Here is a 115,343-nt window from a genome sequence, read left to right as displayed (position 1 = left end):
AAATGGCGGTCGAGCGCACACGCCTGCTGTATCAGGGCTCGTTGCTGCCGACGCTGCTGATGCTGGTCAATGGCCTGGTCTGCGCCTGGTTGTTGTGGAATCCCGAGCACTACCTGCTCGACAGTCTCTGGTTGCTCTGGTTACTCGCTCTGGTGGCGATGCGCGTGATCCAGGTGGCGGCTTTTGATTCGGCCATGCCCAGCCGCCAGGCCCAACCGGTGTGGCGGCGTATGTTCATGCTCGGCTCAGCGGTCAGCGGCCTGACCCTGTCCATTGCCGCCATCGCCCTGGTACCCGCCGACAGTTTCATGCATCAGGCCTGGGTGTTCGGCCTGATCGGCGCCGCTACCTTGTCGGCCAGCGTGGCCTATGCCGTGAGCCTTTGGGCCTTCCTGTCATTTGCCTTGCCCTGCCTGTTGCCGGCCATTATTTATCTTTTCTGCAATGGCACCCCACAGCAGCAGGGCTGGGGCGTGCTTGGCCTGATCCTGCTGGCGTCCCTGAGCCTGGTGGCGTGGCAGGTCAACCGCTTGATCCAGCGCGGGCTGTTGCGTCGCTTCCAGAACCAGGCCCTGATCGAGCACCTGCAGCAGGCCCGGCAGCGCAGTGAGCAGCTGAACCTGGAGCTGGTGCGTGAAGTCGAGCAGCGCCGCCAGGTCGAGCAGGACCTGCGCGAAGCCCAAATCGGCCTGCAAGACCGCGTGGCGCAACGCAGCCAGGAACTGGATGCCGCCAGCCTCGCCCTCAATACCAGCGAAGCGCGCCTGGCCATGGCCCTGCAAGCCAGTGAACTGGGCCTGTGGGACTGGAACCTGCAAACCGACGAAGTCCATCACACTCAGCTCAAGGAGCTGTTCGGCCTGGAGCCTGAATACGTCAAGGCGATGCTCAGCCACCTCAAGCCGCGCCTGCACCCCGACGACCTGCCATTGCTCAAGCACGCGCTGGTGGAGCACTTGAAAGGTCGCAGTGAGGATTATCAGGTGGAATACCGGATACGTCATGGCGATGGACATTGGATGTGGATCCAGGACCGTGGGCGTGCGGTAGAACGTGCGCCCAATGGCCGCGTCGTGCGGATGCTCGGCACGCGCCGCGACATCAGTGCCAGCAAGGCGCTGGAAGAACAGCAACGGCTCGCCTCGACGGTGTTCGAGGCGGCCAGCGAAGGCATCGTGATCCTTGATCCCGAGTACGCGCTGATCGCGGTGAACCAAGCGTTCAGCCGTGTCACCGGTTTTGACATCGACGACATGCTTGGACGCAATGTCGTGGAGCTGCCCAGCAGTCGCGATGCGCGGCGCCACTTCCCGATGATCCGCCAGGCCCTGCTCAGCCATGGCACCTGGCAGGGCGAGCTGGTAGAAACGCGCAAGAACGGCGAGCTCTACCCGCAGTGGCTGCAATTGAATGTGGTGCGCGATGTTCGGGGAAACGTCAGTCATATTGTAGGCTTTTTCGCCGATCTGTCGGCACGGCGCGAATCCGAAGAACGTATGCGCTACCTTACTCACTATGACGAGCTGACCGGCCTGGCCAACCGTTCGCTGTTTCGCGAACGGCTGCACGAAGCCCATCAACGCGTGCGCCAGGGCGGGCGCAGCCTGGCGCTGCTGCATATCAACCTGGACCGCTTCAAGTTGCTCAATGACAGCCTGGGCCATGAAGTGGCCGACCAGTTGTTACAGAAAATGGCCCGGCGTTTGATCAATGCGCTGCCCGAAGCCGACACCATTGCGCGCTTGTCCGGCGATGAGTTCGCGGTGCTGTTCGATGCCTACGGCAATTTGTCGAGCCTGGCGCGCGTGGCGACGCGGCTGTTGGCGAAACTGCGGGTACCGGTAACGGTGGAGGGGCACGAACTGGTGGTCAGTGCTTCTATGGGGGTCAGCTTGCTGCCGGATAATGCGCGGGAGATCTCTGCGTTGGTCAGCCAATCGAATATGGCAATGCAGCACGCCAAGCATCTGGGCGGCAATAATTTCCAGTTTTACACCGACAGTTTGCAAGCCAGCACCCTGGAGCGTCTGCAGTTGGAAAACCACCTGCGCAAAGCGATCGAGGAGCGCCATCTGAGCGTGTTCTACCAGCCGAAGTTGTGCCTGGCGACCGGCAAGCTGAATGCCGCCGAGGCGCTGATTCGCTGGGAGCATCCGCAGTGGGGCATGGTGCCGCCGGGGGACTTTATCGGCCTGGCTGAAGAAACCGGCTTGATCGTGCCGTTGGGAGAGTTCGTGCTGCGCCAGGCGTGCCGGCAAGCTTGCGAGTGGCAGCGCCAGGGGCTGGCGCCGATTCGCGTGTCGGTGAACCTGTCGGTGCATCAGCTGCGTCAGGGCAAGCTGGTCAGCCTGGTGCGTCAGGTTCTGGAAGAGACCGGGCTGGACCCGCAATACCTTGAGTTGGAACTCACCGAAAGCCAGTTGCTCGATAGCGTTGAGCACATCATCGCCACTTTCCAGCAGTTGCGTGACCTGGGGGTGAAGCTGGCCATCGACGATTTTGGCACCGGTTATTCGTCCCTCAGTTACCTCAAGCGTATTCCTGTGGATTACGTGAAGATCGACCAGGCCTTTATCCGTGGCCTCGGTCAGGCGCGTGAGGATGCCGCCATCACGCGGGCTATCATTGCCATGGCCCATGGGCTGGCGCTCAAGGTGGTGGCCGAGGGCGTGGAGGATCAGCAGCAGCTGGATTTCCTGCGCGGTGAACAGTGCGATGAGGTGCAGGGTTATCTGATCAGCCCGCCAATGCACGCCGAAGGGCTGGCGGATTTGTTACGCAAAAATGCAGATTTTTCTTAACGCCGCGTTGGCCGCCTTTATGGCTACATGGCGTCTGCCCGCTGAAACCAGAGGGGAGCAGGGCGATTTAGTGATGCATCGAACGGGCAAAACGACAATTCTTGTAGTATAACTACAAGCTTGCTACATCCCTGGCACCTGCCAATAACAAGAGTCCTGCCCTTTGAACCTGTTGCAACATATCGCCCAGTCGCGCCACCTGTTACGCAAATCGGAACTCAAGGTTGCCGATCATGTGCTGCTTGACCCTGCGGCCGTGATGCACAGTTCCATGGCCGATCTGGCTCACAGCGTGGGTATCAGCGAGCCGACCATCGTGCGCTTCTGCCGCGCCATTGGTTGCTCCGGGTTTCAGGATTTGAAACTCAAGCTGGCGCAAAGCCTGGCGGCCGGCGCAAGCTTCGGCCAGTTTGCCATCCATGAAGACGACTCCGTCGCCGACTACAGCCTGAAAATCTTCGACACCACCCTGCACACCCTGATGGAAGTGCGCGAGAAGCTCGACCCGGTGGAGCTGCAAAAGGCTGTGACCGCGATGTCCCAGGCCCAGCGCGTCGAGTTCTATGGCTTTGGCGCTTCCGGCGCGGTGGCTGCCGATGCCCAGCACAAATTCTTCCGTCTGCTGCTGACGGCCGCGGCCTACAGCGACCCGCACATGCAGGCGATGTCGGCAGTGACGTTGAAGCCCACTGACGTGGCCATCTGTATTTCCCAGTCCGGTCGCTCCAAAGACCTGCTGATCACCGCCAACCTGGTGCGTGAAAGCGGCGCTTCGCTGATCACCCTGTGCCCGAGCCAGACGCCATTGGCGGAGCTGTCCACGGTTAACCTGGCGATCGACGTGCATGAAGACACCGAAATCTACACACCGCTGACCTCGCGTATTGCCCACCTGGTGGTGATCGACGTGTTGGCGATGGGCGTGGCCATGGCTCGCGGCCCGAGCTTGGTCAACCACCTCAAGAGCGTTAAACGCAGTTTGCGCAGCCTGCGTCTGTCACCCAAGTCCGTCAAAGCCCTCGACGACTAAATACCTGCACACAGAACTCAATGTGGGAGGGGGCTTGCTCCCGATAGCAGTAGGTCAGTCAATGACTCTGTGACTGAAACTCCGCTATCGGGAGCAAGCCCCCTCCCACATTAGATTCTCCATGCATCCAGAATCTTCATGAGGCTGTCATCCCCCCGTCATCCGTCGCGCCCATCCTGTACTCCCCCGTACTCGCATTGGGAGACTCCACATGACTCGGCATTACGAAGACAGCAACAGCACCGTCAAGACCCGTCGTCAGCAGGAAGACCAGCGCCGCATGGCGTTCCGTCGCGCCATCGAAGACCGTTGCGAAGAGCGCCAGTTGCTCCAGAGCATCAGTGACTACCCGGAACTCCATTGGCAGGCACCCGTGGCTGCCCAGCGAAACGCTCAGCCAGTGCGCTGATCTGCACCCGTTCGCTGCGGATAAAGCCCAGGAACGCATGGGCCACCGGTGACAGGCGTTTGGCCTTGGCCTGCACCAGGCACCAACTGCGGTACAGCGGCAGTTCTTCCACCGGCAGCTCTTTGAGCCCGCCGGTGGCCAGTTCCAGGTTCAAGGCGTGGCGCGTCAGCAGCGCCACACCCAAACCTGCGACCACGCACTCTCGTTGCGCCTCGGCCGAGGCCACTTCCACGGTTTGTGTGAAGTGCACGCGTTTTTCCTTGAAGTACTCTTCACACGCCAGCCGCGTGCCGGAACCTGGTTCGCGGATAAGCAGCGTGTAAGGCTCCAGGTCTTGCAGGCGCAGCGGCCCTTGCAGGCTCAACGGATGATCCGGCAGTGCCACCGCGACAATCGGATTATTGAGAAACGGCAGGAATTCCAGGCCCATGTCCTGGGGCACCATGGACATGATCACCAGATCATCGCGGTTATCCGAAAGCCTGCGGATTACCTGGGCACGATTGACCACGGTCAGGTGCAGTTGCACTTCCGGGTGCTGGCGCTTGAAAGCCGCAAACAGGTGCGGCACGAAGTACTTGGCGCTCGATTCCACCGCCAGCTTCAGTTGGCCCTGCAGTGAGCCCTGCATGTCCGATAGCTGCATATCGAGGTTTTCCAGGCGCCCGAAAATATCGCGACTGGCCCGTTGCAGGGCTTCGGCGGCCTCGGTCATGTAGAGCTTCTTGCCGACGTAGTCGAACAGCGGTTGGCCGATCAGTTCTTCCAGCTGGCGGATTTGCAGGCTGACGGCCGGTTGCGTGAGGGACATTTCCTCGGCGGCACGGCTGTAAGAGCGCAAATCGCACACCTCATGAAAGATCTGAAGTTGCCTTAATGTCAGCCTCATCAACGACTTACGCATTATTTATTCCCTCTCGGCCCTGGCCATACCGGCAACTATAAGTCTTTGCTTATGCATGACCCAATAATTATTGATTTTTGTTAATCCTTTGGCGGGCTTAGTGTGTGTCTCGCGACTGTCATGAAACATTTGGTCACGCGCCGACCCACCTCAAGCGGGTCGAAGAACGCAGCAATCGGCTCAAGGGAATTTCCAAGTGATAAAAAAGATCCTGATCGCCAACCGTGGTGAAATTGCCGTACGAATCGTGCGCGCCTGCGCCGAGATGGGCATTCGCTCGGTCGCGGTTTACTCGGACGCCGACCGCCACGCGTTGCACGTCAAACGTGCCGACGAAGCCCACAGCATTGGTGCCGAGCCCCTGGCCGGCTACCTCAACCCGCGCAAGCTGGTGAACCTGGCGGTGGAAACCGGTTGCGACGCGCTGCATCCCGGCTACGGCTTCTTGTCGGAAAATGCCGAGCTGGCGGATATCTGCGCCGAGCGCGGCATCAAGTTCATTGGCCCTTCGGCCGAAGTGATTCGCCGCATGGGCGACAAGACCGAAGCGCGCCGCAGCATGATCAAGGCCGGTGTGCCGGTCACTCCCGGCACCGAAGGCAACGTCGCGGATATCCACGAAGCGCTGACCGAAGGCGACCGCATTGGTTACCCGGTGATGCTCAAGGCCACTTCCGGTGGTGGCGGGCGCGGTATCCGTCGTTGCAACAGTCGCGAAGAACTTGAACAAGCCTTCCCCCGCGTGATCTCCGAGGCCACCAAGGCGTTCGGCTCGGCGGAAGTGTTCCTGGAAAAATGCATCGTCAATCCCAAGCACATCGAAGCGCAGATCCTGGGTGACAGCTTTGGCAACGTGGTGCACCTGTTCGAACGCGATTGCTCGATCCAGCGTCGCAACCAGAAGCTGATCGAAATTGCCCCCAGCCCGCAATTGACGCCTGAACAGCGCGCCTACATCGGCGACCTGTCGGTGCGTGCGGCCAAGGCCGTGGGCTATGAGAACGCCGGTACCGTGGAGTTCCTGCTCGCCGAGGGCGAGGTGTACTTCATGGAGATGAACACCCGGGTGCAGGTGGAACACACCATCACCGAAGAAATCACCGGCATCGATATTGTCCGCGAGCAGATTCGCATCGCCTCGGGCCTGCCGCTTTCGGTCAAGCAGGAAGATATCCAGCACCGTGGCTTTGCGTTGCAGTTCCGTATCAACGCCGAAGACCCGAAGAACAACTTCCTGCCCAGCTTCGGCAAGATCACCCGTTACTACGCACCCGGCGGCCCCGGCGTGCGCACCGACACGGCGATCTATACCGGCTACACCATCCCGCCGTTCTACGATTCCATGTGCCTGAAACTGGTGGTGTGGGCGTTGACCTGGGAAGAAGCCATGGACCGCGGCCTGCGTGCCCTGGACGACATGCGCCTGCAAGGCGTGAAGACCACTGCCGCCTACTACCAGGAAATCCTGCGCAACCCGGAATTCCGCAGCGGCCAGTTCAACACCAGTTTCGTGGAAAGCCACCCTGAGCTGACCAACTACTCGATCAAGCGCAAACCCGAAGAGCTGGCCCTGGCCATCGCCGCCGCCATCGCCGCCCACGCAGGCCTGTGAGGAATATAAGAATGAGCAAGAAGATTTTCGTAACCGACACTATCCTGCGCGACGCCCATCAATCGTTGCTGGCCACTCGTATGCGCACCGACGACATGCTGCCGATCTGCGACAAGCTCGACAAAGTCGGCTACTGGTCCCTGGAAGTCTGGGGTGGCGCAACGTTCGACGCCTGCGTGCGCTTTTTGAAAGAAGACCCGTGGGAGCGCCTGCGCAAACTGCGCGCCGCGCTGCCTAACACGCGCCTGCAAATGCTGCTGCGTGGCCAGAACCTGCTGGGCTACCGCCATTACAGCGACGATGTGGTCAAGGCCTTCGTGGCCAAGGCTGCCGTCAACGGTATCGATGTGTTCCGCATCTTCGACGCCATGAACGACGTGCGTAACCTGCGCGTGGCCATCGAAGCCGTCAAAGCGGCCGGTAAACATGCCCAGGGCACCATTGCCTACACCACCAGCCCCGTGCACACCGTCGATGCGTTCGTGGCCCAGGCCAAGCAGTTGGAATCCATGGGTTGCGACTCCATCGCGATCAAGGACATGGCCGGCCTGCTGACCCCGTATGCCACTGGCGAACTGGTCAAGGCGCTCAAAGCCGAGCAGAACCTGCCAATCTTTATCCACTCCCACGACACCGCCGGTTTGGCTGCGATGTGCCAACTCAAGGCTATCGAAAATGGTGCCGACCATATCGACACCGCCATCTCCAGCTTCGCCTGGGGCACCAGCCACCCGGGCACCGAGTCGATGGTCGCCGCCCTTAAAGGCAGCGAGTTCGACACCGGCCTGGACCTGGAGCTGCTGCAGGAAATTGGCCTGTACTTCTACGCGGTACGCAAGAAGTACCACCAGTTTGAAAGCGAGTTCACGGCGGTCGACACCCGTGTGCAGGTCAACCAGGTACCGGGCGGGATGATTTCCAACCTGGCCAACCAGTTGAAAGAGCAGGGCGCTCTCAATCGCATGAGCGAAGTACTCGCCGAAATCCCGCGTGTACGTGAAGATCTCGGCTTCCCGCCGCTGGTGACCCCGACGTCGCAAATCGTCGGCACCCAGGCGTTCTTCAACGTGCTGGCCGGTGAGCGCTACAAGACCATCACCAACGAAGTGAAGCTCTACCTGCAAGGCGGCTACGGCAAGGCCCCGGGCACTGTGAACGAAAAGCTGCGCCGTCAGGCCATCGGCAGCGAAGAGGTCATCGACGTTCGCCCGGCTGATTTGCTCAAGCCGGAAATGACCAAGCTGCGCGGTGAAATCGGCGCGTTGGCCAAGTCCGAAGAAGACGTGCTGACCTACGCCATGTTCCCGGATATCGGGCGCAAATTCCTTGAAGAACGCGACGCAGGCACCCTGGCCCCTGAAGTCCTGCTGCCGATTCCGGAGGCAGGCGGTGTGGCCCGTGCCGGTGGTGAGGGCGTGCCGACCGAATTCGTCATCGACGTGCACGGCGAAAGCTACCGTGTAGACATCACCGGTGTCGGCGTGAAGGCTGAAGGCAAACGCCACTTCTACCTGTCCATCGACGGTATGCCGGAAGAAGTGGTGTTCGAGCCGCTCAACGAGTTCGTCAGCAGCGGCGGCAGCAAGCGCAAGCACGCCACCGAACCCGGCCATGTCAGCACGGCGATGCCGGGCAATATCGTCGACGTGCTGGTCAAGGAAGGCGATGTGGTCAAGGCCGGCCAGGCTGTATTGATTACCGAAGCCATGAAGATGGAAACCGAAGTGCAGGCCGCGATTGCCGGCAAGGTGACCGCTGTTCATGTGGCCAAGGGCGACCGGGTCAACCCGGGTGAGATCCTGATTGAGATCGAAGGCTGATAACAGCCTTCGACACTACCGCTTAATCCTCGGGGGGGCAGGTGCCCTCCTTTTTTTTGCCTGAAACTCAGGCCTCTGTAGAGGTTTTGCGCCTGAAACTGACAAAGACCCCGCTGGGTGTGTAGATCAGCCTCGGCGTCAAGGTTTTAAGGTTGCTGGTGATCCTGTTGAAGCGTCCCTCAATCTGAGCAGCGTCGATAACACGTAACTGGCGGGTAAGCAGTTCGTCGTTTTCGTGTTCGACCTGGATATTCAGTGTTGTGCCCTTGAGGCGGGCGCTGTTGCCGACTTTCAAGGTGCTGTGCGCTTCACCCATGCCGAGGGTGAAGGCCAGGGTCGACCCGTTTGCCAGGTCAAGGTCGTGCTTGATTCGCGTCTGGCTTTTCAGCGCAGGGTCCAGCAGCAGCGTGCCGGCAACGTCAAGATTGGTTACCGTGCCTGCGGTGTAGGTTGCGCCTGCATCAATCGTCATTGTGCCCCCGATGTAACTCTGGTTGATCAGCGTTGCCCCGCGAGAGACTCGGCCTTGCTGATTGGCGTCCAGCGCACCGTCGAGGGTCCAGGCACCGCTGCCTATCCACAGGTGCTGGATACGAAGGGCGCCGTTGAAAGTGCCACCTTGGACATCGTCCAGCACGACGTGATTGGTGCCACTGCCACCGTCTACTTTGCCGTTGAATTGAGCGTTACCGCGCACAGTCAACACATCATCGCCACCCCCCATATCCAGGGCGATGCCTTTGGTGCCGCTTATCAGCCCATCGTTGGTGACTTGGTCATTGTGTTCTCCGATCAGCCTCACGCCGTAGCCGTTGCGACCGGTGATGATGCCCTCGTTGATCAGCGAGGTGCTCCCGTAGGCCGGGCCCAAGTCCCCATCGTCTACCAGCACCCCATGATGTGCGCCGCGAATAACTCCACGGTTATAGATTTCGCCGCCGCCCATGGCGATGCCTTCGCTGGTGTTGGGGGCTCCGTTCTTGTCCGCGCCATTGGCCCCGGTGCCTTCAATGAGCCCGTAGTTGTGCACGCGTGCACGTTTGTCGATGTCCAGGCCATCACCGTCGCCATCATTCTCTTTGGATCGCTGGGCATCCGCGCCCCTGATGATGCGGTAGTTGACGACGTCTGCATTGCCCTTGGATTTCAGACCGGCCCCTTTATGGCCGATGATTACGCCGTAATTGATCAGCGTCACATCGTCGGTGGCTTTGATGCCGTTGCTGCCACCCGCTACCGCTCCGTGGTTGACGATTATGCTTGCTGCGCTGTTCGCGCTTATGCCGCTATACGACTCCTTGAAGCGCGTGGAAGGCCCGGTGGATATGTGCCCGTAGTTGGTAAAATGACCGCCGGTGGCGAGTTCGATAGCGTTACTTTTTTCAGCATAAACAGGGGCTGCTGCCGAACAGCCAGGCAGGGGGATATAGGCCGCAAGCTGGTGGGGTACTCGTAACATTGGGTTTCGACCTCAAGTGTGCTTGAGGTCGAAAACTAACGCAGGTAACAGCCGACAGATGTCGGCTGGCAGAGCAGATGGTTGTAAGAAGGCTCGCTGTCGGGATGTCGTCTGACGATGCTCGGTTAAAAGCTCATCGTCCATTGCCCCTTCAAACCCTGGTTGCGGCTATGGGTGCCAGCTTGGCCGCTGTAGGCCAGGCCCAGGGTGTGTTGCTTGGATAACGCAAGATCAACGCCCAAGTTTACGTCGAGGCTATTGCGGTCCAGGGACGTGCCGGTAATGGTGAAGCCATCAAGCGCAACGGGCGCATTGCGATAGGTTTGGTGCACCTGGCTGTCAACCGCGCCGTAGAGGTGTTTCCAGCCGGCGCTGAGGTGAGGCGTGAGGCTGACCTGATCATCGAACCTGTAAACCGTCGCCAAGCGCAGGCCAACGGTGCTGTTAAGGTTCTGCTGGGTCTGCGCGCCGACGTTCAGCGCGGTCAGGCCGCCACTTTCCTTGAAACTGTCGCGGTGATGACGCTGGTAGCCGAGGCCAGCGAAAGGCTCGATGTGGAGGTCCTGGCTGCCCAATTGATAGCCCAGCTCAGAGAACAGCGTTTGGCTTTGAGCATCGTAACGAGACTTGAGCGAGTCCTTGTAAACGAGCAGGTTGACGTCGCGCCGATTGGTCCCGGCATGGCTGCTGTAAATCGCCCCCAGGCGCAGGGCCAGCGGGCCGTCCTGACGCACCGCGTATGCGCCCAGGTGCAAGCTGTCCAGTTCGGTAGAGAAGCGTTGCGCCTTTAGGTCACTGGCCGATTTTGCCCCCATAACACCCACACGCCAGGCGTTATCCACTGCCCAGTCGGCGCCCAGCATCAGACCCTTGCTATCGTGCTTCAGTCCGGCGCTGCCGCTTCGTTGGTCGAGGTGGCCGCCGTTACTCACCCCTTGTACCCAGAAACGACCGTTGTCATCGTCGGGCAGGTTGCGCAGGGACGAGAGCAATTGGCTGCTGATGTGGCTGGTGACGGCGTGCGTGGCGCTGAGCAGGTTCGCGTTTTGGCTACCGGCCAATTGCTCCAGGGCTGCGCCGATGCCGCCGGGCTGTGCGGCGAGTGCGTCATTTACCTTTTGCAGCTCCTTGAGCTTCTCCGAGGTCAATTCGCCGGACTTGAGCAGTTCAAGCAGTGCGGGCTCCAGCACCTTGGCCACTTGCACGCCATTGTAGGTGGAGGCTTGGCCAATGAAGTAGCCGGGGTAGGGCCCAGGGATTGGCGGCGTATCGACTTCAGGTTTGAAGGCCCCCTCAGCGTCGAGCGAATCATAGGGTTGGTGAGGCCTGTATTCAATATCGCCTCGTGCGTGCGCAGGTTGCACACTGAGGGCAATTACAAGACTGATAAATGCTGCGATTCTTTGCGGTGTAAAGGGCATGAATTACCGACCTCTGATGAATGAGGCCGGGAATGTAGCGGGGGCACAGGCGGATAACTGTCAGGCCATTGACCGCTGGTTTGCGGGAGTTGTCTTTAGTCAGGTGCGATAAAAAGCCCATCTGCGTTTGGCCGACCAAGGCGCTATACAACGGGTGCTGCGCTTTAACTGCGGTGCATATACCCCTTGCCGAAATGCCGCTCCATGCGCGCCTGGATCAGCTCCAGTCCCAGTGACAGTACCCAATAAATGATTGCCGCCGTGGTGAGCATCTCGATGTAGCGGTAGCTGGAGCGGCCATAGGACTGTGCCAGGAACATCACTTCCCATACCCCCATCACCGAGACCAGCGACGAGTCCTTGAGCATCGAGATGAATTGGTTGGTGGCCGGGGGGATGATGGTGCGCATGGCCTGGGGCAGGGTGACGTGCCAGAAAATTTCCCTGTCACGCATACCCAAGGCCAGCGCGGCCTCGCGTTGACCATGGGGCACGCCGAGGATGCCGGCGCGGAAAATCTCGCTCAGGTAGGCACCATAGTTCAGCGACAACGCGATGATCCCGGCGACGATGGCGCCCGGCACCAGGCCCAGTTGCGGCAGGCCCAGGTAAATCAGCAGGATCTGGATCAGCAGCGGCGTGCCACGAAAGAACGAGGCGTAGAAACTGGCAATGCCAAACGCCACCGCGCTTTTCGACAGGCGCCCCAGCGCGGTGATAAAGCCCAGCACCGATGACGCAAGCATGGCGCACAGGCACAGGAATAGCGTCAGCGCCGCACCTTGCAGAAAACCGTTGGGCGCCAGGTGCAGGCCGACCAGGTTGGGCAGCTTGTCGAGAATGATCGAGAACTTCAGGTCAAAGCTCAGGAAGAAACTGGCAAACAGGGCGAACAGCGCCGCCCAGGTCAGGTAAAGCCGTATGCGAAAACTCATTGGCTGATGTCGGCGCCGATCCATTTTTGCGACAGCTTGCTCAAGGTGCCGTCCTGTTTAAGCTGGGCGAAGACCTCACGCACTTTGCTGTCCCACTGCGCGTCGCCTTTCTCGATGGCTACCGAGTTGGGCTCCGAATACAGCGGTGCGCCGGCCAGCTTGAAGCGCTTGTCCTGGGTCAGGCGCGGCTGCGCGGTAACCAGGTTGGTGAGGATTGCGTCCAGACGCACGCCGGCGCCCAGGCCCAGGTCCTGGAACGCCACATTGTCGGTATCGTACGGGGCGATCTGCACCTCTTCGAACGGGTACTGCAGCTGCGTGTCTTCGGCGCCTTCGATGACCAGGTTCTTGTTCAGGTAACTCTCGTAGCTGGAGGCACTGGTGAGCCCGACTTTCTTGCCGCTCAGGTCCTTGGCTTCGTGGATGCGATCATCCTTGGCGTTGACCACGATCACCGCGGGCGAGGCGTAATACTCAACCGGGAAGTCGAACACCTCGGCGCGTGCCTTACTCGGGGTCATGGAGCAGATGCAAATGTCATAGCGCCCGCTCCAGCGGCCAGCGGCAATGACGTCCCATGAAGGCGTTTCCAGGCGCAGCTTCACGCCAAGCTTTTGCGCCACGGCCTTGGCCACATCCACATCGAAACCGTCGAGCTGGTTCTGCTCGTTGAGGAATGAAAACGGCGGGTAGCTTTCCATCAGCACGCCGACCAGTTCCTTCTTCTGCTCGATACGATCCAGCGTGGCACCGCCAAAGGCTTGGGTGGAAGCAGCCAACATCGTCAGGCCCAGGGCCAACAGCGGTCTGAATTTCAAAATCGAACACCTGAATAAAAAAGAGGTTGTTATTAACCGAACGGTACGCATTAAATAGTTATAAGAACGACTCTCATAGTGAGTTATTTTCATAAGCATATGAGTAAAAAGCATATGGGCGCAGCACGCACAGTAATTCTCGATGGTGGCATGGGCCGTGAACTGCAACGCCGTGGCGCGCCGTTCCGCCAGCCGGAGTGGTCGGCATTGGCCTTGAGCGAAGCGCCGCAGGCGGTGGAGGCGGTACACGCGGCCTATATCGACAGCGGTGCCGACGTGATTACCAGCAACAGCTACGCGGTGGTGCCCTTTCATATTGGTGAGGCGCGCTTCGCCGCCGAAGGCCAGGCGCTGGCCGCATTGGCCGGTGAGTTGGCGCGACGGGCGGTGCAGGCGTCCGGCAAGGCGGTGCGTGTCGCTGGCTCCTTGCCGCCGCTGTTTGGCTCGTACCGGCCCGACTTGTTCCTGCCGGAGCGGGTCAGCGAGTTGCTGACACCGCTGGTGCTGGGCCTGGCGCCTCACGTCGACCTGTGGCTGGCGGAAACCCAGAGCTCAATCGTTGAAGCGCGAGCGATTCATGCCGGCCTGCCGCAGGACGGTAAACCGTTCTGGCTGTCGTTCACCTTGAAAGACGAAGACACCGACGACGTACCGCGCCTGCGCTCCGGCGAACCGGTAGCGGAAGCGGCCGAGGCGGCGGCGCAGTTGGGTGTGCAGGTGTTGTTGTTCAACTGCAGCCAGCCGGAAGTGATCGGCGCGGCGATCGATGCCGCGCGGGAGACCTTCGAGCGATTGGGCGTAGCGATTCAGATCGGTGCCTACGCCAACGCCTTCCCGCCGCAACCCAAGGAAGCCACGGCCAACGATGGCCTGGACCCGTTGCGCGACGACCTCGACCCACCGGGTTACCTGCATTGGGCTGCTGATTGGCAGGCGCGTGGCGCCAGCCATTTGGGTGGGTGCTGTGGCATTGGGCCGGAGCATATTGCGGTGCTGGCGCAGCGCCTGACCAACTGATCCACCGCCCCTCCCACATGGGTTTTGTGTTGCGAGTGAGATCTAGATTCGGCAGTCGGCCAGCGTTTTCAGCTGGCCCGAACCACTCTGGTTCGCCTCAGACAACCAGGCCTCAAATCCCGCGCCCACTTTGGGCCATTCCGAATCGATGATTGAATACCACGCGGTATCCCGGTTCTTGCCCTTGACCACAGTATGCTGGCGGAACACGCCTTCAAAGCTGAAGCCCAGGCGCTCAGCCGCGTACTTGGAGCGGGCGTTGGCGTTGTTGCACTTCCATTCCAAGCGGCGATTGCCCTGCTCGAAGGCGTACTTGGCCAACAGGTACACCGCCTCGGTGCTTTTGGGCGAGCGTTGCATCGGAGCACCGAAGGTGACGTGGCCGATCTCGATGCGGCCTTGCTCGGGCACGATCGACATCAGGCTGAGGATGCCCTGGACCTGGCCGCTCGCGCGGTCGATCACGCTGAAGAAATACGGATCGTTATGGGCCGCGTGATTATTCAGCCAGGCATCGAATGCGCTGCGTTCAGGGAAGGGGCCGTAGGGCAAATAGTCCCATAGCTTGGGATCGGCGCCGGGGCCTTGCAGGGCGTTGAACAGATCATCGCCGTGGCGCGCCGGATCGAGTTTTTCCAGGCGGATAAAGCGCCCTTCAAGCAGTTGAACCGTGGGTGACGGGACGCCTTTCCAGTCGGCGAGGGAAGTGGACATGCTGGGCTCCTTAAAGACCTTGTCGAAATTGGATGAAACCAGGGCGTTCGGCGATGCGTTCGTAGAGTTGGATCGCGGTGGCGTTGGTCTCGTGGGTCAACCAGTGCACTTTGCAGCAGCCATCGGCCTTTGCGGTGGCGTAGACGAACTCGATCAGCTTACGGCCTACGCCGGTGCCGCGTTGGGATGGGTCCACTAAAAGATCCTGCAGGTAGCACGAGTTCTCGATGCTCCAATTGGAGCGGTGATAGATGAAGTTAACCATGCCCACCGCCTTGCCGTCCTGCCAAGCCAACGCCGAGTGGGTCGGCTCGCGGGCGTCTATCAGGCGTTGCCAGGTGCTTTGGCTGACGGCGTCCGGCAGTTCGGTGTTGTAGAACTTCAAGTAGGCCAGCCACAACGGTAGCCAGGCGGCGTGGTCCGCGGCGGTGACTTGGCGGATGTCGATCGGGGTCATTCTGCAACTCCTTGGGGAATGAAACGGGCGAGATTCTGGTCGCGCAGATCAGCGCTGCCGGCCAGGGCTTCACGTACGCCGGCCATATCGGCTGCGCTGCGGTTCTGGCTGAGCTTGCGTTTGCCGACCAGGCGGTCGATAGGCAGGGCAAAGCCAACGATGGCCTTGAGCATGGCGTCGATGTAGTCGGCCGGCGCATCGCCGACGGCCCAAGGTTGGGCGCGGCCGCGTTCGTGGTGATCAGTGAGGGCGCCGACGACCTTGAGTAATCGCTCGCTGTCGCTGAACACGTCGGCCTTGCCGTAGGCGTGCACGGCGAGGTAATTCCAGGTGGGCACCACTTTGCCGTGCTCGGCCTTGGAGGGGTAAAACGCCGGGCTGACATACGCCTCGGCGCCAGCAAAGATGACCAGTGCTTCACTGCCGTTTTGCAGGTCGCGCCACTGCGGATTGGCCTTGGCCAGATGCCCATAAAGCGTACCGTTGGATCCTTCGTCGGGATTGAGCAGTAACGGCAGGTGGCTGGCCTGCAGGCCGTTTTCACCCACGGTCACCAACTGCGCAAGGCGCGTGTGCTGGATCAGTTGCTGGATTTGGGGCAAATCATCGAGGGCGAAGGCGCGAGGTGTGTACATGGAAAATTTTCCTTGGAGAATACCTGCATCCTAGGCAGGCTAATGGCTCGTTGTAAGAGCCATCTAGCCCTCATTTCATAGGTCCAATATGCCGCCCGTCATCCCCTCGATGTCGTTCGACCCTGCTGGCATCGAGTTGGATCGCCGCCAGGGCCTGACACGCCAACTGTACGACGCCCTGCGCCAGCGCGTGCTGGATGGGCGGCTGGTCAGTGGCACGCGCTTGCCTGCCACCCGTGATATGGCGGCGGCGTTGTCGATCTCGCGCAACAGCGTGGTACGCGCATACGATCAGTTGTATGCCGAGGGGTTTATTGAAAGCCGGGTGGGAGACGGCACCTACGTCTCGCAGCTGCCCACAGCAAAAAAACTATCCACAAAACTATCCACAGGGTTTTCAACAGGCTTACCCACAGCCTTATCCACAAATCGTCTGGATAATGCGCACACTCAGGCCAGCGAAGTTATCCACAGTGGTGGCCTGGACAGGGTCAGACATAACCATTTGGTCCAGCCTCCTTGCGGTCCGCCACGGGCTTTTCGGGTGGGGGTACCGGCCTTTGATCTATTTCCTTTTGAGGTGTGGGCCAAGCTTAATGGGGCGTTCTGGCGCAAGCCGGACCTGGCGCAGTTATGCTACGGCGACCCGGCCGGTGACGAGCGTCTACGTGGCCTGATCGCCGCTTACCTGCGCACTGCGCGAGGTCTGCAGTGCACGACTGAGCAAATAGTGATCACCAGTGGCGCGCAACAGGCAATCAGCCTTTGTGCACAGTTGCTGGTGGAGCCTGGGGATTGCGTGGCGGTGGAAAACCCGGGTTATCGCGCGGCAGGCCATGCCTTTGCGTTGGCAGGTGGACGATTGAAGGGTGTGCCGGTGGATGGCGATGGTATTGACTGCGAGGTCTTGAACCGCCTGAAGGATTGCCGGGTGACCTATGTCACGCCGTCCCATCAGTACCCGTTGGGCGTGGTGATGAGCCTGGCGCGGCGCCTGCAATTGCTGGCCTGGGCCGAGCGTACTGGCGGTTGGATCGTCGAAGACGACTATGACGGTGAGTACCGTTACACCGGAGCGCCCTTGTCGCCCTTGGCGGCGCTGGACCGTAGTGGGCGCGTGCTCTATGTCGGCACATTCGGCAAGGTGGCATTCCCGGCTTTGCGCCTGGGTTACCTGGTATTGCCGCCGGGTCTGGTAGAGGCCTTTGCTCAGCGCCGCGCCGTGGACATGCGTCATTCCGAAGTCAGCACTCAGGCCGTAATGGCCGAATTCATGGCGGCGGGGCATTTCCAGCGCCATATTCGGCGTATGCGCCGTGCGGCCCTGAACCGCCGCAACGCTTTGTTGGTCGGCTGGCCCAGCGAATTGCCAGGTGTCGGGGCCTTGCCCAGCGTTGCAGCAGGCTTACACCTGACGGTGCGCGTGGACAGCCTGGCCCGTGAGCAAGCGCTGCTTGCCCAAGCCCGCGCGGTAGATGTCGAGATCAACGGCTTGAGCGGCTACTGGCTGGCAGATACCGGCCCACCACCGGACCAGCGTGCCGGACTGGTGCTGGGGTTCGCTGCCGTGCCTGAGGCGGCCATCGCACAGGCGCTGGCCCGCTTGCGTCGGGTGTGGCTGGCTTGAATACGATCCGGCACTGAGGTTACTTCACCTTGAAAAACAACCGCTGGGCCTGGTCCCGGTTTATTTCGCTGAGGTAGAACGCGGTTTTTTGCTGTTCGTTGAGGCCGTCAAGACTGTCGGCATCTACTCCCCGGGCGTGCTCTTGCGGGGTTTTCAAGCGGCCCCTGAGAAAAGCCCTGGCGGGCACCCATTCGGCCGAATAATGGAAGTGTGCATACCACAGCACAGTTTTATCACTGCGGTTACTCAGGGTGTACTCATCCAGGTAGACCTTGACAGGCCCTTTGAGCCGGCGGCGTTTGACGGTTCTCTTGATTACGATCTCGTTGTTTTGCTTAAGCCATTCCACGCTACTGATGGTGGGTGGGCGTTTCTTGATCATTTGCAGTTTCTGGCGAGCCGCCTCTTGATAGAGTGCCTGCGCCGCTTCGCTCAGTTGTTTGTTGACCAGAGCCGCAGAGCCCCCGTTGCTCTCGGTGGAGTTGCTTTGGGTCAGAGCCTGCTCAATGTTTGCAGAGGCCTGTTCCAGTTTTAACGCATGCTGGTGGTACAGCCATTCAATGCCAGTAGCGCTGCGCTCCGGTTTGATCGCCTGTTGGCCAGTGCGCTGCTTGAAGGCCCCCAACCCGTCCAGAAGCTCCTGGGCCTGGCTGATACTGGTGGCGACGTCCAGAGTAGTGGTGGTAGTGGTGGTCTCGACGGGATTGACGTGCTGCACCCACACACCTGGGGTTTTTTCGTGAAAGGTCGCCATGATCTGCTGGTTGAGAGGAGAGATGACATCCACCATGCCGGTTTCATCGCCAGCTTCTGTCAGTCGTGGTACTCCCACCAATACCCCGTTGTAGCGCGTGTGAATGATTTTTTCTTTGCTCTTGGCGGTGTTGAAGGCGGTGTCGGGCGACTTCTGAGCGTGTCCCGATCCGCGTGCAGCAGTTCCAGGCTACCCAGGGTTTCGCGATAGAAATCGCGGATTTTTTCGCGCAGGGTCGTGATACGTGCAGGCAGCGCTGCGTCAGGAAACTCGTCCGGAAAATCCTGCAGGCGTTCGTCGATGATCTTGAACTGTTCCACCAGGCTGCCAAGGGTTTCGATGCGTTCATCCAAGCGCGGCTGGCTACGCTCCATCGACGTTTCATGCAAGGCCTGAATCGACAGGTTGGCGGCGTCGACGATGGTGTCAATGGCACTCCAGGCTGACGAGGCTGTGGCGATGCTGCTGCCGTCCAGGCATAAGTTGCGCGCCATCGACACTTGCAAGGCCCTGAGGTCGCGGGCGGTGTAGCTTGGCAATTTACTCCGGTAATTGCGAATTTGCTCGAATCCCAGCTCACCCAGCGCTTTGAGTTGGGTAAGCCGCGATTGGCTGTAGTTCAGGCGCTGGATCATGTCCTGGCTCAATTCGGTCATGATGCGGGCATCGTCGATATGACGTTCCTCTGGATGGCTGATTTGATGTTCGATCTGGTCGAGCACGGTTTTGAGTTTAGGTGTGAAGGCGACTTGCGCCTCGGTGATACCGGTCCGAGTCAGCTCCAGTTGGGCGCTCACGTAGCGGATTGCGTGTTGCTGATAGTCCGCGCTGGGCGAGAACACATTCAATATCTTGAGCTGTTGCAGTGCCTTTTCGTAGTCGCTGCTCTGGCTCTTGAGTTTTTGCAGGTAGGTTTGGCGGCTGATCTCGGATGAAGTGGATGACGCGGTGTCCGACATTGCCAGACGGGCCTGCTGCAACTCCAATTGCGCAGTGGGTTTGTTTTGTTCAAATAGCGTCAGGCGTCTTTTGGCTTCTATCGCGTTGATCTCAGCTTTGGATTTTGACTGCTCCTGCAGCTGCTTGGAACCGGCGCCGCGCAGGCGCAGACGAGTGTCGATGAACCATTGGCCCTGAGCGTTGTGAATCAACGCAGGTCCTGTTCGACCGGGCTGCTTCGGGTCGATGATGACTACCGCTTCATCTTCACCGGCACTGACCTCAAACCAGCGCTCCCCTACGGGGACGTAATACTTCTGTGCCTGATGAAAGAGATGCTGGTATTGGTTTTTTGAGGTTTCAGCCGCGCCGAGGCCTTGCGGTTTGCTGACCTTGAAGCTGTCGAGCACGGTTGCGAGTTCGCTGGGTATGCGCTTGATTGCGCCGCTGGTGTGCAGGTGCGGTAAATGTGTGGCCGGCAGCTCCTTGGTCAGGGTCACCTCTTGTTTGATCGTGACCTGCTTTGTGCTGGTCGCTTTGGTCAGCTTTGGCGTGGTCTTGCGTGGGTAGCCGGTACGGTGGCTGCGGCTGGCGGCGTGCAACGTGATCGCCATGCCGAGGTTCAACAGGACATCGGTGAGTGCCGACCACTCGGCTTGTTTTTCGTCGTGGTCATGGGCTTGCACAAAAGTTTGCAGTTGATCGACCACCTGCCAGATCCAGGCGCCCGTGCCGATGGTGCGCCCCAGAAACGGCAGCACCCCATTGAAGATCACCCAGCCGGCGTGTTTAAAGGTCGCCCAACGGCTTTCGGCGTTGGACACCGATTGGCGGTCGGCCAGTTCTATCAGGACCTGGGCATTGGCCTTGAACATTGTGGTGAATCGATCACCGTTGAGTACTTCGGTGCCCAGGGTCATTGGCCCGCTCATGGTCCATAGCTTGTCGGGCTCCACCAGGTAATCGGCGACCGCCCAAGGTGAAGGCAGCGAGCCGGGAAATACATAGTTGGTATAGTCGCTGCGGACCGCATCCGGCAGCCAGGCCAAGACCGACTCGCACAAGCTGCTCGATTGCGCGATCGTATAGATGAGGTTGGCCGGCGACGGGAACTGCATCAGGGCTGGCGTGAACAGCGGCCGGTACAAGAGGCATGGCCCGGCCGCCGGGTCTTCGGGGCCTATCACGTACATGTTGGCGACCGTGTCCACAGAGGTGTCCGTGCGCCGGGTGGGCACGAAGGCCAAGGGCCTGAGTACGATGGCTTGCCCGTCCACTTTGCTGTCAGTGGCCTGTTCTTGCATCACCGCGGTCACATAACGGTAGCCCTGCTCGTCAATGCTGCCTTCCTGGCGGATCTTGGCTTGCAAGGCTTGCATCGGCAGTTGGATACGCAGGTGTTGGCTATATAGCGTATTACGGCGTGCAGATTCCTGAGTGTCATCCAGCAGCTTTTCCTTGATCAGCGCAGGGTAGGTACGGCCAATATCGGCATCGGTGGCCAGCGATTCAAAATAGGCAGGGGTCATCCACTCAGGCAGGTTGGAACCATTGCTGGTCTTGACCACTTTGTTACCGACGGGCACTGCAATCAGGTTTTGCAGGGCCAGTTCAACCAGGCTGAACGTGTTGCTCTCAACCTGGCCCGGAACGACGAAAGCGCCCCACACGACCGGGCTCTCTATTTGCAGGAAGATCTTCTCCAAGGGCAGGTTAGTGCTATCCGGGTGGTCCTTGATCACCTTTGCCTTGATGACCTTCAACGCGTACGCCTCGATAGTAGGGACGTCGTCCAGGAACGACCGACCGGCATTCTGGTTATGCAGCGCGGCGAGGTCTTTGAGGTGCCGAGCATAGAAATTCGAGTCGCTGGGTGAAGCGTTTGTCAGCCAGTCGGGCATCTGCTCGCGGTACCAGGCCAGATCCGGGCTGCTTTGCGCAGGCGGCGGGGCAGCAGCAGGTGGCGTGCCCAGTGCCATATCGACGTTGTTGGTTTTGCGCAGGTCGGAGAAGTCGATTTCAGCGATGGTATCGATCTGCAATGACACCAAGGCACAGGCTTGGTGATCAAAGAAGTTGCCGTCCGGTTCAAACAGACGCCATTGGATTTGCGGGTCCGTGACAGAGCCCGACAGGTGCGCGGGCAAGGATTGGCCCAGGTGCTCCAGCGAAGGAAACTTTTCATAACCCTTGAGCAGCGAATGCGTGAGGACTGTGGTTTTGCCTTCGTGTTCGCCGATCAATACCGCGATGATCACATCATTGACGTGCTTGACCTGCCCTTCATCGTCGACTCGGTCGATATCAACCAGGCAAGCCCTGAGCTTGTAGAGGTCGTTGCCCTTTCTGTCGGCTTTGTCGGGGTGAGTGAACAGGGCGCGAGCCATGGCACACTCGGTGGCGGTCCAGTCATCGGCGGCCTCGACATCCCACACCGTGCGCAGCAGGTTCGACAGCTCGTGCCAATGTGGGCCGCTGCCGTTGGTTTGATTCCAATAGTTGATCGTTTGTTGCTGGTAGGCCCGCAGCATCGAAGGCGCAAGTTGGTTGATGGTCTTGGCGATTTCAGTCACGCGCACGGGCAGGTGTACCGCCGGCTCGATGATCGGTTGCTGCGTGAGAAAGTGCTCGCCCTGAAGGTACAGGATCGGCACCGCCAGCACTGCCTGCCTGGCAAGGATGTCACTCAGGGCCTGGTACTCGGTGGGGCCGGCGCTGACCCGGTCGTCATCCAGGTTCCAGGTGGGCGTTGCGAGCATGACGGTGTCCGGGTCGATATCCAGCGTCGGGTACTGCTCCTGTAGCGCCTCGCGCAGCAGCAGGGTTGCAGTCTCCCTGAACGAAGGACCTGTAGAGAATTGGGTGAGCAGCGCTATGCGTGCATCCGGACGCGATGTGTTCGAGGGCGTGGTCGTTGAAGCGGGGGCGTTCATGGTGAGGCTTCCCTGTCTGGCCGTTTGGTGGAACCAGCCCTGAGGTCAAGGCTAGAAATTTCCATGCTAGGGCGCGGCCACACAGAGAGGCGGTGCTTAGATAGGCCACCTTCACAAGCGCATTCGAAGGTACACGTCAAACCAAGGTGCTTCAGGTGCCGGATTTGATCCTGGTCCAGGCCCTTGTCCTGGCGCGTTCGGCTTTGCTGTCCAGGGGGATGAGGGTGTAGAGCGTGGCCATGGCGGTGTCGGTCGGATACAGGTTGGGGTTGTGGCGAATGGTCGGGTCGACCCTCTCGGTAGCGTCCCTGTTTGGATTGGGGTACCCGACGAAGTCACTGATGGGTGCGATCACTGTGGGTTGCAGCAGGTAGTTGATGAAGGTGTAGGCGTCGTTCGGGTTTTTGGCGCCTTTGGGAATGGCGAGCATGTCGAACCAGATCGGCGCGCCTTCCTTGGGCAGGCGCATGTCCACGGTCACGCCATTCTTGGCGTCTTTGGCACGGTTGGCGGCTTGGGAAAAACTGCCGGAATAGCCCACCGCCACGCAAATATCCCCGTTGGCGATGTCGGCCATGTACTTGGAGGAGTGAAAGTAAGTGATAAACGGGCGGATCTTCATCATCAGTGCTTCGGCCTTGTCGTAGTCCTTGGGATTGCCGCTGTTGGGGTCCAGGCCAAGGTGTTGTAACGCCAGGGGCAGTATTTCCGAGGGCGAGTCCAGCAGTGCGACGCCGCATTGCTTGAGCTTGCTGAGGTTTTCCTCCTTGAAGATCAGGTCCCAGCTGTCCACGGGGGCGTTGTCGCCCAGGGCCGCCTTGACCTTGGCTGGGTTGAAGCCGATCAGGATGGTGCCGTACATGTAGGGCACGGCGTATTGATTGCCGGGGTCGTTGGCTTCGATCAGCTTCATCAGCTTGGGGTCCAGGTGCTTCCAGTTGGGCAACTGGCTTCGATCCAGGGGCTGGAACACACCGGCTTCGATCTGCTTGGCCAGGAACACATTGGACGGCACCACCACGTCATAGCCGGAGTTGCCGGTGAGCAACTTGGCTTCCAGGGCTTCGTTGGTGTCGAAGATGTCATACACCAACTTGATCGACGGGTTCTGTGCCTTGAAGTCTTCCAGCGCCTTGGGCGTGATGTAGTCGAACCAGTTGTAGACCTTCAGGGTTTTTTCTTCGGCCTGGGCTGCGCCACTGACAACCACGGCGCACAGGGCGAGCGACTTGAGTATGTTCATTGGGCTGCTTCCTCGAAACCTTCCAGCACGTTGACGGCGTTGATGCCGATTTCCTCCACCGCGTAGCCGCCTTCCATCACGAACAGCGTGGGCTTGCCCAGGCGGGCAATGCGCGCGCCCATGGCCAGGTAGTCCGGGCTGTCGAGCTTGAACTGCGAGATAGGGTCGTCCTTGAAGGTGTCCACGCCCAGGGACACCACGATGATGTCGGCGGCGTAGCGCTCGATCTCTGTGCAGGCTTGTTCAAGCGCTGCGCTCCAAGCCTCCCAGCCTGAACCTGCGGGTAGCGGGTAATTGAAGTTGAAACCTTCTCCGATGCCTTCTCCCTGCTCATCTGCATACCCGAGGAAGAACGGAAACTCTGCCTCCGGATGGCCGTGGATCGAGGTGAACAGCACGTCGCTGCGTGCATAAAAAATCGACTGTGTGCCGTTGCCGTGGTGGTAATCCACGTCGAGGATCGCGACCTTTTTGCAGCCCTGATCAAGGAACGCCTGGGCCGCGATGGCTGCGTTGTTGAGGTAGCAATAACCGCCCATCAAATCGCTGGCGGCGTGATGCCCAGGCGGGCGGCACAGCGCGAAGGTACTGTGGGCGCCTTGCGCGATGGCGGCCTGGGCTGTGAGGGCGACTTGCGCGGCGCTGTAGGCTGCTTGCCAGGTGCCGGCGGTAATCGGCGCGCCACCGTCGAAACTGTAATAGCCCAACTGGCCGTGCAGGCTGGTGGGAATCACGCGGCGCAACGTGCGGGCGGGCCAGGTGTAGGGCAGCAGGTCGCCGTCCTGGCCGTATTCGGTCCAGCGTTGCCAGGCGCCTTTGAAGAAATCCAGATAGTCGCGGCTATGGACGCGTTGCAGCGGCGCCAGGCCAAAATCCTGCGGGGCCTGCACGGGGCCCAGTTCCCGCGTCTTGACCCGTTGCAGCACGTGGTCGGCACGCGAGGGCATTTCAAAGCAGGGCATCAGTTGCCCGTCCATCAGTTCACAACGGCCGTGGTGCAGGTGGTGATCGTCCGAGTAGATCGTCAGCATTTGTTGTTCTCCGCAAGCTGTATCGGTGTATGCAGTCTTGCGGTGGGCGCGGTTTATGAGAACGTCAGGAGCGGCCAAAAGGGGATCAATATGGCCAAAGTGTGTGTCCGCAATTCGCCCCTCATTGGCGCGTCATGCACGAAATTGGCTCGGCGTCACGCCGCTCCAGCGCACGAAGGCATGTCTGAAACTCGCCGTTTCGCTGAACCCCAGCGTCTCGGCAATTCGGTGGATCGGCCACAGGTTGTCAGCCAACAACTGTTTGGCGCGTTCAAAGCGCAACTCATCGAGCAGTTCCTGATAGCTGCAGCCCAGGTCATGCAGGTGCCGGCGCAGGGTGCGCGCCGAACAGTTCATCTGCTGCGCCAGGCCATCGAGCCCAGGGGCGGCGTGCAGTTGTGCGGCCAGCAACTGGCGGATTCGCCCCAGCCAGGCCTCGCGCCCGGTGAATTCGGTGTTTTGTTTGCGGCAACGTTCGACCATGGCCTGGTGGGTGACCGTGTCGGCCAGGGGCAACGGTTGGGCAAGCCAGCGTTTATCAAAGGCGAACGCGTTGGCAATAGCCTGAAACTGTAGCGGGCAGTCGAAGCTCTCGGCGTAGCGCGCCTGATAATCCGGCGCGTCGTGCTCAAAACGAGCGCCCAGCAAGGGCAGGGGATGGCCGAGCAGGTCGTCACAGATGACCTTCAGTGATCCCAGACACAACTCGACATTGAAGGCGGTCAGGGCCGGGTTTTCGCGGTAGTCGCCGGCCGTGAACCAGATACGTTCGCCGTCTTCCTCCAGGCTCAGTTCGAAGAGTGTTCCCAACAGCGCCGGATACCGCAGGGCCAGGTGCAAAGCGTCACCGAAAGTGGCACTGGTGAGCAGGGCATAGCCCAGTATGCCGTAGGAAGAAACATGCATACGCCGGCCAACGATCAGGCCGATATCGCGCTGACGGGCCACGGCATTGGCGCACACTTGCATCTCCTGGTGCGTGGCGATGCGCGTGTCGGCGCGGCTCAAGTCCGCCGCGCAGATGCCGCTGCCGGCCAGCAACGCTTCGTGGGGCAAACCTTCGGCCTCGAAGGTGCTGAGTACCAAGGACACGGCATTGAGGGTGGTGAGGTGGGAGTGCAGCATGGGAACTTCCAGCCAGGAGAGGCTGGAAGTGGAGCAAGTTACATGCCGGTCAGCTCAGTTCGCCGCACAGGTCCAATTCCACCAGGCGACGGATTTCGCTGGTCTCCAGCCCGGCACCGAGCAGGGCGTTGAGCTTGCCGAACGCTGCCTCGCGGGTCATGCCGCCACCGGACAGTACGCCCACATCGCGCAGCCGGCTGCCGGCCTCGTACACGTCCAGTTCCACGCCGCCTTCATGGCATTGGGTGATAGCAACCACCACCACATCCTGGTCCTGCGCACGTTGAAGGCTGGCCAGGAAGGCTGGGTTGTCACTTGGCCCGGTGCCGCTTCCGAAGCACTCCAGTACCAACGCCTGAATGCCGCTGCCAATTACAGCGTCCAGTTGCGCGGCATCAATACCCGGCACCAACGGCAGTACGGCGACATTCGCCAAGGCTTTGGGCTGACGGTAATCCAGCGCGGCCGGCAGGGACTCGGTGCGGGCAATGCCACCCTGGCGTTGCAAGGTCGCAAACGGATTGCGCCCGAAACTGCGAATTTTCGCGCAACGGGTCGGCGCCATCAGCGCGCCGTGGAAGTACAGGTGTACACCCGCTGCCAGGCCTTCGCCCAATGCCGCCAAAGCACCGCTGACATTTTCCCAGGCATCGCTGTCCGACACGCCGGCCGGCAACATCGAGCCGGTGAACACCACCGGTGCGGGCAAGCCCAGCAATTGGAAACTCATGGCCGCCGCGCTGTACGCCAGGGTGTCAGTGCCGTGCAGGATCAGCACCGCGTCGCAGCCGTCGTCCACGGCTTCAACCACGGCGGTACGCAGGCGCTGCCAATAGGCGGGGGTCATGTTGGCGCTGTCGATCAGTGGCGACATTTCCCGGAAGCGCCATGTAGGTACTGGTGCATCGGCAAACTGCTCGCGCATACGCGCCTCAAAACCTGAAGCGGGCGCAAGGCCATTGGCGCTGGCCTGCATACCGATGGTGCCGCCGGTGTAGAGCACCATCACGTTGTTAGCTGGTTGCATGAGAAATCTCCTGAACGAAAAACGCCGCCGGGCCCAGAGCATGCCCAAGGCCGGGCGGCGTGTCATCTAGCGGTGATCAACGTTGCGCTTGAGCGCTCAGTTCAGCCGAGGGTGCTGCTTCAGGCTTCACCGGATTGGCCGGCCAGGCCTTGCGGTCCAGGTCCAGGTCAGGGAACTGGCTGGAGTCGAACACCGGGGTCTTGATGCCCGCCGCGCGCTGGTTGTCGTAGTCGTTGAGGATGCGCATGGCGATCTTGAACAGGAATGCCAGGGCGAACAGGTTGACGAACGCGAGCATGGTCATGGTGATGTCGGCGAAGGCGAACACGGTGCTCAGGTTCTCGATCGAACCCCAGAAAATCAGCACCAGCACCAGTGCGCGATAGCCCATCAGCACCTTGCGGTTATTGCCGACCAGAAAGCGCAGGTTGCTCTCGCCCAGGTAGTAGTTGTACATGATCGAGGTGAACACGAACAACGCCAGGGCCACCGAGATGAACATGCGGCCCCAGTCACCGACCACCGCCGCCAGGGAGTTCTGGGTCAGGGCAATGCCGTCGCCTTCAAAGCCTGGGGTGTAGAAACCCGACAGCAGGATCAGCAACGCAGTACAGGTGCAGATCACGAAGGTGTCGAGGAACACGCTGAACGCTTGCACCACGCCCTGGGCGATCGGATGCTCTACCGAAGCCACCGCGGCTACGTTAGGCGCACTGCCCAGACCTGCTTCGTTGGCGAACACGCCGCGCTTTACACCCATGATGATCGCGCTGCCCACCAGGCCACCGAAGGCTTGGTCGAGGCCGAACGCGCTCTTGACGATGGTCGCGAGCATGGCCGGTACGTGGTCGAATTGCAGCACGATCACGTACAGGGTCACGGCGATGTACACCAGGGTCTTGACCGGTACCAGCAGGTCGGCAATCGACGCAATACGCTTGATCCCGCCGATGAACACCAGGCCCAACAACACCGCCAGCGCGAGGCCGGTGTAAGTGGTGTCGAGGCCAAAGGCGTTATTGAGCGAGTGGGTCACGGCGTGGGCTTGCAGGCCGTTGAAGGCAAAACCGAAGGTCACCAGCAGCAGGAACGCCATGACCATCCCCAGCCAACGCTTCTGCAGGCCGTGCTGGATGTAATAGGCCGGGCCGCCACGGTAGGTGCCTTCAGCGTCGGTGCGCTTGTACAACTGGCCGAGGGAGCACTCGATAAAGCTCGAAGACATGCCCACCAGAGCAGTGACCCACATCCAGAACACCGCCCCCGGACCACCCAGGGTCACAGCAATACCGACACCCGCGATGTTACCGGCACCCACGCGGCCGGCCAGGCTGAGCATCAGCGCCTGGAACGAGCTGAGTTGACCGGCGCTGCTCTTGAGGCTGTCTTTAAACACCGAGAACATGTGGAAAAAGTGACGCAATTGAACGAAACGCGAGCGGATCGTGAAATAACCGCCGAGCCCGACTATGAGCACGATCAGTACTTTCCCTGAGAGGAAGTCGTTGATGACTTCGAGCATGGAGTGTTCCTCGCTGATTTTTCTGATGGCAAACGCAGGACGGTCCGACGCATCGCTCAGCACCAGGCAGTGCACGACGCTTCGATCCCCATCCTTTTGCGGGTGTTGTTATTCATGCGGTTTCGCGTGGTACCCGGGCCTCGTTACCGATGGCCGCAGACGCGAGAGGGGCGGCACTATACCTAGGCGAGACTGATCCGTCTGCACGGGCTGATTAAAGGTTTCAGCCACGCGGTGGCAAGCAAGGTGGGTTTGCAGGGCGATATTGGAGTTTTTATGGGCTTCATTTCACAACCTTGAGGCAAAAAAAAGGGCCTGAAGAACGAGCCTTCAGGCCCTCAAAAGGTGAGAGGTGTCTAGTCCCTCAGCCTGGTGAGCGGTGCAACAAACGCTTAGGCCTTCAGCGGGACCAAGCGTGGAGCGATCATGTTTTCCGGGCGCAGGATGTCGTTGAGCATGGCGTCGTCGAGCAAGCCTTCTTCACGCACCAGTTCCAGCACGCCGCGGCCGCTTTCAAGAGCGATACGCGCGATGCGGGTGGCGTTTTCATAGCCGATGTAGGGGTTCAGCGCGGTGACCAGGCCGATGGAGTGCTCCACCAGTTCGCGGCAGCGTGCTTCGTTGGCGGTGATGCCGACGATGCAATGCTCGCGCAGCATGTCCATGGCGCGTTGCAGCAGGCGGATCGAGTCGAAGATCTTGAAGGCGATCAGCGGCTCCATCACGTTCAGTTGCAATTGACCGCCTTCGGCCGCCATGGTCAGGGCCAGGTCGTTGCCGATGACCTGGAATGCCACCTGGTTAACGGCTTCCGGAATCACCGGGTTGACCTTGCCGGGCATGATCGAGCTGCCTGGCTGGCGCGCCGGCAGGTTGATCTCATTGATGCCGGTGCGTGGGCCGCTGGACAGCAGGCGCAAGTCGTTGCAGATCTTCGACAGCTTCACCGCGGTACGCTTGAGCATGCCGGAGAACAGCACGAAGGCGCCCATGTCGGAGGTGGCTTCGATCAGGTCGGCCGCCGGTACCAGCGGCTGACCGCTGATGGTGGCCAGGCGTTGTACGGCCAGGGCCTGGTAGCGTGGGTCGGCGTTGATGCCGGTGCCGATGGCGGTGCCGCCCAGGTTCACTTCGGTGAGCAGCTCCGGCGCCAGGGTCTTCAAGCGCGCCAGGTCTTCACCCAGGGTGGTGGCGAAGGCGCGGAATTCCTGACCGAGGGTCATCGGCACGGCGTCTTGCAATTGGGTACGGCCCATTTTCAGCACATGGCTGAACTCGGCGCCTTTGGCGGCGAACGCCTGGATCAGGCTGTCGAGGCTGGCCAGCAGCGCGTCATGGCCCAGCAGCAGACCCAAGCGGATCGCGGTCGGGTAGGCGTCGTTGGTCGACTGCGCCATGTTCACGTCGTTGTTGGGGTGCAGGTACTGGTATTCGCCTTTCTGATGGCCCATGGCCTCCAGCGCGATGTTGGCGATGACTTCGTTGGCATTCATGTTGGTTGAAGTGCCAGCGCCGCCTTGAATCATGTCCACCACGAACTCTTCGTGGAAATCGCCGCGGATCAGGCGGGCACAGGCTTCGCTGATGGCAGCGTGCTTGGCTTCGCTGAGCTGGCCCAACTCGCGGTTGGCGTCAGCCGCTGCTTGCTTGACCATTGCCAGGCCGACCACCAATTTCGGGTAATGCGAAATCGGAACGCCCGAGAGGCGGAAGTTGTTCACCGCTCGCAGGGTCTGGATGCCGTAATACGCTTGAGCAGGTACTTCGAGTACGCCAAGCAGGTCTTTTTCTGTACGGAAAGATGCAGCAGAGGACATGACGGAAATCATCTCGATATGGACCCGGAACTGGCCGGAACGCTGCGAATGCTAGGCTTGTAGAAGTTTTTGGGCCAATGCTGTTAAACACTGGGCTATGCACAAACGGCATAATGTGGATGTGACCCAGCCATGATGGCGGGCGTGTGTGCCAAAATGGTGCATTCGGCGTGGGAGGCAATGATGAACCTTGAAAGCAAATGGCTGGAAGACTTCAGCGCCCTGGCGGCGACGCGCAGCTTTTCCCAGGCTGCGGAGCGGCGTTTTGTGACGCAGCCGGCGTTCAGTCGCCGTATTCGCAGCCTTGAAGCCGCGTTGGGCCTGACGCTGGTCAACCGCTCGCGCACGCCCGTGGAGCTGACAGCGGCGGGGCAGTTGTTCCTGGTGACGGCGCGCACCGTGGTCGAACAGCTCGGCGAAGTACTGCGGCATTTGCATCATCTGGAAGGCGGGCAGGGTGAAGTCATGCAGGTGGCGGCCGCACACTCGCTGGCACTGGGGTTCTTTCCACGTTGGATCGCACAGCTGCGCAACGAGGGGCTGAACATCGCCACGCGATTGGTTGCCACTAACGTCGGCGACGCTGTGCACGCCCTGCGCGAAGGCGGTTGCGACCTGATGCTGGCGTTTTACGACCCGGATGCCGCCATGCAGATGGACGCCGAGATATTCCCATCGCTGCACCTGGGCAACACCGAAATGCTCCCGGTGTGCGCCGCCGATGCCGATGGCAAGCCGCTGTTCGACCTGGAAAGCGAGGGCAGTGTGCCGTTGCTGGCCTACAGTGCCGGGGCGTTCCTCGGCCGCTCGGTGAATTTACTGCTGCGCCAGCGGGCCCTGCGGTTCACCACCATTTACGAAACCGCCATGGCTGACAGCCTCAAGAGCATGGCTCTTGAAGGCTTGGGCATCGCCTGGGTGCCTCAACTGAGCGTGCGTGCCGAACTGGCTCGCGGCGAACTGGTGGTGTGCGGCGGGCCGCAATGGCACGTGCCCCTGGAGATTCGCTTGTATCGCTGTGCGTTGGTGCGCAAGGCGAATGTGCGGTTGCTGTGGCGCAAACTGGAAGGAGGCGCGGCGCAAAGTACCTGAGCCTGACACAGATCCAATGTGGGAGGGGGCTTGCTCCCACAGGGTTTTGCGGTGCAGGGGACTGACTCAAGAGTCAATAAAACCGCCGGTTTGAGCGGCTAGACAGATGGTCATTCCAGGGGCTGTTTATCTGGATTATTACGGTATACTGCGCGGCCTTCGGCCGGTTCAACCGGCCGCGTTTCGAGGTCAGAACTCGCCGAGCGAAGATCAGGCAAGGCAAAAACAAGCGAGGAAGCGGAGTTGGCTTTAGCCAATGAGCATTCCGAGTTTGTTTTTAACGCAGCCTGACTGAGCGCAGGCAGTTCTGGCCCGAAACTAATTCGTACAACAAGCCACGCCGGTCTCCTGCGTGGCTTGTTGTTTTTTGACGCGCCTGCGGGCGCCCAGAGAGAAGAGGCACGACGATGAGTGCATTGGTTGGCGTGATCATGGGCTCCAAGTCCGATTGGTCCACCCTTAGCCACACCGCCGATATGCTGGAAAAACTCGGCATTCCGTATGAAGTGAAGGTGGTCTCTGCCCACCGCACCCCGGATTTGCTGTTCCAGTATGCCGATGAAGCAGAATCCCGTGGCATCGAGGTGATCATCGCCGGTGCCGGCGGCGCGGCGCACTTGCCAGGTATGTGTGCGGCCAAGACGCACCTGCCGGTGCTTGGCGTGCCGGTGCAGTCGTCGATGCTCTCGGGCGTGGATTCGCTGTTGTCCATCGTGCAGATGCCGGCCGGTATCCCGGTAGCGACCCTGGCGATCGGCAAGGCCGGCGCGATCAACGCTGCATTGCTGTCGGCCAGTATCCTGGGCGCCAAGCACCCGCAGTTCCACGCGGTGCTGAAAAAATTCCGTGCTGAGCAGACAGACAGTGTGCTGGACAATCCAGACCCACGCATCGCCTGAGGTTGTTGACGATGAAAATCGGTGTAATCGGTGGTGGCCAACTCGGTCGCATGCTGGCCCTGGCGGGCACTCCGCTGGGGATGAACTTCGCTTTCCTGGACCCGGCGCCAGATGCCTGCGCCGCCGCCCTGGGTGAACACCTGCGCGCTGACTACAGCGACCCGGATCACCTGCGCCAACTGGCCGACGAAGTCGACCTGGTGACGTTCGAGTTTGAAAGCGTCCCGGCCGAAACCGTGGCCTTCCTGTCGCAGTTCGTACCGGTGTACCCGAGCGCTGAAGCCTTGCGCATCGCCCGGGACCGCTGGTTCGAGAAGAGTATGTTCAAGGACTTGGGCATCCCCACCCCGGCCTTCGCCGACATCCAGTCCCAGGCAGACCTGGACGCCGCTGTCGCCAGCATCGGCCTGCCTGCGGTGTTGAAAACCCGCACCCTGGGTTACGACGGCAAGGGCCAGAAAGTGCTGCGTACCGCCGCCGATGTGGTTGGCACCTTCGCTGAGCTGGGCAGCGTCGGCTGCCTGCTGGAAGGCTTTGTGCCATTCACCGGTGAAGTATCGCTGATCGCCGTGCGTGCCCGTGATGGTGAGACGCGCTTTTACCCGCTGGTGCACAACACCCACGACAGCGGCATCCTCAAGCTGTCCGTGGCCAGCACCGACCACCCACTGCAGGCCCTGGCCGAAGATTATTCCAGCCGCGTGCTCAAGCAACTGGATTACGTCGGCGTGATGGCGTTCGAGTTCTTTGAAGTCGACGGCGGCCTCAAGGCCAACGAAATCGCCCCGCGTGTTCACAACTCCGGGCACTGGACCACCGAAGGCGCCGAGTGCAGCCAGTTCGAAAACCACCTGCGGGCGGTGGCGGGCTTGCCGTTGGGCTCCACGGCCAAGGTCGGCGAGAGCGCCATGCTCAACTTCATCGGCGTAGTCCCGCCGGTTGAGCGGGTGATTGCCATCGATGACTGCCACCTGCATCACTACGGCAAGGCGTTCAAGGCCGGACGCAAAGTCGGGCACGCAAACCTGCGCTGCAAGGATCGCGCAACGCTGCAGGCGCAGATCCTCAAGGTCGAAGCGCTGATCGCCGAGTAATAAGCCGGGAGTCGGCGGGAACCATTGGTCACCGTCGTCTCTCTGATTGCAGGATGATAAAGCCTGACTAGGCTTTGTCATGACTCACATTCAATCAGAGGGAAATGCCATGGGTATCATTGGAACCATCTTTATCGGCTTGATCGTTGGCCTGCTGGCGCGTTTCCTCAAGCCGGGTGACGACAGCATGGGCTGGATCATGACCATTCTGCTGGGTATCGCCGGCTCCCTGGCCGCGACCTATGGCGGCCAGGCACTGGGGATCTACCAGGCAGGCCAGGGCGCGGGCTTCATCGGCGCGCTGGTAGGTGCCATCGTGTTGCTGGTGATCTACGGCCTGATCAAAAAGAAGTAATCAGCCGACAAAGTCCTCTGCGCTGCGCAGGCGCAGAGGGCTAGAATGCTCGGCACTTGTATTTGCCGAGCCTCTCCATGCGCCGTCTATTCTTGACTCTCCTCCTGCTGGGCTCTGGCCTGGCGCACGCTGGCGAACTGCCGGAAACCGACTGGCTCGACCTGATGCCGCTTTCGGACCAGAAAGCCCTCGAAGCCATGCCAGAGATCGACCATAACTCCCCCGAAGCCCAAGGCACGTTCACTGAAAAAGGTGGCTTGAAGCAGAGCAAAGGCTTGCCCGCAGTGATGTATTCCACCAAGACCGTGGCGGCCATGAACGGCAAGAATATCCGCATTGGTGGGTATCCGGTGCCGTTGGAAACCGATGCCAAAGGCCGCAGCACGCTGTTCTTCCTGGTGCCGTATCCGGGCGCCTGCATCCATGTGCCGCCACCGCCGCCTAACCAACTGGTGCTGGTGCGGTATCCCAAGGGGTTGAAGCTGGATGATATCTACACGCCGCTGTGGGTCACGGGCATGTTGAAGGTGGAGAAGGTCAACAATGACTTGGCCGATGCAGCGTATGCACTGGAGGCGGGGAAGGTGCGGGTGGTGAAGGAGTCCGATCTCTAACTGGCGCTACCAATCCCTGTGGGAGCTGGCTTGATCTGCGATGCAGGCGACTCGGTGTGTCAGTTGCACTGAGGCGATGCTATCGCAGGCAAGCCAGCTCCCACATTCTGACTGGGTTTACAAAGTGATATTGGTGATACGAACGCCCAAGGTGTGGCTTTTACCGGGGGCCAGGCTTACCACATCATCCAGCACATTCGCCGTCTCGATGCACAACATGCCCTGCCAGCCGTCGTCAGCCATGTCATCAAGTGCCTCGGCCCGTTCGGTCCAGGGGTTCCAGATCACGGTGGACTTCGAGCCTTCGCTGGTGAGTTGGATGCGGCGTTGCCAGTCTTTATCCACAATGCTCAACTGCGCTGGCGTATCCAGGTAGATACGATCAGTTTCGCCAGTGAAGTGCAGCAAGCCGGATTGCTGCTTCTCGGTCCACCCATCAGCAGTGTCGATATAGGCCAAGCCATCCACCCCCTCGACCTGCACGTTGCGCACGTCGCTCACAGCAAAGTAGGTGTGCAGTGCCTGGCTGAAGGTCACGGTGTCGGTGCCACGGTTGTGGCTGGTGAGGCGGATATGCAGTTGCTCGTCCAGCAGCAGGCTCAGCGTCAAGTCAACCTGATGGGGCCAGCCGGGAAAGCCGTTCGCAGGAGTCGGCAGCACCAGCTCGATACGCAGGGCTTCACCTTCGATTGCCGTCCCGGCCAACTCCCAGAGCGCGGTGCGCACAAAGCCGTGGGCGCCGGCAGGCTGATCGCTTTGGCGCATGGCTTTTACGCTCTGCGGGTTACGGTCGAAAACACCAAACCACGGCCAGCACACCGGCACGCCGGTACGGATGCCTTTGCCCCGCTTGAACACCGCCGCGGGGTTCGGCCATATCAGTGGCTGTTCGCCCTCGCGCTGGTAACTGAAGATATGCGCACCCTGTTGGGCCACCATCAGCTCGGCGCCGTTGTGGCGGATGCGCCAGCAGTCCAGCTCGTCGATTTTCATCGTCTCAACGTGGGGCGTAGGCATAACAAAGCTCTCTCAAGTGGCAGGCAATGGGGCAATTGACCGTTAAAACCCGGCGAGGTTTAACGCGCCCGTGACGGTACCGAACGGGTGCGACCGCTGCCGTCGATGGCGACGAACACAAATACCGCTTCGGTGACCTTGCGCCATTCGCTGGACAGCGGGTCATCGCTCCACACTTCGACCATCATCTGGATCGAGCTGCGGCCAATTTCCAGAGCCTGGGTATAGAAGGAAAGCTGTGCACCCACGGCTACCGGTACCAGGAAGGCCATGCGATCAATGGCGACGGTGGCTACGCGCCCGCCGGCGACCTTGCTGGCCATTGCCGTGCCTGCCAGGTCCATCTGCGCGACCAGCCAGCCGCCGAAGATATCGCCAAAACCATTGGTTTCACGCGGCAGTGCAGTGATTTGCAGGGCGAGATCGCCTTGCGGGATAGGATCTTCTTGTTCGAGTTCGATCATGCCGAGGGTGCCTCTGACCCGTGACGCTTCATGGGTATTTGAAGTGGATAGCCGTCTTCTGGAAAAACGTTTCAGCACCAACATACACCGCTCGATGCGTTTCTCGTAAGGCGAACTAAAGGGAAACTCTGCCAAATCGGCTGGATGGTACCCAACAACGTTTTGGCACAGCAGCCCCTCAAGACAGCGGGTCTGGCGCTTGCACTGGCGAGTATATCGAGACCCTGGCGCCACGACGACCTCCGGACGCTCATTTGGTCGGTAAATAGACGCTGTATCGGGGCTTTTGCGCGCAACTGTGTTCCTGGCGCTGTGCTTTTTCAGGCGATTTGCTATCTTGCCAAACCCGCCGCAAGTCACGGGCGTGCAGTCCTTTACGATGATTACTATAAGAGAAGCCTTGCCATGTCCTCCGTGCCCGCAAGCAGTGCGCAGCCCTCGCGCCCGCTGACCCGCAACGACTACAAAACCCTGTCGCTGTCTGCCTTGGGCGGGGCGCTGGAGTTCTACGACTTCATCATCTTTGTGTTTTTCGCCACCGTGGTCGGAAAACTGTTCTTCCCCGTCGACATGCCCGAATGGCTGCGCATGATGCAGACCTTCGGCATCTTCGCCGCCGGCTACCTGGCCCGCCCACTGGGCGGCATCATCATGGCGCACTTCGGCGACCTGCTGGGGCGCAAGAAGATGTTCACCCTGAGCATCTTCATGATGGCCGTACCCACCCTGATCATGGGCCTGCTGCCCACCTACGCGCAGATCGGCCTGTGGGCGCCGCTCTTGCTGCTGCTGATGCGCGTCATCCAGGGTGCGGCGATTGGCGGCGAGGTACCGGGCGCCTGGGTGTTCGTCTCCGAGCACGTTCCGCCGCGCCACATCGGCTACGCCTGCGGCACCCTGACCAGCGGCCTCACCGCCGGTATTCTGCTCGGCTCGCTGGTAGCTACTGCGATCAATACGGCCTATACCCCGGAGCAGGTCTCCGATTACGCCTGGCGGATCCCATTCCTGCTTGGCGGTGTATTCGGTCTGTTGTCGGTGTATCTGCGCCGCTGGCTGCATGAAACGCCGATCTTCGCTGAGATGCAGCAACGCAAGACCCTTGCTGCCGAGCTGCCGTTGCGTGCAGTGCTGCGTGACCACCGGGGCGCCATTGTGTTGTCGATGTTGCTCACCTGGCTGCTGTCCGCCGGCGTCGTGGTGGTTATCCTGATGACGCCGACCGTGCTGCAAACCGTCTACCACTTCAGCCCCACGGTGGCACTGCAAGCCAACAGCCTGGCCATCGTGACCCTGAGCCTGGGCTGCATCGCCTCGGGTGCCCTGGCCGACCGTTTTGGCGCCGGTCGCGTGCTGGTTACCGGTTGCGCACTGCTGCTGGCGACCTCCTGGACGCTGTATCACAGCCTGATGGCCCACCCGGACTGGCTGTTTCCGTTGTACGCATTGACCGGTTTGTTCGTGGGCACCATCGGTGTAGTGCCCTACGTGATGGTCAAGGCGTTCCCGCCAGTGGTGCGCTTCAGCGGCCTGTCGTTCTCCTACAACGTCGCCTATGCCGTATTCGGTGGACTGACGCCATTGGCGGTGTCGCTGCTGATGAAGGAGAGCCCGATGGGCCCGGCTTACTATGTGGCCGTCCTGTGTGTGATGGGGATGTTGGTGGGTGGGTATCTGTGGAAACGCGGTCGCTAACGCCAGCCTGATCTACTGTGGTGAGGGAGCAAGCTCCCTCGCCACAATGAGAGTGCCTGTTCCGTTTTTTACTTCGCATACCTTTGCTTCCCGATAGTGGCCTTTCATCTAATTGTCACATTGCAGACATAGAGTGTTCACACGGCCTCTCGATACTTGGCCCCGATCCAATTATCCCTATCTGCTAGGAGCAAGGCATGAAACTGAAACGTTTGATGGCGGCAATGACTTTTGTCGCTGCTGGCGTTGCGACCGCCAACGCGGTGGCCGCTGGTGTTGATCCGGCAATCCCGGCGTACGTCAAGACCACTGGTGTGTCGGGTAACTTGTCCAGCGTCGGCTCCGACACCCTGGCTAACCTGATGACTTTGTGGGCTGAGGGTTACAAAAAGGAATACCCGAACGTCAACATCCAGATTCAAGCTGCCGGTTCCGCCACCGCGCCACCTGCGCTGACTGAAGGCACCTCCAACCTGGGCCCGATGAGCCGCAAGATGAAGGACACCGAACTGGCGGCCTTCGAGCAGAAGTACGGCTACAAGCCAACCGCTATCCCGGTTGCCGTGGACGCCTTGGCGGTGTTCGTGCACAAGGACAACCCGATCCAGCACCTGACCATGGAGCAAGTCGACGCGATCTTCTCCTCGACTCGCCTGTGCGGCGCCAAAGCTGACGTTAAAACCTGGGGCGACCTGGGTGTGACCGGCGACCTGGCCAACAAGCCAGTGCAATTGTTCGGTCGCAACTCGGTATCCGGCACCTACGGCTACTTCAAGGAAGAAGCCCTGTGCAAAGGCGACTACAAGCCTAACGTGAACGAACAACCTGGCTCGGCTTCGGTCGTGCAGTCGATCAGCTCCTCGCTGAACGGCATCGGTTACTCGGGCATCGGCTACAAGACCGCCAGCGTGAAGACCGTGGCCCTGGCCAAGAAAGGCAGCACTGACTTCATCGAAGACAGCGAAGAAAACGCCCTGAACGGCAAATACCCGCTGTCGCGCTTCCTCTACGTTTATGTCAACAAAGCCCCGAACAAGCCGCTGGCCCCGCTGGAAGCCGAGTTCGTGAAACTGGTGCTGTCCAAGCAGGGCCAGGAAGTTGTCGTCAAGGACGGCTACATCCCACTGCCTGCCAAAGTGGCCGCCAAGGCCTTGGCTGAGCTGGGTCTGAAAGAAGGCAACTAAGCCTGCGATACCTGATGTAGACGCATGCTTTTCTGTGGGAGCGGGCTTGCCCGCGATGCTGGCGACGCGGTTTAGCGTTGAAATCGTGTTGATGCCATCGCGGGCAAGCCCGCTCCCACATAAGCAGTCTGCATCCCTAATTTTTAATCCGCTGCCAGCCCTGCTTCGCGGCGGATTTGTTGCGTCACTGCACTGTCATCTTTCTGTCATACAGGATCGCTAGGGTGTGCGCATGAATGATCTGGCCAATTCCACCATGACGACAACTTCTCCCCCCAAGCGCATTGATTTCAATACGCCTGAGTTGCAACGCAAGCGCCGCATTCGCGCGCTCAAGGATCGCCTGACCCGCTGGTATGTGCTGGTCGGTGGCCTCGCCGTCCTCGGCGCCATCACCCTGATCTTCTTCTTCCTCGCCTACGTCGTTGCACCTCTGTTCCAGGGCGCCTCGTTGACCAAGGAAGACGCGCTGACCCCCGCCTGGATGCAGGACGCCGGCAAGCCGTTGATGATCTCCCTTGAAGAACAGAACCAGGTCGCCATGCGGGTTTCCGACAAGGGCCAGGCGCTGTTCTTTGAAGTGGACTCCGGCGCCGAGCTCAAGCGTGTCGACTTGCCGCTTCCGGCCGGTGCCAGCGTTGCTTCTATTGGTGAAGACCAGCCGGGCAGCCCGCTGGTTATCCTTGGTTTGTCCAATGGCCAGTCCCTGGTGTTCCGCCACACCTATAAAGTGTCGTACCCGGACGGCAAGAAGACCATCACCCCAGCGATTGAATACCCTTACGGCGAAACGCCGATCGTGTTGGATGAGGCCGGTCGCCCACTGGAGCATGTCGCCCTCAACGCCACTGACTCCACCTTGGTGGTGGCCGGTTCGGCGGGTTCGTACCTGAACGTGCTGTCGTTGAGCCGCGAAGAAAACATGATGACCGGTGAAGTCACCAGCGAGCAGAAGCGCATCGAGCTGCCGCAGATGACCGAACCGGTGAAAGCCATCTTTGTCGACCCACGCCAGCAATGGCTTTACGTGATCAACGGTCGCGCCCTGGCCGATGTGTTCAGCCTGCGCGACAACAGCCTCAACGGTCGCTACAAACTCCTGGAAGACGGCGCAGCCGAAGTCACCGCCAGCACTCAGCTGGTGGGCGGTATCTCGCTGATCGTCGGCAACTCCAAGGGCGGCCTGGCCCAGTGGTTCATGGCCCGCGACCCGGATGGCGAGCAACGCCTGAAACAGATCCGCACCTTCCAGATGGGCACTGCGCCCATTGTCGAAATCAGTGCTGAAGAGCGCCGCAAAGGCTTCACCGCGCTCGATGCCGCTGGCCAGTTCGGCGTTTTCCACAGCACCGCTCACCGCACCCTGCTGGTCGACCCGGTGGTCGACGGCCAGGGCCTGTTCGGTATGTCGCCACGGGCCAACCGCGTAATCGTCGAGGCCGGCGGCAAGCTGCAACCGCTGTTGCTCGACAACCCGCACCCGGAAGTCTCGTGGAGCGCGTTGTGGAGCAAGGTCTGGTACGAGAACTACGACGAGCCTAAATACGTCTGGCAGTCCACCGCCGCCAACACCGACTTCGAACCCAAGATGAGCCTGGCCCCGCTGACCTTCGGCACGTTGAAGGCTGCGTTCTACGCCATGCTGCTGGCCGCGCCGCTGGCGGTTGCCGCCGCGATCTACACCGCTTACTTCATGGCCCCGAGCCTGCGCCGCAAGGTCAAGCCAGTGATCGAACTGATGGAAGCCATGCCGACCGTGATCCTCGGCTTCTTCGCCGGCCTGTTCCTGGCGCCGTACGTGGAAGGGCACTTGCCGGGCATTTTCAGCCTGCTGATGCTATTGCCGATCGGCATCCTGGTCGCCGGTTTTGTCTTCAGTCGCTTGCCCGAGTCGATTCGCCTGCGGGTGCCGGACGGCTGGGAAAGCGCGATCCTGATCCCGGTAATCCTGCTGGTGGGCTGGCTCTCGCTGTACATGAGTCCATACCTGGAAACCTGGTTCTTTGGCGGCGACATGCGCATGTGGATCTCCCATGACCTGGGGATCACCTACGACCAGCGCAACGCCCTGGTGGTCGGCCTGGCCATGGGTTTTGCGGTGATCCCGAACATCTACTCGATCGCCGAAGACGCCGTGTTCAGTGTGCCACGCGGCCTGACCCTGGGCTCCCTGGCCCTGGGCGCCACGCCCTGGCAGACCATGACCCGCGTGGTCATCCTCACCGCCAGCCCGGGCATCTTCTCGGCACTGATGATCGGCATGGGCCGTGCAGTGGGTGAAACCATGATCGTGCTGATGGCCACCGGTAACACCCCGGTCATGGAGATGAACCTGTTCGAGGGCTTGCGCACCCTGGCGGCCAACGTCGCGGTGGAAATGCCCGAGTCGGAAGTCGGTGGCAGTCACTACCGCGTGCTGTTCCTCTCGGCGCTGGTGCTGCTGCTGTTCACGTTCATCATGAACACCCTCGCCGAACTGATTCGTCAGCGTCTGCGCAAGAAATACTCGTCGCTTTAAGAAAGGTAGAAGTCTGTGAAACAGAACTCCCTGAATGGATGGTTCAAGAGCGGCGCCCCAGGCGTCTGGATCAGCGGTGGCGCGGTGTCCATCGCGGTCATCATGACCATTGGTTTGCTGGCTGTGATTGCCGTGCGTGGCCTGGGCCACTTCTGGCCGGCCGACCTGATCCAGGCCAACTACAACGTGCCGGGCCAGGCCAACCATATCGTCATCGGCGAAGTGGTACAGAAAGAAGAAGTGCCGCGTGAGCGCCTCAAGAGCGCCGGCCTGCCGGTGCCGGACCAGGGCCCGGAATTCATGACCCGCGAGCTGATCAAGGTCGGCAACCGCGACTTGAACGGCAACGACTTCACCTGGATCGTCGGCGAATGGTTGAAGGACCAGACCAAGCCGGCCAACCTGATGGCCATTGAGCGTCGTGAGTGGGGCAACTTCTACGGCACCCTGGTCAACGTCAAGCAGGACGGCAAGGTCATCGCTGAAGGCGAGGCCGCATGGCCAGAGCTGCAAGCTCGCGTGGACCGTGTCAACAAGCTCGCCGCCCAGCTCAAGACCCTGGAAAAAACCGATATCGGTGCGATCAACGCCGGCCTGGAACGCATCCGCCTGCACGGGCGCAAACTGGAACTGGAAGGCAAGCTCGACGCCGCCGCCCAGGCCGATATGGACGCCGACCGCGCCGAACTCAACGCCCGCTATCAAGATATCGAAGCGCGCCTGGCCGACTTGCACGCTCAGTTCAACCGCGACGCCCTGACTGCCCGCGACGGCAACGGCAAGGAAGTGGAGATCGGCATCGGCAAGGTGGTGCACGCCTACCAGCCTAACGCCATGGGCACCCTGACCAAGATCGGCTTCTACTTCAGCAAAGTCTGGGAATTCCTCAGTGATGACCCACGGGAAGCCAACACCGAAGGCGGGATTTTCCCGGCCATCTTCGGCACCGTGATGATGACCCTGATCATGGCGATGATCGTGACCCCGTTTGGCGTGCTGGCGGCCGTGTACCTGCGTGAGTACGCCAAGCAGAACACTCTGACGCGGATCATCCGTATCGCCGTGAACAACCTGGCGGGCGTACCGGCCATTGTCTACGGCGTATTCGGCCTGGGCTTCTTCGTCTATGTACTGGGTGGTTCGGTTGACCGCCTGTTCTTCGCCGAAGCCCTGCCGGCGCCGACCTTCGGTACTCCGGGCCTGCTCTGGGCCTCGCTGACCCTGGCGCTATTGGCGGTGCCGGTGGTGATCGTGGCCACCGAAGAAGGCCTGGCGCGCATTCCTCGCACGGTGCGTGAAGGCTCCCTGGCACTGGGCGCGACCAAGGCGGAAACGCTGTGGAAGATCGTGCTGCCGATGGCCAGCCCGGCCATGATGACCGGCATGATCCTCGCCGTGGCCCGCGCCGCCGGCGAAGTGGCGCCGCTGATGCTGGTGGGCGTAGTGAAGCTGGCTCCGTCGCTGCCGCTGGACGGCAACTATCCGTACCTGCACCTGGACCAGAAAATCATGCACCTGGGCTTCCATATTTATGACGTCGGCTTCCAGAGCCCTAACGTCGAAGCCGCAAGGCCGCTGGTGTACGCCACCGCGTTGCTGCTGGTGCTGGTGATCGCCACGCTCAACCTGTCGGCGGTGTGGATCCGTAACCACCTGCGCGAAAAATACAAGGCGCTGGACAGCTAACACGGCCCCCTGTGGGAGCTGGCTTGCCTGCGATGCAGACGACGCGGTGTATCAGTAAGACCGCAGTGATGCCATCGCAGGCAAGCCAGCTCCCACAGACACAGAATTTGAGTAAGCCGCCCCGGCGGTTCAACGAAACGAATTGGTAGCACAGGGAGCATCCCATGCAACACGAAAACCAACCTCACGGCATCAACATGTCTGCCCTGGGTCGCGACAAACAGAGCCTGAGCCTGGCCCAGGAAACCGTGGCCATCGAAGTCCCGGGCCTGAGCCTGTACTACGGCGAAAAACAAGCGCTGTTCGACGTCAGCATGAACATCCCCAAGCAGCGCGTGACCGCCTTTATCGGCCCGTCCGGCTGCGGCAAGTCGACATTGCTGCGCACGTTCAACCGTATGAATGACTTGGTGGACGGTTGCCGTGTGGAAGGTGCGATCAATCTCTACGGCACCAATATTTACCGCAAGGGTGAAGACGTGGCCGAGTTGCGACGCCGGGTGGGGATGGTGTTCCAGAAGCCCAACCCGTTCCCCAAGACCATTTATGAAAACGTGGTCTATGGCCTGCGCATCCAGGGCATCAACAAGAAGCGCGTCCTCGACGAAGCGGTTGAATGGGCTCTCAAGGGCGCCGCGTTGTGGGACGAGGTCAAGGACCGTCTGCACGAGTCGGCACTTGGCTTGTCCGGCGGCCAGCAGCAGCGTCTGGTGATCGCCCGTACCATCGCCGTAGAGCCGGAAGTGCTGCTGCTCGACGAACCGTGCTCGGCGCTCGACCCGATCTCGACCTTGAAAGTCGAAGAGCTGATCTACGAGCTCAAGTCCAAGTTCACCATCGTTATCGTGACCCACAACATGCAACAGGCGGCGCGGGTTTCGGACTACACCGCGTTCATGTACATGGGCAAGCTGGTGGAGTTCGGCGATACCGATACCCTGTTCACCAATCCGGCGAAGAAGCAGACCGAAGACTACATCACCGGTCGCTACGGCTAGGAAGCTGTGGTTCTGATTGCACTGACGCTGCGGTTCTCCGCACCTTACCGGACGCTCCAAGGACGCCAACATGATTAGCAAAGAAGGCCTTACCCATCACATCTCCGCGCAGTTCAACGCCGAGCTTGAGGAAGTGCGCAGCCACCTCCTGGCGATGGGCGGGCTGGTGGAGAAGCAAGTCAACGATGCTGTCACCGCGCTGATCGAGGCCGACTCGGGCCTGGCCCAGCAGGTGCGCGAGATCGATGACCAGATCAACCAGATGGAACGCAATATCGATGAAGAGTGCCTGCGCATTCTTGCCCGTCGCCAGCCGGCGGCCTCGGACCTGCGTTTGATCATCAGCATCTCCAAGTCGGTGATTGACCTGGAGCGCATTGGCGACGAAGCCACCAAGATCGCCCGGCGTGCCATCCAACTGTGCGAAGAAGGTGAAGCGCCACGCGGTTATGTGGAAGTGCGCCATATCGGCGACCAAGTGCGCAACATGGTGCGCGATGCCCTCGACGCGTTTGCGCGTTTCGATGCAGACCTGGCGTTGTCGGTGGCTCAGTACGACAAGGTCATCGACCGCGAGTACAAGACCGCCTTGCGTGAGCTGGCCACCTACATGATGGAAGATCCACGCTCTATCTCGCGGGTCTTGAGCATTATCTGGGTGCTGCGCTCGCTGGAGCGGATCGGCGATCACGCGCGTAATATCTCGGAACTGGTGATCTACCTGGTGCGCGGCACCGACGTTCGGCACATGGGCCTCAAGCGCATGAAGGCCGAAGTTGAAGGCTCCGCCGATCAAACGCCTAATGTTCCAGGCGAACCTGACGATAAGTAAGGTTGCCCGTGAAATTAACGCCCGGCCATTGGCCGGGCGTTTTCGTTTGTGGCAGCTGAATTTTTTGCGCGGGCGGCGAATAAAGTCCGAACGTGACTGCAAGGTTTTGGCAAAATGCCATCAGTCAGGCGTACTGCCAGCCGAGGTTTTTATAGGATGAAGGGTCGATGAGCAAAGTCAGTGTATTGGTGGTGGATGACGCCTCGTTTATTCGCGACCTGGTGAAGAAGTGCCTGCGCAATTACTTCCCCGGAATCAAGATCGAAGATGCGGTGAACGGCAAAAAGGCGCAATCCATCCTGATGCGCGAAACCTTCGACCTGGTGCTGTGTGACTGGGAAATGCCTGAGATGTCCGGTCTTGAGCTCTTGACCTGGTGCCGCGAGCAAGCGCATCTGAAGGCCATGCCGTTCGTGATGGTGACCAGCCGTGGCGATAAGGAAAACGTGGTTCAGGCGATCCAGGCCGGCGTTTCCGGCTATGTCAGCAAACCGTTCACCAACGAGCAACTGCTCAACAAGGTCAAGCAGGCCCTGCACAAGATCGGCCGCCTCGACGCACTGATCGCCAGCGCGCCGACCAAGATGAACTCGGCCTTCGGCAACGACTCCCTGAGCGCCCTGACCGGCGGCAGACCCGAAGCGGTCAAGCCGGCCCCGGTGGCGGCACCCAGTAAAGGTCTGCTCAACACCCCACCCGTGAAGGCCCCAGCAGCAGCGGCGCCGGCTGGCAGTCGCGGTCAGGGCCAGTTGCGCCTCGCAAGCGGCACTCAGCAATGCGTGATCAAGGCCCTGAGCATCAAGGAAGCGTTGCTGGTGGTAAAGCGCGGCGACGTCCTGCCTCAGGTACTGGAAAGCGCCGTGCTCGACCTTGAGCAGGGCGACAACGCCGAAGTCGCACGCCTCAACGGCTACCTGCATGCCATCGTCGCCTACGAGCCCAAGCCCGACAGCGACTGGTTGCAACTGACCTTTCGCTTTATCGACCAGGATGCGCAGAAGCTGGACTACATCTCGCGCCTGATTGCGCGCGGTACGGCGCAGAAGCATTTTGTGCCGGGTGCCTGATGGCCTGAATCAAGCAATCGACCGGTTGTCTGATTCCTGCTGGATGGCTTGATTTATATCTGTTCCGATATAGGCTCTCGATAACGCTTCAGTGTTGTCGAGCCTTTGCTATGCCTTGAAACACAGCTGCACCGCCTTTGGTTGAGTCGTCGATTACGCTTTTTCTTTCCAGGAAAGGAGAAGTCAATGCCAAGGCACAAGGATGTGGTGTTTCTAGGAAGCTCGCTCAAGGATCTCAAGGATTTTCCTCTCGACGCCCGAAGGGCAGCCGGTTTTCAGTTGGATCTGTTGCAACAGGGTGAGCAGCCCTTCGATTGCAAGCCGATGAAAACGATCGGGAGGGGCGTCAATGAGATTCGGATCACTGAAGAGTCGGGAGCGTTTCGAGTGTTCTACGTGGTCAATCGGCCTGAAGCTGTCTATGTGCTGCACGCGTTGCGCAAGACCACACGGAAAACCGAAGGGCGGGATATCGAATTGGCGCGTGCCAGATTGCAGGAATTAGGTTAAGCCCATGACAAATCAAAAGTTACATACCGAACGTTTCAACTCTGTGTGGGATGCTCTGGAGGACACGCCAGCGCAAGCCGCCAATATGCGCCTACGCTCAAAGCTGCTGTTGGAGTTGTGCAACACCATTCGTAGCTGGGAGCTGTCCCAGAAGGATGCGGCGCTAAGGCTGGGTATCAGCCAGCCTCGCCTGAACGACGTACTCAACGGCAAGATCGACAAGTGTTCTCTTGATGCGTTAGTCAATCTGTCGGCCGCGGCGCAGATGAATGTGGATATCTGTTTCAACGCGCTGCCTGCGTGACGATCGTTTAGGTCGTCACGACGCTTGGGATATTGCCCAATTTTGCATTGGGCAATCGAAGGTCAGTCCAGCAGCAAGACCTTGGCCAGTACTATCTTGGGCCCTTTCATCTTCTTGATGATGATCCGCAAGCCTTCCACTTCCAGCACTTCCTCTTCTTCCGGCACGCGCTTGAGGGTGTCGTAGATCAGGCCGGCCAGGGTTTCGGCTTCGATGTGGTCCAGGTCGACGCCCAGCAGGCGTTCGACTTTGAACAACGGCGTGTCGCCACGTACCAGCAATTTGCCGGGCTGGTAGGCGAGGATGCCGCGCTCGGCCTTGCGGTGTTCATCCTGGATATCGCCCACCAGTACTTCCAGCACGTCTTCCATGGTCAGGTAGCCGATGATCTTGCCGTCGGCTTCCTCCACCAGGGCGAAGTGCGCGCCGCCTTTGCGGAACTGCTCCAGCAGTTGCGACAACGGCATGTGCCGCGAGACGCGTTCCAGCGGGCGGGTCAGTTCGGCCAGGTTGAAGGATTCGGGAATATGGTCCAGGGCGGCCAGTTCCAGCAGCAGATCCTTGATGTGCAACAGGCCCACGAACTCATTGCGCACCGCGTCATACACCGGGTACCGGCTGAATTTGTGGCGACGGAACAGCGCAAGAATCTCTTTGAGCGGGGCGTTGAAGTCCAGGGTCACCAGGTCTTCCCGGGAGTTGGCCCAGTCCACCACTTCCAGTTCGCCCATTTCCACCGCAGAGGCCAGTACGCGCATACCTTGGTCGCTCGGGTCCTGGCCACGGCTGGAGTGCAGGATCAGTTTGAGCTCTTCGCGGCTGTAATGGTGCTCATGGTGGGGGCCAGGCTCGCCTTGGCCGGCGATGCGCAGGATGGCGTTGGCGCTGGCGTTGAGCAGGTAGATGGCCGGGTACATCGCCCAGTAGAACAGGTACAGCGGCACTGCCGTCCATAGCGACAGCAGCTCGGGCTTGCGAATCGCCCAGGACTTGGGCGCCAGCTCACCGACCACGATGTGCAGGTAGGAAATCACGAAGAAGGCGGCAAAGAACGACACGCCCTTGATCACTTCCGGCGACTGCACGCCGATTGCGCCCAGCATTGGCTCGAGGATGTGCGCAAAGGCCGGTTCACCGACCCAGCCCAGGCCCAGGGACGCCAGGGTGATACCCAGCTGACAGGCCGACAGGTAGGCGTCGAGCTGGCTGTGTACGGTGCGCAGGATCTGCCCGCGCCAACCGTTCTTGTGGGCGATGGCCTCGACCCGCGTGGCGCGCAGTTTGACCATGGCAAATTCCGCCGCAACGAAGAAACCGTTGAGCAGTACCAGGATCAGTGCAAAAAGAATCATGCCGAAATCGGCGAAGAGTGTAGCGAGGGTAATGCCAGGGGAAGGGTCCATGATGGGGTTTTGCAGGTTCCGTGTGTTCAATAAGGGATGACAGGTGAGCCTGAAAGGCAGGCGCAAGTCGGCCAATGTAGCGGCTGACGGGGCGCTTGCCTAGTGCCCGCTGCCGGGCGGGGCAAGGAACCTGTTCTCCAAAAGCATACAAATCCAATGTGGGAGGGGGCTGTATTTGAGTTATTCATCATTGTCGATCACTGGCGACGCGTCACCTGCGTTGTTGGAAAATGGCAGGTAAACGTACTGCCATGCCCCAGCACGCTGCTGATTTCCAGGCGTGCCCGATGGCGCAACAACACATGCTTGACGATGGCCAGGCCGAGCCCCGTGCCGCCGGTGTTGGAGTTGCGGCTGGAGTCAACGCGGTAGAAGCGTTCGGTGAGGCGCGGCAGATGCTTGGCGTCGATGCCGATACCCGAGTCCTGCACGCTCAGGTGCGCGCCCTGTTCGTCGGCCCACCAGCGAATACGGATATTGCCCTTGTCCTGGGTGTACTTCACCGCGTTGAACACCAAATTGGAGAACGCGCTGCGTAACTCGCCCTCACTGCCCTTGAGCAGCACCGTTGGGTCGGCTTCCAGGGTGATCTGCTGGCCGCGTTCACCGGAGAGCGCCTGGGCGTCATTCTTGATGGTGTGCAGCAGGCTTTGCACTGCCACCGGGTGGTTATCCGAGGGGTAATCGGTGGCTTCAAGCTTGGCCAAAAGCAGCAAGTCGTTGAGCAGGGTCTGCATCCGCGAGCCTTGCTGCTGCATCTGCTGCAGGGCGCGGCTCCAGCGCGGGTTGATCTCGTCGACGTTGTCCAGCAGCGTCTCCAGGTAGCCGCAGATCACCGTCAGCGGTGTGCGAAGCTCGTGGGAGACGTTGGCGACGAAGTCCTTGCGCATCTGTTCAAGCTGATGGATGCGGGTCACATCACGCACCAGCATCAAGTGCTCATTGTTGCCATAGCGCGTCAGGTACAGCTGGATGCGTACGCGGTCGTTGGTGGGCGACGGGATTTCCAGGGCTTCTTCGTAGTTGTCCTGCTCGAAGTATTCCTTGAAGCGCGGGTGGCGCACCAGGTTGGTCACCGGCTGGCCGCTGTCCTGTGGCGTCTTGAGACCCAGCAGGGTTTCGGCGGCGCGGTTCCACCATTCCAGATTGCCGTCGCTGTCGAGCATGATCACGGCGTCCTTGAGCGCCGCGGTGGATTCCTGCACCCGGTCGATCACCGCTTGCAGGCGCCCGCGTACCCGTTGGTCGCGGCGTTGCAGGTGGTAGATGCTGTCGAACACCTCACCCCACAGGCCATAGCCATCGGGCGGCGCCTCGTCGGGTTTGTGCTGGCGCAGCCATTCATGCAGGCGCAGCAATTGTTTGAGGGTCCAGCCCAGGTACAACGCGATGCCGGCGGCCAGGCTCCAGCCGTAATAGCCACTGATCAGCCCGACCAGCAGGCAAGCAGTGATCAACAGAAGCATGTGGCGGATCAGGGTGCCATGCCAGTTCTGGTTCACTTAAACATGCGTCCTTGTCAGCTGTTAAGGGAGGAAGGGGCTGGCTCAGCTTTTGGTGGAAAACCGATAGCCGGTGCCGCGCACGGTTTGTACCAGATTCTCGTACGCGTCGCCCAAGGCTTTGCGCAAGCGGCGGATATGCACGTCCACGGTGCGCTCCTCCACATACACATTGCCGCCCCACACCTGGTCCAGCAATTGGCCGCGGGTGTAGGCGCGCTCTTGGTGGGTCATGAAGAATTGCAGCAATCGGTATTCGGTCGGGCCCATCTCGGCGGGCTTGCCGTCGATGGTCACGCGGTGGCTGATCGGGTCCAGAATCAGGCCGTCGACTTCGATCGGCGCTTCGCCATCGGTCGGGCCGGCACGGCGCAATACGGCTTTGAGGCGCGCCACCAGCTCCCGAGGGGAAAAAGGTTTGGTGATGTAGTCATCGGCGCCCACTTCCAGGCCCTGGATCTTGTTGTCCTCTTCACCCTTGGCGGTGAGCATGATGATTGGGATATCCCCGGTCAGTTCGTCACGCTTGAGGCGCCGGGCCAACTCGATGCCGGACGTGCCGGGCAGCATCCAGTCGAGCAGGATCAGGTCCGGCTTGCGGTCGACGATAATGGCGTGGGCCTGCTGGGAGTTTTCCGCCTCCAGGCAGTCATAGCCGGCCATTTCCAACGCAACGGCGATCATCTCGCGAATGGGCGCTTCGTCGTCAACAATCAGAATGCTCCTGCCAACCATGCTCAAAATCCTCTTGTCATTTAACTGTCTTGCGCCGCATTAGATAACGGAATTATTGCAGTCGTGTGACAGTAATTTAGTCGCTTGGGCAATTCAGGGCACTCTGGACTACCCTTTGGGTCCGAATCCTGACAACCACAAAAGGAAGGTTCCGATGACTTACAGCACGATTTCCTGGAAAGCCCTGCTGCTATCCGCAGCCTTGGCGCTGCCAGGCCTGGCGTTTGCGGCAGAGCCTGCGATGACTAAAGAAGGGATGTTGGTGGATCACAAGGGCATGACGCTCTACACCTTCGACAAGGACGCCGATGGCAAGTCAGTGTGCAAGGACCAGTGCGCGACCAACTGGCCACCGCTGAAGGCAGAATCCACCGACACCACGACCGGTGACGGTGATTGGACGGTGATCACCCGCGACGACCAGACCAGCCAGTGGGCCTACAAAGGCAAGCCGGTCTACACCTACAAGGACGACAAGAAAGCCGGTGACAAGACCGGGGATGGCAAGGGTGGCGCCTGGCACATCATCAAGCCTTAAGTCTGCGGCGCTGCTGAATCCATCGGGGGCTTGCCCCCGATGGCGTCAGTCCTGCACTACCGAACCGCGTAATCCACCACAATCCCGACAAAAATCGCCAACCCCGCCCAATGGTTATGCAAGAACGCCCTGAAGCACTTCATACGGTCCCTGTCCCGGGTGTACCAGAACTCCCAGGCAAAACAGCCCGCCGCCGCCAGCAACCCCAGTTGGAACCAACCCCCCAGTTCAAACCGCGTGCCGGCCAGCAACAGGCACACCAGCGACAGCCCTTGCAGGGTCAGGATGATCACGCGATCAGCATCACCAAACAGAATGGCGGTGGATTTCACCCCGATCTTCAAGTCGTCATCACGGTCGGTCATGGCGTAATAGGTGTCGTAGCCCACGGTCCACAACAGGTTGGCGATATACAGCAACCACGCGGTAGCGGGCAGATGGCCGGTCTCGGCGGTAAACGCCATCGGCATGCCCCAGGAAAACGCCGCGCCCAGCACTACCTGCGGGTAATAGGTGTAGCGCTTCATGAACGGGTAGCTGGCTGCCAGCGCCAGGCCGCCCAGGGATAGCAGGATAGTGCTGGCGTTGGTCAGCAGCACCAGCAGGAAGCTGATACCCATCAACACGGCAAAAAACACCAATGCCTCTTTCGAGCTGATCTTGCCGCTCACCAGTGGGCGTTGCTCGGTGCGCTTCACATGGCCATCGACCTTGCGGTCAGCCCAATCATTGATCACGCAGCCACCGGCGCGGGTCAGCACCACGCCCAACACGAAAATCACGATATTAAGCAGCGACGGCGAGCCCTTGCCGGCGATCCACAGTGCCCACAATGTCGGCCACAGCAACAGGTAGATGCCAATGGGCTTGTCCATGCGCGTCAACTGAATGAAATCCCAGGCCCTGGGGTTCAGGCGGTTCAAGGACTTGAGCAGACGTTGATACATCAGCAGTTCTCCGGATGGTCATGCAGCGCGTGCCAGAAACTCGGCAGGAAGACTTCTGCCACCAGCACGCTCAGCGCGCCGCGATCGAAGCGAGAGCGGCGCGCCCACAAACCGTCGGTCTGGTGCGCTGCCGGCAGGCATGGGCGAGGGTAATGGCACACTTCGATGGCCTGGCGGGTAAAGGCGCGGTCGCAGAACAACAGCTCCCCCAGCGAGCGACTGCCCAGCTCGTCCATGTGCAGCCCGTCGCCCTGCAAGGCACTGCGCGCCGCCACGCTGCGTGCAAACACCCACGGCTGGTCATGCCCACGCAGGTACACCTCGCGCACCCAGCCGATGCTGGCCGGGGCCAGGCCCAGGGCGGCACATTCATCGTCGCGCAATGGCTGCCAGCCTTCGAACAGCGGCGTCACGCTGAAACCGTCGTTGGACAGCCCTGTCAGCCGTCGCGTCAGCGAGCCTTCGTCAAACAGCCAGTTGAGGGTCAAGGGCGTGGGCAAGGGACTCAGAAGGCTCTGGGTCAGCCATTGGCAAGCATCGGAAGGGGCGATTGAGTGCGGCACGGTGAGTCAGTATTGGCAGCAAAAGAGGCGGCGAGCTTACCATGGCACCCTGAACTTTTGCCGCGCCAAACCGGCCGTTTGCGTCGATCGTGCTTGCATCTGCCGGCCTCGATCAGTACAAAACGCCCTGAGCCGTGCGGCAACGCTGGATCCATCGACCGCCGGCCAAAATGCCTGGACTTGAGGAAGCACGTAATGAAGAAGTGGCAATGTATCGTCTGTGGCTTGATCTACAACGAAGCGGACGGCTGGCCGGATGACGGAATAGCTCCGGGCACGCTGTGGCAAGACGTCCCGGAAGACTGGCTGTGCCCGGACTGCGGCGTGGGCAAAATGGATTTCGAAATGATCGAAATCGGCTAATTCTTAGTTTAAGACACGTACTACAAGGAGAAAGGAATGAACGCACCCGTCGTGATCATCGGCACAGGATTGGCCGGTTACAACGTAGCCCGGGAGTTTCGCAAGCTCGACAGCGAGACCCCATTGCTGCTGATCACCGCGGATGACGGGCGCTCCTACTCCAAGCCCATGCTCTCCACCGGCTTTGGCAAGAACAAGGAAGCCGATGGCCTGAGCATGGCCGAACCCGGCGCCATGGCCGAGCAGCTCAAGGCCGAAGTGCGCACCCATACACGTGTCAGCGGCATCGACGCAGGCCACAAGCGCCTGTGGATCGGCGAGGAAGCGGTGGCCTACCGCGACCTGATCCTGGCCTGGGGCGCAGAAACCGTGCGCGTACCGGTTGAAGGCGATGGGGCTGAACTGATTTTTCCGATCAACGACCTGGAAGACTACGCGCGCTTCCGCGCCGCGGCTGCCGGCAAACGTCGCGTGTTGTTGCTTGGCGCTGGCCTGATCGGCTGCGAATTTGCCAACGACCTGATCCTCGGCGGCTATGAAATCGACCTGGTCGCACCCTGTGAGCAGGTCATGCCGACCCTGCTGCACCCGGCGGCTGCCGCAGCGGTGCAAGCCGGGCTGGAAGGCATCGGCGCGCGTTTCCACCTGGGCCCGGTGCTCAATCGCCTGCAACGCACGGCTGATGGCCTTGAGGCGCACCTGTCGGACGGTGATGTGATCCACTGTGACCTGGTGGTGTCCGCCATCGGCCTGCGTCCTCGTGTAGACCTGGCCGCCGCCGCCGGCCTGCAAATCAATCGCGGGATCATGGTGGACCGTCACCTCAAGACGTCCCACGCCAACATCTACGCCCTGGGCGACTGCGCCGAGGTCGACGGCTTGAACCTGCTGTACGTGATGCCACTGATGAGCTGCGCCCGTGCCCTGGCGCAAACCTTGGCCGGCAACGCCACGGCGGTGAGCTATGGGCCTATGCCGGTCACCGTGAAAACCCCGGTCTGCCCGCTGGTGGTGTCACCTGCGCCACGGGGCACCGAAGGTGTGTGGAGCGTCGAAGGGCAGGGCGCCGACATCAAGGCCCTGTGTCGCGACGCCAGCGGCCGCCTGCTGGGATACGCGCTGACCGGCAGCGCCGTCATGGAAAAACTGGCCCTGAACAAAGAACTTCCGCCATTGCTGGCGTAAATGCCAGCCGTTCTGTCGGAATCAGCACCGTTTCGCCTGTAGAAAGGTCGCCGGGAGACTGGCGGAGCGTGCGAGGGCGTGCCATCCTCACTCCCGTCTGCCGCAGAGTAGAGCCTGCGGCGCCTTGGGCGCTGCTCCACCAGAGAGCAGCACGGACATAACAACAAAAAACCGTCAAAGAGGCTTCATTTATGCGTAAACCAGATCTCGCAGCCGCCATCGCTGAAAAAGCAGACCTCACCAAAGAGCAGGCCAACCGCGTCCTTAACGCCGTACTCGAAGAAATCACCGGCGCCCTGCACCGCAAGGACAGCGTCACCCTGGTGGGTTTCGGCACCTTCCTGCAACGCCACCGCGGCGCCCGCACCGGCAAGAACCCGCAAACCGGTGAGCCTGTGAAGATCAAGGCAAGCAACACCGTCGCGTTCAAACCGGGCAAGTCGCTCAAAGACAGCGTCAACCCGTAAGTTAAGCGGTACCGTCTCGAAGGGAGGCGGGGCGGTAAAGAAAATGGGCACGCCGACTGGGTCGGGTGCCCATTTTTGTTGGGTGCCGATACGTATGCCAGATTAAGCCAGCTCGCCTAATCGCATTTTCAGAGCGTCGATTTGTTCCTCCACGGCGTTGATAACATCGGCGCTGTCGCCCCACATATCAAGAAACCCCCATTCGTCATTGGGCGGGTCAATCAGTTGGGTCAGAATTGAAATAGCCTGCTCGATCAGGGGTTTGAGTTCTGCCAGATACTCGGCTGGCCATATATAGGGGTTGCCTAGGGTTTGTAATAGATAACAGGCAGCCCTAAAGGCGTCATAACGTTCTTCAGCGGGATTAAACTGGCTGATTTCGTTGATCAAGACCGCAAAATTTTGTTGTTTCCAGAATTCCTGAAACCAGTCCGCGGCTTCATCGTTTTCCCAAGGGTTGTAATTCCAGGCGCCCATTTTTGACTCCTTAGCCACATTTTCCGAATCGTGATGGTTTAGATTTTTCTGTTGCGACCCAGTTGGGGTTTTTGAATAGCTCACGTGTACCGGCAGGCGCTCGAAGGTTAGAGGTTTTCCCGCCGTCTACGCTCCTGCCGCCATTTCGCACAATTTCACTGGCTTCGACCTTATAGATTTCCTGGGCGGTGGCCCCGTTCATACTGTGTAACTGTACCGAGCTGATTTTGTCAGCCGGCAGTTTTCCGGAAGCGACATGCTGACTCAGTCTTGAGCCGAAGGTTTGATCAGTAGTGGAACCTACGTAGAGCTTGCCATTTTTGTCAGTAAATCGATAAACACCGACTGATTTTGCATCCGCGCCAAGCGCCTCCAGGAGCGCTGGGTTAAGTCCAAGAGGATCGATCCAAGTCAGCGGGTTCGAGGCATAAGCGTAAAGATTCAAGCCACCTGCCAGACCTATAGGGTCAGGTGTCGTAAAACGGCCAATGTCGGGGTCGTAATACCGCAAAGTATTGAAATGCAACCCGGTTTCTCGATCAAGATACTGACCCTGGAATCGCAGGTTCTGCTCCTCGATGAAGTACGCTTCGCGCACCTCTTCAAGAGGGGCGCCCCATACTTTGTAGCGCGCTTGCCAAACTATGAGCCCATCAGTCTCGGTGAGGTACTCTGGCAGTCCGTTCAGGTCATTGTGGTAATACCGCACACACTGGTGTTTCCCCGTACCGTCCACGCGAGCTAGCGGGTCATAGCTGTGATTGTCATATAGATAGAGGCTGGTCTGGCTATGCCGATGTTCCTGTAGAAGACGCAAGCCATCCCAGTCGAAGCGTGTTTCTCCCAGGCAGAGCTCATTGGCATCGTGCTCGGTTTTGCCAATACGCCGCCCAAGGGGGTCGTACACCATCCTCACAATCGTGTTCAGCGCGCCTTTCTGGCTACGCACTTCGATCAAGCGATGCTCGGCATTGTAAGTAAACCGTTGCAACCCCCGCGCCGTGCTGCTTTTCTCGATCATCCGCCCAAGGGCGTCGTACTTGTAACGTTTGTCTTGATAGGTGAGCAGGCGGTTATGCCTTACCAGACCACCTTGGGTCGGGCCGTCGAGCAAATTGGCGGCAGCATCATAGGCGTAGGTTTCGCTGTGTCCTACTTGGTGGTTGACGAGGATGCGTCCCGTACTGTCGTAGCCCAGAAGCTCTTGACGGTCAGTACGACGACGCCCGATCAGGTTATCGCTGGGGTCGTAGCAGTATTCAGTCTCAACCAACGGTGGCAACTGCCACGGTTGGTCAATACTACGGCGCTGTCGCGAGCGAACCCGTCCATTTCGATCATAGGCGGTACTCGTCTTGAGTTGGCCCTGAGTGCGCTGCACTTCGCGGTGCAAACGATCCCGCTCGAAGTCGCTGATGACCTTACCATCGAGATTCAACTGATGCAGGTGGCCACTGCCGTAGTAGAGGCGGTTCAGCCATCGTCCGTCGGGCAACCGGGTCTGAATCAGGTTGCCCAATTCGTCGTAGTGATGCTGCAAGGACCCCGCTGTGCTTTGCTCCTGCAGCAGTTGTCCCAGCGCGTCATAGCTGAAACCCAGTACCTGTTCTGCGCCGTCAAGCGCGGTGAAGGTGACGGCCACCAGTTGATCGTTCAGATCATGCTCATAAACGGTGGTGCCGTCCGCAGTGACTTTGCTGACCAGGCGCCCAATCGGATCTCGCTGAAACTGGTGTGACAACGCAGCTACCGGTTCGCCTTCCATCCCCGGCAGGTAGTCCACGGCTACGACATCATCCAGCGAATCATAGGTGTAGCAGCGCCGACTCTGGTCGAGGTCTTGCTGCTGCACCATACGGTCGGCCGCGTCCCATTCAAAGCGGTAGCTTTCTCCGTTCTCGTTTGTCAGCTTGCGAAGTCGCCCGTAGGCGTCATGATCGAACATGACCGTGCGGTTATGCGCATCCCAGCGTTGCTTGACCAGGCCGCGTACGTCATAGGCATAGCGCGTGGTGCTACCGGCCGGGTCGATATAAACCGTCAGATAACCATTGGTGCTACGTTGAAATTGCTCCACACGACCATCTGGAAGCTGGCATTCCAGCAATAGTCCCTGAGGCCCGTATCGGTAACGCACCGATTCACCTTCGGCATTGGTCTGCACTACCAGATAGCCAAACGCATCGTATTGATAACGAGTCGGATAACCCGAGCAATCCACTTCTTCGACCAGTTGGCTCCACTCGTTCCAATGCAACGTTCTGGTCTTTTCCGTGGCGTCGATGATTTGCACCGGCTGACCGAAACCGTCATAGACGTAACGCGTACGGTTTCCCAAGGGGTCGATTTCTTCGATGCAGTTGCCACGCTGGTCGTAGCGATAATGCCAACTGTTGCCTGCCGGATCGGTTTCCACTTGGGGCAATGCCCAGTGTTCCAGCCACTGCGTGCCGCGGGTTCTGGACAGCGGATCGATGACGGCGCTCAGGTTGCCGGATGCGTCATAGTTGAAACGCCACTGGCCGTTTTGCGGGTCAATCGCGCCGAGCAACTGGCGATCTTCGCTCCATTCAAACTGCCACGTATGGCCCAGGTTATCGACGTAGCGAGTGATCTGGAACTGCGGGTTCCAATGCCGCGTGCTGACCCGCATCAGGCCGTCGGTCACGCGGGTAATGCCGGCGTCCAGATCGTAATCGAAGCGGTATTCATCGCCCGCGTCGGTCCAGTGCCGGCTGACGCGCCATTCCGGGCCGTCTGGCCCTGGTACTTCAGCCCATTGGTAGAAACAGCGCAAACCACTCGGCAATTGGTGCTCGGCCATGCGCCTGCCGCTGTCGTAGGCAAAGAGTCGAAGGGTTGTGCCTTGGGCATCCAATACTTCGGCAAGATCGCCGTTGCTGTCATAGCGATAACTGACAAGTACGTCGCTGCGTGCATCGAAATGGTCCTGGCGCAGGTAACGCCGTTCGATGTGGCTCACACGCCTAGGGTGTTCAGCCGCGTAGTTCAGTTCTACATGCATCAAGTCGTGGGTGTCGCGCAGGCGATACAGTCGGCCCTGACTGTCGTAGTCGAGGAAAATCCGGCCCTCATTACGATCACCCAGCAGATGCAAGCGCATCCGCGAGCTGTTCAGCGGGTCGGGCTCGAACAGGCGATACAGGCCGTCGATGCTTTCGACCAATACCGCGCCGTCGCCACTGCGCCTGACTGCAAGGCCTTGGCCCGGATCGAACGCTCCGCCGGACAACGGGATGTAACCGATCTCCAGGCGGCGTCCTTGTTCGTCGATGTAGACCAGGTTTTCGTCTGCTTCTATCTCGATCGACACCTCATACGCGACGCTCCATCCAGCGCCAAATAGGCCGTCCCGGCGTGTGTCGAGGCTGCTGTAAAAGCGCTGCCAATCTATCGGGAGCAATCCCGGCAACGTGAAGTCCAGTTCCTCGTCCCCGCCCAGGATCTTGGCCCCCGTCGCACTGTGCACCGGATTGGGCGAGCCATTCATGGCGCCCTTGAGCGCAGAGGTGACCTTGGCGGTCCCATAAGAAATCGCTCCCCCCACCAGCGCACTTCCGATCATGCACGGCAGCTTGGTCCAGAAACACTTCACATTGCCCCGCAACGCCATCACCACGGCAATCGCCAGCCCCACCCCCGGCGTTTTCCCGCTACGAATCTCCTGCACCACAATGGTCTCGCCACCAATGCGCACATCCGGCGAAATCAGACCCTCAGCCGTTCCAATCTTGGCGTCACAGGTACTGCGATCCCCGCTGCGTGCCGCCGGCTGACCATTGATGAATACCGAACTGGAACCCTCGGCAATGAACTGCAGGGGCATGGGCGGGTGCTTGTTGCACGCCACGGTGTCCAGCGGGCAAGGCTCTGTGCCGGGCGCAGGCGAGGCGACAGTCGGGCGCCACATCTGCGAGAAAAACTCTCCGGCCATATCCAGGAAGCTTGGCGCTGGCGGCTCGCTGGGCGCGACGGGCACAGCCGTCATCTTGCCGGCGGCGCGGGCAGCCTTTTTGCCATTGATGAACACGTTGTGCGAGCCGCTGGTGATGAACGCATCGATCACCGGCGGAAACACCCAGTTGGCGGCGGACTCGCACCAACTGGATATCTTCAAGTCGGCGCCAGTGAGCCCAGCGGTGATGCCGACGACCGCGCCCACCACCAAAACCAATGCAACACCGCCTGTGGCAATGGTTGCACCGGTCGCGAGGAACACCGCTCCGGCAACGGCCAGGCAGCCCACAGTAGTGATCGCCGCATAGGCGGCCACTTCCAGCACACCGCCGAGAATATCGGCCATCACCGAGGTGTGCAGCAGTGCGTCGCCTTCGCGGGCAGCCCAAAGATCGTCACTCATCGCTCAGGCTCGACTCAGGGCGTAGCAGTAAAATTGAGCGTGTTTTTCAGCGTTGCCCAATGAGCCGCCTCGGCAGGGCCCAGGGGCTGGGTCTTGACGTAGCTCAGTGCAATCAGTTGGCGGGTGCCGGGTATCTGCATTGCCAGCTGATATTGGTAAATGTTGTCGCTGCCTTTGTTGAAACGGTTCTGTACTTCAAAGGCGTCGATGTCCTGCGTCGGACCGACCTTGACCGCTTGTGCAGGGGAATAGCGCAGATCCTTGACCTGCTGCTCGAGTTTTTTCAGCTGGCCTTCGAAATTGCTTTGCAGGCTCTCGCCGTCCGCCAACGGGCTGCGGCTCACCACTAGGGTGGTGCCCAGCTTGGCGAACTTGAGGATATTGATCGAGGTGTCCTGTACCTCGGCATCGGGCAGGGTGAATTGGGCTTCGTTGATCAGGTAATTCATGGTGAAGAAGTCTCGTTATTGACCAGCGCCGGGCTTGCCGGGGAATTTTGATTCGACGGCGGACTTGATCGTGTCTTGCACGCCCTGGGCGCCGGGCGATGTGCCCTTGTCACTGCCCAGGTTGATGTCCAGTTTGCCCTTTGTCTGGATCTTGCTGCTGCCGGTGGAAAACAGGTTGAACGAGCCGCAGGTCAGGTTGATATCCCCGCCTGCCTTGAGCTCGATCACACTGTCGCCGCACACCAGGCGAATACTCTCGCCGGCCTCGATGGTGTAGTGCGTGGCGGCGCTGTCGGACTTGGCGCCACCCACGATCACCGTGTCGTTGTTGCGCACAACCCGCAGACGATTGCTGCCGATGGTCACCGTCTCGTTATGGCCAATACTCTTGTTGCGGTCATGCCCCACCGAGTGGCTTTCATCCACCTCCACCACGATGTCCTGATTGCGCTCGGCATGGATATACAACTGCTCCAGACCCTTCTTGTCCTCCATGCGGATTTCATTGAAGTTGGCCGGCGTGCCGCCTTTGCTGGAGCGGCTTTTCATGCCGCTCTGGGTGGCGTTTTCCGGTAGGTCGTAAGGCACAGTCTGCTCGGCGTTGTACACCCGCCCGGTGATGATCGGGCGGTCCGGATCGCCTTCAAGGAAGCTGACGATCACTTCCTGGCCGATTCGTGGAATCTGCATCGAGCCCCAGTTCTTGCCGGCCCAGGATTGCGACACACGGATCCAGCACGAGCTGTTCTCGTTGGATTGGTCGTGGCGGTCCCAGTAGAAATGCACCTTCACGCGGCCGTACTGGTCGGTCCAGATTTCCTCGCCTTTGGGGCCCACCACCAATGCAGTCTGCGGGCCTTTGACGATAGGGCGATGGGTGTTGGCCAGTGGGCGGAAACTCTGTTGTGCGTCGATGCAGGTCAGGCTGCTTTCGAATTGCGCCGAACCGGAGCCGCCGCCGCTCTCCAGGCTTTCCTGGACGATGTAGTAGCGACAGCCGACGATCAGGTATTCGCGGTTCTGATCCTGACGACTGAAGCCGGTGAGGCTGAACAGGTGGCCCGACCCCAGGCCACGCGCATTGCCGGCGAACTCGATCTGCTCGTGCAGGGTTTGCAGGGCTTCGATGCGGGTACGTGCGTAGTGTTCGCCGTCGGCGCTTTGCACGTAGGTGCCGGGGTAGTCGTACAGCGGATAGTCGCCGCCGGTGTGTGGGCGCGGCATGGCCGAGCGCACGTCGATGCTCGCGCTGGGGCGTTGGAAGTCGTAGTCGTTGAGCTCCAGCGAACCCGGCTGCACCTCCTGCGCCAAGTGCCAGTTGTGCATATGGTCGCGTTCGCGTTGCTGCTCGTCCTTGGGGTAGTAGGGGATCGACCCGTAGCCCGGCACCGTGGTGTGGGCGCCATAGGCGTCGGCCAGCACCAGTACGTGGCGATCCTGTTCATGGCGAAAGAAGTAGTAGATGCCTTCTTGTTCCATCAGGCGGCTGACGAAATCGAAGCTGGTCTCGCGGTACTGCACGCAGTATTCCCACTCGCGATACGGTCGGCTCAGGGCGTCTTCGAAATCGGAAAAACCCAGGTCGCGAAACACCTGCTTGATGATCTGCGGGATGCTCAGGTTCTGGAAAATCCGGCAATCGGAGGTGCGGCTGAGCAACCACAGCCATGGGCGCAGGGTGACCTGGTAACTGGCGAACTGACCCTGGTCGATGTTCTGGCTGCAACGCGCGACGATGCCGTGAAAGTGCCGCTCGCCACCGTCCGCCAGTTGCAGGCCCACGCTCATGGGCTTGCCGAGCAACTGGTTGAGGTCGATGTTGGCGTCCAGGGACGTCAGTTGCAGCTCATAGTTGAACAGCCTTCCTAACTCTTCACCGCCGCCCATTTCGTTGAGCAACAGCACATCCGGCCCGAGAGGGCTGGTGATCTTGGCCAGGCGTGAGGCTTGGTTGAATAGCATCGGTTAACCCGTAAGTGTCGTAATAACTGAAGAAACCGAATCCAATGTGGGAGGGGGCTTGCCTGCGATAGCAATTGAACATTCAACATTGATGTTGACTGATACACCGCTATCGCAGGCAAGCCAGCTCCCACATTTTGACCGTGTCCCGTCAGGTCAATCTGCGTCGCTGAAGTCGTAGTGCAATTCATTATCCCGGCTGCTGATCCGAACCCCCGCCAGCGCCTTGCCTTCCAACATGCGCGTGAGGAACTCACGGCTCATGTCCGGCAGCAGGCTGTTGGTGAGGATAGTGTCGATCATGCGCCCACCGCTTTCGGTTTCAGTGCAGCGCGAGACGATCAAATCGACCACCGCATCGTCGTAGTCAAAGGCGACTTTGTGGGTGTTCTCCACGCGCTTCTTGATGCGGTTCAGTTGCAGGCGCGTGATCGCCTTGAGCATCTCGTCGCTCAGCGGGTAGTAGGGAATGGTCACCAAACGCCCCAGCAGCGCCGGTGGGAAAATCTCCAGCAACGGCTGGCGCAGGGCCTTGGCGATTTCTTCCGGCTCGGGAATGTTCGCCGGGTCCTTGCAGACGTGGGAGATCAGCTCGGTACCGGCGTTGGTAGTCAGCAGGATCAGGGTATTCTTGAAGTCGATCACCCGACCATCACCATCCTCCATCACGCCCTTGTCGAACACCTGGAAGAAGATCTCATGCACGTCCGGGTGAGCTTTCTCTACCTCATCCAGCAGCACCACGCTATAGGGTTTGCGCCGCACCGCTTCGGTCAGCACGCCGCCTTCGCCGTAGCCGATATAGCCCGGTGGCGCGCCCTTGAGGGTGGACACGGTGTGGGCTTCCTGGAACTCGCTCATGTTGATGGTGATGACGTTCTGCTCGCCGCCGTACATGGCTTCGGCCAGTGCCAGGGCGGTTTCGGTCTTGCCCACACCCGAGGTGCCGGCCAGCATGAACACGCCAATCGGCTTGCTCGGATTGTCGAGGCCGGCACGGGAGGTCTGGATGCGCTTGGCGATCATTTGCAGCGCGTGGTCCTGGCCGATGATGCGTTTTTTCAGATGCTGGTCGAGGTTGAGCACGGTCTCCAGTTCGTTGCGCGCCATGCGGCCCACCGGGATGCCGGTCCAGTCGGCGACCACCGAGGCCACGGCCTGGTAATCCACGGTCGGCAGGATCAGCGGGGTTTCGCCTTGCAGGGCGGTGAGGCGCTGTTGCAGGTCGATCAGTTGCGTGCGTAATTCATCGCTGCCGCTGTCCACCGCGCCGGCTTTTTCGCGCAGGGTTGCACGGGTGGCGAGCAGTTCATCCACCAGGGCTTTCTCTTCGGCCCAACGGTTTTCCAGGGTCGCCAGGCGCTCGCGCTCGGTGCTCAACAGGGCTTCGCTGTTGCTCTGGCGCGTACCAATGGCAATGCCGATGGCCTGTTCGCGGGCGATGATTTGCAGTTCGGTTTCCAGCGCTTCGATGCGGCGACGGCTGTCGTCCACTTCGGCGGGCACCGCGTGCAGGCTGATGGCGACACGGGCGCAGGCAGTGTCCAGCAGGCTAACGGACTTGTCCGGTAACTGGCGCGCCGGGATGTAGCGGTGCGACAGCTTCACCGAGGCTTCCAGGGCTTCATCGAGGATCTGCACCTGGTGGTGTTTTTCCATGGTCGAGGCCACGCCGCGCATCATCAGCAGCGCTTTGTCTTCCGACGGCTCAGCCACTTGCACCACCTGGAAGCGACGGGTCAGGGCCGGGTCTTTTTCGATGTGCTTCTTGTACTCGGCCCAGGTGGTCGCGGCCACGGTGCGCAAGGTGCCACGGGCGAGGGCGGGCTTGAGCAGGTTGGCCGCGTCACCTGTACCGGCGGCACCGCCGGCGCCCACCAGGGTATGGGCTTCGTCGATAAACAGGATGATCGGCTTGGGCGACGCCTGCACGTCTTCAATGACCTGGCGCAGGCGCTGTTCGAACTCGCCCTTCATGCTGGCGCCGGCTTGCAGCAGGCCCACGTCGAGGCTGCGCAGTTCTACATCCTTCAGGGCCGGCGGTACGTCACCGGCGACGATGCGCAGGGCGAAACCTTCGACCACGGCGGTCTTGCCCACCCCGGCCTCACCGGTGAGGATCGGGTTGTTCTGGCGCCGACGCATGAGGATGTCTACCAGTTGGCGAATCTCTTCGTCACGGCCGACGATAGGGTCGAGCTTGCCGCTGCGGGCCTGTTCGGTCAGGTCAACGGTGAAGCGCTTGAGCGCTTCCTGCTTGCCCATCGCACTCGGCGCCATCGCACCGCTGGCTTCACCCGGCACTGCTCCAGCATTGAAACCATCGCTGGCGCTCAAGGCATTTTCCGGCGAGTCGCCGACATACTCGTCAAAGCGCTCGCTCAAGGCTTCGGCCTTGATTTTGTCGAATTCGGCGGACAAGCCCAGCAGCGCGTGGCGCAGGCTCGGCGTTTTCAGAATGCCCAGCACCAGGTAACCGGTGCGCACCTGGCTTTCGCCAAACATCAGGCTGCCGTACACCCAGCCACGTTCCACCGCTTCCTCCACGTGGGAGGACAGGTCGGTGATGGAGGTCGAGCCGCGTGGCAGGCGGTCCAGGGCCTCGGTAAGGTCACGGGCCAGGCGCGCCGGTTCCAGGTTGAACTGGCGGATGATGCGGTGCAGGTCCGAGTCCTGCAATTGCAGCAACTGGTGAAACCAGTGGGCCAGCTCCACATACGGATTGCCCCGCAACTTGCAGAACACGGTGGCGGCTTCGATGGCCTTGTAGGCCACGCTGTTGAGTTTGCCGAACAGTGCGGCGCGACTGATTTCACCCATGCTCTGGATTCCTTGAGGTGGTGGCGTGGTCGGCGTAATGCCGGGCCAGGATTAGGTCGTTGGCGTCATGCGCAGGTTGGCCGAGCCAGGTATTGAAACCCAGGCGGAACTGGCCGTTGAGTTGCAGTGCCGGAACTTCGGGTTGTTGCAAAACCAGGTTCAGGTCCCAGTCCAGTTCATGGCCCAGGTACTCGGCCACCCAGGCCACCAGTTCGTTGAACGGTTGATGACCAGGCAGCATCCCCATGTAGTCGTCCAGCTTGAGTGGGCCCAGGCGAATGCGGAATTTATGCTGGCGGTCCCACACAAAGCGGCCCAGGCAAAAGTCCACGCCCAACTGGTTGGCGCTCACACCGACGCGGCTGCGCTCGGGCAATTCCAGCCATTGGCCGACGTATTCCTCGATCGCTACCGGCAGGCCGAAATACTCGCCGAGGATCGCCTTCAAACCGTCCGGGTAGCGGGTTTGCGCCGACAGGTGGCCGCTGTAGTGCAGCTTGGCGGTATCGGCAATCAACCCCTGATTGAGCAGGCTCGGCATACCCCGCCCACTCAGGGCGGCGAGGCGTGCGGACCAGTAGTCATCGTCCGGCCGGTCGTGGCTGACCGTCGGACGTGCCTCGGCCCAGGCTCGGTAGAACAGCGTCAGCAAGCGATGGTGGAACACATCCAGGAACTGCTTGCTGGTGCTGTCGGCGTTATTGCGCTGACGCTCGCGCACGTACTCGGTGATATGCAGCGGCAGCGGGCCATTGGGGCCGCCGAGGCCGAAGAAGAACTGCTCCAGCCGCGCCGGCTTGCCGTCGCCGCCGGGGTCGACCGACGCCAGCGTGGCCGGCGCGAAGGTGCAATCGGCCTGTTGCCCGAGGCGCAACGGGTCATCCGCCAGGCGCAGGGAATCGCCCAGGCGCGGCAGGTCCGGCGATTCGCACTCGATACGTCGCAGCGCCTGGAAGAAGTCATATTCCCAGGGCTCCTGATGCATCGCATCCAGGGTACTCACAGGGTCGGACGCCGTCCGGGCTTGGCTTTCCATCGCATGATCTCGCCGCGTTCGGTGGTACGGATCACCGTTTCGGTAAAACTGTTGATCGACACATAACGTGCCAGGAAGCGCTCCAACACCGCACCGAGTAGAAACACACCGGTGCCGCGAAACGCGTTCTCATCGAATTGCAGGGTGATTTCCAGGCCCCGGCCAAACACGATCGGGCCAGGCATCGGCAGGCGCCGGGTCACCGCCTTGCTGCTGACTTCGCGCAAGCCTTCGATCTGCAATTGCAGGGCGGCGTCGTTGCTGTCGCCGTACAGGCGCAATAACTCACGCAGGGCGCCGGCACCCTGGCCCTGTTCGCTCAAAGACAGGTAATTGAGCGACAGCTGGCTGATCAGGCGCCAGGCCTTGGCATCGTGGGCATGGCTGGCGCGTGGGCGGCTGGGGCCTGCGACGCAACGCACTGAAAGCACCGGGGCGCTGTCGGCCAGGGTGAAATCGGTCTTGCCATTGCCCACGCTCATGAACAGCGGCAAGTCGCGGTTGGTGCACAGCGCCGTGACGCCCAACTGGCGCAAGTCATGGCCGTAAGGCGCCTGGCGGCTGTCCACCAGGCTGACGAAGGTTTCGCTGCCCACGTAGGTGGAGCGCGGACCGTTGCGGCGCTGGTCGCTGGACAGCACGCGTGGCTCGCGGCGCACCGTGTAGTAAGCCTGGTCACGGCCATAACGCGACGGATCACGCACTGCATAGAAGGGTAAAAACGGCTGCTCCGGCCCGGTGCCGTGGCCGGTGATGCCGCTCAACGAGTGAATCTCGAAATCCATCGGCCGCGTGCGGTCGGCGATCACGTGGTGTTCGTTGACCCGGTCAGACAAGTGGATGCGGTCTACACGTTTTGGGAACAGGTTGATCGCGGGGGTGCAGAAGGGCAAAAACTGCGCTGCGCCAACGCTGCCTTCCAGGCTCGGTTCGTGGCGGTCGAACAGCACGATCAGTTCCAGCTCCTGGCCGTCGCAACGCTTGACCGCCCGGCCCAGCTCGGCGAACTCGACGAACAGGAAGCGGTGGGGCAGGGCGAAGTATTCCTGCAACAACCGGTAGCCCTGGAACGCCCGCGCCACTACCGGCATCGCCGCGTCGGCATCGTCAAACCCACGGGAGCGCAACGCGTCTTGGGGCAAACGCTCAACCCAATCGCCGCCGGGTTTGCGTGCAAACACCGCGCAGGCATTGCCCAGCAGTTGTTCGTAGAGGCGGAATGGTTGCTCGTCGGCACCACTGAGGTACAGCGGCAGGTTATCCAGCTCAAGGCTGCTGAACGGCAATTCGGCGCCGGTGCGCAAGGTCAGGCGCAACCCCGCCTTGGCTTTCGGCTCACTGGCGGCCAGGCGACCGAGCACGGCGGCGGGGTTGCCGAAGTATTCGGCGTGACTGACCTGCAAGGGCCACAGCGTCACCGGATGTGCGGTGCGGTACTCGCAGCAGGTCTGGGTTTCGCGGCCCAGGGCGGCGCGCAGTACCGTGTCGCGGGGCAGGGGGAAACCGCTGGCCAGGGAGCCTTCATCCGGGTCGGTCTGCAATTGCACTACGGTCATCGACGGGGTGGGCGCCAGGTAGTGCGGGTAGGCGATTTCCAGCAGGTTGTGGGTGAAGGTCGGGTACTCGGCGTCGAGCTTGAGCTGCACCCGGGCCGTGAGGTAGGCAAAGCCTTCAAGCAAGCGTTCGACGTAGGGGTCGGCGCAGTCCATACCGGACAGGGTCAGCCGACTGGCGATCTTCGGGTATTCCTTGGCGAACTCGGCGGCGCTTTCGCGCACGTGGTGCAGTTCCTGGTTGTACAGCTCCAGCAGGCGCGGATTCATGGGCGTCTCCGCTGGTCGGCATTGACCACGCGTACGTGGCCGGACTCCAGGTCCAGGTCGGTTTGCAGCAGCAGGCGCAACGGCACTGGCTGCGCCCACAGGTCACCTTCGATCTCGAAACTCAGGGCGTTGTGGTTCATCTCGCCATGGCCGACACGGGCTTTGACCCGCAGGGTGTGGCGCAGGATGCGTGGCTCGAAGGTGGCGATGGCCTGGTAGATCAGGGCTTCCAGGGCCTTGATGTCGACGCTGGAAACGCTGTTGCCCGCCAGTGCCGGCAGGCCGTAATTGACCACCGAGGTACCGGCCGGGGTGTGCAGCGTCGCATCGGCATCAAGTAACGAGGTGGTGTTGAGCAGCCACGCCAGGTCACGCAGTACCGAGGCTTTCAATTGGGTCAGGGATAGCACGCGTTTGTCGGCGCTTTCCTTGGGATTGGTCGGGTCGTCGTCGGTCAGCCGGTCCAGCAGGGACGGTTGCAGACGGTCGCGGGAAGCGATTTCAGTTACCACCAAAGCAGCTCCACGGACGGGTTGCGAGAGAGACAAGATGCCTGTGGCCGTGGCGCGGGGTCACGGCCACAGGGGCTATCAGCGCTTGGTGTTGGAACGGATGTTCCAGCCAAACTTGATCGCGCCGCCGTCTTTGGTGCCGTCGGCTTTCTGCGGCTGGTAGTCGACCATCACTTGGGCGAAGTTCAGGGTCACGTTCTCGGTCAGGCGATCATCGGTGCCCGAGCCGCCGGTGCTCAGGGAGGTGACCAGCACTTCTTCCAGGTTGATCACCATGTACTCGACCTGGCTTTCGCCACCGGCCTTGCGCACGGTCAGCTTGACCTTGTCGATGTGCTTGCCGCTGGCGCAGTGCATCATCAGGTTGGGCGAAGCCTTGTCGACGTACTTGGTCAGCGACAGGTCCTGGATATTCACCTTGCCCGCACCGCCGCCACCGCCAACGTGCATGTTGCCGGACTGGGCCATGCCCCAGCTCCAGTTCAATACGTCGATTTCGTCCTTGTGGGCCTTGTCCATGGACTCGCCCTTGATGTCGCCGATCTTGATGAAAATATCAACAGCCATGTTTTCTCCCTGTGTGGTCTCAGCCACGATATTGGGTTACCGCCAATGGGGCAGTGCTTTTCTGGGGGGCTGGCTTGCCTGCGATAGCATCACCGCGGTCTGGCTGGCAGACCGCGTCGCCTGCATCGCGGGCAAGCCCGGCTCCCACAGAAGAACCGGTTCAACAGTTACTTATGCGCTCTTGGCAGAAGGCAGCTTCGATACCAGTCGCAACGACACCGTCAGCCCTTCAAGCTGGTAGTGCGGGCGCAGGTAGAACTTGGAGTTGTAATACCCCGGGTTGCCTTCGACTTCTTCCACGATCACTTCGGCAGCCGCCAATGGGTGCTGGGCCTTGGTGGTTTCGGTGGAGTGCGCAGGGTCGCCGTCGACGTAGTTGAGGATCCAGTCCTGCAACCAGCGCTGCATCTCGTCCTTCTCTTTGAAGGAGCCGACCTTGTCGCGCACGATGCACTTCAAGTAGTGGGCGAAACGGCAGGTGGCGAACAGGTACGGCAGGCGCGCGGCCAGGTTGGCGTTGGCGGTGGCGTCCGGATCGTCGTATTCGGCCGGTTTCTGCAACGACTGTGCGCCGATGAACGCGGCAAAGTCGGTGTTTTTCTTGTGCAGCAGCGGCATGAAACCGTTCTTCGCCAGTTCCGCTTCACGGCGGTCGCTGATAGCGATTTCGGTCGGGCACTTCATGTCCACACCACCGTCATCGGTAGGGAAGGTGTGGGCCGGCAGGTTTTCCACTTCACCGCCAGACTCGATACCACGGATGCGCGAGCACCAGCCGTAGTGCTTGAACGAACGGTTGATGTTCACCGCCATCGCGTAGGCGGCGTTGGCCCAGGTGTACTTGGAGCTGTCGGCGCCGTCGGTGTTTTCTTCGAAGGCGAAGGCTTCCACTGGGTCGGTCTTGGCGCCATACGGCAGGCGCGCCAGGAAGCGCGGCATGGTCAGGCCGATGTAGCGCGAGTCTTCCGATTCACGCAGCGAGCGCCAGCCGGCGTATTCCGGGGTGGTGAAAATCTTGGTCAGGTCGCGTGGGTTCGACAGTTCCTGCCAGGAGCCCATGCCCATCACGGTTGGCGATGCGGCCGCGATGAACGGAGAGTGCATGGCGGCGCAGACTTTCGACAGCTCGCCCAGCAGTTCCACGTCGGGTGGCGACTGGTCGAAGTAGTAATCGCCCACCAGGCAGCCGTAGGGTTCGCCGCCGAACTGGCCGTATTCTTCTTCGTACATCTTCTTGAAGATCGGGCTCTGGTCCCACGCGGTGCCCTTGAATTTCTTCAGGGTCTTGTGCAGCTCCGGCTTGGAAATGTTGAGCACGCGAATCTTCAGTTGCTCATCGCTCTCGGTGTTGTTGACCAGATAGTGCAGGCCACGCCAGGCGCTTTCCAACTGTTGGAAATCCTGGTGGTGGATGATCTGGTTGACTTGGGCGGTGAGCTTGGCGTCGATGGCGGCGATGATCGATTCGATCGACTTGATCGCATCGTTGGACACCAAGTCGGTTTGCGCCAGGGCTTGTTCAGCCAGGGTGCGCACCGCGGTTTCCACGGCTTCGCGGGCACGCTCGGTCTTGGGTTTGAATTCTTGCAGCAGCAGGTTGGCGAACTCGCTGGCTTCTTCGGTGGCACCCAGGATCTGGCTGCCTTCGCGGGCGGTATTGTCAGTCATGATTACTGCTCCCCTGCAGGCTTGGGCGCGCTGGCAAGTGCCTGAAGCAGTGCCGGGTCCTTGATCGCCTTCATGATGATTTCTTCAGCGCCGGTCTTGCCGTCCATGTAGGTCAGCAGGTTGGCCAACTGAGTGCGGGCTTCGAGCAACTGGTTCAGCGAGTCAACCTTGCGCGCCACGGCGGCCGGGCTGAAGTCGTCCATGCTTTCGAAGGTGATATCCAGGCTCAGGTTGCCTTCGCCGGTCAGCTCGTTGGGTACGTGGAACGCCACGCGTGGCTGCATGGCCTTGAGGCGTGAGTCGAAGTTGTCGACGTCCACTTCAAGGAACTTGCGGTCGGCCACGGGTGCCAGCGGCTCGGCGGGCTTGCCGGCGAGGTCGGCCATCACACCCATTACGAAGGGCAGCTGGACCTTTTTCTCGGCGCCGTAGAGCTCGACGTCGTACTCGATCTGCACTCGAGGCGCACGGTTGCGCGCGATGAATTTCTGAGAACTTTGCTTCGCCACGTTGCTGCTCCTGGTCGCTTGAGCGACGGTGTTGTTACTGCACGGTCCGGCGGCTTACTCGCTGTCCGGGCCGCGCAGGTTTTCAAATTGGGACATGCCGTCGGGAATCAGATTGCGCACGATGGCCGCGAAGTCGGCGTGCACCAGATTTTTCGCTCGGTTCAACAACACCGGCAGCGGGCTCGAAGGCTCGTGTCGGGTGTAGTACGCAAGGATCTTGTCGAGGCTGCGCAACACGTCATCGCGGGTAGCGATGTCGCCCGTCGGGCGCGGGGCTACGGGTGCGGCGGGTGCGGCGGCGAAATCGACCGAGGGGGCATTGTCTTCACTGACGGCCTCGGGTTCGCTGCTGCTGTCGGTGCCGGGCACCGCTTGATTGAGTATTTGCAGGGCCTGCTTGAGCGGCTGCTTCAAGGCGCTGAGGTCCACGCCCTGGGCGGAACCGACCTGGTCATTGACCTGTTGCTCGATGGCTTCGCAGGCCGTACGCGCTGCGATCAACGCGTCGCGGGTGGCTTGCAGCAGCTCGGGGTCGCTGTCGAGGAATGCAGCGTTGAGCTGCTGGTTGCCCAGTTGCTCGTCGGCAAAACTCTGCAGGCCACTGGCGTTGAGCGCGGCGCGCAGGCTCACGGGCCCGAAGGTGCGTGAGCGTGTCAGGATGCTTTCGCGCAACAGGCGAATATTGGTGTCGCAGGTCAGGCCGGTCAGGGCGTTGATGCGCACGGTGGGGTCGTTGTCGTCGTCGGCATCCAGGCGCGGATGCACGTCGGCCCAGTATTCGCGCAGCAAGGCGTTGATCAGGACAAGGACTTCAGCCAGCCCGGCCACGCCCTGCAAGGCGAGGGAACTTTGCAGCAGGAAATGAGTGATGCGCAGGTCTTTGCTGCGCTGCAACAGGTCGAGGCTCTGCTGCTGGATGCTGCGCCACTCCGGCGGCTCGGCGGGCAGGATCGAGTCGCCCATGCTGCGCTCGGGCTGGCCCTTGGCATCACGTTCCAATTGCAGAAATTGCGCGTCATATTCCATGTCTTCGCCACAGGGCGAAGTTGCAGAAACGGCGGTGAGCAGCAACGGCACATCCACTGAGTTCGATCTCCTTATCAGCCCGCTGGAAGGCGGGCAACGCATGCATTAGTTGCGCAATGAACTGTGCATGTTTTCTTGGTCATACAATCAGAGTGCCACTACTGCGCCATCACTGATGTTCAAGAAGTTGTGCATTTTTGGTGTAGTAGTTATGCCTTGTCAAGGTAAGCTATTCGCCCTCTGTGACAGATGTGCGGTGTTTAACAACCTGTGCGACTGGCGGGTCGAAAGGCGCGCCCATGGAGGATTTTTGTCATGCAAGCCAGTTAAGATCAGCGATCATGCTGGTAAAAGCAGATTTTGGCGGTCGTTTTCGCGACCGCGGGCAAATCTTCAGGGAAGCGTGGCCCGTTGGGTAGACCGCGCGCGATGCATCAGCAAGGAGGCAAGATGTCGCTGTGTTTGACTATCACTAGTTATCACAAGATTACCCCAGGGCAATGCGCTGAAAAGTCCATGGATCAGGGCAGGATAGCTATTGGTCGCAGTTCGGATAATGACTGGGTATTGCCTGATCCTGAGCGTCTCGTCTCCTCCCAGCATTGCGTTATTCAATACAAAGATGGCCGTTATTACTTAACCGATAACAGCACCAATGGTGTGGAGTTGGTCAAGGCCGGTATTCGTATGCGCCGGGGTAACAGCGAGCCGCTGCAAGATGGCGAGTTGATCCGCATCGGCGATTACGAAATCCAGGCGCGCATCGACTTCAACGTGCAAGCCGTCGACAGCCAACCGTTTGCCGGTGAGTCGCCAAACAGCTTCGAAGCGCTGATGGGCGCTGTGGCGAGTCCGCCTGCGCCTACGCCGATGATCGCACCGCAATTCCACGGCGCCTCGTCGATGGAAACCCTGCCAGACCTGTTCGACTTCCTCAGCCCCACCGCCGTGCCGCCGCCCACTGTGGCGGACCATGTGCCATCCGAACAACACGATTTCCGCCCGCCGGCTCCGGTTGCTGTACCGATAGTCGAGAAACCGGTGGTGCAAGGCGCTGTCATTCCTGAAGACTGGGACCTGTTTGGCGACGTGCCTGCGCCCGCGCCCGTCGCCAATGCCGCGCCTGCCCCGGCGCCGATTGCCCCAGCACCGATTGCTCCGCCGCCCGTGGTCGAGCCGGTTGCGCTGGCCGTGGCAGACGCTGCGCAACCTACCGACCTCTTGCAAGCCTTCCTGCGTGGCGCCGGTCTCGACCAGTTGCGCCTGGACCAGGCCGACGCCAGCGCCCAGATGGAAAGCATCGGCCGCAGCTACCGGCTGATGGTCGAGGGCCTGATCGACGTATTGCGCGCCCGGGCCAGCCTCAAGGGCGAGTTCCGTATGCAGCAGACGATGATCCGCCCCGCTGAAAACAACCCGTTGAAATTCGCCCCGAATGCCGACGAAGCGTTACTGCTGCTGCTTCGTCATGGCAACCAGGCGTTTATGGCGCCGGACATCGCGGTACGGGACAGTTTCGATGACCTGCGCGCCCACCAGTTGGCCGTGATGGCTGGCGTGGAAGCGGCGATCAAACACCTGCTCGCGCGCTTTGAACCGGCGCAGTTGGAGGAACGCATGGGCAAGCCCGGTGGCCTTTCGAGCATTTTCAACGGCTCGCGCCAGGCCCAGTACTGGCAGCAGTTTACCGAGCTCTACAGCAACATTTCGCGCGAGGCCCAGGAGGATTTCCAGGACCTGTTCGGTCGCGAATTCAGCCGGGCCTACGAAGAGCACAGCGCACGACAGCGACGCTAAAGCGCGTCGCACTTATGGATAAAACGGATAGCTAAACACGTCATTGAGGACGCAGGATGATTCCCAGGTTTTTACTCGCAGCCGCTACCGCGCTGCTGCTGACCGCGTGTGCAAACGACGCGGCCAAACCCGAAGCGGCTGCCGACACGCAAGCCAACAGCGCCGCCGTCGAGTTGCATTTCCACGCGATCGCCGGGCTCAACCCCGGTGCCAATGGCCAGGCTGCGCCGGTGCGGGTGCGTATTTTCGAACTGAAAAACGCCGCGACCTTTTCCCGCTCCGATTACTTCGCCCTGGCTGACCGTGCGCAATCCACCCTCGGCCTCGACCTGCTGGACCAGGATGAAGTGGTGGTGCAACCCGGCCAGCAACTGAGCATTCAGCGTGACCTCAACCCGGCCACGCGCCAGATCGGCGTGCTGGTGGGCTATCGCGAGTTGGACCGCGCGCAATGGCGCGCCGTGATCAACGTAGCGCCGCGCCAATCCAGCGAATACCAGATCAGCCTCGATGTGCGTGCCGTGCGCGCCGACGTCGTGGTTTCCCCCTCCAGCCCAGCCCAATAACAAGCAATCGGAGCCCCCATGTCCTGGAACAATCGCGTGGTCTGGTCGGAAGGCATGTTCATCGCAACGCAGCACTTCCAGCAGCATGACCGTTACCTGGAAAACCTGATCGACGCGCGCAGCCGTCCGTTGTCGGCAGGGGCCTGGGGTTTTTCCGAGTTGCTGATCGACCAGGGCCTGCTGGCCCAGGGCAAGCTGGCGATCGTATCGGCCCGCGGCCTGTTGCCCGATGGCACGCCCTTCAATATCCCCCAGGATGACCTGGCGCCGAGCCCGTTGAGTATCGACGACAACCTGCGCGACGGCTTGGTGTACCTGGCCCTGCCGCTCAAGCGTGCCGGTGCGCGTGACACGGTTGAGGAAGGCGAAGCCCTGGAAGCTGCGCGTTATGTCAGCCAGGTGCGTGAAGTGCGCGATGACAACGCGCCGTTCGAAAACCGCGCCCCGGTAGCCGTGGGGTCGCGGGCATTGCGCCTGCTGACGGCGCAGGACGGCATCAGCGACTATGCCGCCATTGGCCTGGTACGCATCAAGGAAAAACGCGCCGACCGCGCGCTGGTGCTCGACGACACCTACATCCCGCCGGTGCTGAATGTGACCGCAAGCAAACCGCTGACTGCGTTTCGCAGTGAACTGCTCGGCCTGCTGCACCAGCGTGGCGAAGCCCTGGCGGGGCGCGTGGTGGCCTCCGGCGCTGGCGGCGCTTCGGAGATTGCCGACTTCATGCTCCTGCAGCTGGTCAATCGCGCCCAGCCGCTGATCCAGCATTTGAGCCAGTTGAGCCCGCTGCACCCGGAGCGCTTCTTCAGCGAACTGGTGAGCCTGGCCGGTGAGTTTTCGACCTTCTCCACTTCAGGTCGCCGCCCGCAGGAATACCCGCAATACCAGCACGATGACTTGGCGCTGAGCTTCACTCCGGTGATGGCGGCCCTGCGTGAAGCGCTGTCGATGCTGATCGACAGCAAGGCCACGCCGATCCCGATTGTGGAGAAGGCCTACGGTATCCACGTGGCGATGCTGGCCGACAAGACCCTGCTCGACAACGCCAGTTTCATCCTCGTGGTGCGTGCCGATGTGCCCGGCGAAACCCTGCGCGCACGCTTTGGCCAGCAGAGCAAAGTCGGTTCGGTGGAGCACATTCGCGACATGGTCAACCTGCAACTGCCAGGCATTGGCTTGCTGCCGTTACCGGTGGCGCCGCGCCAATTGCCGTACCACGCCGGTAGTACCTACTACGAGCTGGACCGGGGCAGCGAGCACTGGCAGCAGTTGAGCAATTCCGGCGGCTTTGCCTTCCATATCGCCGGGCAGTTCCCGGGTTTGAACCTGGCCTTCTGGGCGATCCGAGGATAATCCGCGATGCACCCCAATGATGATGACCGCACCCAGTTCATGCCGCGCCCGGGTGGCCGAGCGCCGGAGCCTGCACGCGCAGAACCGACGCCGCTGTCGATGCCGGCTGCGCCGATCCTCACCGGCAAAAGCCAGGGCCTCAACCCGCTGGAAAGCGCCGCCGGCCCTTTACTGGCGTTGCTGACGCGGCTGCGCAACACCATCGCCCACCCGGCGCCAGCCAGCCTGCGGGCGCAGTTGTTGGCCTATCTGCGTCAGTTCGAAGAACGCGCCGAAGCGGCTGGTGTGGCGCGCAACGAAGTGCTGCTGGCCCGTTACGCGCTGTGCACCGCCCTGGATGAAGCGGTGTTGAGCACGCCGTGGGGCAGCACCAGTGATTGGGGCAAGCAAAGCCTGCTGATCACCGTGCACAACGAAGCCTGGGGCGGTGAAAAGGTCTTCCAGTTGCTCGACCACTGCCTGCAAAGCCCACGGGAACGCCTGTACCTGTTGGAGCTGTTGTACCTGTGCATGTGCCTGGGTTTCGAAGGCCGCTACCGCGTGATGACCGACGGTCGCAGCCAATTGGAAGCCTTGCGCGAGCGCACCGCCGCAGCGATTCGCAGTGCCCGTGGTGAACACGAGCGTGAGCTGTCGCCGCACTGGCGCGGCGTGACCGTGGCCCGTGATCGCCTGGCGCAGTTCATGCCACCGTGGATCGCCGTGGCGATCGGCGTGGCGCTGCTGCTGGCGTTGCTGTTTGGCCTGCGCATGAAACTGGCCTCGGACGCCGAGCCAGTGTTTAAAAACATTCATGCACTGGGCGAGATCCCGGTGCAGGCCATCGACCGTCCGGTGGCGCAGCCAAAAGTGATCGAGCGGCCGCGCCTGGCCGGCTTCCTGGCCGAAGACATCAAGGCCGGTCGCGTGGCCGTGGAAGACAAGGTTGACCGTTCGGTGGTGACCATTCGTGGCGATGAGCTGTTCGCCTCCGCCAGCTCCAGCATTGTCGATGCTTACCAGCCGCTGATGCTGCGCATCGCTGATGCCATTCGCAAGGTCAAGGGCCAGGTGCGTGTCACCGGCCATAGCGACAACCGCCCGATCGCCACGCTGCGCTTTCCGTCGAACTGGGCGCTGTCCGAAGCCCGGGCCAAGTCGGTGCTGGAGATCCTCGCGGCCAAGACCGGCCAGGCTGATCGCTTCAGCGCCGAAGGCCGTAGCGACACCGAGCCGCTGGCGAGCAACGGTACTGCCGAAGGCCGTGCCCGCAATCGTCGGGTTGAAATCACCGTACTGGCGGAGGGCGTCGAGTGAAGGCGTTTTTCAGTTTTATGATTCGCTGGGTAATCCCCGTTCTGGGCCTGATTGCCCTGAGCCTGATCATCTGGTTTGTCGGGCCGTTGCTCGACGTGTTGATGCCCGAGGGTCGACGCTGGGCGCTGATCATTCTGGTATTTGCGCTGTGGCTCGCCTACCGCGTGTTCCGCATCATCCAGGCCCGCCGCCAGGCTGCCGAAGTGATGCGCAGCCTGGCCGCCGAAACCCCGGCTGATCCCAACAGTGTTGCCACTGCCGAAGAGTTGTCGACCCTGCGCCAGCGCATGGATGAAGCCCTGACGCTACTGAAAAAAGCCAAGCTGGGCGGTGACGAACGCCGCAACCTTTACGAGCTGCCGTGGTACGTGATCATTGGCCCGCCGGGTTCGGGCAAGACCACCGCACTGGTCAATTCCGGATTGCACTTTCCGCTGGCGGCGCAGTTGGGCGCCGGTGCCGTGCGCGGCGTCGGTGGTACGCGTAACTGCGACTGGTGGTTTACCGATCAGGCCGTTTTGCTTGACACCGCGGGCCGCTACACCACCCAGGACAGCAACTCGACGGTGGATAAAGCCGCGTGGCTGGGCTTTCTTGACCTGCTGAAAAAGCAACGTTCGCGCCGACCCATCGATGGTGCGTTTATCGCCATCAGCCTGTCGGATTTGCTGCTGGGTACAGACGCCGAGCGCGCCGCCCATGCCGCCGCGATTCGCCTGCGTATCCAGGAGCTGTACACCCAGTTGGGCGTGCGTTTCCCCATCTACCTGATGCTGACCAAGCTCGACCTGGTGCCGGGCTTCATGGAGTTCTTCGACAACCTGAGCAAGGAAGAGCGCGCCCAGGTGTGGGGCATGACCTTTGCCCTGGACGACGGCAAAAATAGCGACAGCCCTTTGGCGCACCTGCAAAGCGAATTCGCCGGGCTGGAGCAGCGCCTCAACGAACGCCTGGTCGAGCGTCTGCAACAGGAGCGCGACCCGGCCCGCCGCGACCTGATCTACGGTTTCCCGCAGCAGTTCGGCGCGTTGAAGGACTGTCTGCAAAGCTTCCTTGAAGGTGTGTTCAAGCCCAACGCCTTTGAAGAGCGCGTGTTGCTGCGTGGCGTGTATTTCACCAGCGGCACCCAGGAAGGCAGCCCGATTGACCGCCTGATCGGCGCCATGGCCCAGAGCATGAACCTGGACCGCCAGCACCTGGCGCGCCAGAGCGGCACCGGGCGCAGTTACTTCATCGAAAAACTCTTCACCGCAGTGGCTTTCGCCGAGCGTGGCTTGGTGGGGGTGAACCCGAAAATCGAACGGCGCCGCAAGTGGATTGCACGTGGTGTGCTGGCGGCCACCGTAGCGCTGGTCGTGGTGGTCAGCAGCCTGTGGTGGGTGAGTTATCGCGCCAACCAGGCGTATATCGCCCAGGTCGACCAGAAAGTTGCGCCCCTGGGCCAGACCGTGCAGAACCTGAGCCCGGCACAACGAGAAGTGCTCGCGGTGCTACCACTGCTGAACGCGGTGAAGAACCTCGCGGGGGATTCGCCGAGCTGGTCCGAAGGGCTGGGGCTGTATCAGGGCGATATGCTTGAAGCCGAATCCGCCAGTGTCTACCGCAAGCTGTTGATCGCCGTGTTCGCGCCACGCTTGGTGACGCGCATCGAAGAGCAACTGCACGGCGGCGGTAACTCCGACTTTCTCTACGAGGGCCTCAAGGCCTACCTGATGCTCGCCGACACCGAGCATTACGATCCGGACTTTATCAAGGCCTGGATCGCCCTGGACTGGGATCGCAACCTGCCCCGCGACCTTCCGGCCGATCAGCGTCAGGCGCTGGCCGGGCACTTGCAAGCGCTGTTCGAACGGCACCCGCCGAGCGCCCGCCTGGACCCGCGCCTGATCGATGACCTGCGACGCCAGTTGCAGCAACTGCCGGTGGCCCAGCGCGTGTATGACCGGGTCAAGCGCCAGAAACTGCCCGAAGGCATCCCGGACTTTCGTCTCAACGAAGCCGCTGGGCGTGACGCCGCGCTGGTGTTCAGCCGCAAAAGCGGCAAGCCATTGGGTGAGCCGTTGAGTGGTTTCTTCACTGCCAAGGGCTATCGTCAGGCGTTCTTGCTGAGCAGCCTGAACCAGACCGGCACCCTGGCCGAGGAACAATGGGTGCTGGGCCACGAACAGGCCGATCAGCAGAACGTGGTGAGCCTGGCCGCGGATGTGCGTCGTTTGTACTTCCAGGACTACCAGCGTCAGTGGGATGCGCTGCTTGCCGACATCGACTTTGTGCCGATCACCAGCGTGGCCCAGGCCGCCGACGTGCTGCGGGTGATTTCCGGCCCGACCTCGCCGCTGAAAAAGCTGCTGGTGGCGGTCGCCAGGGAAACTGACCTGCAAGCCGAAGAGCGCCAGTTGGCTGCCAAGGGTGTACCGGTGGAAGGTGGCGTCGACAAGCTCAAAGAGCGCCTTGGCAGCTTGCTTGGCCAGGAGCAACCGACGGCGAATGCCCCGGCGGCGTCGGAGGATCCGGTGACCGCGCACTTTGCCGAACTCAACAGCATCGTCAGCAAAAACGAAGGCGAACCGGCGGCCATCGACGGCCTGCTGTCGGACATGAATGCGCTGTATGTGCAGGTCAGCGCCATGGTCGGTGCCAGCGGCGATGCCTTGCTCGGTGAGGCCAAGAACCAGGCGGCGGCTGCGGCCACGCGGGTCAGCCTGAATGCCGAGCGCCAGCCGCCGCTGGTGCAGGGCATGGTCAAGTCGGTGGTCAACTCCACCACCAACAGCATGATGGGCGGGGTGCGTAACCAGCTGAACGCGGCCTGGGTCAGTGAAGTGGTCAACGTGTATCGCCAGTCGTTGGCCGGTCGCTACCCGATGTCGCCGGGCAGTGCGCGGGACGCCACCCTGGATGACTTCGGCCAGTTCTTCGGCGTGGGCGGGGTAATGGATAACTACTTCCGCAAATACTTGCAGCCCTATGTGGATACATCGGCACAGACCTGGCGCTGGCAACCGGGCGCAGCGCAGAAGCTGGGGATTGCCCCGGGCGTGCTGCAAACCTTCCAGCGGGCGGCGACAATTCGCGATGCGTTCTTCAGGTCCGGGGGCACCCAGCCTATCGTGCGTTTCGAGCTCAAGCCGGTGTCGATGGACCCGACCATCACCCAGTTTCTGCTTGATCTGGATGGCCAGCAGTTGAGCTACGACCACGGCCCGAGCCGCCCGGTAGCGATGCAATGGCCGAACCCTGGCAGCATCGGCGTGGTGCGTATTTCCATCATGCCGCCGTCGGCCAGTGGTCGCTCCGGTATCACGCTGGACGGCCCGTGGGCCTGGTTCCGTCTGCTGGAGCAATCGGACCTCACCGCGGGCAACTCGCCGGACCGCTTCAACCTGCGCCTGCGGGTTGATGGTGCGAGCATCGCCTACGAGCTGCGCGCCAACAGTGCCTTCAACCCGTTCAGAAGCCGCGTGCTCAGCGGTTTCAGCCTGCCGGAGCGGCTATGACGACTGTGGGTTTCTACGGCAAGCTGGCCAGTCGCGGGGACTTTGTCAGCCGCGCCTTGCCCCAGAGCTTTATCGGCCCATGGGACAGCTGGCTGGCGGCGGGTTTGCTCGCCAGCCAGAACAGCCTGGGCGGTGACTGGCTCAACGTGTATCTGGTCAGCCCGTTGTGGCGCTTCGTACTGGCGCCAGGCGTATGCGGGCCCGATGCCGCGGCGGGCGTGGTGATGCCGAGCATTGATCGGGTCGGGCGGTATTTTCCGCTGGCCGTGGTCACCTTGCTGGATCACGACACCAACCCCGCCTCCCTGGTGGGCGGGCCGGACACCTGGTTCGAGCAGGCCGAAGAGCTGTTGCTCAGCACCCTGGACAGTGGCGCTACCTTCGAAAGTTTCAACGCGGGGATCGACGCCCTGGGCATTCCTGCGAGTGAGCCGCGTGCGGTCGACAGCCGTTTCGCCGGCCTGCAGCGCGTGGCCGCTACGGTGCCCCATCAGCGCATGACCGCACTGGCCGAACAGGCGTGCGAGGGCGCGAGCCTGTGGTGGGGCCGTGGTTCGCAACGTATTTCACCTGGTTTATTACGGTGCCAGGGCTTGCCTGCCGCCAATGATTTTGCGCAGTTTTTGCTCGGACAAGAAGGTGTGGTGTAGATGGGCGCGACGTACAAATCCGCGAGCAAAAGCCATGTGGGCATGGTTCGCCAAGTCAACGAAGATGCCTTTCTGGACCTGCCGGAAAACCGCCTGTGGGTGGTGGCCGATGGCATGGGCGGGCACGCCGCGGGGGACTATGTCAGCAGCTTGATTGTCGACAGCCTGCGCCATGTACCGCTGGGCCGCTCCCTCGACGAATACACCGCGGCGCTGCGCAATGACCTGCTGCGCATCAACACCGCTGTACGCGAAGAAACCGCCAACCGTGGCGTGACCATGATGGGCAGTACGGTAGTGGTATTTGCCGCCCGCGGCTTGCGCGGTGTGTGCCTGTGGGCCGGCGACAGTCGCTTGTATCGCCTGCGTGACGGCGTGCTGGAAAGCATCTCCCGCGACCACAGCTACGTGCAGGACCTGCAAGACAGCGGCTTGCTCAGCGAAGCTGACGCCCGCACCCATCCGCGCTCCAATATCGTCACCCGCGCTGTCGGCGTGGAAGCGCAACTGGACGTGGCGTCGGTTGAACTGTTGATCGCTCCCGGCGACAGCTACCTGTTGTGCAGCGACGGCCTGAACAAGACCGTCGAAGACCGCGAAATCCGCGACGTGCTCAGCCATGACGCACCGGATGAAATCGTGCGCAGCCTGGTGCACCTGGGGCTCAATCGCGGCGCACCGGACAACATCACCACCCTCGTCGTGAAGGTTTCGTCATGAACATTGTCATTCCAGGTTATGACATCGAAGGCGAGATCGGCGAAGGCGCCATGGCCAGCGTGTACCTGGCGACTCAGCGTTCGCTGGAGCGCAAGGTAGCGTTGAAGGTGATGGCCGCGGCGCTGGCGGCAGATCCGAGTTTCTGCGAGCGCTTCCTGCGTGAGGGCAAGACCCTGGCGCGCCTTTCGCACCCGCACACGGTGACCATCCATGACATCGGCAACGTCGGTGAGCTGTATTACATGGCCATGGAATACCTGCCCAACGGCACGCTCAAGGAGCGCATCGCTGCCGGCCTGACGCCGGAGCAGGGGGTGACGCTGATCCGCCAGATCGCCTCGGCGCTGGGTTATGCCCATGCCCAGGGCTTGGTGCACCGCGACGTCAAGCCGGCGAACATTCTGTTCCGCGCCGATGGCACCGCAGTACTTTCCGACTTTGGTATCGCCAAGTCGCTGGACGACCGCACCCAATTCACGCAGGCCGGGTTTGCCGTGGGTACACCCAGCTACATGAGCCCCGAGCAGGCGCGGGGCCAGGAGATCGACGGGCGCGCCGATCTCTACGCACTCGGTGTGGTGCTGTACGAAATCCTCGTCGGCAAGCTGCCCTACAGCGGCACCGATGCGCTTTCCACTGCGCTGGCGCACCTGACTGAGCCGTTGCCGGAATTGCCTGTGCATCACGGGCGTTACCAGGGTGTGCTGCGCAAGTTGTTGGCCAAAGACCCGGCGCAGCGTTATCCGGATGCGGCAGCGTTGTTGTTGGCGCTGGATCAACTGCCGGCGGATGAATCGGACGCCACGCTGGTACGGCCGCTGCCGATTCCTCTGAGCTTTGATCTGGCGGGCATGACCCCTGTCACCATCGACATTCCGACTGATAAACCGCAGCCGCAGCCAATAGTGCGCCAACCGGTGGTCACGCCGACCCAGCACAGTGCGCCCTCCGAGCAGCGCCGTGGTCCGGTATTGGCCTTGGCCGCCGTGGCGGTCGCCGTCGCGTTGACCATTGGTGGCGCCAGCTACTGGTGGTTGAGTGGCAGCGATGAACCGGCTCAGCCGCCAGCCGCCGTGGTGCCCACGGTGATGCCACCGGTGGCTGTCGCTGCAGTGGATGGCGGTCAACGTCCGTTGCTGATGGCGGGCAAGAAGACCCTGTTCCAGCGCGTACTCAGCAAGCCCGGCGCCCAGCTTTCAGCAGACGCGGGCAGCGCGCCGGGTAAAGCGTTGCCGGCGTTTTCCGTGCTCTACGTGTACCAGCGCAAGGAAGTGGATGGCAGCCCGTGGGTACGCGTGGGCGCCGCCACCGATGGACGCAGCGACGGTTGGTTGCCGGCCGCCCAGGTCAGCGACTGGAAACAAAGCCTGGTGCTCAAGTTCACCGAGCGCTCGGGGCGTGCGCCCGTGATGTTCCTGCGCCAATCCGGCGAGGTGGAGAAACTGTTGGCCGATCCTGCCGCCGCGAAAAGCGTGCTGACCAAGGCGCAGAGTAACCCTGAGGACAACCAGCAAGTCCTGGCCCTTGAGCCGGCCGCCAGCGCGGTGCCGCAAAACCAGTTCTACCTGTTGCCGATTTTCGACTCAAAAGAGAGCTTCGATGAAAACGGCCAGCCGGTGCAGTTGCTCAACGTGGCCTCTATCGACCCAGGCCGCAGCGCGGCTGCCACACCGGCGACCCCGACACTCAGCGCCAATGCCGATGCATTCCGCACCGCCGTGGTGCTGGTGGTGGATACCACGGTGTCGATGCAGCCCTACATCGACCAGATCCGCGACGTGGTACACGAGTTGCAAACCCGTATCGCAGAGCGCGGCGAACTGGACAGCGTCAGCTTCGGCCTGGTCGGCTTTCGCAGCAGCATCAAGAAAACCCCTGGCCTTGAGTATGTCGCCAAGACCCTGATCAGCCTCGACCAGGGGCGCGATCCGCAGCGCTTCCTCGATATGGCGCGCCAGGTCAAAGCCTCAACCGTCTCCAGCCATTCCTTCAACGAAGATGCGTTTGCCGGGGTGATGCAGGCGGTGGATGGCATGGACTGGTCGGGCTATGGCGGGCGCATCATCCTGCTGGTCACCGACGCGGGTGCGCTGCGCAAGAACGACCCGTTCGCCGCTACCCAGATGAACGAAGCCGAAGTGCGACAGGCCGCACTCGGCAAGCAGATCAAGATCTACGCGCTGCATCTGCGCACCGATGTCGGCAAGAAAACCCACGCCGGTGCCGAGAGCCAGTACCGCATCCTTACCGCCGACGCCAACCCGCAGATCGGTGACCTGTACACGCCAGTGCCGGGAGGCGATGTGCGCAAGCTGGGTGAGCGCGTCGATGAGATCGGTACAGTGTTCGCCGACCTGGTGCATCAGGTGCGCAACAACACGCCGCAACCGGTGCCGCTGCTCGGTTCGGCGCCAAGCCTGGCGGACAAATCCGCCGCGGTCGGCTATGCCATGCACATGGACTTCCTCGGGCGCAAAACCGCCAGTCAGGCGCCGCAACTGGTCAGCGCCTGGACCGCCGACCGCGACCTGACCAACCCGGCACTGCCAGCGTTCCAGGTGTGCGTGATGCTGACCAAGCTGCAACTCAATGACCTGCAACAGTCGCTGAAGTTGATCGTGGATGCGGCGCGCAAGACCCAAAGCTCGCCCAAGGATTTCTTCCAGGAAATCGCCAGCGCCTCGGCCTACATGAGCCGAGACCCCCAAGCCCTGCGCAAGGGCGGTAACCTGGCCGACGGCGGTCTGCTCGGTGAATACCTGGAGGGCCTGCCGTACCGCAGCAAGTCGCTGAACATGACCCAGGATTTGTGGTTGTCGTTGAGCGTGGCCGAGCAGGAAGACTTTATCGACGAGCTGGATTCGAAAATCCGCCTGTATGAAACCTTCCATAACGACGTGGCCAACTGGGTCCGTTTCGGCGATGCCGAACCGGGTGATGCGTTGTACCGCGTGCCGCTGTCGACGCTGCCGTAATGTTGAACCTGAGCGCAGTGCACAAGAGCCGGGGCGTTGGTAGCCAGCGCTACAGCCTGGTGATTCCGGTGTTGCACCTGCAAGCGGGCGAACAACTGGCGATTGTCGGCCCCAGTGGTTGCGGCAAAAGCACGTTGCTGGATCTGCTGGCGCTGGTGTTGGCGCCGGATCAGGTCGGGCAGTTTGCGTTCAACCAGCAGGACATCGGCGCGCTGTGGCGTGCCGACCGGCAATCCGCCCTGGCCGCGTTGCGCAGCCAGCACTTGGGCTATGTACCGCAAACCGGTGGGCTGCTGGGGTTTCTGGATGTGCGCGGCAATATCGCTTTGTCCCGGCAATTGCTGGGCTTGAAGGACGACGGCAGCGTGGCGCGTCTGGCCGAGCAGTTGCAGGTCAGCGATCAGTTGGCCAAGCGCCCGGCGGCGTTGTCGGTGGGCCAGCGCCAGCGCGTGAGTTGTGCCCGCGCCCTGGCCCATGCGCCGCAACTGGTGCTGGCGGATGAGCCGACCGCTTCCCTCGACCCGCTCAACGCCGAGCGGGTGATGCAGGCGCTGCTGGCCCGGGCCCGTGAACAGCGGGCGGCCTGTGTGATCGCCACCCATGACGAACCCCTGGCCCGCGCCAGTGGCTTGCAGGTGCGGCGTATCAGTTGCCGTCGCGATGCTGACGGCGGCGTCACCGCAACCCTCGGGGAGGCGTGCTGATGCGCATCGGTCTGCTTGCCTCACTCGCCTGGCAGGACTATCGCAACGACGGTTGGCTGTCGGCCTGTTCGGTGCTGGCGCTGGTAGCGGTTATCGCGCCATTGCTGGTGTTATTCGGCCTGAAATTTGGACTGGTTAGCAGTTTGACCGAACGCTTGGAGACCGATCCGGCTACCCGTGAAATTATCCCGTTGGGCGGTGGCCGATTCAGCGCAGCGTTTATCGAGCAGTTGGGGCAGCGCAGCGATGTGGCGTTTGCTTTGCCGCGCACACGGCAGATTGCGGCAACGGCCCAAGTGGGCGCGCTGACCCTGGAAATGTTGCCAACCGCAGCGGGTGATCCGTTGTTGGCAGGCTTACCGATGCCTCACGGTTTGGATCAGATTGTGCTCAGCCATACCGCTGCCGAAAAGCTTGCGGCAAGGCCCGGTGACTGGCTGGAAACCAGCTTTGCGCGGCAAGTGGCGGGGCGCGTCGAGGCCCAGCGCACGCGGTTGCAAGTGCTGGCGGTGTTGCCGTTGGAAGCCTTTGCCCGTGATGGACTGTTGACTGATTTAGCGTTGCTGGAAGCGGCGGAAGATTATCGCGATGGCCGTGCGGTGCCGGCGTTGCATTGGGACGGCGAGGTGGCGGGCGTGAGCGAACAGCGTATCTATCCGGCGTTTCGCCTGTATGCGCGCAGCCTCAGTGATGTGGAACCGCTGCGGGTGTATTTCGCCGGGCAGAACCTGCTGGTGTCGACCCAGGCGCACACCATCGCCCAAGTGCAGTCGTTGAGCCGCAACCTGTCGATTGTGTTCTGGATCATCGCCGGGTTGGCCCTGGCCGGAGCCTTTGCGGCGATTTTTGCCGGCGCGTTGGCGGCGGTCGCGCGCAAGCGGCGGGAATTGTCAGTGTTGCGCCTGCTGGGGTTTTCCACCGGCGCGCTGTTGCTGTTTGTGCTGTTGCAGGCGCTGTACAGCGCCGGTTTTGCGGGCTTGCTCAGTGTTGGGCTCTATGGCCTGGCCGAAGCGGGTTTGAATCAACTCTTCGTGCAGGTGCCGGGCGAGTACGCCAGCCATCTGTTGGCGCGTCACTACGGCCTGGCCCTGGCTGCCGTGCTCGGCGTCAGCGCCGTGGCGGCGGCCTGTGGGGGGTGGCGGGTGGCGCGTATCCAGGCTTCTGAAGGAATCAGAGATGTATAAGTTACTGGGCGCCTGCGTGGCGCTGAGCCTGGCCTCGCTGGCCTGGGCGGATGAGGCAAGCGACAAGCTCGACAACCCGAAACCGTTGCCGGATGACGTGAGCTTGCCGCTGCCGTGCGAAGGCAACATGGTGTTCCGCTATGCCTACGTGCTGGCCCAGGGCACCCTGGATGACCGCGAAGTCAGCCTCGGCTATCCCTTTGCCGAAGGCGAGGCCGGTTACCAGCAGTCGTTTATTTCCGGTTATCGCCGCGACTTCATCAACGGCCAGTTCACCCTCAAGGACTTGCCCAAGGCCTGGAACAAGGTCATCGCGCCGCTGATGCCCAAGACCGACGCCAAGACCCCACTCAAGCCCATGCTGTACTTCATCGGCAAGTACGAAGTGACTGCACGCCAATATGCCCAGGTGATGGGCCAGGCGCAGTCCCTGGCCAGCGGTGAACCGGCACCGGCGTGTGACGCGCCCACCGGCATGGCCGGGCGGTTGCCCAAGGTGAAGCTGTCGCGTTTTGAAGCCGAGCGTTTTTCGGCGGTGTACAGCGCCTGGCTGATGAAGTACCACCGCGAGTTGTTGCCGGTGAGCGGGCGCGGTTCGTCAGCCGAAGACGGCGGCCTGGGCTTTGTGCGCCTGCCTACCGAGGTTGAGTGGGAATACGCCGCACGCGGCGGCCAGGCGGTGAGCCGTCAGGACCTGGAAAGCCGCTTGTATCCACGGCGCGCCGAGGGCAGCGAAAGCGATGGCCCGCTGGCTGATTACGCGGTGTTCAACCAGGTCGCCGGCGGCACCGGTCAGGCGGCACGGCTGATGCCCATCGGCACCAAATTGCCCAACCCCATCGGCCTGTTCGACGTGATCGGCAACGCTGCGGAAATGGTCCAGGAATCGTTCCAGCTGGTACATGCCGGCCGACGCCAGGGCACCTATGGCGGCTTTGTGGTCAAGGGCGGCAATTATCTGGAAGGCGAGGGCACCTTGTTTACCGGTATGCGCCGCGAATACCCATTGTTTGCAGCCGATGGCACCGAGCAAAGCAACGAGACCACCGGCTTTCGCGTGGCGATCGGCGCGTTGTCGGCGCCGCGTTCGCGCTACAAGGAGTTGTTTGCCCAATGGCAGAAGGAAGGCCGCCTCGCTGCGCTGACCGACGCCATCGACGACGCCCAGGACCCGACCAAGCGCCTGGACAGCATCATCGCCGCCAGCGTCGACCCCAAGCTGCAGGCCGAGCTGGGTCTGGTCAACGAAGAGCTCAAGCGCAACGTTTCGCTGATCGCCCAGCAGCGCGAAGAGGCCGCGGGCAACCTGATCCAGTCGGCGGCGTTGGTGGCCGAGACCATCAGCAACTACAACATTCGCCTGGCCAACCTGCAGAAGAGTCGCCAGCAGGCCGTCGACAGCAAGGACGAAGCCAGCGCGCAGCTGTTCGCCACCGCCATTGCCAATGGACGCAGCGCCCTCGACGGCGCGGTGGCGATTTATATCGACAACCTGGCCACCGGCACGCGCTACACCGATGCGGTGATCCAGGCGCAGTTTCAACGGGTCAAGGAAGAGTTGGATCGCAAGCCAGTGCTCGGCAAAAGCCTGGTGACGCGCGCGACACTGTTCGTTCGCCATGTCGGCAACTACCGCAAGCAACAGCGGGCCGACCCGGCAACGATCTTGAAGGAATTGCTCGCAGCGAGCGGTCAGCGGTCTTGATCGTTGGCTGTCTAGCGAGCTTGGAAGGGACTCAGGCGGCGGTGGGCCGTGCTGGGCAAGTCAAACTTAACAGAGATCACATCTATGCTTTTTTCCCGTAAGTCGGTTTCCAAGCGTCACCTGCTGCTGATCGCGGCCGGTTTCAGCACCGTGTTGACCGGTTGCGCTACGTCGCCTGCGTCCAAGGTCGCGTCGAGCACCAAGGTCGAGTACTACCCCAACTGCTACGAGCCGGTGCAGCACCTGCGTGCCACCGACTCGAACATGACCAAGTCGGTGGTGACCGGTGCCGCCATCGGCGCGGCCGGCGGTGCGTTGTTGGGCGCGCTGACCGGCGACAAGGAAAAACGTGGCCGTAATGCCGCCATCGGTGCTGCCGGTGGCGCCCTGGCCGGCGGCGCGGCGGGTTACTACACCGAACGTCAGAAGCAGATCGCCGATGACAACCAGCGCATCGCCTCCTATGCCGCTGACGTGAATAAAAGCGTCTCCGACATCGACCGCAGCACCGCCTACGCCAAGGCGTCGCAGCAGTGCTACCAGAGTGCGTTCACCAAGCTTGTGGCCGACCGCAAGGCCAAGACCGTCAACGATACCGAAGGCCGCAAGCGCCTGGCGGAAATCGTCTCGGGCTTGAAGGAATCCAATGACCTGATCGTCGCAGTCAACGGCAAAGCCAGCGAAGACCTGAACAACTACACTCAGGCTTACGAAAAAGATCTGCAGCAAGTCGGCGTGCAGCGTGCCGACGTGGTCACCGTGGCCCAGGCCGATGCGGCGCCTGTCGTGACGCCGACCAAGAAGAAAGGCGCGGGCACCAAGCCACCGAAAAAGCCGGTGCTGCCAACCGTGCCGAAAGAAGCGGTCACCACCGAGAAGACCTTGCAAACGGCCCAGGCCAAGCAAGCTGAAAGCAAGCAGGTAGCCAACGCGGGTGATTCCCAGCTCAAGCTCAACTGCACCAACCCGAACCTGGTTGACTGGGCGCCGGTACCTTGCCCTAACGTCTAAGCACTTGTTGCTATAAGCGTTAAACGCCAGCCGATCTGCGCCTAAAGCGCAAGATCGGTGGCGTTCTATTTGCAAATCGTTACACTGCTGCGGCCACTCCAATAAATACACCGAGGCCGTGTGCATGAAATTTCGTCTTCTTCTGTGGGTGCTTGGCCTGATGATGGGCAAAGCCAGCCGCACCAATCCCGCCTTCCAGCAGCAACTGGGTGACAAAGACCTGGCCTTCCAGCTGCAGACCCTCGACGGCAAGGTTGCCCGTCACTTCATTGTCAAAGACCAGCGCATCACCAGCCGTTCAGGTGTTCACCCTGAGCCTGCCTTTGCGATTGCTTTCAAGGATGCCGCCTACGGTTTTGCCACGATGCAGGCGAAGAACAAGCAACTGGCGTTCATGACGGGGATTCAGGACAAGTCGATTCAGATCAAGGGCAACCCGGCGCTGGTGATCTGGTTTCAAGGGCTGACCAAGTATTTGAAGCCGAAGAAAAAGAAGTAGGGTTTTCAGGTATACCGAGTTGGATTCATCGCAGGCAAGCCAGCTCCCACAGTCTGGCTGCGTTCCAACGCTGGAACTCGGTCAACTGTGGGGGCTGGCTTGCCTGCGATAGCGGTTTATCAGGTGAAAGATTTAGCCCTGGCTGAACTGCGATGCCAACTCGCGCAACAGCACCTCGGCATCCAACACCTTGGCGACCACTTCCTCAGCTTTTTCCCGGCTCAAGCCCAAACGCTCCAGCAACGCATCCGGAATCGCCTCATCTGGCCCCGATCCAATCCCCCGGCTACGCAACAATCGCACCGCCAGACACACCAAGTTCGGATACTCGGCATATTGCCCGTCATAGGTCGGATCGTGCTGGAAGCGCAGGGCCGTGGACAACTCATCCGGCATGTCCCAGTAGCGCATCAGCCACGCACCGATCTGCTCGCGGCTGATCCCCAGCAAATGTTGCTCGACATAGCTGTGGCACAGGTGCGGGTTGACCTCCAGGTGTCGGCAGATCAGCGAGAAATGCGGTGGGAACACATGGGCCAGCAGCAGGTAGCCGAAGTTGTGCAACAGCCCGGCCAGGTAGGTCAGGCCGGCTTCCGGGCGCTGGGCACGGGGCATGGCGCGGGTCAGCCCCTCGATCACGGCAGCGGTGTAGATCGACTGATGCCAGTACGGGGTGGACTGATGCGGACGGTCTTTGGGCAGGCTCAGGGTTTTGCCCAGTGCCAGGCCGAGCGCCAGGTTGATCACCAGATCGAAGCCCAGTACGCGCACGATGGCGTCTTCGACTGAACGGATCTTGCCCGGCGAGGCGTAGTAGGGCGACGCGGCCCAACTCACCACCTGGGCGGCCAGCGCCGGGTCGGTTTCCACCACGCCGGTGATGTCATCGATGGTGGCGTTGGGATCTACGCGCAGCTTGATGATCTTTTGCGCCGTGTCGGCCAGCGGTGGAATCTCGATGGTCGCTTCCAGGCGTTGCTGAATGCGGCGGGCGGTGAACGCCTGCATCGCCTGGGTGATTTCCTCGCGGTCATCATTGGGGCGGTCCAGGTTCGGGCGAATGTTGCTCAATGGCTCGCCGAACTGGGCGGCACTGGCCTTGGTGAGCAGGCTCTTGAAGGCGTCACTGGGGATTTCCAGCAACAACCCGGCTTCGCCCGAATGCACCAGCAGGCTCGGCTCGTTGAGCAGGCTGCCTTCATACAGGCAAGGTGAACTAGTGAGCGGCGGCAGCCCGGGCAGCAGGCTCAGGTCATGCTTGCCAAGCATACGCTCGACCCGCTCCGGGGCTACGGCCGTGAGACGGCGACCAGTGAGTTCGGTGAGGCGGTTGAGGTCAAGCAACTGGCTTTGAGGGAACAGCACCATGAGTGCACCGACCGCATCCTCAAGCAACACCGCCTGGACCTTTCGCGCAGGGTTCAGGCCCGCGTGTTCGGCGACTTCCGTGTAGGGGACGGCGAGCTTTGCGAGCAGCGCCCGAATGACCGGCGGGGCGGTCAGTGGGGCTGTGGCGAGGGCAACTTCTGACATGGCCTGATCCAATTTCTTACAGTCATTGGAGTATAACCAGCTTGATACGGGTGATGGTCGGATAAGTGCGTCGGGCGTCACACTTGGCCGTATTGCTGCCCGTGCCGCAGCCAGCGATCCAGCAGCGGGCTGACATGTTCGGGCCAGCGTTCCAACAAGGCTTGCGCGGCGTCGCGCACAGCAGGCAACAAGTCGGCGTCACGCATCAGGTCAGCGACCTTGAATTGCAGCAGACCGGTCTGGCGTGTGCCGAGCATTTCACCCGGGCCGCGCAGTTCGAGGTCTTTTTCGGCGATGACAAACCCGTCGTTGGTTTCGCGCATGATGCCCAGGCGCTGGCGGCCGATCTGCGACAGCGGCGGGTGATACAACAGCACGCAATGGCTGGCAGCGCTGCCCCGGCCGACCCGGCCGCGCAATTGGTGCAGTTGCGCCAGGCCCAGGCGTTCGGGGTTTTCGATGATCATCAGGCTGGCGTTGGGCACGTCCACGCCCACTTCGATCACCGTGGTAGCCACCAGCAATTGCAGGTTGCCGGCCTTGAACTCGGCCATCACTGCGGCTTTCTCTGCCGGTTTCATGCGGCCATGGATCAGCCCGACCTTGAGTTCGCCCAGGGCGCTGGTGAGGTCTTCGTAAGTGGTTTCGGCGGCTTGGCAGGTCAGCTCTTCGGACTCTTCAATCAAGGTACAGACCCAGTACGCCTGCCGGCCTTCGGCGCAGGCGCCGCGCACGCGCTCGATCACCTCCACGCGCCGGGTGTCGGTGACCAGCACGGTGTTGACCGGCGTACGCCCGGGCGGCAATTCATCGAGGATCGAGGTGTCGAGATCGGCGTAGGCGCTCATGGCCAGGGTGCGCGGGATCGGGGTGGCGGTCATGATCAACTGGTGCGGGTTCATGCGCCCGCCCACGCCTTTCTGGCGCAGGGCCAGGCGCTGTTGCACGCCGAAGCGATGCTGCTCGTCGATGATCACCAGCGCGAGGTTCTTGAACTGCACTTCGTCCTGGAACAGCGCATGGGTGCCCACCACCATCGGCGCGCCGGCAGCGATTTGCTCCAGGGCGCTCGCACGGTTCTTGCCTTTGAGCTTGCCGGCCAGCCACGCCACTTCCAGGCCCAGCGGCTCGAGCCAGTGCTTGAAGGTGATGAAGTGTTGTTCGGCGAGAATTTCTGTCGGCGCCATCAGCGCGACTTGGTAACCCGCCTCCAGTGCTTGCAAGGCGGCGAGGGCGGCGACCACGGTTTTGCCTGCGCCCACGTCGCCCTGGATCAGGCGCAGCATGGGTTCTTGCTGGCTGAGGTCGTAGGCGATCTCATTGCCCACGCGCTGCTGTGCTCCGGTCGGCGCAAAGCCGAGGTTGGCCAGGTATTGCGCGGGAAGCCGCGTAGCCTTGGGCATCGCCGGCGCACGCAGGGAACGCATGCTTTCACGCAGGCGCTGCTGGGACAGTTGGTGGGTCAACAGCTCTTCGAAGGCCAGGCGATGCTGGGCCCAGTGATGGCCGAGGGCGAGTTCGTCCACATCGGCATCGGCGGGCGGGTGATGCAGGTAGCGGATCGCATCGGCCAGGGGCGCCAGTTGATAGTCGCGGGCCAGCTCCAGGGGCAGCCAGTCGGGCAGGCTTTGCGGGCCGAGCATGGTCAGGGTTTGCATGCACAGTTGGCGCAGGCGTTGCTGGGTCAGGCCCTCGGTCAGCGGGTAGATCGGCGTGAGGGTGGTGTCCACCGGTGGCGGTTCGTCGCCGGTGATGGCGCGGTATTCCGGGTGGTAGATCTCCAGGCCCGATGCACCGGGACGTGCCTCACCGTAGCAGCGCACACGGGTGCCACGCTTGAGGCCTTCTTTCTGCGCGTTGCTGAAATGGTAGAAGCGCAGGCTCAAGCCGCCAGTACCATCCTGCAGGCGCACCACCAGGCTGCGGCGCTTGCCCATCACCACGTCAGCGCCGCTGACAGTGCCTTCGACCACCGCATCCTGGCCTGGGCGCAAATGGCCGATGGGCACGACGCGGGTGCGGTCCTGATAACGTAGGGGCAAGTGGAACAGCACGTCCTGGAGGTTTTCCAGGCCGACCTTGGCCAACTTCTCGGCCATGGCGTCACCGACACCCTTGAGTGCCGTCACCGACACCTGCGACAGCTCAGTCATACGGTTGCTTAGCTCGCAGCGGGCGGCTTGGCCACCGAACACAGGCGAATCGAGTCGGCGAGGATCTCAATTGCCTTGGGGCGTGGGAAGCTGGCGCGCCAGGCGATCGCCACGGTACGGAACGGCACCGGAGGCGTGAGTGGGCGAACTTCGATCACGCCTTGAGCGTAGTGATGGCTGTCCACCGCTGACAGCGGCAGGATCGAAATACCCAGGCCGGAAGCGACCATATGGCGAATGGTTTCCAGGGAGCTGGATTCCACCGTGGTGTGCTTGGCGCCGTCGTTGCCCTTGGTCAGGGTCGGGCAGGCTTCCAGTACCTGGTCGCGGAAGCAGTGGCCTTCGCCGAGCAGCAGCAGGCTCTTGTCGTTGAGCAGGCCGGCATCGATGGTGTCCTTTTTGGTCCACGGGTGCGAGGCCGGCATCAGCACGTAGAACGGCTCGTCGTAGAGCGGCAGGGTCAGCACGTCCGCCTCGTTGAACGGCAGGGCGATGATGATCGCGTCCAACTCGCCGTTGCGCAGTTTGTCGCGCAGCACGTGAGTGAAGTTTTCTTCGATATACAGCGGCATCTGCGGCGCGACGCGGTGCAGTTGCGGGATCAGGTGCGGGAACAGGTAAGGGCCGACAGTGTAGATCGCGCCGACTTTGAGCGGTGCGGTCAGCTGGTTCTTGCCGGCCTGGGCCAGCTCGCGAATGCTTTGCGCCTGCTCCAGGACCTTCTGGGCCTGGGCAACGATGCCTTCGCCCACTGGGGTGAGGCGCACGGCGCTCTTGCTGCGCTCGAAAATCAGCACACCGAGTTCGTCTTCAAGCTTTTTCACGCCCACCGACAGCGTCGGCTGGCTGACGTGGCAACGCTCGGCGGCATGGCCGAAGTGCTGTTCTTGGGCGAGGGTCACGATGTAGCGTAATTCTGTAAGAGTCATAGCGGGCGTCCATGAAGTTGCGGGCCAAGCATACCGGCTGCAATCGATAGACGCACGTTATCAGAACTTTGCTGGGGATTGAGTGGGGAATGTCGGAAATTGTTGTCGCGGTGAAAGACGATGCGGGAGGGTGCGAGCCCCTCCCACATTGCTCTGCTAGCGGCGACGTTTATCGATGTTGTAAACGAAGGGTGCGACCAGTTCGACACTGCCGTTTTTCAACAAGTCGGCTGGCGGTTTGGGCAAGGGTTGAGCCTTGCGGATCATCTCCAGGGTCGCACGGTCCAGGTCGGCGTTGCCGGAGCGGCCTTCCAGTTCGTAGGACAGTACATTGCCTTCGCCATCGACCACGAAACGCAAGCGGTTCATGCCTTCCTTGCCACGTTGCTGGGCGCCCGGCGGGTACTTCTTGTACTTCTGCAGGTGCGCCAGCAGGGTACTTTGCCAGGATGCCTGGGCAGCAAGCTGCTGTGCCGATGGCCCGGGCGCAGGCTGGGCGGATTTTTGCGCAGGCGCGTTGCTCGGCGGCGTTTCGCTTGGAGGCTCCTCGGAAGGTTTCTCCTTGGGCGGATCGGGCTTCTTCTCCACTGGCTTGGGCGGTTGCGGCTTGGGTTTGGGCTTGACCGGCTTGGGCACCTGGATCGTTGGTTTGGGCGCCTCGGCCAATTTCGGCAGCGGCAGCTCCTCAACTGGCGGCGGCGGTGGCGCCACGACCTTGGGCGGTGCCGGAGGCGGCGGTGGCGCTGGCAGCGGCGCCAGGTCGATGACCATCGCGGCCGGCGGTAACTGGATCACCTGCGGCGCGGACCATTGGAGCGCGATGATGATCGCGACGGCATGCACGCCCAGCACGACGGCGAGGCTGGTGCCGTAACGCGTCAGTTTGTGGCGCGTCGTGATCATTTCTTGGCTGCCGTCTCAAGTCCGACCAGGCCTACCTTGAGGTAGCCGGCTGCCCGCAGGGCATCCATCACACTCATCAGGTCGCCGTAGTCCACGCCCTTGTCGGCCTGGAAGAAGATTGTCGTGTCTTTCTTGCCCTGGGTCTTGGCGTCGAGCACCGGCCCCAGGGTTTCAGCCTTGACTTCTTCTTCGCCCAGGAACAGGCGTTGGTCCGCCTTGACGCTGAGGAAAATCGGCTTCTCCGGCCGCGGCGCCGGCTTGGCGCTGGAGGCGGGCAGGTCAACCTTGATGTCCACGGTGGCCAACGGTGCAGCCACCATGAAGATGATCAGCAGCACCAGCATCACGTCGATAAACGGCGTAACGTTGATTTCGTGGTTCTCGACGAGTTCGTCGTCGCCTTGATTCAAATGCAGGCCCATGGCCGATTACCCCACTTTCACCATGTGCGGTTGCGAGCTGCGCTCGGTAGGCAGGTGATCGAGGTCACGGCTGACCAGCAGCAGGACTTCTGCCGACGCATCCGATACCTGAGCCTTGTAGCCGGCGATCGAACGGGCGAAGACGTTGTAGATCACCACCGCAGGGATCGCGGCAACCAGGCCCAGGGCAGTAGCCAGCAGGGCTTCGGCGATGCCGGGGGCAACGACGGCGAGGTTGGTGGTCTGGGTTTTGGCGATGCCGATGAAGCTGTTCATGATGCCCCATACGGTGCCGAACAGGCCGACAAACGGCGCGGTGGAACCGATGGTGGCGAGTACGCCGGTGCCGCTGCTCATGTTACGGCCGCAGGCGGCAACCAGGCGCTCCAGGCGGAAAGCCACGCGTTCCTTGATGCCTTCTTTTTCGCGGGTGTTGGCCGACAGGCGCATTTCTTCCAGCGCGTCGTGCACCAGGGTGTTGGCCAGGGTGCCCTTTTTGGTTGCGGTTTCGCTCGCTTCCTTGAGGGTAGTGGCTTTTTTCAGGTGGACGATTTCAGCGCGCAGACGACGCTTGGCGCCCAGCAGCTCGAAGCCTTTGGCAATCCAGATGGTCCAGGTGATGATCGAGGCGATGGCCAGGCCGATCATCACAACCTTCACCACTACGTCGGCATTCTGGTACATGCCCCATGGCGACAGGTCATGGGCCATACCCAGGGTGTTGTCTTCTTCCAGCACAACGCCGGTTTCGTTGGCAGGTGCGGCGTCGCCCGTGGCCTGGGCCGGGTCGGTAGCGGCTGGAGCTGGAGCCGCCGCTGGCGCAGCAGCATTCTGCTCGGTAGCCGCCGGAGTGGCGGGGGCGGTGGCATCAGCGAATGCGGCGGTCGGTGCCAGCAGGACGCTGAACAGCATCGCAGCAATCGCACGCCAGGCGCGGGATGGGCTGTGAGGCTTGGTTGGCGAAGCGGGGGTTGTATTACATGTCATGCTGGCCGGACCTGAGAGAAAAAATGGGTGATCGTCCTTCCAGACCGAGGGGGGTCGAGGACAAATGGGTGGTTATTATTGCAAGTAATTCTTGTTAACTAAAGTGGCACTGTTACTTTATTTCGCTTTTCACTGGCCGTTGATCCACTCGCGCGGCTAATCTGCGCCTTTGAGAATGGAGTTTTATGATGTCTGCGCCTTCTGTTGTGATTGCCGGTTGCGGTGATGTGGGTAGTCGGCTGGCTAGCCAATTGCTGGCCTCGGAATGGGAGGTCCACGGCCTGCGCCGCGATATTTCACGCCTGCCCGACGGCGTGATCGGCATTGCCGGCGATCTGTTCAAAAAGGACTGTCCGGACACCTGGCCAATCGGCGGGGTGGATTATCTGGTGTACTGCGCCGCTGCCACCGACCACGACGAGGCCGGCTATCGCGCCGCCTACGTGCAAGGGTTGCAGCATGTATTGGAGTGGCTGGACGACTACGGCCAGACGCCCAAGCATTTGCTGTTTGTCTCCAGCAGCAGTGTGTATGGGCAGCAGAACGGCGAGTGGGTCGACGAAACGTCAGAGACGCAAGCGAAGGGTTATTCCGGGCAGGTGATGCTGGAAGCTGAGCAAGTGGCGCTCAATAGTGGTATTCCGGCCACCATCGTGCGGCTGACTGGGATTTACGGCCCGGGTCGTGAATGGCTGCTGACCCAGGTGCGTCAAGGCTACCGCGTAGCGGTTGATCCGCCGCTGTATGGCAATCGTATCCACGCCGATGACGCCGCGGGCCTGCTCGCCTTCTTGCTGCGGCATGTGGAAAAAGGCGGTTCGCTGGACAAGGTCTACATCGGCGTTGACGATGCGCCGGCACCGCTAGCCGAGGTGGTGGCCTGGTTGCGCGAGTACCTGGGTGTGACCGAATGGGCCGAGGACGCCAGTGTGCGGCGTGCGGGGAGCAAGCAGTGCAGTAATGCGCGTATCAAGGCGTTGGGCTGGGTGCCGACTTACCCGACTTACCGGGAAGGCTATGCGGCGATTCTGAAAGGCTGAAGCGCGGCAAAAAATGTGGGAGCTGGCTTGCCTGCGATAGCGGTATATCAATCACATCTTTGTTGGGTGTAATACCCAGCTCCCACATTTGGATTTGGGCGAGGCTGTTATTACTTTTCAAGCAGCCATTGGCGCGGGCCTGGAGTAAACGAAGGCACTTCATCGGCCTGCGCGGTGTTGATCGCCTGGAAGATTTCCAGCTGCTCACCCTTGCGTACGAAAATCCATGGGTTGCCCTGGCCGTTCAGTTGCAGCCAGATGCTGTCGTAGCCGCCGCTCATGGAGGCGCAATCACCCGCCAGGCACAGTGAGTAACGGTCAACGCCAGGCAGACCGGCAATCTTGCCGTCAGCCTGGAACTGCACTGTGGCGCCGTTGCCGGTGCCGTCGGTTATCTTCCAGTCGCCGCCCATGTAGGCCGCATACAGTGCCCGTTCGAAGTTGGCACCCAGTGGTGCGCCTTCGGGGGCCGGGTCTTTGGCGCGGGCGAACAGCTGCTCTGGCTCATTGTCGTTGGCCACTTGCAGCAATTGTTTGCCTTTGCGCTTGAGTTCGGTAGCGGAGCTGCCGTAGAAGTCCACGCTCCACGCGCCGGGTTTTTCACCCGACAACTTGCCTTCCGCTACTTCAAAACCGTTGTAGTAGCGCGCCTGCAACGCCTTGGTGTTGACCTCCCACTCAAGGTTGGGGCCATAGGATTGCAGGGCTTCACGCAAAGGGCCGCCCTTGGCTGCCGCGTCGATGGCGGCCTGGTTGATCCAGGTACCGCTTACGTCCAGATCGGCCGGGTTGCTGGCACAACCGCCGAGCAACAGTGCGAGCAACGAAGAGGCTACAAGCGCTTTGCGCATTACGAAATCCTTATGAAGCGAAGCCGGCGCAGCCTTTTGGGGCTGCGCCGGGTGTTTTACTCGATGACCAGAATGGCGTCCATCTCAACCTGTGCGCCCTTTGGCAGGGCGGCAACGCCGATGGCGGCGCGGGCTGGGTAGGGTTGTTCGAAGTACTTGCCCATGATCTCGTTGACCTTGGCAAAATGGCTCAGGTCGGTGAGGAAGATGTTCAGCTTGACGATGTCCTTGAACGAACCACCGGCAGCTTCGGCCACGGACTTGAGGTTTTCGAAGACTTGTACGGTCTGGGCTTCGAAGCCTTCAACCAGTTCCATGGTCTTTGGGTCCAGCGGAATCTGGCCGGACATGTAGACGGTGTTGCCCGCCTTGATCGCCTGGGAGTAGGTGCCGATGGCGGCTGGGGCTTTATCGCTGGTGATAACTGTCTTGGTCATGAATGACTCCTTGTAATGGATCGGTTATGCACGCATACGGGTGATGCGGATCACACCGGTCAAGGCGCGCAGTTTCTTGATCACGCGGGCCAGGTGCACGCGGTCGTGCACACTGACCACCAGTTGGACCACGCTGATGCGACCATCACGTTCGTCCATGCTGATTTTCTCGATATTGCCGTCGGCCGCGTTGACGCTGCTGGCCAGCAGGGCGATCAGGCCGCGCTGGTGTTCCAGCTCCACCCGCAGCTCGACGTTGAACTCGCCGGTGACATCCTTGGCCCACGAGAGCTGGATGCATTTTTCCGGGTTGTGGCGGATTTCGGTGATATTGCGGCAGTTGTCCAGGTGCACCACCATGCCCTTGCCCGCGGACAGGTGGCCGACAATCGGGTCGCCCGGAATCGGTGTGCAACATTTTGCGTAACTGAGCACCAGACCCTCGGTGCCGCGAATCGCCAGCGGGCCTTCCGGGCTCGGCAGTTGTTCGCCTTCGCCCAGCAAGCGACGGGCGACCACGTAGGCCATGCGGTTGCCCAGGCCGATATCTTCGAGCAGGTCTTCGATGGTTTCCTGGCGATACTCATGAAGCATCGCCTGCACGCGCTCTTGCGCAATCTTGTCCAGGGCGCTGTCGAAGCCGTTGAGCACCTTGTTCAGCAGGCGCTCGCCCAGGCTGATGGACTCGGAGCGACGCTGCAGTTTCAGGGCGTGGCGAATATGCGTACGGGCCTTGCCGGTGACCACGAAGTTCAGCCATGCCGGGTTGGGGCGAGCGCCCGGAGCACTGACGATCTCGACCGTGGAGCCGCTTTGCAGGGGCTCGGACAGCGGCGCGAGACGACGATTGATCCGACAGGCAATGCAGCTGTTGCCGACGTCGGTGTGCACCGCGTAGGCAAAGTCGACCGCTGTGGAGCCCTTGGGCAGCTCCATGATCCGGCCCTTGGGCGTGAACACGTAGACCTCGTCCGGGAACAGGTCGATCTTCACGCTTTCGATGAATTCCAGGGAGTTGCCGGCACGTTGCTGCATTTCCAGCACGCCCTTGACCCACTGGCGGGCGCGGGCATGGGTGCCTTTGGGCTGCTCGTCGCCACTGGACTTGTACAGCCAATGGGCGGCGATGCCGTTGTTGGCCATCTCTTCCATTTCGCGGGTACGGATCTGAATCTCGATCGGCACGCCATGCATACCGAACAGCGTGGTATGCAGCGACTGATAGCCGTTGGCCTTGGGGATCGCGATGTAGTCCTTGAAGCGGCCCGGCAAGGGTTTGTACAAATTATGTACAGCGCCCAGCACGCGGTAGCAGGTATCGACCTTGTCGACGATGATCCGGAACGCGTACACGTCCATGATCTCGTTGAAGGCCCGGCGCTTGCCACGCATCTTCTTGTAGATGCCGTAGATGTGCTTCTGGCGGCCACTGACCTCGCCTTCGATCTCGTCGATCGCCAGGCAATGGCTCAGGGATTCTTCGATCTTGTTGACGATTTCCTTGCGATTGCCCCGGGCGCGTTTGACCGCCTGGTAGATGCGCGCCGAACGCATCGGGTGCATGGCTTTGAAACCAAGGTCTTCGAATTCGATACGAATGGCGTGCATGCCCAGCCGGTTGGCGATGGGCGCGTAGATTTCCAGGGTTTCCTTGGCGATGCGCCGACGCTTTTCGCCGGACAGCACTTCCAGCGTGCGCATGTTGTGCAGCCGGTCGGCCAGCTTGACCAGGATCACCCGAATGTCTCGGGCCATGGCCATGGCCATCTTCTGGAAGTTTTCCGCCTGGGCTTCGGCCTTGGTCTCGAAGTTCATCTGGGTCAGTTTGCTGACCCCGTCGACCAGTTCGGCCACGGTTTCGCCAAATTGCGCGCTGAGCGCTTCCTTGGCAATGCCGGTGTCTTCGATCACGTCATGCAGCATCGCGGCCATCAGGCTCTGATGGTCCATGTGCATGTCGGCCAGGATATTTGCCACCGCAAGGGGATGGGTGACGTACGCCTCACCGCTACGTCGGCGTTGGCCGTCGTGGGCTTGTTCGGCGTAGAAATACGCTCGGCGGACCAGGTTGACCTGGTCGGGGCCGAGGTAGGCCGATAAGCGATCGGCGAGGGCGTCTATGCTCGGCAAAGTGTGAACTCCTGCCGATGACTGTGACCCTGCGCCGTGCTACGTCGACCTGGCATAGGCTTAGACGGCCTCGTTGGACTCGTCCTCGAACGCTGCAAACAGCGGTTCGTCTTCAACGATTTCGGCGTTGGCAATGAACTCGTAGCTCATCAGGCCTTCAGCGATTTCACGCAGGGCTACAACGGTAGGCTTGTCGTTTTCCCACTGGACCAGGGGCTCTTTGCCGCCAGTGGCCAGTTGACGGGCACGCTTGGTAGAGAGCATGACCAGCTCAAAGCGGTTATCCACGTGTTCTAGGCAGTCTTCAACGGTTACGCGGGCCATGGTATTCCTCGGAGCGAATGCAAGATGCGCGCTGCCCGGTTGGGCGAGCGGACTGAGCAGTTTAAAAAATCACCAGCGTTTAGGGAAGCGCTGATTTTTCGCAGGCTCTCGCAAAACCGCTACAAGTGCCAATGTAAGGCCCTTGCAGCGGTTTTGGGAAGAGCCAATCAGCCGAGCAGTTCGGCGAGTAATTTGCCGAAACGCTGCTGTTGACGCTTTTGCTGGAGCTGATTGGCACGGAAAATCGCCTTCAAATCATCCAAGGCGTGGGCAAAATCGTCATTGATGATCAGGTAGTCGTAGTCGACATAGTGGCTCATTTCGCTGACGGCTTCACGCATACGCCCTTCGATGATCTCGTCGCTGTCCTGGCCACGGTTGGTCAGGCGCTGGTGCAACGCTTCAAGCGACGGCGGCAGGATAAAGATCGAGCGTGCCTTGGGCATCAATTGGCGCACTTGCTCGGCGCCCTGCCAATCGATTTCCAGAATCAGGTCGTGGCCTTCGTCCAGGGTCTGCTGCAGATGACTTTGGGAGGTGCCGTAGAGGTTGCCGAAGACTTCGGCGCGCTCCAGGAAGTCGCCGTGTTCGATCATCTTGACGAATTCGGTACGCTCGACGAAGTGATAGTGCACGCCGTTCACTTCGCCCGGGCGCATGGCGCGAGTGGTGTGCGACACCGAAATGCGGATCTGCTCGTCAGCGTCGGTCAAGGCTTTGACCAGGCTGCTTTTGCCCGCGCCCGAAGGGGCGGAAATGATGTAAAGGGTGCCGGTGCTGTGGGTCATGGAGGTTGCCTTACTCAATATTCTGTACTTGTTCGCGCATTTGCTCGATCAACACTTTGAGGTTGACCGCCGCCGTGGTGCTGCGCGGATCGAACGCCTTGGAGCCCAGTGTATTGGCTTCGCGGTTGAGTTCCTGCATCAGGAAGTCCAGGCGCCGACCGGCGGCGCCACCGGACTTGAGCACGCGGCGTACTTCAAGAATGTGGGTGCTCAGGCGGTCGAGTTCTTCGGCCACGTCGCTTTTCTGGGCAAGCAGGACCATTTCCTGTTCCAGACGCGTCGGGTCAAGGTCGGCTTTCATGTCGGTGAAGCGGTCGAGGATCTTCTGGCGTTGGGTAGCAAGCATCTGCGGCACCAGTTCGCGCAGGGTGACCACATCGGCTTCGATCGATGTCAGACGCTCGTTGATCAGGCGCGCCAGTTCAGCGCCTTCGCGCTCACGGCCGGCCTTGAGCTCCTTCAGGCCCTGGTTGAACAGCGCGAGGGCTTCGGCGTTCAGGGCCTGCGGGTCGGTTGCGTCGCCCACCAGTACGCCGGGCCAGGCCAGGACTTCCAGAGGGTTCAGCGCGGCCGGTTGCTTGATCAGGCCGGCGATGGTTTCGGCGGCGGCAACCAGTTGTGCGGCGCGGTCGCGGTCCAGCTGCAGCGGTTTGCCGGTGGTTTCTTCGGTAAAACGCAGGGTGCATTCCAGCTTGCCACGGGAAATGCCCTGGCGCAGCGCTTCACGAACGGCGCCTTCGAGGTCGCGGAACGACTCGGGCAGGCGCAGGTGTGGCTCCAGGTAACGGCTGTTGACCGAGCGCAATTCCCAGCTGAGGGTGCCTTGAACCCCGGCTTTTTCGACACGGGCGAAGGCGGTCATGCTGTGCACCATGGAGGTACCTCGTGTTGGATAGATAGAGATTGGCTAGGCCGACCTGTAGGAGCGAGCAAGCTCGCTCCTACAGTCGAGAGGCGCAGGATTGTAGCGCAGTGCGCAGGAGGCGCCCAAACATGCGCATTCGTAACCGAATTTTTAGAAGTGCCCCGAATCGGCTCGCGGCTCTATAATGCTCGGCAGTTTTTCGTCCTCAGTACAGGTATCCCCTATGAAACGTCCAAGTGGTCGCGCTGCCGATCAGCTCCGCTCGATCCGCATCACCCGCAACTACACCAAACACGCCGAGGGATCCGTACTGGTCGAGTTTGGCGATACCAAGGTGATTTGCACCGTCAGCGTCGAAAACGGCGTGCCGCGCTTCCTCAAGGGCCAAGGCCAGGGCTGGTTGACCGCAGAGTACGGCATGTTGCCGCGCGCCACCGGTGAGCGTAACCAGCGTGAAGCCAGCCGTGGCAAGCAAGGCGGGCGTACCCTGGAAATCCAGCGCCTGATCGGCCGTTCCCTGCGTGCCGCGCTGGACATGTCCAAATTGGGCGACGTGACCCTTTACGTCGACTGCGACGTGATCCAGGCTGATGGCGGTACCCGTACTGCATCCATCACTGGCGCCATGGTAGCCCTGGTCGACGCATTGAAAGTGATCAAGAAGCGCGGCGGCCTCAAGGCGGGTGACCCGCTCAAGCAGATGATCGCAGCTGTGTCGGTCGGCATGTACCAGGGCGAGCCTGTGCTGGACCTGGATTACCTGGAAGACTCGGCCGCCGAGACCGATCTGAACGTGGTCATGACCAGCACCGGTGGTTTCATCGAAGTGCAGGGCACCGCCGAAGGCGCGCCATTCCAGCCGGCTGAGCTGAACGCGATGCTGGCCCTGGCCCAGAAGGGCATGACCGAAATCTTTGCACTGCAAACCGCTGCACTCGCTGACTAAGCCCGCCCCAAGGAGAAGCGCCATGAATGACAGCCAATTGCCGGTTCCGGCACCGTCCAAGGAAGTACGCCAGTTGGCAATGCTGTGTCATTTCGCGGCGTTTGCAGGGTTGGTGTTCCCCTTCGGCAGCGTGTTGGGGCCGCTGATCCTGTGGCAGTTCAAGAAGGATGTGGACCCGCTTATCGATGATCAGGGCAAGGAAGCCCTGAATTTTCAGATCACCGTGGCCATCGCCTGGTTGGTGTGTCTGGTGCTGGGCTTCGTGGTGGTCGGCTTTTTGCTGATGACCGTACTGGTGATAGGGGCGTTGATACTGACGATCATTGCCGGGATCAAGGCCAACAAGGGCATTGCCTATCGCTATCCGTGGACTTGGCGTCTGGTCAAGTAACCGAGCGGCCACAAAAAAACCGACATTGCTGTCGGTTTTTTTTGTGCCTGGAAAAAGACCTCAGATGGTCAAGGTCCAGTCGTAGTCCACGATCAGCGGCGCGTGCTGCGAGAAGCGCGGCTGGCGTGGCAGGCGAGCGCTGCGTACGAACCGGCGCAGGCCCGGGGTCAGCAGCTGATAGTCGAAACGCCAGCCCAGGTTGAGCATCTCGGCCTGTTCGTTATCCGGCCACCAGCTGTACTGATCGCCTTCGCGGCTGACTTCGCGCAGGGCATCAACATAGCCCATGTTGCCGACAATCTCGTCCATCCAGGCCCGTTCCGGCGCCAGGAAGCCCGGTGATTGCTGGCTGTCGCGCCAGTTCTTGATATCCAGCTTCTGTTGCGCCACGTACAGCGAGCCACAATAAATGTACTCGCGACGTTTGCGTCGCTGTTTATCCAGGTAACGGGCGAAGTCGTCCATTAGCTTGAACTTCTGGTTCAAGTCTTCATCGCCGTTCTGCCCCGAAGGAAGCAGCAAGGTCGCGATGCTGACCTTGTCGAAATCGGCTTGCAGGTAGCGCCCGTAGCGGTCGGCTGTCTCGAAGCCGAGGCCGCTGATGACCGCCTTGGGTTGCAACCGCGAGTACAAAGCCACGCCACCTTGGGTGGGCACTTCGGCATCGCAGGCATAAAGGAAGTAGCCATCCAGTTGGAAGGCTGGGTCGTCCAGTTCAAAGGCGGAGGCGCGGGTGTCCTGCAGGCAGATGACGTCGGCATTCTGGGCTTGCAGCCAACTGAGCAAACCACGCTCGACTGCAGCCTGAATACCATTAACGTTCACACTGATGATCCGCATAAATGGCCCCAAAAATCGCGTGCGTGTATGATACACGCCGTCCACCTAATTAGCTAAATCCGTGGTATCTGAGGCTTTTTTCATGCAGGCGTATCAACGCGATTTCATTCGTTTTGCCATCGATCGCGGCGTTTTACGCTTCGGTGAGTTCACTCTCAAGTCCGGGCGCACCAGCCCGTACTTCTTCAATGCAGGCTTGTTCAACTCGGGTTCGGCCCTGGCTCAGCTGGGTCGTTTCTACGCGGCAGCCATCGTTGAAAGCGGTATTTCCTTTGATGTGCTTTTTGGTCCGGCCTACAAGGGTATTCCCTTGGCTGCGGCTACAGCGGTGGCCCTGGCGGAACATCATGGGCAGGATCTGCCGTGGTGCTTCAACCGTAAGGAAGCCAAGGCCCACGGTGAAGGCGGCAGCCTGGTAGGGGCTCCGTTGACCGGCGATGTGCTGATCATCGATGACGTGATCACCGCCGGCACCGCCATTCGTGAGGTGATGCAAATCATCGCTTCCCAGGACGGCGCCAAGGCCGCCGGCGTGCTGATCGCCTTGAACCGCCAGGAGCGTGGCAACGGTGAGTTGTCGGCGATCCAGGAGGTGGAGCGTGATTTCGGCATTCCCGTGGTAAGTATCGTGTCGTTGAACCAGGTGTTGCAGTTCCTGGAGGATGATCCGCAGCTCAAGCAGCATTTGCCGGCTGTGCGTGCATACCGCGAGCAGTTCGGCGTCTGACACTGACCCCTGTGGGAGCGGGCTTGCCCGCGATAGCGGTGTGTCAGTCGGTGCATTTTTGAATGTACTGCCGTCATCGCAGGCAAGCCAGCTCCCACATTTGAACGGTGTACAAACAAAAGGCCCCGCTCAATTCAATTGAGCGGGGCCTTTTTATTTGCAGCGGTTAAGGACGCTTGCGGTTACTGATCAGCGTGCCCACACCGGTATCAGTGAAGATTTCCAGCAGGATTGCATTCGGCACGCGGCCATCCAGGATCAGCGAGCTGCCTACACCACCTTGCACTGCTTCCAGCGCGCAACGGATCTTCGGCAACATGCCGCCGTAGATGGTGCCGTCGGCGATCAGGTCGTCTACCTGCTGGGTGGTCAGGCCGGTGAGTACCTTGCCTTCCTTGTCCATCAAGCCGGCGATATTGGTCAGTAGCATCAGCTTTTCAGCCTTCAGTGCTTCCGCCACCTTACCGGCTACCAGATCGGCGTTGATGTTATAGGACTCGCCATTGGCACCCACGCCGATCGGCGCAATCACCGGGATGAAGTCGCCCTTGACCAGCAGGTTGAGCAAATCGGTGTTGATGCCGATCACTTCGCCCACCTGGCCGATGTCGATGATTTCCGGCTGGGTCATCTCCGGCGTCTTGCGGGTCACGGTAAGTTTCTTGGCGCGGATCAGCTCTGCATCCTTGCCGGTCAGGCCGATGGCGCTGCCGCCGTGGCGGTTGATCAGGTTGACGATGTCTTTGTTGACCTGGCCGCCGAGGACCATCTCCACCACGTCCATGGTCTGCGCGTCAGTGACACGCATACCATCGATGAAGTGACTCTCGATCGACAGACGCTTGAGCAGGTCGCCGATTTGCGGGCCGCCACCGTGGACGACCACCGGGTTGATCCCCACGGCTTTCATCAGCACGATGTCGCGGGCAAAGCCGGTTTTCAGCTCGTCGCTTTCCATGGCATTGCCGCCGTACTTGATCACCAGCGTCTTGCCGACGTAGCGTCGAATATAAGGCAACGCTTCGGACAGGACCTTGGCGGTGTTGGCAGCGGCTTCGCGTTCGAGGGTCATTCAGGGCTCCGGGCAAAAAATCAGAACGGTAATTGGAGATCAGGGGCAACACGTTTCAACTGGGCGTGGAACACGTCCTTGATGCGCTGCAACTCGGCCTCGGTATCCGCCTCGAAACGCAGGACCAGCACCGGTGTGGTGTTGGACGCGCGAACCAGGCCCCAGCCTTTGGCGTAATCGACTCGCACACCATCAATGGAGGTCAGGTTGGCGCCTTCACCCCATTGCGCATCGTGCAATGCGTCAATGATGCTGAATTTGCTCTCCTCGGTCACATGGATATTGATCTCTGGCGTAGAAATATCATTCGGGAAGGTCTGAAACAGTTCTTCGGCGGTGGATTTTTCCTTGCTGAGGATCTCCAGCAGACGAGCGGCGCTGTAAATGCCGTCGTCAAACCCGAACCAGCGCTCCTTGAAGAACACGTGGCCGCTCATTTCGCCGGCCAACAGTGCGCCGGTTTCCTTCATTTTCTTTTTGATCAACGAATGACCGGTCTTCCACATTAGCGGGCGACCGCCGTATTCCTTGATCAGTGGCGTCAGGCGGCGGGTGCATTTCACGTCGAAGATGATCTCGGCGTTGGGGTTGCGCGCCACGACGTCACGGGCAAACAGCATCAGCAGGCGGTCGGGGAATACGATCTCGCCGGTTTCGGTCACCACGCCTACGCGGTCACCGTCGCCATCGAAGGCCAGGCCGACGTCGGCGCCCACTTCCTTGACCTTGGCGATCAGGTCCACCAGGTTTTCCGGCTTGCCCGGGTCCGGGTGGTGGTTGGGGAAGTTGCCGTCGACGTCGCAGAACAGCGGGATTACTTCGCAGTTCAGCGCTTCGAGCAATTGCGGGGCTATCACGCCAGCCGCGCCGTTTCCGCAATCCACCACGACTTTGAGGCGGCGCGCGAGTTTGACGTCGCGGGTGATTTCATCGGAGTAGCGCTGCAGGATGTCGACCTTGGTGATGGTGCCGGTGCCGCTGGTCAGGTCGTTGGTTTTCAGGCGGGTGTGCAGGGCCTGGATCTGTTCATTGGCCAGCGTATCGCCAGCGATGACGATCTTGAAGCCGTTGTAGTCCGAAGGGTTATGGCTGCCGGTGAGCATCACCCCGGATTTACCGGCCAGTACGTTGGCCGCGTAGTACAACGCGGGTGTCGGCACCAGGCCGACGTCGCTGACGTGGCAACCGCTGTCGGCCAGCCCCTGGATCAGTTGCTCGACCAGCTCGGGGCCGGACAAACGGCCGTCACGACCCACCGAGACGTTGGGTTCGCCCTGGGCAAGGCTCTGCGAACCGATGGCGCGGCCGATCCAGTAGGCGGTTTCGGCGGTCAGGGTCTTGGGTACTACGCCACGAATGTCATAGGCGCGAAAAATGCTGTCGGGAAAGGTCGGGGCTACGCGGGCTGCGGTACTCATCGCGGGGGAAACTCCATCTGAAAGGGGGCAAGGCGGGCCTGATGTGGCTGGCCGGCAGGCTCAAACTGAAGGGTATGACGGCGTTTTCGGCAGAGAGTTCGTGGTGTAAAAATGCCATCGGCGCATTGGCGCTAGCATTATTTTTACGTAGTCCTTTGATTTCATTGGAGAAATCTCGATGATTATTTCCGCGCATTCTTCATCCTGAAAAGCCGGGCGGTGGCGCGTGGCCGGACGATTGCATCCGGCCACGTTCAGCTTAGTCAGTGACTGCCGGAATGCCCAAAACCGCCTGCGCCGCGCTGGGTTTCGTCGAATTCCTGCACCAATTCAAAATGCGCCTGCACCACCGGCACCAGGACCAGTTGGGCGATGCGCTCGCCGACGGCGATGTTGAAAGCAGTCTGGCCACGGTTCCAGCACGACACCATCAGCTCGCCCTGGTAGTCGGAGTCGATCAGGCCGACCAGGTTACCGAGCACGATGCCGTGTTTGTGGCCCAGGCCGGAGCGCGGCAGGATCAGCGCCGCCAGGCCCGGGTCGCCGACATAGATCGACAGGCCGGTCGGGATCAGGATGGTCTGGCCCGGCTCAAGGATGGTGTCTTCCTTGAGCATGGCGCGCAGGTCCAGGCCGGCGGAGCCTGGTGTGGCGTAGGCCGGCAGGGGGAATTCGTTGCCGATGCGGGGGTCGAGGATCTTGGCTTGCAAAGCGTGCATGAAAATTAAACCTGGTTCAGCCGTTGGGCGATAAAAGAGATCAGTTGGCGGGCAATCTTGCCCTTGCTGGTCTGGGCGAAAAGGGTGGCGTGCAGCTCGCGGTCGATCACGCTGCAGGCATTTTCCTCGCTGTTGAAGCCGATGCTCGGGTTGGCGACATCATTGGCAACGATCAAGTCAAGGTTTTTGTCTTTCAGTTTGCGCGCGGCGTAGTCCAGAAGGTGCTCGGTCTCGGCAGCGAAACCGACACTGAACGGACGGTCCGGACGGGTGGCGATGGTGGCCAGGATGTCCGGGTTGCGCACCATTTGCAGGAGCAGGCCGTCACCGCTTGTAGGGTCTTTCTTGAGCTTTTGCGGGGCTACGACTTCAGGGCGGTAATCCGCCACCGCTGCCGAGGCGATGAACAGGTCACAGGGAATGGCGGCTTCACAGGCCGCCAGCATGTCCCGGGCGCTGACTACGTCGATTCGAGTGACGCGGTCAGGGGTCGGCAAATGCACGGGACCTGTGATCAGGGTCACCCGTGCGCCTGCCTCGACCGCAGCTTCTGCCAACGCAAAGCCCATTTTTCCTGAGCTATGGTTGGTGATGTAGCGCACCGGGTCGATGTTTTCCTGGGTCGGGCCTGCGGTGATCAGCACGTGCTTGCCGGTCAGGGCCAGGTGCTGGAAGCACTCGGCGGCGCATAGCGCAAGGTCGGTGGCTTCGAGCATCCGGCCCATGCCGACGTCGCCACAGGCCTGGCTGCCGGAGGCGGGGCCAAACACCTTGAGGCCGCGGCTTTGCAGGAGTTGGGTATTGGCTTGGGTGGCCGGGTCGCGCCACATGGCCTGGTTCATGGCCGGGGCGATCGCGACAGTGGCGTCGGTGGCCAATACCAGGGTGGTCAGCAGGTCATCGGCGATGCCCTGGGCCAGGCGGGCGATCAGATCGGCGGTGGCCGGGGCGATCAGCACCAGGTCGGCCCATTTGGCCAGTTCGATATGGCCCATGGCGGCTTCGGCCGCCGGGTCCAGCAGGTCGAGGTGAACCGGGTGGCCGGACAGGGCCTGCATGGTCAACGGGGTGATGAACTCACTGCCACCACGGGTCATGACCACGCGCACTTCCGCGCCCTGGTCCAGGAGCCTGCGAACCAACTCTGCGCTCTTGTAGGCGGCAATGCCGCCGCCGACGCCGAGAACGATGCGTTTCCGATACAGACGCTGCATTGGTTTGCCTTTCCAGTTCAGTGATGCCAGTTCAGTGACGCCTGCGATGACCCCTCCCCAGGTGAAATCGCATGCAAAAAAGAGGGCCTACGATAACACAGCGTCTGCCGCGCAACAGCGCAGCAGATACAGACGGAGGTGGGATGAGTATTCGTGATTGGCCCGTGGCGGAGCGTCCACGGGAGAAGCTGTTGGAAGGTGGCGCGGCGAGCCTGTCCGATGCCGAATTGTTGGCGATCTTCCTGCGTACTGGCGTTTCCGGTCGAAGTGCGGTGGATCTGGCGCGTGATCTGCTGGTGCAGTTTGGCGGCCTGCGCCCGCTGTTGGAGGCCAGCCAGGCGCTGTTCAGCCAGCATATGGGGCTGGGGCCGGCGAAGTTCGCCCAATTGCAGGCGGTGCTGGAAATGTCCCGGCGCCATCTGGCCGAACGCTTGCGCGCCGACTCGGTAGTGGAGAGCCCGCTGGCTGTGCGTCAATACCTCAAGGCGCTGTTGCGCCATGAGCCTCATGAGATATTCGGCTGTCTGTTCCTGGACTCAAAGCATCGTGTACTGGGGTTCGAGGCGTTGTTTCAGGGCACCATCGACACTGCGATTGTTTACCCGCGGCAGGTGGTCAAGCGTGCCTTGGCGCATAACGCGGCAGCGGTGATTTTGTGCCACAACCATCCCTCCGGGAATGCGGAGCCCAGTGCATCTGATCGCAGATTGACCAAAATGCTGCAAAAGGCGTTGGAAGTGGTGGATGTGCGGGTGCTGGATCACATCATTGTGGGAGATGGTGATCCGCTGTCGATGGCTGAATACGGATGGGTATAGCCACCTCTGTTCCTGTAGGAGCGAACAAGCTCGTTCCTACAGGGAAGGGGTTGCGCCCTAGGGCTTGAGGCTGATTTTCGAATAATCCTGGCGGCCGAACGGGCTTACCTGGTAACCCTCGACATTCTTGCGCGTCAATGCAAACGCCGTCGGGTGCGCCAGCGGCAGCCACAGCGCCTGCTGCTGGATCTGCGCCTGGGCCTGCTGGTACAGCTTGGTGCGTACGCCTTGCTCGCTGGTGGTCTTGCCGGCACTGATCAACTTATCCAGAGCGGGGTCGCAGTAGCGGGCGAAGTTGGTGCCGGATTTCAGCGCTGCGCAGGAAAACTGCGGGGTCAGGAAGTTGTCCGGGTCGCCGTTGTCGCCGGCCCAGCCCATGAACAGCAAGTCGTGCTCGCCGGCCTTGGCACGGCGAATCAATTCGCCCCATTCAATCACACGAATTTCAGCCTGGATGCCAACCTTGGCCAGGTCGGCCTGTAGCAGTTGGGCGCCGAGGTTCGGGTTGGGGTTCAGCAGGCTGCCGGTAGGGCGCGTCCATATTGTGGTCTTGAAACCGTCCTTGAGCCCGGCACGTTCCAGCAGCGCCTTGGCCTTGGCCAGATCCTGTGGGTAGCCTGGCAAATCCTTGGCATAGCTCCAGGTATTGGGCGGGTACACACCGTTGGCTGCTTCGGCGGTGCCCTCGAAGACGGCCTTGAGGTAGCTACTCTTGTCAAAGGCCAGGTTGATCGCCTGGCGTACTTCGGGTTTGTCCAGCGGTGGGTGCTGGCTGTTGATGGCGACGAAAGCGGTCATGAAGGCAGCGGTTTTTTCCACCTTCAGCGCCGGGTCTTTTTCGGCTTCGCCTACATCCAGGGGCTTGGGCGACAGGGCAATCTGACATTCGTTGCGATGCAGTTTCTGCAACCGTACGTTGGCGTCCGGGGTGATGGCAAAGATCAAGTTATCCACAGCCGGTTTGCCCGCGAAATAGTCCGGGTTGGCCTTGTAGCGCACCACGGCATCTTTCTGGAAGCGCATGAATACGAACGGGCCGGTGCCGATGGGCTGACTGTTGAGTTTCTCAGGCGTGCCGGCCTTGAGTAGTTTGTCGGCATATTCAGCCGGGTAGATCGAGGCAAAGCCCATGCTCAACGCCGGGAGAAAGGTGGAGTCGGCGTGGTCGAGGGTGAAACGCACCGTCAGCGGATCGAGGGCATCGATCTTCTTGACCAGTGCCGGCAATTGCAGGGACTGGGCGTGGGGGAAGCCGCTCTGGGCGATCTTGTGCCACGGGTTGGCCGGATCGAGCATGCGCTCGAAGCTGAAGCGCACGTCTTCGGCGGTCAGCGTGCGGCTTGGGCTGAAATAATCGGTACGGTGAAATTTCACGCCCGGGTGCAGCTTGAAGGTGTAGGTCAGGCCATCGGGGGAAACTTCCCAGCTGTCTGCCAGGCTCGGTACCAGCTTGCCGCTGGCCGCATCAAAGTCCACCAGGCGGTTCATCAGCACATCCGCCGAGGCGTTGGTGGTGGTCAGCGAGTTGTACTGCACCACATCGAACCCTTCGGGGCTGGCCTCGGTGCAGACGCTCAAGTTGGTGGCTGCAACGGCCATCGGTGCGATAAAGAAGGGGGCAAGCAGTAGTGGTAGGGCAGCGAGGCGCATATTCGGTTTCCTGTGCAGATCGAAGGCCCATCTGCGAGTGCAGTCTGGAAAAAGACTACCGTAGAGGTCTGATTGATAAATGACTAGCCCATTTTTGCCTGTGCTTTTGGCCAAAATGCTGTTTTGATGGCGCCTCAGCGCGTTTCGCCGTGCACTTCCCTGTGCCTGCGGGCGCTGTAAATCATTCTGTGCGACGAGCGGTCGGCTGTTACAGCGGCCCCTCCTGGCAGCGGTTCGGGCGTCCGGCACCAAGATTTACGCTGGTAAAAACACACGGGCTGTTGTTGCACTGGGGTCTTTCTGGTATAAAGCAGCGCTCTTTTCTAGGGGCCCGGTTCCTTCGCTTGTAGGTGTAGCCGGTAAGACCCTAAAGAAACGCGGCGCCTGGCGCCAAATGACTGAGAGATTAAGCGGCCAACCCATGCCGGGTTGGGCATGTGGTTTTAGAGGGCTGAGGCATGTCGAGAGTCTGTCAAGTTACCGGTAAGGGTCCGGTGACTGGGAATAACATTTCCCACGCAAATAACAAAACCCGTCGTCGTTTCCTGCCGAACCTGCAGCATCACCGCTTCTGGGTTGAAGAAGAGAAACGTTTTGTTCGCCTGCGTGTATCTGCCAAAGGCATGCGTATTATCGACAAGCGTGGCATCACTGTCGTGCTGGCCGAAATCCGCGCCGCTGGCAAGATCTAAGGAGCTCTATCATGCGTGAATTGATTCGAATGATCTCTAGCGCCGGTACTGGTCACTTCTACACTACCGACAAGAACAAGCGTACTACCCCGGACAAGCTCGAAAAGAAAATGTTCGACCCGCGCGTTCGCAAGCACGTGATCTACAAAGAAGGCAAAATCAAGTAATTGATTTTCTTCCTTGTGAAAAAAAGCCCGTATCTCACGATGCGGGCTTTTTTTTGCCTGGGATTTGCTGATCAGGCTTTCTGCTCGAACACCACGTAGATCTTGCGGCACGCTTCCAGCACTTCCCAGGTGCCCTTGAAGCCAGCGGGGATCACGAAGCGGTCGCCGGCGCGCAAGGTCTTGGCGTTGCCCTCGGCGTCACGCAGCACGGAAACCCCCTGCACAATTTCGCAGTATTCATGTTCGGTGTAGTTGACCTTCCACTGCCCGACTTCACCTTCCCATACCCCTGCATTCATCTGGCCACACGGGCTGTTGTAGTGGTTGTAGATCGTTTGCTCGGGATCGCCCTTGAGGATTTTTTCTGCGGCAGGGCGGTAGCGTTCGGGGGCCGTGTTGGCTTGGCTGAAGTCGACGATATCCTGGATGCTCATGTGCGTGTCCCGTCTGGCCTGCGGTTGGAGAGCCCAAAGTCTATGTTTATTAAAATGAACATCGCAAGGGCGTTTACCGCCGTTATGTCAAATATATTGAAACATCCCCAGCCGCTGGTTTAGGGTGGCAGCTGCCTTGCGCCGAACAGCTGGCTGGCGGGCAAGAATTCTTTGAGGCTGCCGGGGGGACACCCGCCTGGCCCTCTATTCAATAAGAGGAGGACACTCGCATGACCACCCTGACCCGTGCCGACTGGGAACAACGCGCCAAGGATCTGAAGATCGAAGGCCGCGCCTACATCAATGGCGAATACACCGCCGCCGTTTCCGGTGACACCTTCGAATGCATCAGCCCGGTCGACGGTCGTCTGCTGGCCACTGTCGCCAGCTGTGACGCGGCTGACGCCCAGCGCGCCGTGGAAAACGCCCGCGCCACCTTCAATTCCGGCGTCTGGTCGCGCCTGGCGCCGGCCAAGCGCAAAGCCACCATGATCCGTTTCGCCGCGCTGCTCAAGGCCAATGCCGAAGAGTTGGCACTGCTTGAAACCCTGGACATGGGCAAGCCGATCAGCGACTCCCTGAACATCGACGTTCCCGGTGCGGCAAATGCCCTGAGCTGGAGCGGTGAGGCAATCGACAAGATCTACGACGAAGTCGCGGCCACCCCTCATGATCAACTGGGCCTGGTGACCCGCGAGCCAGTCGGCGTGGTCGGCGCCATCGTGCCGTGGAACTTCCCGTTGATGATGGCCTGCTGGAAACTCGGCCCGGCGTTGTCCACCGGTAACTCGGTGATCCTAAAACCGTCCGAAAAATCCCCGCTGACCGCCATCCGTATCGCCGCCCTGGCCGTCGAAGCCGGCATTCCAAAAGGCGTGTTCAACGTATTGCCAGGCTATGGCCACACGGTGGGTAACGCCCTGGCGGTGCATATGGACGTGGATACGTTGGTGTTCACTGGCTCCACCAAGATCGCCAAGCAACTGCTGATCCGCTCCGGCGAATCGAACATGAAGCGTGTGTGGCTGGAGGCGGGCGGCAAGAGCCCTAATATCGTGTTTGCCGATGCGCCGGATCTGCAAGCCGCCGCCGAATCTGCGGCCAGTGCCATCGCCTTCAACCAGGGTGAAGTCTGCACTGCCGGTTCGCGCCTGCTCGTGGAGCGTTCCATCAAGGACACCTTCCTGCCGCTGGTGATCGAGGCGCTCAAAGGCTGGAAGCCGGGCAACCCACTGGACCCAGCCACCAACGTGGGTGCGCTGGTGGATACGCAGCAGATGAACAACGTGCTGTCCTACATTGAGTCCGGTCATGCCGACGGTGCCAAGCTGGTCGCTGGCGGTAAGCGCACACTGGAAGAAACCGGTGGCACCTACGTCGAGCCAACTATTTTCGATGGCGTGACCAATGCCATGAAGATCGCTCAGGAAGAGATCTTTGGCCCGGTCCTGTCGGTGCTCACTTTCGACAGCGCCGAAGAAGCCATCGCCATTGCCAACGACACCCAATACGGCCTGGCCGCAGCGGTATGGACGGCGGATATCTCCAAGGCGCACCTGACGGCCAAGGCCCTGCGTGCCGGCAGCGTCTGGGTTAACCAGTACGACGGCGGCGACATGACCGC

General features: G+C 61.0%; 97 protein-coding genes and 2 pseudogenes (2 of these 99 cut by a window edge). 46 read left to right on the top strand and 53 right to left on the bottom strand.

Annotated elements, in window-relative coordinates; genetic code table 11:
* From J1G33_RS05560 to J1G33_RS05550, 3 genes are all read left to right on the top strand, one after another.
* Positions 1–2,801 carry the 3' portion of an EAL domain-containing protein gene (locus J1G33_RS05560; RefSeq protein ID WP_032878655.1) on the top strand. Its footprint begins 73 nt before the window's first position, so the window shows 2,801 of its 2,874 coding nt (coding positions 74–2,874); its start codon lies beyond the left edge, outside the window; the stop codon is at positions 2,799–2,801.
* Positions 2,802–2,964: 163 nt separating this feature from the next.
* Positions 2,965–3,831 (top strand): transcriptional regulator HexR, encoded by an 867-nt coding sequence (hexR, locus tag J1G33_RS05555; RefSeq protein ID WP_003177007.1) that lies wholly within the window; start codon positions 2,965–2,967, stop codon positions 3,829–3,831.
* 211 nt (positions 3,832–4,042) lie between these two features.
* A complete protein-coding gene (locus tag J1G33_RS05550; RefSeq protein WP_078822668.1) occupies positions 4,043–4,240 on the top strand; it encodes a hypothetical protein in 198 nt (65 codons plus the stop codon).
* Here the strand turns inward: J1G33_RS05550 and J1G33_RS05545 are convergent.
* A complete protein-coding gene (locus J1G33_RS05545) occupies positions 4,170–5,144 on the bottom strand; it encodes a LysR family transcriptional regulator (RefSeq protein WP_032878656.1) in 975 nt (324 codons plus the stop codon). The two genes, J1G33_RS05550 and J1G33_RS05545, sit on opposite strands and share 71 nt — an antisense overlap.
* Before the next feature lie 196 nt (positions 5,145–5,340).
* Here J1G33_RS05545 and J1G33_RS05540 point away from each other — a divergent pair, with 196 nt between their 5' ends.
* Complete coding sequence (locus tag J1G33_RS05540) at positions 5,341–6,756, top strand: acetyl-CoA carboxylase biotin carboxylase subunit (RefSeq protein ID WP_003195732.1); 1,416 nt, start codon at positions 5,341–5,343, stop codon at positions 6,754–6,756.
* Positions 6,757–6,767: 11 nt separating this feature from the next.
* On the top strand, positions 6,768–8,576 hold the full coding sequence (gene oadA, locus J1G33_RS05535) for a sodium-extruding oxaloacetate decarboxylase subunit alpha (RefSeq protein WP_032878657.1): 1,809 nt from the start codon (positions 6,768–6,770) through the stop codon (positions 8,574–8,576).
* A 67-nt stretch (positions 8,577–8,643) separates the two neighbouring features.
* On the opposite strand, the gene J1G33_RS05530 is transcribed toward oadA, so the two are convergent.
* The 4 genes from J1G33_RS05530 to J1G33_RS05515 all read right to left on the bottom strand — a co-directional run bounded on the left by J1G33_RS05530 (position 8,644) and on the right by J1G33_RS05515 (position 13,209).
* A complete protein-coding gene (locus tag J1G33_RS05530; protein WP_223017792.1) occupies positions 8,644–10,035 on the bottom strand; it encodes a hypothetical protein in 1,392 nt (463 codons plus the stop codon).
* Positions 10,036–10,160: 125 nt separating this feature from the next.
* Positions 10,161–11,456, bottom strand: a complete 1,296-nt coding sequence (locus J1G33_RS05525) for an autotransporter outer membrane beta-barrel domain-containing protein (RefSeq protein WP_032878658.1) — start codon at positions 11,454–11,456, stop codon at positions 10,161–10,163.
* A gap of 164 nt (positions 11,457–11,620) precedes the next feature.
* On the bottom strand, positions 11,621–12,391 hold the full coding sequence (locus J1G33_RS05520) for an amino acid ABC transporter permease (RefSeq protein WP_032878659.1): 771 nt from the start codon (positions 12,389–12,391) through the stop codon (positions 11,621–11,623).
* Positions 12,388–13,209 carry an ABC transporter substrate-binding protein gene (locus J1G33_RS05515; protein WP_032878660.1) on the bottom strand — a complete coding sequence of 274 codons (822 nt, stop codon included), beginning with the start codon at positions 13,207–13,209 and terminating at the stop codon, positions 12,388–12,390. The genes J1G33_RS05520 and J1G33_RS05515 overlap by 4 nt, the downstream gene beginning before the upstream one ends.
* 114 nt (positions 13,210–13,323) lie before the next feature.
* Between J1G33_RS05515 and J1G33_RS05510 the strand changes: the two genes are divergently transcribed.
* Positions 13,324–14,226: a homocysteine S-methyltransferase family protein gene (locus J1G33_RS05510; protein ID WP_032878661.1), complete on the top strand. Its 903-nt coding sequence runs from the start codon at positions 13,324–13,326 to the stop codon at positions 14,224–14,226.
* 42 nt (positions 14,227–14,268) lie between these two features.
* Here the strand turns inward: J1G33_RS05510 and J1G33_RS05505 are convergent, their stop codons facing one another.
* The 3 genes from J1G33_RS05505 to J1G33_RS05495 are packed head-to-tail and all read right to left on the bottom strand — an operon-like array spanning position 14,269 to position 16,032.
* The gene (locus J1G33_RS05505) at positions 14,269–14,940 is read right to left on the bottom strand and encodes a GNAT family protein (protein WP_032878662.1); all 672 of its coding nucleotides are present in this window, start codon (positions 14,938–14,940) and stop codon (positions 14,269–14,271) included.
* Positions 14,941–14,950: 10 nt separating this feature from the next.
* Complete coding sequence (locus J1G33_RS05500; protein WP_032878663.1) at positions 14,951–15,397, bottom strand: GNAT family N-acetyltransferase; 447 nt, start codon at positions 15,395–15,397, stop codon at positions 14,951–14,953.
* Positions 15,394–16,032 (bottom strand): FMN-binding negative transcriptional regulator, encoded by a 639-nt coding sequence (locus tag J1G33_RS05495; protein ID WP_223017791.1) that lies wholly within the window; start codon positions 16,030–16,032, stop codon positions 15,394–15,396. Before J1G33_RS05495 ends, J1G33_RS05500 begins: the two co-directional genes overlap by 4 nt.
* Before the next feature lie 88 nt (positions 16,033–16,120).
* On the opposite strand from J1G33_RS05495, the gene J1G33_RS05490 reads away from it, so the two are divergent.
* On the top strand, positions 16,121–17,659 hold the full coding sequence (locus J1G33_RS05490; RefSeq protein WP_216090498.1) for a PLP-dependent aminotransferase family protein: 1,539 nt from the start codon (positions 16,121–16,123) through the stop codon (positions 17,657–17,659).
* A gap of 19 nt (positions 17,660–17,678) precedes the next feature.
* On the opposite strand, the pseudogene J1G33_RS05485 reads toward J1G33_RS05490, so the two are convergent.
* The 7 genes and pseudogenes from J1G33_RS05485 to aspA all read right to left on the bottom strand — a co-directional run bounded on the left by J1G33_RS05485 (position 17,679) and on the right by aspA (position 30,050).
* Positions 17,679–22,285: pseudogene (locus J1G33_RS05485) on the bottom strand (DUF6543 domain-containing protein).
* A gap of 151 nt (positions 22,286–22,436) precedes the next feature.
* Complete coding sequence (locus tag J1G33_RS05480; protein ID WP_032878667.1) at positions 22,437–23,528, bottom strand: polyamine ABC transporter substrate-binding protein; 1,092 nt, start codon at positions 23,526–23,528, stop codon at positions 22,437–22,439.
* Positions 23,525–24,559 (bottom strand): histone deacetylase family protein, encoded by a 1,035-nt coding sequence (locus J1G33_RS05475; protein ID WP_032878668.1) that lies wholly within the window; start codon positions 24,557–24,559, stop codon positions 23,525–23,527. The genes J1G33_RS05480 and J1G33_RS05475 overlap by 4 nt, the downstream gene beginning before the upstream one ends.
* A 132-nt stretch (positions 24,560–24,691) precedes the next feature.
* Positions 24,692–25,684, bottom strand: a complete 993-nt coding sequence (locus J1G33_RS05470) for an AraC family transcriptional regulator (protein WP_032878669.1) — start codon at positions 25,682–25,684, stop codon at positions 24,692–24,694.
* 49 nt (positions 25,685–25,733) lie between these two features.
* The gene (locus tag J1G33_RS05465; protein WP_223017790.1) at positions 25,734–26,711 is read right to left on the bottom strand and encodes an asparaginase; all 978 of its coding nucleotides are present in this window, start codon (positions 26,709–26,711) and stop codon (positions 25,734–25,736) included.
* Between the two features lie 76 nt (positions 26,712–26,787).
* Positions 26,788–28,233 (bottom strand): alanine/glycine:cation symporter family protein, encoded by a 1,446-nt coding sequence (locus J1G33_RS05460; protein WP_005792545.1) that lies wholly within the window; start codon positions 28,231–28,233, stop codon positions 26,788–26,790.
* A gap of 392 nt (positions 28,234–28,625) precedes the next feature.
* A complete protein-coding gene (gene aspA, locus J1G33_RS05455) occupies positions 28,626–30,050 on the bottom strand; it encodes an aspartate ammonia-lyase (RefSeq protein WP_032878672.1) in 1,425 nt (474 codons plus the stop codon).
* A gap of 183 nt (positions 30,051–30,233) precedes the next feature.
* On the opposite strand from aspA, the gene J1G33_RS05450 reads away from it, so the two are divergent.
* The 5 genes from J1G33_RS05450 (at position 30,234) to J1G33_RS05430 (ending at position 34,104) form a co-directional block, all read left to right on the top strand.
* A complete protein-coding gene (locus tag J1G33_RS05450) occupies positions 30,234–31,142 on the top strand; it encodes a LysR substrate-binding domain-containing protein (protein ID WP_032881175.1) in 909 nt (302 codons plus the stop codon).
* 407 nt (positions 31,143–31,549) lie between these two features.
* Positions 31,550–32,041 carry a 5-(carboxyamino)imidazole ribonucleotide mutase gene (gene purE, locus J1G33_RS05445; protein WP_003195648.1) on the top strand — a complete coding sequence of 164 codons (492 nt, stop codon included), beginning with the start codon at positions 31,550–31,552 and terminating at the stop codon, positions 32,039–32,041.
* 11 nt (positions 32,042–32,052) lie between these two features.
* Complete coding sequence (locus J1G33_RS05440; protein WP_032878674.1) at positions 32,053–33,135, top strand: 5-(carboxyamino)imidazole ribonucleotide synthase; 1,083 nt, start codon at positions 32,053–32,055, stop codon at positions 33,133–33,135.
* A gap of 109 nt (positions 33,136–33,244) precedes the next feature.
* Positions 33,245–33,490, top strand: coding sequence for a GlsB/YeaQ/YmgE family stress response membrane protein (locus tag J1G33_RS05435; protein ID WP_005792540.1), 246 nt, complete (start codon positions 33,245–33,247; stop codon positions 33,488–33,490).
* A gap of 77 nt (positions 33,491–33,567) precedes the next feature.
* A complete protein-coding gene (locus tag J1G33_RS05430; protein ID WP_032878676.1) occupies positions 33,568–34,104 on the top strand; it encodes a DUF3299 domain-containing protein in 537 nt (178 codons plus the stop codon).
* A gap of 117 nt (positions 34,105–34,221) precedes the next feature.
* Here the strand turns inward: J1G33_RS05430 and J1G33_RS05425 are convergent, their stop codons facing one another.
* Together J1G33_RS05425 and J1G33_RS05420 are read right to left on the bottom strand one after the other, a co-directional pair.
* Entirely contained in the window at positions 34,222–35,121 is a 900-nt protein-coding gene (locus J1G33_RS05425; protein WP_223017789.1) for a D-hexose-6-phosphate mutarotase, read from the bottom strand.
* A gap of 59 nt (positions 35,122–35,180) precedes the next feature.
* On the bottom strand, positions 35,181–35,585 hold the full coding sequence (locus J1G33_RS05420; RefSeq protein ID WP_003176975.1) for an acyl-CoA thioesterase: 405 nt from the start codon (positions 35,583–35,585) through the stop codon (positions 35,181–35,183).
* Positions 35,586–35,990: 405 nt separating this feature from the next.
* Here J1G33_RS05420 and J1G33_RS05415 point away from each other — a divergent pair, with 405 nt between their 5' ends.
* The 9 genes from J1G33_RS05415 to J1G33_RS05375 all read left to right on the top strand — a co-directional run bounded on the left by J1G33_RS05415 (position 35,991) and on the right by J1G33_RS05375 (position 46,379).
* Complete coding sequence (locus J1G33_RS05415) at positions 35,991–37,280, top strand: MFS transporter (RefSeq protein ID WP_005792537.1); 1,290 nt, start codon at positions 35,991–35,993, stop codon at positions 37,278–37,280.
* A gap of 197 nt (positions 37,281–37,477) precedes the next feature.
* On the top strand, positions 37,478–38,464 hold the full coding sequence (locus J1G33_RS05410; RefSeq protein WP_005792536.1) for a phosphate ABC transporter substrate-binding protein PstS: 987 nt from the start codon (positions 37,478–37,480) through the stop codon (positions 38,462–38,464).
* Between the two features lie 484 nt (positions 38,465–38,948).
* Positions 38,949–40,982: an ABC transporter permease subunit gene (locus J1G33_RS05405; protein ID WP_223017822.1), complete on the top strand. Its 2,034-nt coding sequence runs from the start codon at positions 38,949–38,951 to the stop codon at positions 40,980–40,982.
* 15 nt (positions 40,983–40,997) lie between these two features.
* A complete protein-coding gene (gene pstA / locus J1G33_RS05400; RefSeq protein ID WP_032878679.1) occupies positions 40,998–42,668 on the top strand; it encodes a phosphate ABC transporter permease PstA in 1,671 nt (556 codons plus the stop codon).
* 164 nt (positions 42,669–42,832) lie between these two features.
* Positions 42,833–43,666: a phosphate ABC transporter ATP-binding protein PstB gene (pstB, locus tag J1G33_RS05395; protein WP_005792533.1), complete on the top strand. Its 834-nt coding sequence runs from the start codon at positions 42,833–42,835 to the stop codon at positions 43,664–43,666.
* Between the two features lie 70 nt (positions 43,667–43,736).
* Positions 43,737–44,498, top strand: a complete 762-nt coding sequence (phoU, locus tag J1G33_RS05390; RefSeq protein WP_017528598.1) for a phosphate signaling complex protein PhoU — start codon at positions 43,737–43,739, stop codon at positions 44,496–44,498.
* A 167-nt stretch (positions 44,499–44,665) separates the two neighbouring features.
* Complete coding sequence (locus J1G33_RS05385) at positions 44,666–45,565, top strand: response regulator (protein WP_032878681.1); 900 nt, start codon at positions 44,666–44,668, stop codon at positions 45,563–45,565.
* 186 nt (positions 45,566–45,751) lie between these two features.
* Complete coding sequence (locus J1G33_RS05380) at positions 45,752–46,075, top strand: type II toxin-antitoxin system RelE/ParE family toxin (protein ID WP_005792530.1); 324 nt, start codon at positions 45,752–45,754, stop codon at positions 46,073–46,075.
* Between the two features lie 4 nt (positions 46,076–46,079).
* Positions 46,080–46,379: an XRE family transcriptional regulator gene (locus J1G33_RS05375; protein WP_005792529.1), complete on the top strand. Its 300-nt coding sequence runs from the start codon at positions 46,080–46,082 to the stop codon at positions 46,377–46,379.
* Between the two features lie 62 nt (positions 46,380–46,441).
* Here J1G33_RS05375 and J1G33_RS05370 read toward each other — a convergent pair whose 3' ends face one another.
* The 3 genes from J1G33_RS05370 to phoB form a co-directional block, all read right to left on the bottom strand.
* Complete coding sequence (locus J1G33_RS05370) at positions 46,442–47,782, bottom strand: hemolysin family protein (RefSeq protein ID WP_005792528.1); 1,341 nt, start codon at positions 47,780–47,782, stop codon at positions 46,442–46,444.
* Positions 47,783–47,979: 197 nt separating this feature from the next.
* Positions 47,980–49,248 (bottom strand): phosphate regulon sensor histidine kinase PhoR, encoded by a 1,269-nt coding sequence (phoR, locus tag J1G33_RS05365; RefSeq protein ID WP_262416742.1) that lies wholly within the window; start codon positions 49,246–49,248, stop codon positions 47,980–47,982.
* Between the two features lie 81 nt (positions 49,249–49,329).
* The gene (phoB, locus tag J1G33_RS05360; protein ID WP_005792526.1) at positions 49,330–50,019 is read right to left on the bottom strand and encodes a phosphate regulon transcriptional regulator PhoB; all 690 of its coding nucleotides are present in this window, start codon (positions 50,017–50,019) and stop codon (positions 49,330–49,332) included.
* A 154-nt stretch (positions 50,020–50,173) separates the two neighbouring features.
* Between phoB and J1G33_RS05355 the strand changes: the two genes are divergently transcribed.
* Complete coding sequence (locus J1G33_RS05355; protein WP_078822653.1) at positions 50,174–50,557, top strand: hypothetical protein; 384 nt, start codon at positions 50,174–50,176, stop codon at positions 50,555–50,557.
* Between the two features lie 56 nt (positions 50,558–50,613).
* Here J1G33_RS05355 and ubiA read toward each other — a convergent pair whose 3' ends face one another.
* A complete protein-coding gene (gene ubiA / locus J1G33_RS05350) occupies positions 50,614–51,504 on the bottom strand; it encodes a 4-hydroxybenzoate octaprenyltransferase (RefSeq protein WP_148853784.1) in 891 nt (296 codons plus the stop codon).
* Positions 51,504–52,067, bottom strand: a complete 564-nt coding sequence (locus tag J1G33_RS05345; RefSeq protein WP_223017787.1) for a chorismate lyase — start codon at positions 52,065–52,067, stop codon at positions 51,504–51,506. The genes ubiA and J1G33_RS05345 overlap by 1 nt, the downstream gene beginning before the upstream one ends.
* A gap of 195 nt (positions 52,068–52,262) precedes the next feature.
* On the opposite strand from J1G33_RS05345, the gene J1G33_RS05340 reads away from it, so the two are divergent.
* The 3 genes from J1G33_RS05340 (at position 52,263) to J1G33_RS05330 (ending at position 54,082) form a co-directional block, all read left to right on the top strand.
* A complete protein-coding gene (locus J1G33_RS05340; protein ID WP_002555879.1) occupies positions 52,263–52,430 on the top strand; it encodes a rubredoxin in 168 nt (55 codons plus the stop codon).
* Positions 52,431–52,466: 36 nt separating this feature from the next.
* Complete coding sequence (locus J1G33_RS05335) at positions 52,467–53,615, top strand: FAD-dependent oxidoreductase (protein WP_223017786.1); 1,149 nt, start codon at positions 52,467–52,469, stop codon at positions 53,613–53,615.
* A 191-nt stretch (positions 53,616–53,806) separates the two neighbouring features.
* Positions 53,807–54,082, top strand: a complete 276-nt coding sequence (locus tag J1G33_RS05330; protein WP_003195589.1) for an HU family DNA-binding protein — start codon at positions 53,807–53,809, stop codon at positions 54,080–54,082.
* 102 nt (positions 54,083–54,184) lie between these two features.
* Here the strand turns inward: J1G33_RS05330 and J1G33_RS05325 are convergent, their stop codons facing one another.
* From J1G33_RS05325 to tssA, 12 genes are all read right to left on the bottom strand, one after another.
* Positions 54,185–54,559 carry a DUF4259 domain-containing protein gene (locus J1G33_RS05325; RefSeq protein WP_032878687.1) on the bottom strand — a complete coding sequence of 125 codons (375 nt, stop codon included), beginning with the start codon at positions 54,557–54,559 and terminating at the stop codon, positions 54,185–54,187.
* A 10-nt stretch (positions 54,560–54,569) separates the two neighbouring features.
* Positions 54,570–58,940, bottom strand: coding sequence for an RHS repeat-associated core domain-containing protein (locus tag J1G33_RS05320; RefSeq protein ID WP_223017785.1), 4,371 nt, complete (start codon positions 58,938–58,940; stop codon positions 54,570–54,572).
* 14 nt (positions 58,941–58,954) lie between these two features.
* Positions 58,955–59,389 (bottom strand): DcrB-related protein, encoded by a 435-nt coding sequence (locus tag J1G33_RS05315; RefSeq protein ID WP_032878688.1) that lies wholly within the window; start codon positions 59,387–59,389, stop codon positions 58,955–58,957.
* A 15-nt stretch (positions 59,390–59,404) separates the two neighbouring features.
* Complete coding sequence (locus J1G33_RS05310) at positions 59,405–61,351, bottom strand: type VI secretion system Vgr family protein (RefSeq protein ID WP_032878689.1); 1,947 nt, start codon at positions 61,349–61,351, stop codon at positions 59,405–59,407.
* Between the two features lie 156 nt (positions 61,352–61,507).
* Positions 61,508–64,171, bottom strand: a complete 2,664-nt coding sequence (tssH, locus tag J1G33_RS05305; protein WP_223017784.1) for a type VI secretion system ATPase TssH — start codon at positions 64,169–64,171, stop codon at positions 61,508–61,510.
* On the bottom strand, positions 64,164–65,207 hold the full coding sequence (gene tssG / locus J1G33_RS05300) for a type VI secretion system baseplate subunit TssG (RefSeq protein WP_223017783.1): 1,044 nt from the start codon (positions 65,205–65,207) through the stop codon (positions 64,164–64,166). The genes tssH and tssG overlap by 8 nt, the downstream gene beginning before the upstream one ends.
* On the bottom strand, positions 65,171–67,030 hold the full coding sequence (tssF, locus tag J1G33_RS05295) for a type VI secretion system baseplate subunit TssF (protein ID WP_148853787.1): 1,860 nt from the start codon (positions 67,028–67,030) through the stop codon (positions 65,171–65,173). The genes tssG and tssF overlap by 37 nt, the downstream gene beginning before the upstream one ends.
* Positions 67,027–67,542 (bottom strand): type VI secretion system baseplate subunit TssE, encoded by a 516-nt coding sequence (tssE, locus tag J1G33_RS05290; protein ID WP_005792513.1) that lies wholly within the window; start codon positions 67,540–67,542, stop codon positions 67,027–67,029. Before tssE ends, tssF begins: the two co-directional genes overlap by 4 nt.
* Before the next feature lie 78 nt (positions 67,543–67,620).
* Positions 67,621–68,109 (bottom strand): type VI secretion system tube protein Hcp, encoded by a 489-nt coding sequence (locus J1G33_RS05285; protein ID WP_005792512.1) that lies wholly within the window; start codon positions 68,107–68,109, stop codon positions 67,621–67,623.
* A 171-nt stretch (positions 68,110–68,280) separates the two neighbouring features.
* Complete coding sequence (gene tssC / locus J1G33_RS05280) at positions 68,281–69,777, bottom strand: type VI secretion system contractile sheath large subunit (RefSeq protein ID WP_005792511.1); 1,497 nt, start codon at positions 69,775–69,777, stop codon at positions 68,281–68,283.
* Positions 69,778–69,779: 2 nt separating this feature from the next.
* Complete coding sequence (gene tssB, locus J1G33_RS05275; RefSeq protein ID WP_003195557.1) at positions 69,780–70,286, bottom strand: type VI secretion system contractile sheath small subunit; 507 nt, start codon at positions 70,284–70,286, stop codon at positions 69,780–69,782.
* 54 nt (positions 70,287–70,340) lie between these two features.
* Positions 70,341–71,369 (bottom strand): type VI secretion system protein TssA, encoded by a 1,029-nt coding sequence (gene tssA / locus J1G33_RS05270; protein WP_223017782.1) that lies wholly within the window; start codon positions 71,367–71,369, stop codon positions 70,341–70,343.
* Positions 71,370–71,762: 393 nt separating this feature from the next.
* On the opposite strand from tssA, the gene tagH reads away from it, so the two are divergent.
* The 13 genes from tagH (at position 71,763) to J1G33_RS05205 (ending at position 89,269) form a co-directional block, all read left to right on the top strand.
* The gene (tagH, locus tag J1G33_RS05265) at positions 71,763–73,109 is read left to right on the top strand and encodes a type VI secretion system-associated FHA domain protein TagH (protein ID WP_216090487.1); all 1,347 of its coding nucleotides are present in this window, start codon (positions 71,763–71,765) and stop codon (positions 73,107–73,109) included.
* A gap of 56 nt (positions 73,110–73,165) precedes the next feature.
* Positions 73,166–73,675: a type VI secretion system lipoprotein TssJ gene (gene tssJ / locus J1G33_RS05260; protein WP_005792508.1), complete on the top strand. Its 510-nt coding sequence runs from the start codon at positions 73,166–73,168 to the stop codon at positions 73,673–73,675.
* Positions 73,676–73,693: 18 nt separating this feature from the next.
* Positions 73,694–75,028: a type VI secretion system baseplate subunit TssK gene (gene tssK, locus J1G33_RS05255; RefSeq protein ID WP_005792507.1), complete on the top strand. Its 1,335-nt coding sequence runs from the start codon at positions 73,694–73,696 to the stop codon at positions 75,026–75,028.
* 6 nt (positions 75,029–75,034) lie between these two features.
* Positions 75,035–76,324 (top strand): DotU family type VI secretion system protein, encoded by a 1,290-nt coding sequence (locus J1G33_RS05250; RefSeq protein ID WP_078822642.1) that lies wholly within the window; start codon positions 75,035–75,037, stop codon positions 76,322–76,324.
* Positions 76,321–79,821: a type VI secretion system membrane subunit TssM gene (gene tssM, locus J1G33_RS05245; protein ID WP_032878700.1), complete on the top strand. Its 3,501-nt coding sequence runs from the start codon at positions 76,321–76,323 to the stop codon at positions 79,819–79,821. Before J1G33_RS05250 ends, tssM begins: the two co-directional genes overlap by 4 nt.
* Positions 79,818–80,471, top strand: coding sequence for a type VI secretion system-associated protein TagF (gene tagF / locus J1G33_RS05240; RefSeq protein ID WP_148853789.1), 654 nt, complete (start codon positions 79,818–79,820; stop codon positions 80,469–80,471). Before tssM ends, tagF begins: the two co-directional genes overlap by 4 nt.
* Positions 80,472–81,191 (top strand): protein phosphatase 2C domain-containing protein, encoded by a 720-nt coding sequence (locus J1G33_RS05235; protein WP_005792503.1) that lies wholly within the window; start codon positions 80,472–80,474, stop codon positions 81,189–81,191.
* Positions 81,188–84,166: a serine/threonine-protein kinase gene (locus J1G33_RS05230; protein ID WP_148853790.1), complete on the top strand. Its 2,979-nt coding sequence runs from the start codon at positions 81,188–81,190 to the stop codon at positions 84,164–84,166. Before J1G33_RS05235 ends, J1G33_RS05230 begins: the two co-directional genes overlap by 4 nt.
* Entirely contained in the window at positions 84,166–84,870 is a 705-nt protein-coding gene (locus J1G33_RS05225; RefSeq protein WP_223017781.1) for an ABC transporter ATP-binding protein, read from the top strand. The genes J1G33_RS05230 and J1G33_RS05225 overlap by 1 nt, the downstream gene beginning before the upstream one ends.
* Positions 84,870–86,054, top strand: coding sequence for a hypothetical protein (locus J1G33_RS05220; RefSeq protein WP_005792500.1), 1,185 nt, complete (start codon positions 84,870–84,872; stop codon positions 86,052–86,054). The genes J1G33_RS05225 and J1G33_RS05220 overlap by 1 nt, the downstream gene beginning before the upstream one ends.
* A complete protein-coding gene (locus J1G33_RS05215) occupies positions 86,047–87,759 on the top strand; it encodes an SUMF1/EgtB/PvdO family nonheme iron enzyme (protein ID WP_032878707.1) in 1,713 nt (570 codons plus the stop codon). The genes J1G33_RS05220 and J1G33_RS05215 overlap by 8 nt, the downstream gene beginning before the upstream one ends.
* A gap of 84 nt (positions 87,760–87,843) precedes the next feature.
* Positions 87,844–88,770 carry a type VI secretion system-associated lipoprotein TagQ gene (gene tagQ / locus J1G33_RS05210; RefSeq protein WP_032878708.1) on the top strand — a complete coding sequence of 309 codons (927 nt, stop codon included), beginning with the start codon at positions 87,844–87,846 and terminating at the stop codon, positions 88,768–88,770.
* Between the two features lie 124 nt (positions 88,771–88,894).
* On the top strand, positions 88,895–89,269 hold the full coding sequence (locus J1G33_RS05205) for a hypothetical protein (RefSeq protein WP_032803751.1): 375 nt from the start codon (positions 88,895–88,897) through the stop codon (positions 89,267–89,269).
* Between the two features lie 132 nt (positions 89,270–89,401).
* Here J1G33_RS05205 and J1G33_RS05200 read toward each other — a convergent pair whose 3' ends face one another.
* From J1G33_RS05200 to exbB, 6 genes are all read right to left on the bottom strand, one after another.
* Positions 89,402–90,802, bottom strand: a complete 1,401-nt coding sequence (locus tag J1G33_RS05200) for an aminoacyl-tRNA deacylase and HDOD domain-containing protein (RefSeq protein ID WP_005792496.1) — start codon at positions 90,800–90,802, stop codon at positions 89,402–89,404.
* A gap of 77 nt (positions 90,803–90,879) precedes the next feature.
* Complete coding sequence (recG, locus tag J1G33_RS05195; protein ID WP_223017780.1) at positions 90,880–92,955, bottom strand: ATP-dependent DNA helicase RecG; 2,076 nt, start codon at positions 92,953–92,955, stop codon at positions 90,880–90,882.
* A gap of 8 nt (positions 92,956–92,963) precedes the next feature.
* Positions 92,964–93,884 (bottom strand): hydrogen peroxide-inducible genes activator, encoded by a 921-nt coding sequence (locus J1G33_RS05190; RefSeq protein WP_032878710.1) that lies wholly within the window; start codon positions 93,882–93,884, stop codon positions 92,964–92,966.
* A 156-nt stretch (positions 93,885–94,040) separates the two neighbouring features.
* Entirely contained in the window at positions 94,041–94,787 is a 747-nt protein-coding gene (locus tag J1G33_RS05185) for an energy transducer TonB (RefSeq protein WP_005792493.1), read from the bottom strand.
* Entirely contained in the window at positions 94,784–95,209 is a 426-nt protein-coding gene (gene exbD, locus J1G33_RS05180) for a TonB system transport protein ExbD (protein WP_003195519.1), read from the bottom strand. Before exbD ends, J1G33_RS05185 begins: the two co-directional genes overlap by 4 nt.
* Before the next feature lie 6 nt (positions 95,210–95,215).
* Complete coding sequence (exbB, locus tag J1G33_RS05175; RefSeq protein ID WP_223017779.1) at positions 95,216–96,196, bottom strand: tonB-system energizer ExbB; 981 nt, start codon at positions 96,194–96,196, stop codon at positions 95,216–95,218.
* 188 nt (positions 96,197–96,384) lie between these two features.
* On the opposite strand from exbB, the gene J1G33_RS05170 reads away from it, so the two are divergent.
* A complete protein-coding gene (locus J1G33_RS05170; RefSeq protein WP_223017778.1) occupies positions 96,385–97,236 on the top strand; it encodes an SDR family oxidoreductase in 852 nt (283 codons plus the stop codon).
* 110 nt (positions 97,237–97,346) lie between these two features.
* Here J1G33_RS05170 and J1G33_RS05165 read toward each other — a convergent pair whose 3' ends face one another.
* From J1G33_RS05165 to J1G33_RS05140, 6 genes are all read right to left on the bottom strand, one after another.
* Complete coding sequence (locus tag J1G33_RS05165) at positions 97,347–98,087, bottom strand: hypothetical protein (protein WP_032878714.1); 741 nt, start codon at positions 98,085–98,087, stop codon at positions 97,347–97,349.
* 56 nt (positions 98,088–98,143) lie between these two features.
* On the bottom strand, positions 98,144–98,524 hold the full coding sequence (locus J1G33_RS05160) for a RidA family protein (protein ID WP_003176922.1): 381 nt from the start codon (positions 98,522–98,524) through the stop codon (positions 98,144–98,146).
* Between the two features lie 24 nt (positions 98,525–98,548).
* A complete protein-coding gene (gene spoT, locus J1G33_RS05155) occupies positions 98,549–100,654 on the bottom strand; it encodes a bifunctional GTP diphosphokinase/guanosine-3',5'-bis pyrophosphate 3'-pyrophosphohydrolase (protein WP_005792489.1) in 2,106 nt (701 codons plus the stop codon).
* A gap of 60 nt (positions 100,655–100,714) precedes the next feature.
* On the bottom strand, positions 100,715–100,978 hold the full coding sequence (gene rpoZ / locus J1G33_RS05150; RefSeq protein WP_003176920.1) for a DNA-directed RNA polymerase subunit omega: 264 nt from the start codon (positions 100,976–100,978) through the stop codon (positions 100,715–100,717).
* A gap of 167 nt (positions 100,979–101,145) precedes the next feature.
* A complete protein-coding gene (gmk, locus tag J1G33_RS05145) occupies positions 101,146–101,766 on the bottom strand; it encodes a guanylate kinase (RefSeq protein WP_003213284.1) in 621 nt (206 codons plus the stop codon).
* A gap of 10 nt (positions 101,767–101,776) precedes the next feature.
* Entirely contained in the window at positions 101,777–102,640 is an 864-nt protein-coding gene (locus J1G33_RS05140) for a YicC/YloC family endoribonuclease (protein ID WP_005792488.1), read from the bottom strand.
* A 214-nt stretch (positions 102,641–102,854) separates the two neighbouring features.
* On the opposite strand from J1G33_RS05140, the gene rph reads away from it, so the two are divergent.
* Positions 102,855–103,577 carry a ribonuclease PH gene (gene rph / locus J1G33_RS05135; RefSeq protein WP_005792487.1) on the top strand — a complete coding sequence of 241 codons (723 nt, stop codon included), beginning with the start codon at positions 102,855–102,857 and terminating at the stop codon, positions 103,575–103,577.
* 22 nt (positions 103,578–103,599) lie between these two features.
* Positions 103,600–103,968, top strand: coding sequence for a DUF4870 domain-containing protein (locus J1G33_RS05130; RefSeq protein WP_005792486.1), 369 nt, complete (start codon positions 103,600–103,602; stop codon positions 103,966–103,968).
* Positions 103,969–104,028: 60 nt separating this feature from the next.
* Here the strand turns inward: J1G33_RS05130 and J1G33_RS05125 are convergent, their stop codons facing one another.
* Positions 104,029–104,808, bottom strand: coding sequence for an exodeoxyribonuclease III (locus J1G33_RS05125; protein WP_003195493.1), 780 nt, complete (start codon positions 104,806–104,808; stop codon positions 104,029–104,031).
* A gap of 82 nt (positions 104,809–104,890) precedes the next feature.
* On the opposite strand from J1G33_RS05125, the gene pyrE reads away from it, so the two are divergent.
* On the top strand, positions 104,891–105,535 hold the full coding sequence (pyrE, locus tag J1G33_RS05120; protein ID WP_003195489.1) for an orotate phosphoribosyltransferase: 645 nt from the start codon (positions 104,891–104,893) through the stop codon (positions 105,533–105,535).
* A 166-nt stretch (positions 105,536–105,701) separates the two neighbouring features.
* Here the strand turns inward: pyrE and argB are convergent, their stop codons facing one another.
* The 4 genes and pseudogenes from argB to coaBC all read right to left on the bottom strand — a co-directional run bounded on the left by argB (position 105,702) and on the right by coaBC (position 109,958).
* A complete protein-coding gene (gene argB, locus J1G33_RS05115) occupies positions 105,702–106,607 on the bottom strand; it encodes an acetylglutamate kinase (protein WP_003213275.1) in 906 nt (301 codons plus the stop codon).
* Between the two features lie 20 nt (positions 106,608–106,627).
* A pseudogene (locus J1G33_RS05110) lies at positions 106,628–108,040 on the bottom strand (phosphomannomutase/phosphoglucomutase); the annotation flags it as partial.
* Between the two features lie 248 nt (positions 108,041–108,288).
* The gene (gene dut, locus J1G33_RS05105) at positions 108,289–108,744 is read right to left on the bottom strand and encodes a dUTP diphosphatase (protein ID WP_005792483.1); all 456 of its coding nucleotides are present in this window, start codon (positions 108,742–108,744) and stop codon (positions 108,289–108,291) included.
* Between the two features lie 5 nt (positions 108,745–108,749).
* Positions 108,750–109,958, bottom strand: a complete 1,209-nt coding sequence (gene coaBC, locus J1G33_RS05100) for a bifunctional phosphopantothenoylcysteine decarboxylase/phosphopantothenate--cysteine ligase CoaBC (RefSeq protein ID WP_015886530.1) — start codon at positions 109,956–109,958, stop codon at positions 108,750–108,752.
* A 143-nt stretch (positions 109,959–110,101) separates the two neighbouring features.
* Here coaBC and radC point away from each other — a divergent pair, with 143 nt between their 5' ends.
* The gene (gene radC / locus J1G33_RS05095; RefSeq protein ID WP_032878719.1) at positions 110,102–110,776 is read left to right on the top strand and encodes a DNA repair protein RadC; all 675 of its coding nucleotides are present in this window, start codon (positions 110,102–110,104) and stop codon (positions 110,774–110,776) included.
* Between the two features lie 57 nt (positions 110,777–110,833).
* Here the strand turns inward: radC and J1G33_RS05090 are convergent, their stop codons facing one another.
* Positions 110,834–112,426 carry an ABC transporter substrate-binding protein gene (locus tag J1G33_RS05090; RefSeq protein ID WP_032878722.1) on the bottom strand — a complete coding sequence of 531 codons (1,593 nt, stop codon included), beginning with the start codon at positions 112,424–112,426 and terminating at the stop codon, positions 110,834–110,836.
* A 458-nt stretch (positions 112,427–112,884) separates the two neighbouring features.
* Here J1G33_RS05090 and rpmB point away from each other — a divergent pair, with 458 nt between their 5' ends.
* Both rpmB and rpmG read left to right on the top strand, forming a co-directional pair.
* Complete coding sequence (gene rpmB / locus J1G33_RS05085) at positions 112,885–113,118, top strand: 50S ribosomal protein L28 (protein ID WP_003176907.1); 234 nt, start codon at positions 112,885–112,887, stop codon at positions 113,116–113,118.
* Positions 113,119–113,129: 11 nt separating this feature from the next.
* On the top strand, positions 113,130–113,285 hold the full coding sequence (gene rpmG, locus J1G33_RS05080; RefSeq protein WP_003176906.1) for a 50S ribosomal protein L33: 156 nt from the start codon (positions 113,130–113,132) through the stop codon (positions 113,283–113,285).
* Positions 113,286–113,356: 71 nt separating this feature from the next.
* Here rpmG and J1G33_RS05075 read toward each other — a convergent pair whose 3' ends face one another.
* Positions 113,357–113,719 (bottom strand): cupin domain-containing protein, encoded by a 363-nt coding sequence (locus J1G33_RS05075; RefSeq protein ID WP_148853797.1) that lies wholly within the window; start codon positions 113,717–113,719, stop codon positions 113,357–113,359.
* 230 nt (positions 113,720–113,949) lie between these two features.
* Between J1G33_RS05075 and J1G33_RS05070 the strand changes: the two genes are divergently transcribed.
* On the top strand, positions 113,950–115,343 hold the 5' portion of the coding sequence (locus tag J1G33_RS05070; RefSeq protein WP_032878725.1) for an aldehyde dehydrogenase. The gene runs 100 nt beyond the window's last position; the window shows 1,394 of its 1,494 coding nt (coding positions 1–1,394); the start codon lies at positions 113,950–113,952; its stop codon lies off the right edge, out of view.

This window comes from Pseudomonas sp. P867 (assembly GCF_019891455.1).
Lineage (GTDB): Bacteria > Pseudomonadota > Gammaproteobacteria > Pseudomonadales > Pseudomonadaceae > Aquipseudomonas > Aquipseudomonas synxantha_A.
This window is presented reverse-complemented; position numbering and strand designations above follow the sequence as displayed.

Excerpts from the sequence above, each read along its gene's own strand:
- J1G33_RS05500 (WP_032878663.1), bottom strand. The coding sequence starts at position 15,397 with ATGACCCCGATCGACATCCGCCAAGTCACCGCCGCGGACCACGCCGCC.
- tssC (WP_005792511.1), bottom strand. The coding sequence starts at position 69,777 with ATGACTGACAATACCGCCCGCGAAGGCAGCCAGATCCTGGGTGCCACC.
- J1G33_RS05370 (WP_005792528.1), bottom strand. The coding sequence starts at position 47,782 with ATGGACCCTTCCCCTGGCATTACCCTCGCTACACTCTTCGCCGATTTC.
- oadA (WP_032878657.1), top strand. The coding sequence starts at position 6,768 with ATGAGCAAGAAGATTTTCGTAACCGACACTATCCTGCGCGACGCCCAT.
- J1G33_RS05220 (WP_005792500.1), top strand. The coding sequence starts at position 84,870 with ATGCGCATCGGTCTGCTTGCCTCACTCGCCTGGCAGGACTATCGCAAC.
- tssH (WP_223017784.1), bottom strand. The coding sequence starts at position 64,171 with ATGGGTGAAATCAGTCGCGCCGCACTGTTCGGCAAACTCAACAGCGTG.
- J1G33_RS05340 (WP_002555879.1), top strand. The coding sequence starts at position 52,263 with ATGAAGAAGTGGCAATGTATCGTCTGTGGCTTGATCTACAACGAAGCG.
- J1G33_RS05130 (WP_005792486.1), top strand. The coding sequence starts at position 103,600 with ATGAATGACAGCCAATTGCCGGTTCCGGCACCGTCCAAGGAAGTACGC.
- tssK (WP_005792507.1), top strand. The coding sequence starts at position 73,694 with ATGTCCTGGAACAATCGCGTGGTCTGGTCGGAAGGCATGTTCATCGCA.
- recG (WP_223017780.1), bottom strand. The coding sequence starts at position 92,955 with ATGACTGAGCTGTCGCAGGTGTCGGTGACGGCACTCAAGGGTGTCGGT.
- J1G33_RS05495 (WP_223017791.1), bottom strand. The coding sequence starts at position 16,032 with ATGTACACACCTCGCGCCTTCGCCCTCGATGATTTGCCCCAAATCCAG.
- J1G33_RS05380 (WP_005792530.1), top strand. The coding sequence starts at position 45,752 with ATGCCAAGGCACAAGGATGTGGTGTTTCTAGGAAGCTCGCTCAAGGAT.
- J1G33_RS05310 (WP_032878689.1), bottom strand. The coding sequence starts at position 61,351 with ATGCTATTCAACCAAGCCTCACGCCTGGCCAAGATCACCAGCCCTCTC.
- J1G33_RS05230 (WP_148853790.1), top strand. The coding sequence starts at position 81,188 with ATGAACATTGTCATTCCAGGTTATGACATCGAAGGCGAGATCGGCGAA.
- J1G33_RS05330 (WP_003195589.1), top strand. The coding sequence starts at position 53,807 with ATGCGTAAACCAGATCTCGCAGCCGCCATCGCTGAAAAAGCAGACCTC.
- J1G33_RS05325 (WP_032878687.1), bottom strand. The coding sequence starts at position 54,559 with ATGGGCGCCTGGAATTACAACCCTTGGGAAAACGATGAAGCCGCGGAC.
- J1G33_RS05450 (WP_032881175.1), top strand. The coding sequence starts at position 30,234 with ATGAACCTTGAAAGCAAATGGCTGGAAGACTTCAGCGCCCTGGCGGCG.
- J1G33_RS05160 (WP_003176922.1), bottom strand. The coding sequence starts at position 98,524 with ATGACCAAGACAGTTATCACCAGCGATAAAGCCCCAGCCGCCATCGGC.
- J1G33_RS05440 (WP_032878674.1), top strand. The coding sequence starts at position 32,053 with ATGAAAATCGGTGTAATCGGTGGTGGCCAACTCGGTCGCATGCTGGCC.
- pstB (WP_005792533.1), top strand. The coding sequence starts at position 42,833 with ATGCAACACGAAAACCAACCTCACGGCATCAACATGTCTGCCCTGGGT.
- tagQ (WP_032878708.1), top strand. The coding sequence starts at position 87,844 with ATGCTTTTTTCCCGTAAGTCGGTTTCCAAGCGTCACCTGCTGCTGATC.
- J1G33_RS05075 (WP_148853797.1), bottom strand. The coding sequence starts at position 113,719 with ATGAGCATCCAGGATATCGTCGACTTCAGCCAAGCCAACACGGCCCCC.
- J1G33_RS05420 (WP_003176975.1), bottom strand. The coding sequence starts at position 35,585 with ATGATCGAACTCGAACAAGAAGATCCTATCCCGCAAGGCGATCTCGCC.
- J1G33_RS05250 (WP_078822642.1), top strand. The coding sequence starts at position 75,035 with ATGCACCCCAATGATGATGACCGCACCCAGTTCATGCCGCGCCCGGGT.
- coaBC (WP_015886530.1), bottom strand. The coding sequence starts at position 109,958 with ATGCAGCGTCTGTATCGGAAACGCATCGTTCTCGGCGTCGGCGGCGGC.
- J1G33_RS05165 (WP_032878714.1), bottom strand. The coding sequence starts at position 98,087 with ATGCGCAAAGCGCTTGTAGCCTCTTCGTTGCTCGCACTGTTGCTCGGC.
- J1G33_RS05125 (WP_003195493.1), bottom strand. The coding sequence starts at position 104,808 with ATGCGGATCATCAGTGTGAACGTTAATGGTATTCAGGCTGCAGTCGAG.
- argB (WP_003213275.1), bottom strand. The coding sequence starts at position 106,607 with ATGACCCTCGAACGCGAAGCCGCTGCCAACACCGCCAAGGTCCTGTCC.
- J1G33_RS05285 (WP_005792512.1), bottom strand. The coding sequence starts at position 68,109 with ATGGCTGTTGATATTTTCATCAAGATCGGCGACATCAAGGGCGAGTCC.
- J1G33_RS05235 (WP_005792503.1), top strand. The coding sequence starts at position 80,472 with ATGGGCGCGACGTACAAATCCGCGAGCAAAAGCCATGTGGGCATGGTT.
- J1G33_RS05510 (WP_032878661.1), top strand. The coding sequence starts at position 13,324 with ATGGGCGCAGCACGCACAGTAATTCTCGATGGTGGCATGGGCCGTGAA.
- J1G33_RS05465 (WP_223017790.1), bottom strand. The coding sequence starts at position 26,711 with ATGCAACCAGCTAACAACGTGATGGTGCTCTACACCGGCGGCACCATC.
- J1G33_RS05550 (WP_078822668.1), top strand. The coding sequence starts at position 4,043 with ATGACTCGGCATTACGAAGACAGCAACAGCACCGTCAAGACCCGTCGT.
- purE (WP_003195648.1), top strand. The coding sequence starts at position 31,550 with ATGAGTGCATTGGTTGGCGTGATCATGGGCTCCAAGTCCGATTGGTCC.
- J1G33_RS05520 (WP_032878659.1), bottom strand. The coding sequence starts at position 12,391 with ATGAGTTTTCGCATACGGCTTTACCTGACCTGGGCGGCGCTGTTCGCC.
- J1G33_RS05190 (WP_032878710.1), bottom strand. The coding sequence starts at position 93,884 with ATGACTCTTACAGAATTACGCTACATCGTGACCCTCGCCCAAGAACAG.
- J1G33_RS05525 (WP_032878658.1), bottom strand. The coding sequence starts at position 11,456 with ATGCCCTTTACACCGCAAAGAATCGCAGCATTTATCAGTCTTGTAATT.
- J1G33_RS05355 (WP_078822653.1), top strand. The coding sequence starts at position 50,174 with ATGACTTACAGCACGATTTCCTGGAAAGCCCTGCTGCTATCCGCAGCC.
- J1G33_RS05215 (WP_032878707.1), top strand. The coding sequence starts at position 86,047 with ATGTATAAGTTACTGGGCGCCTGCGTGGCGCTGAGCCTGGCCTCGCTG.
- J1G33_RS05335 (WP_223017786.1), top strand. The coding sequence starts at position 52,467 with ATGAACGCACCCGTCGTGATCATCGGCACAGGATTGGCCGGTTACAAC.
- tagH (WP_216090487.1), top strand. The coding sequence starts at position 71,763 with ATGTCGCTGTGTTTGACTATCACTAGTTATCACAAGATTACCCCAGGG.
- J1G33_RS05470 (WP_032878669.1), bottom strand. The coding sequence starts at position 25,684 with ATGCTGCACTCCCACCTCACCACCCTCAATGCCGTGTCCTTGGTACTC.
- J1G33_RS05375 (WP_005792529.1), top strand. The coding sequence starts at position 46,080 with ATGACAAATCAAAAGTTACATACCGAACGTTTCAACTCTGTGTGGGAT.
- J1G33_RS05320 (WP_223017785.1), bottom strand. The coding sequence starts at position 58,940 with ATGAGTGACGATCTTTGGGCTGCCCGCGAAGGCGACGCACTGCTGCAC.
- rpmB (WP_003176907.1), top strand. The coding sequence starts at position 112,885 with ATGTCGAGAGTCTGTCAAGTTACCGGTAAGGGTCCGGTGACTGGGAAT.
- J1G33_RS05505 (WP_032878662.1), bottom strand. The coding sequence starts at position 14,940 with ATGTCCACTTCCCTCGCCGACTGGAAAGGCGTCCCGTCACCCACGGTT.
- J1G33_RS05205 (WP_032803751.1), top strand. The coding sequence starts at position 88,895 with ATGAAATTTCGTCTTCTTCTGTGGGTGCTTGGCCTGATGATGGGCAAA.
- J1G33_RS05415 (WP_005792537.1), top strand. The coding sequence starts at position 35,991 with ATGTCCTCCGTGCCCGCAAGCAGTGCGCAGCCCTCGCGCCCGCTGACC.
- J1G33_RS05530 (WP_223017792.1), bottom strand. The coding sequence starts at position 10,035 with ATGTTACGAGTACCCCACCAGCTTGCGGCCTATATCCCCCTGCCTGGC.
- tagF (WP_148853789.1), top strand. The coding sequence starts at position 79,818 with ATGACGACTGTGGGTTTCTACGGCAAGCTGGCCAGTCGCGGGGACTTT.
- J1G33_RS05410 (WP_005792536.1), top strand. The coding sequence starts at position 37,478 with ATGAAACTGAAACGTTTGATGGCGGCAATGACTTTTGTCGCTGCTGGC.
- exbD (WP_003195519.1), bottom strand. The coding sequence starts at position 95,209 with ATGGGCCTGCATTTGAATCAAGGCGACGACGAACTCGTCGAGAACCAC.
- J1G33_RS05460 (WP_005792545.1), bottom strand. The coding sequence starts at position 28,233 with ATGCTCGAAGTCATCAACGACTTCCTCTCAGGGAAAGTACTGATCGTG.
- phoB (WP_005792526.1), bottom strand. The coding sequence starts at position 50,019 with ATGGTTGGCAGGAGCATTCTGATTGTTGACGACGAAGCGCCCATTCGC.
- rpmG (WP_003176906.1), top strand. The coding sequence starts at position 113,130 with ATGCGTGAATTGATTCGAATGATCTCTAGCGCCGGTACTGGTCACTTC.
- aspA (WP_032878672.1), bottom strand. The coding sequence starts at position 30,050 with ATGTCCTCTGCTGCATCTTTCCGTACAGAAAAAGACCTGCTTGGCGTA.
- J1G33_RS05170 (WP_223017778.1), top strand. The coding sequence starts at position 96,385 with ATGTCTGCGCCTTCTGTTGTGATTGCCGGTTGCGGTGATGTGGGTAGT.
- rph (WP_005792487.1), top strand. The coding sequence starts at position 102,855 with ATGAAACGTCCAAGTGGTCGCGCTGCCGATCAGCTCCGCTCGATCCGC.
- J1G33_RS05225 (WP_223017781.1), top strand. The coding sequence starts at position 84,166 with ATGTTGAACCTGAGCGCAGTGCACAAGAGCCGGGGCGTTGGTAGCCAG.
- J1G33_RS05490 (WP_216090498.1), top strand. The coding sequence starts at position 16,121 with ATGCCGCCCGTCATCCCCTCGATGTCGTTCGACCCTGCTGGCATCGAG.
- J1G33_RS05385 (WP_032878681.1), top strand. The coding sequence starts at position 44,666 with ATGAGCAAAGTCAGTGTATTGGTGGTGGATGACGCCTCGTTTATTCGC.
- J1G33_RS05405 (WP_223017822.1), top strand. The coding sequence starts at position 38,949 with ATGCAGGACGCCGGCAAGCCGTTGATGATCTCCCTTGAAGAACAGAAC.
- tssF (WP_148853787.1), bottom strand. The coding sequence starts at position 67,030 with ATGAATCCGCGCCTGCTGGAGCTGTACAACCAGGAACTGCACCACGTG.
- rpoZ (WP_003176920.1), bottom strand. The coding sequence starts at position 100,978 with ATGGCCCGCGTAACCGTTGAAGACTGCCTAGAACACGTGGATAACCGC.
- pyrE (WP_003195489.1), top strand. The coding sequence starts at position 104,891 with ATGCAGGCGTATCAACGCGATTTCATTCGTTTTGCCATCGATCGCGGC.
- J1G33_RS05315 (WP_032878688.1), bottom strand. The coding sequence starts at position 59,389 with ATGAATTACCTGATCAACGAAGCCCAATTCACCCTGCCCGATGCCGAG.
- phoR (WP_262416742.1), bottom strand. The coding sequence starts at position 49,248 with ATGCTTCTGTTGATCACTGCTTGCCTGCTGGTCGGGCTGATCAGTGGC.
- exbB (WP_223017779.1), bottom strand. The coding sequence starts at position 96,196 with ATGACATGTAATACAACCCCCGCTTCGCCAACCAAGCCTCACAGCCCA.
- radC (WP_032878719.1), top strand. The coding sequence starts at position 110,102 with ATGAGTATTCGTGATTGGCCCGTGGCGGAGCGTCCACGGGAGAAGCTG.
- J1G33_RS05475 (WP_032878668.1), bottom strand. The coding sequence starts at position 24,559 with ATGCTGACGATCTACTCGGACGATCACCACCTGCACCACGGCCGTTGT.
- J1G33_RS05425 (WP_223017789.1), bottom strand. The coding sequence starts at position 35,121 with ATGCCTACGCCCCACGTTGAGACGATGAAAATCGACGAGCTGGACTGC.
- J1G33_RS05090 (WP_032878722.1), bottom strand. The coding sequence starts at position 112,426 with ATGCGCCTCGCTGCCCTACCACTACTGCTTGCCCCCTTCTTTATCGCA.
- phoU (WP_017528598.1), top strand. The coding sequence starts at position 43,737 with ATGATTAGCAAAGAAGGCCTTACCCATCACATCTCCGCGCAGTTCAAC.
- J1G33_RS05430 (WP_032878676.1), top strand. The coding sequence starts at position 33,568 with ATGCGCCGTCTATTCTTGACTCTCCTCCTGCTGGGCTCTGGCCTGGCG.
- ubiA (WP_148853784.1), bottom strand. The coding sequence starts at position 51,504 with ATGTATCAACGTCTGCTCAAGTCCTTGAACCGCCTGAACCCCAGGGCC.
- J1G33_RS05545 (WP_032878656.1), bottom strand. The coding sequence starts at position 5,144 with ATGCGTAAGTCGTTGATGAGGCTGACATTAAGGCAACTTCAGATCTTT.
- J1G33_RS05185 (WP_005792493.1), bottom strand. The coding sequence starts at position 94,787 with ATGATCACGACGCGCCACAAACTGACGCGTTACGGCACCAGCCTCGCC.
- J1G33_RS05200 (WP_005792496.1), bottom strand. The coding sequence starts at position 90,802 with ATGTCAGAAGTTGCCCTCGCCACAGCCCCACTGACCGCCCCGCCGGTC.
- dut (WP_005792483.1), bottom strand. The coding sequence starts at position 108,744 with ATGCACGCTTTGCAAGCCAAGATCCTCGACCCCCGCATCGGCAACGAA.
- gmk (WP_003213284.1), bottom strand. The coding sequence starts at position 101,766 with ATGACCCACAGCACCGGCACCCTTTACATCATTTCCGCCCCTTCGGGC.
- tssG (WP_223017783.1), bottom strand. The coding sequence starts at position 65,207 with ATGGAAAGCCAAGCCCGGACGGCGTCCGACCCTGTGAGTACCCTGGAT.
- J1G33_RS05435 (WP_005792540.1), top strand. The coding sequence starts at position 33,245 with ATGGGTATCATTGGAACCATCTTTATCGGCTTGATCGTTGGCCTGCTG.
- tssJ (WP_005792508.1), top strand. The coding sequence starts at position 73,166 with ATGATTCCCAGGTTTTTACTCGCAGCCGCTACCGCGCTGCTGCTGACC.
- J1G33_RS05140 (WP_005792488.1), bottom strand. The coding sequence starts at position 102,640 with ATGGTGCACAGCATGACCGCCTTCGCCCGTGTCGAAAAAGCCGGGGTT.
- J1G33_RS05480 (WP_032878667.1), bottom strand. The coding sequence starts at position 23,528 with ATGAACATACTCAAGTCGCTCGCCCTGTGCGCCGTGGTTGTCAGTGGC.